Origin of the sequence: Marinimicrobium alkaliphilum, from assembly GCF_003259155.1 — a bacterium.
Classification (GTDB): domain Bacteria; phylum Pseudomonadota; class Gammaproteobacteria; order Pseudomonadales; family Cellvibrionaceae; genus Marinimicrobium_A; species Marinimicrobium_A alkaliphilum.
Window position 1 is genome coordinate 57,672 of sequence record NZ_QGMQ01000008.1, and the last position, 115,343, is coordinate 173,014.

The window sequence follows — 115,343 nt, forward strand, 5'->3', positions numbered from 1 at the left end:
TTTACATGGGTGTGACCAAAGCCGGGAACATCAGTACCAATCTGGTCAACGCCGGCCTGAATCCGGGTACACCGGTTGCGGTGGTAGAAAACGGCTGCCGCAAAAACCAGCGTGTGGTCACCGGCCGCATCGATACCCTGGCCCAGCTGGTGATTGATGAAGCGGTGCAATCGCCCGCCCTGATTATTGTCGGCGAGGTGGTTTCCCTCGCCGAGCAGCTGCAACCGACTGACTGGCTCGCCTTTGTGCAGAGCGACGCGCCGGCCCACAGCCTGAGTGCATGAATTTCGCCATTTGAGTGTTTGAGGACGTATTATGAAAGAGCGCATTATAGTTGTTGGCAACGGTATGGTTGGCCACAAATTTATCGAAGGACTACTCAACTCCGAGTGGGCGGAAAACTACGAGATCGTCACCTTTGCCGAAGAGTCGCGCCTGGCCTATGACCGGGTGAAGCTGAGCAGCTATTTCTCGGGCTCAACGGCCGAGGACTTGATGCTGACCTCGGAAACCGAATACCAGGCGCGCGGTGTCCGCTACCTGTTGAATGAAAAGGTCACCGCGATTGATCCGGCCACGAACACCGTGACCACTCACACCGGCCACACCGAGACCTACGACAAGCTGGTGCTCGCCACCGGTTCTTATCCTTTTGTGCCGCCGATTCCGGGCAAGGATCAACCTCACTGCCTGGTGTATCGCACCATTGAAGATCTGGAAGCGATTACCGCCTCGGCCCGTGAGAGCGAGACCGGTGTCGTGGTCGGTGGTGGCCTGCTCGGCCTGGAAGCGGCCAACGCGCTGCAGAACCTCGGCCTGAAAACCCACGTGGTGGAATTTGCGCCGCGCCTGATGGCGGTTCAGCTCGACGAGGGCGGCGGCGAGTTGCTGCGCCGGATGATTGAAGACCTGGGCGTGGGCGTCCACACCGGTAAAAACACGGCGGAAATCGTGGCGGGTGAAGAGAGTCGCTACCGCATGAATTTTGCCGACGGCACCCACCTGGAAACTGACATGATCGTGTTCTCTGCCGGTATTCGTCCGCAGGATGAGCTGGGTCGCCAGTGTGGCTTGCAGTTGGGTGAGCGCGGCGGTATTGCGATCAACAACGCGTGTCAGACCTCAGTAGACAACATTTACGCCATTGGCGAGTGTGCCCTGTGGGACAACAAGATTTTTGGTCTGGTGGCCCCCGGCTACCAGATGGCGAAGGTGGCCCTGGCCCATATCGTGGGTGAGTCCGCCGAATTTGTCGGCGCGGACATGAGCACCAAGCTGAAGCTGCTGGGTGTCGATGTTGCGAGCATTGGCGATGCCCAGGCGCGCACCCCCGGTGCCCAGTGCTACACCTACAGTGACGGTGTCGCCCGGATCTATAAACGCCTGGTGGTGTCCGCCGATGGCAAGAAATTGCTCGGCGCGGTGCTGGTGGGCGAAGCGGAAGCTTACGGAACATTGCAACAGATTTGTGTCAACGACATGGATCTGCCCGAGGCGCCGGAGCAGTTTATTCTGCCGGCGATTGATGGCGAAGCGGCGCCGGGCATGGGCGTTGACGCACTGCCGGAAGGCGCGCAGATCTGCTCCTGTTTTGACGTTACCAAAGGGGATATCTGCTGCTCGGTTCAAGGCGGTGCGGTAAGCATTGGTGACATCAAGGCGGAAACCAAAGCCTCCACCGGTTGTGGCGGTTGCGCGGCCCTGGTCAAGCAGGTGATGGACAGCGAGCTGACCAAGCTCGGGGTCGAAGTCAACAACAACCTGTGTGAGCATTTTGCTTATAGCCGTGCCGAGCTGGCCGACATCGTGCGCGTCAAGAAGATCAAAACCTTTGATGAGCTGCTCGACAGCCATGGCACCGGCCTGGGTTGTGAAATCTGCAAGCCCACCGTCGGCTCGATTCTGGCGTCCTTCTGGAATGAGTATATTCTCGAAGAGCAGCACGCTGGACTGCAAGACACCAATGATATCTACCTGGGCAATATGCAGAAGGACGGCACCTACTCGGTCGTGCCCCGTGTCGCCGGGGGCGAGATTACCCCGGACAAGCTGATCGTACTCGGCGAGGTCGCCAAGGAATTTGATCTCTACACCAAAATTACCGGCGGCCAGCGTATCGACCTGTTCGGTGCCCAGATGCACGAGTTGCCGGCTATCTGGAAGCGTCTGATCGACGCCGGTTTTGAAACCGGCCATGCCTATGGCAAATCACTGCGCACGGTGAAGTCCTGTGTCGGCAGCACCTGGTGCCGCTACGGCGTGCAGGACAGTGTGGGCATGGCCATCGGACTTGAGAACCGCTACAAGGGTTTGCGTGCTCCGCACAAAATCAAGTTCGGCGTGTCCGGCTGTACCCGCGAATGTGCCGAAGCCCAGTCCAAGGACATCGGCGTGATCGCCACCGAGAATGGGTGGAACCTGTATGTGTGCGGCAACGGCGGTATGCGCCCGCGTCACGCCGACCTGTTCGCCACTGACCTCGATGACGAGACCCTGATCAAATACATCGACCGCCTGCTGATGTTTTACATCCGCACCGGTGACCGCCTGCAGCGCACGTCTGTGTGGCTGGAAAACCTGGAGGGCGGACTCGATTATCTGCGCGAGGTGGTGATCGAAGACAAATTGGGCCTGGCCGAAGAACTGGAAAATGATATGGCCGAGAACATCGGCAATTACCAGTGCGAATGGAAAACCACCATTGAGGACCCGGAAAAACTCAAACGCTTCCGCCACTTTGTGAACAGTGACGAGAGCGACAGCAACCTGGTGTACATGAACGAGCGCGGCCAGCCGCGCCCGGCCACCGAGGAAGAGCGGGTCAAAATTATTGAGGCGGTAGAAGTCGCCAGTTGAGTCACAACCGAGCATTTGCCGTAACAGGAGCAATACCCCATGACCACAAGCAATGCGGCCCTGGCCGAAAGCGTGCCGGAACAGTCCGGCGAATGGATGACCGTCTGCGCCATGAATGATCTGGTGCCGGGCACCGGGCTGTGCGCCCTGGTCAATCAGCAGCAGGTTGCCATTTTTTATTCGCACCGATTGGACGAGCTGTTTGCCATCGGTAATTACGATCCCATCGGCAAGGCCAATGTCATGTCCCGTGGCATTATCGGCTCCGTGGGCGAGCGGGTGGTGGTGGCCTCACCGCTGTACAAGGAACACTACGACCTGCGCACCGGCGAGTGCCTGGAATCCGAAGAACACTCGGTACCTGTATACCCGGTGCGCTGCGCCGACGGTCAGGTCCAGATACAGATTTAACCGCTTCCTCCGTCTTCTTCTTCATGCTTCATGAAGTCGGCCTCGGGCAGCTTCGGCTGCCCTTTTTTTATGCCCCACTTACGGTATAGTGTCCGCGTGTTCCTGCAAGAGATGTGGCCATGCCTATTTGGGTCGACGCCGACGCCTGCCCGACGGTGATCAAAGATATCCTATACCGCGCCGCCGAGCGCGCGCAAATCCCCCTGACGCTGGTGGCCAACCAGGCGCTACGGGTGCCGACCTCCCGGTATATTTCAGCCGTGCAGGTGAGCGCCGGTTTTGATGTGGCCGATAATGAGATTGTGCGCCGCGCTCAGCCCGGGGACCTTGTGATTACCAGCGATATCCCCTTGGCGGCGGAGTTGATCGAGAAGGGCGCACAGGTCTTGAGTCCGCGCGGCGAACGCTTTTCGCCGGACTCCATCAAGGCCAAGCTGACCATGCGCAATTTTATGGACACCATGCGCAGCAGCGGCATCCACACCGGCGGCCCGCCCGCCATGAATCAGACCGACCGCCAGCAATTTGCCAATCAGTTGGACCGCTGGATCGCGAAAGCCAAGAAAGCTTAGTGGCTGTTCACGGTTCGAGCCAACACTCGGTCACAGCCAGCTCATTGAAAACAATGGGTTTGTCTGTCTGCTCAATGGCAATAAAACAGTAGGGGTAGGTCAGCGCGCCATCAGCTCCGCAGTCGTCGCAAGGCGTGATGGCTTCATAGGTGATGGTTATTGAGCTTTCACTTTCCGAAACCTCCGTGACCTGAATCAGATGATTCGACGATGGCTGCTCTCCCATATGAAGAAAAACAACCCGTTTTTCACTAAAATCGACGTCGGGTAATGCCGTCTGATTATTCGGATCAGCCATTGCATACCGTTCAATATACTGGTGGTTGTTGTCGATAACTTCCAGTTGCTGATCGGTTATGTCGGACGTGTGTTCAGCCAATGCCGGACATCTGAGCTCTGTGAATCCTGGATGGGTCTCTTCGGTGCCCATATTTTCAAAGCTGTTTTGTGTGCGACAGTGATTGCCTTCGGGAGGCGTGCTCGACGTGTCAGGGGTACTGTCACTGCCGCAACCCGACAAGGAATATGCGGCCAGTAGCAAGATCAGCTTGGCGGGTGTCCAGAATGCTTTATACATTATTGTCATAGCCTGTTGAGTCCTTTTGGTTTTACCCATTGACGGATGATCCAGGGTCACGGCTGTGTCCCTTGAGCGACTACTTGTTACCCCAGATTTTTGCCACTGCCCGGTCGTTTCCAAGCAGTCCGACGATCAATCCGGTCGCGGAGACCAGTCCGAAGATCACAACCGGTGCAAAGTAGCCCACATCGCTGCCCGGTTGGCGGAACCACAGCACCGCGATCGCCAGCAGCCCAAAGACCGAAGCCAGTATCAACAGCACCTTACGGCCCCAAGGGTTGACGTGGTAGGGGTCGTCACCGCGCTCCAACGGGTTGAGGATAAAGCCGAAGACATTGCGTAATGCGGATTTCATAGCGGTTCCTGTCCAGTCTGTGTGATCCGTATTGTACGGCGGTACGGCGTCTGTGCCCAGTCGTCTGGCGCAGGGCGAGGGTTTGCGAAACCGTTTGCGCTGTGTTCTCATCGGAGCATGGACACCAAAATAAAGCCTCGACGACCAGTACAGTCGATCGGGTTGTTGGCCTCCGGCCTGGATGCGGATACGCGCCTGCAGCTGGCCTGTGAAGGACTCCAGGCCAGCTATTGGCATTGGGGTAGTGGGGCCGATGCCGAGTATGTTTACCGGCTGGTGAGTGACAACCCAGAGTGGCTCGCGCAGGCGTCGGCGCCGGTGCGTTCGCGTTGGGCGTGTCTGGCTAGCCTGTGGCCCGTGCTTTTTGGGGCTCCGCCCGAGCGGCGGGCGGATGCCGAAGCCGAGACTGAGGCGCAGGACTGGGTGGGCGCCGTGGCGCTGCTGGTACGCGCGGTCTGTGCCAGTGAGGGCGCGGCCCTTGAGCGCACCTTGCCGAGCCTGACCCGCGTACTTGGTGAGCCGCCGCCGCTGGGCGAGGCCCTGATCTCCCACTTCCTGGCGGCCCGCGCCCTGTTCGCGGGGCACTTGTCGCAAGCGCTGGATCACACCCGGCGCGCTCTCGCGGTGTTGCCCGAGCACCCTGACGGACGTTTTCGAGCGGTGTTGCGGGCGCATCATGCGCGCTTGCTGGCGCGCGCCGGTTACTGGCGACAGGCGCTGTCTGAAGCCAGTCGAGCCCGTCGCGAAGGGCGTGGTTTTGCCAATCCCCTGTTCGACTTTCAGCTCCACATGATGCTCGCCTGCCTGCCCCTGCAGCGCAACCAGCTTCGCCGTTGCCTGCCTTACGTGCGTCGCGCTTTTGCCGCTGGCGCGCGCGAGGGCCTGATATTTTCCTATCTGATAGACGACGATGATCTGGCCCAGTTCTGTGCGCTGGCGTTGCGCGAAGAGATCGAGCCCGACTATACGCGCACGCTGATTCGACAGCGGCAGCTCACCGGCCCCACGCGCAGTGACTTACAGATGGTGTGGCCCTGGCCCTGCAGGCTCTGGGTGCTTGGACGCTTTGATGTGGAGGTGTCTGGGGAGCGGCTTGGGCGCCTGTCGCAACCACAGTTGCGCGCGCTCTTGTCAGAGCTTGTGTTGGCCGGACCTCAGGGCATGCCCCAGGTGCAATTGGCGTCCCGTCTGTGGCCGGACAGTGCCCCTGACAAGGCGCTCAACTGTCTGCATGTGACGATCCATCGGGCGCGGGACTTCCTGCAGGTTCCGGATGCCATCGCCGTGGACGGGGGCCTCGTGACGCTCGTGGCGGAACACCTCTGGGTCGATGCCTGGGCGTTGACGGAGCTAGCCGTGCAGCGCAAGCACCTCTCTCTGCCGGTCCTGCGTCAGGCCGTCGACCTGTTTCGCGGGCAGGCACAATTTGTCGCCGCCGATGAACTGCAGGCCGAGATCTATCAGGAATCGCTGAACGTGGCTTTTCGAGACCTGGTGCTCTCGCTGGGGGATGCGTTAGTGCGCCGGGATGTTGACGATGCGGTCAGTTGTTACCGGCACGCGCAACGTTTCCTGCCTCTGGATGAGCGCTTGTGGGCCGGCCGTCTGGAAACGGAAGCTCTGCTGGACAACCCCCGCATGCTCGCACTCAGTTTTCGCCAGTTGGAAAAGGCCTATCAGCGGGATCTCGATATGTTGCCCCCGAGTCGGCTGCTCAGCGTTTATAAGACGTTGCGAGGTGATTGATGGGAGCGATGTAAGTGATCTGTAAGTGCGCTGAGGACAATGGGCCGGGACGTAGAAAAAATACCCATGACTGCCAAAAGGATTGATGCGCTATGTTATCCGCACTCCGCACCTGGACTCTTCGCTCCCTGCTATTGATACCCTTCACACTTATCGCCTGCGGCGGCTCTGGCGGCGACGACCCGGGTGGCCCGCCGGGTGGGAATGGCGACCAGCCCCCGGCAAACGGCAATGGGAACGGAAACGGAAACGGGAACGGCAACGGCAATGCAAACGGCAACGGCGATCCTGAGCCGCCCGTTGATGACCCTACCGGCCCGGCGGCCATCTTTGACGCGGCCGAGCACTTGGATTACGTCACGCATTACTCGGGTGAAACCGACTGGGCCACGCCCAATGCGTCGGGCAGTGAACACGTTCGTTTGGTGGATACGGCGCAACTGGGGGGCGCGCTGCTGGTTGCGCCCTATGTGATGGCGAATGATGCCTTGCAGGCCCACGCCGATGTGCCCGGCGATCTGCTGGCGTTTCTGGATGTGCGCGACTGCGCTACCGGGGATGAGCGCGCGGCGCAGGCACCCTCGACGTCACCGAGCGACTGCGTGCGCGTGCCCAATGCGGACAACAGTGAGGTGGAGTTTTCCGGGCAAATGGACTGGCAGGCGGGCGAGGATTCACCCTTCGATGCGGTGGTTGAACTCTCCAGTATCAATCTGCTTTGGCGCGATCAGGCCTTCGAGTTGAGCGGTGCGGTCGGCCTGGATGCGACCATGAACAACCTGTATATGGCCGTCGACATCATCCATAACGAAACCGATACCCGCTACCGTTACTGGGCGGTGCACAACTATTCCCTGTCGGCGGAACAGCCCCAGATCAATCTGATCAGCTTCCACCCGGCACTGGGTGCGGTGGCGCATATGGGTGAAAGTGCCTATGTGGAAGTCAGTGAATGCGCCGCCGGTGGGTTTGACGCCGATGGCGGTGCTCTGATGAGTGGCAGCGCCGCCGGCGATGCTGACGCGAACCTCTACTATGCCAATGTCGCCTGCGATGTGTTTACGTTCGAGCACACCCTGAGTCGCGCTGTGGACGATGAGCCGGTCGCGCCGCGTCTGTACGCCGCCTTTGCCAGTCTGGGCATCGACTTTGGTGTTCAGGTGGATGATTGGGCGCTTGATGCCGGGCACCAGTTGGGCGGCACCTCGGACACGCAGTTGCTTGAGCCCGAGGTCGTGGATGTGGCGCTGGTGGGCACCAATCGCGATGGCGATCAGTGGACCCAATACGAAATAGCGCTGAGTTATGACCTCTCCGATCTGCCCGGCGAGGTGGTCAATGGCGGCCTGCTGGCCGCCCAATGGCACAGTTCCCAGGTCGGCGGGGACGGCCACCAGGGCAATATCGTTCGGGCGGTGATGACCGAGTGGGACGGCGAGCCGGCGGACAGCAATTTTGTGGGCAACGAGACTCAGGGCTACGACGCCATTGATATTGTTTCGGGCCGAATGGATCAGCCCTGGTGGGCATTCAATGCGGGTGAGATGGTTGAGCTTGCACTCGCCCAGGGTCGTTCCCACTTGCAGGTGGTGGTGACCTCGACATTTATTATTGAGCCGGAAGAGGGCGAGCTGGCAAAAAGCTTCTGCCTGGCGACCGGTAGTGACTGTCCTGCGTCTCTGATTCCCGCGATCAGTATCGCTTATCAAAGCGATCTTCCCTCCGACGATGAGCCCGGTACGCTCACCGGTTTTAGCCTGACGCCTGAGCCGATCAAAACGCTGGCTTTCAGTTGGGACAGCGGTAGCGGCGCGACCGAGTACCGCCTGTGGGAGCAGGCCAGTCCGGAGGCAGACTACCAGCAGGTGGCCACCATTGCGGGCGGCGAAACCGCACACGGCCATGAAGTCTACCTGCCCGAGCGTCTGGCGGCCCGCTATAAGTTGGAAGCCTGTACCAGCGGCGGCTGTGTGGAGTCTGAAGAACTGGCTGTCGACAGCGATGAGCTGGCGCTAGCCGCGGGCTTCGTCAAAGCCTCGAACTCGGTTAACCAATTGGAGTTCGGTTTTTCCGTGGCACTTTCTGCCGACGGCCAGTTGATGGCGGTCGGCGCGCGTCGGGGCGTTGCCGAGGGCGGCGGTTCGATCTATGTCTTTGAACGTGACGCCGATGGCGAGTGGGTGGAGCTGACGCAATTCTGGCCCGATGATCCTACGGAAGCCCTTGTCTTTGGCATGTCTATCGCGTTGTCGGCCGATGGCTCTACCATTGCGGCAGGTGCCAACGGGGGCAACAATCATGAGGGCCGCGCTTACGTATTTGAGCGCGAGGGAAATACCTGGGTGGAGCAGGCCAGCTTTACCACCAATGCCGAGCTGGACGGTGACCAGCAGAGTGATTGGTTTGGAACTGATGTCGCTCTCTCTGGGGATGGTGACATTCTGGCGGTGGGTGCCAATCACAATTTCGCGGAAGAGAGCGTGTACATCTACAACCGCAGTGGCGCAACCTGGAGTAAGGTCCAGCGGCTGACCGTCGAGGAGGGCCGAAACAACGACAGTTTTGGTGTGCATCTTGAGATGGCGGTTGATGGCAGCATGCTGCTGGTGGGTGCCGTCTTGCAGCCGTACGGCAGCCCGAATCCGGATCCCGATGAGAACAGCGGCGCCGTTTACGTCTTTACCAATGACGGTACCTGGTCGTTGCTACAGCGGTTGAAACCCTCTGGCCTTGAGCAGGGCGACTTTTTCGGCAGGCAAATTGCGCTGGCTCATGATGGCCTCACCCTGGCTGTCACGGCGACAGGCGATGGTCAAGAGGAGGTCAACTCCGGTGCGGTATACCTGTACAGCCGCGGGGACTCAGGCAGCGCCTGGCAGTTCGCCGAGAAGGTCAAGGCCGACCCGGTAAAGCCCTACGTTCAGATGGGCGATGCTGTGGCGTTATCGGCCGATGGCAGCCGCATGGCCGTTGGTTCACGGCGCGACAGTAGCGCGGCTGAATGGATTGGCGGGGACCCGGAAGCGTCCGGGGTGGGCAGCAACGGCGCGGTCCACCTGTTCGAGCGAGAAGGAGGGCAGTGGCAACAAACCGCGTTTGTGAAACCACCCCACAATCCACAACGTTCCATTTACTTTGGCAGTGGTGTGGCCCTGTCGGTCGATGGAAAAACCCTGGCAGTCACCGCACCGCAGCATGACAGCGACGCCTCAGGTATCGGGGGTGATCAGGAGGACAGTAGTGGAACGCGCCAGGGCGCCGTATTTCTTTACTGAACTCAGTGTCGGTCTGGCCGGGGCGTTAAAACCCCGGCAGATCTGGCGCGCCTTTGCTATCGTATCCTTACAGGGCCTCAACCTTTCCACCACAGGATACGATCATGAAAACGCTCACCACCACCTTTTTACTGTCTCTTCTGGGGGCCTCGGCAGCCCTTCATGCTGATCAGTGCCCCGAACATCTGCAGGGCGAGTATCGCCAATTGCACGCCACCGAATCGGTCGACCTGTGTGAGCTGATGGCCGGGCGCACGGCACTGGTGGTCAATACCGCCAGCCACTGCGGGTTCACCCCCCAGTTTGAAGCCCTGGAGCGGGTTCACCAGCAGTACAAGGATCAAGGCCTGGTGGTGATCGGCTTTGCCAGTAACGACTTCCGCCAGGAAGCCGCGACGGAAGAAGAGGCCGCCACCGTCTGCTACGAAAACTTCGGTGTGACCTTCACCATGGTGGCGCCGACCGGCGTCACTGGCGACGAGGCCAACCCGCTGTTTCGCGAGCTGGCCAACCAAAGCGAAGCCCCGGGCTGGAACTTCAACAAGTACCTGGTCAACGCCGAGGGCAACGTGGTGCAGCATTTCGGCAGCCGGGTGACGCCGGACTCTGCTGAGGTGACCGACCGGATTGATCCGTTGCTCTGAGTTAGCAGTCCCATCACCCCCCGCCCATAGTCGGCGCGCGGTCAGCCCCACTGACCCGTGCTGACAGGTGGCATTGGCATCATATCCCCCTAAGCATTCATGCATTGACGATTCCCTGTTGACAGGGGAGCAAGGCTACTTTACGATTTGAGACAACGTTGTCTAGCGGGCATGTGACTGTCCCTGTCAGTCGCCGAGTATGCCCATAGAAGGAAAAGATATGTCGAACAAGTCAGTCAATGCGCCGCTGTTTCTGGGTGTCGACGGAGGCGGTACCAAGTGTCGGGCCTGTCTATCCGACGCCCGGGGCACCCGGCTCGGGGTGGGGAACTCCGGCCCGGCCAACGCGAATCAGGCGCTCCAACAGGCCAAGGACAATATTGTCCTGGCGGCGAAAGATGCCCTGAAGGATGCCGGCCTACCCCCGTCGCTGCTCGGTGAACTGGTGGTGGGTCTGGGGCTGGCGGGGGTCAACTTGCCCAGCGTGCACCGAGCGATGACGGAGTGGGAGCACCCGTTTGCCAGTCTGCACGTTGCCACCGATCTGCACATCGCCTGCCTGGGCGCCCACGGGCGTGATGAGGGCGCGGTGATCATCATCGGTACCGGCTCCTGTGGCTACGCCCGTGTCGATGGACAAGAGGTGATGTTGGGCGGCCATGGCTTTCCGCTGGGCGATAAGGCCAGCGGCGCCTGGATGGGGCTGGAAGTCGTCAAAGCCGTGCTTCTGGCGCACGACGGACTGGGGCCGGACACGGCTTTGCGTCCCGCCGTTGAGGCGGCTGTGCAGGTCAATGGGGTTGCTCTGGCGGAAAAAATGGCTAAAGGCAGCCCGCGCGATTACGCCCAGTTTGCGCCCATGATTTTTACGGCAGCGGATCAGGGCGATGCCCTGGCCCGACGCATCCTGATCGAGGGTGCGGAATACATCAGCGCGCTGGCGCGCAAGCTGCTCGAACGCAAACCGGGGCGGCTGTCGATTCTGGGCGGCGCGGCCGAACCCATGCGTCCCTGGCTGGATGCCGATGTGGTCGCACAGCTGTCGGTTCCAGAGGGAACGCCGGAGGAGGGCGCCGCGCTCCTGGCACGGCTTAATAGCGAATTACCCAAGACCGGCGATCCTGCCGCCGGATAGCATTTTTTCTGTCGATATCGGCCATAACCTATAGTGAGTAACGATTATGACAACCTCTACGCCGACTGAGCACACACAGCGCAGTGCGCTGACCCCGATGGTCATTATCGGGATATTGTTTTTCGTCTTCGGGTTTGTGACCTGGCTCAATGGCGCCCTGATTCCGTTCTTGCAAATTGTCTGTGACCTCAATGAGTTTCAGGCATTGTTCGTGACCTTTGCGTTCTATATTGCCTACACGGTGATGGCGTTGCCTTCGGCTCTGATCTTGCGGCGCACCGGTTACAAGCGCGGTATGGTGATCGGTCTGGGCATTATGGCCGTGGGCTCACTGGTGTTTATCCCGGCGGCGCAAACCACGCACTATGCAATTTTCCTGATTGGCCTGTTTGTTCTGGGTACCGGTTTGACCATTCTGCAAACTGCGGCCAACCCCTATGTCGTTTGTATCGGTCCGCGCGAAAGTGCCGCCATGCGTATCAGCATTATGGGTTTGCTCAACAAGGGTGCGGGTATCGTAGCGCCGGTGGCGTTCACCGCCTGGGTATTGACCGGCATGGATCGCTTTGAGGAAAGCGCGTTGGTGGCGTTGACGGCTGACGAACGCGCCGCACGCCTGGCCGAACTCTCCAATCGACTGGTCGAGCCCTACATCTATATGGCCATCGCACTGGTGGTGCTAGCGCTTTTTGTTCACTTTTCCGCGTTACCCGAACTCAATGTCGATGCCGACAATGAAGACGATGACGAGGTGGCTGATAAGTGGGGCATCCTGAAATACCCACAAGCGGTGCTGGGTGCGATTGCGCTCTTTATGTATGTCGGCGTTGAAGTGATCGCGGGCGATACCATCGGACTTTATGGTCGCCTGGAAGGTGTCAGTCATTTCGGCTCGCTCACCGCCTATACGATGGCCTTTATGGTGATCGGGTATCTTGCCGGTATCGCATTGATTCCTCGCTACCTGAGTCAGTCGAAAGCGTTGATCGGTTCGGCGTTTCTGGGGGTGTTGTTTACTGCCGGCGTGCTATTCGGTTCGTCGGAAAGTCATGCCATATCCCTGATGCTTTTCGGTTGGATGGGCATCCCCACCGTGCCCGATACGGTGGCCTTCCTGGCATTGCTTGGCTTGGCTAACGCCTTGTGCTGGCCCGCGATCTGGCCGCTGTCGCTCCAGGATTTGGGCAAGTACACCAGTGTTGGTTCGGCGTTACTGATCATGGGTATTGCCGGTGGTGCGCTGATTCCGTTGGTCTTTGGTTACTTCGCTGAAACCTTCACTACGCGGTCGGCCTATCTTGTGATGTTACCGTGCTATGCCTATATTCTTTTCTATGCGTTCAAAGGCCACAAGATGCGCACGTGGAGCCGGTAAACAGTTTCCTCTAGGGTAGCGTAGCGGTGTCTCTCTCGCGCTCTCTTTGGCCGGTGTTAACGCACCGGCCTTTTTTTGTTGAAATGCTTGGAAGAGCCAGATGAATAATAATCAACGCTTCTTGTCGCTTGATGTCATGCGTGGTCTGACGCTGGCGCTGATGATATTGGTCAACACGCCGGGCAATTGGAGTGCAGTCTACGCGCCGCTGCTGCACGCTGATTGGCATGGGGCTACGCCCACCGATTACGTGTTCCCTTTCTTTTTGTTTATCGTCGGTTCGGCACTGTTTTTTTCCGGCCGTCGCCCTTTGCCGATGGACGTGAGGATGCGCAAGATTGTGCGTCGGAGTGTTCTGATTTTCCTGATCGGGATACTGCTCAACGCCTACCCATTCACGACCCCCCTATCCGAACTGAGGATACTGGGCGTGCTGCAACGGATTGCTTTGGCCTATCTGTTGGCGGCGCCTATCGCACTGTTTCTCGGAGCCCGCGCGCGCTGGGCGGTGATGGGGGTGTTGTTGATGGGCTATTGGGCACTGTTGCAACTGGGTAGCGATCCCTACGGCGTGAGTGGCAATGTCGTGCGCCAGGTGGACCTGTGGCTGCTCGGGCCGGACCGTTTGTGGCAGGGGCTGGGCGTTGCGTTTGATCCGGAAGGTCTTCTGTCGACGTTGCCCTCGGTGGTGTCGGTATTGATCGGCTATGAAGCAACCCGTCTCCTGTGCCTGCACGAAAACCGGAAAAGGGCGTTGCAAAGTTTGACTGTTGTGGGGGTGTTGTTGGTGCTCGCCGGGTTGCTTTGGCACACGGTGTTTCCGATCAACAAATATCTGTGGACCAGTTCGTTTGTATTGCTCACCGGCGGAGCCGCGCTATTGGTACTGGTGGGGTTGATCCTGCTTGAACCTTTCAGGGCGGTAGCGCCGATGTATCGGGCCTGTGAAATCCTGGGCAAAAATCCGCTCTTTATCTATGTGTTGTCGATTGTCTGGGCAAAAACCCTGTACCTGATTCCGGTGGGTGATACCTCGGCTTACCCGTGGGGCTATCAGTGGTTGGCCCAGTGGCTGGCGCCGATGAATGCCTCGCTTGTCTTTGCGTTGGTGAGTGTGGCGGCGATGTGGGCGGTGGCCTGGGTGTTGCACCGCCGCCGTATTGTGATCGCTCTTTAGGGCGAGAGGGGTTCGCCGTTGATCCAACTGTTGTGCATATTCAGCTGTGAGTCGATGGCGATCATGCTGGCCCGGTACCCGGGCGCGAGAGAGCCCAGTTCGTGATCCAGCCCCAGCATCGCCGCCGGGTAGCGACTGGCCATACGCAAGGCTTCGCCTAGCGTCAGATCGAGATCGCGAACGCTGTTGCGCACGGCGCTCAACATATCCAGATCTGAGCCGGCGAGGGTGCCATCGGGTGTCGCACAGCGCCCGTTTTCGGCGCGAATGGTTTCACCTTTGAGCACAAACGATTTTTCCTCAGCACCGACACTGGGCATGGCGTCGCTGACCAGAATCATTTTTCCCTTGGGCTTGGCGGCGATGGCGACTTTGAGCGTTGCGGGGTGCACATGGTAGCCGTCCACAATCAGGCCGCACCAGCTGTTCGGGTCTTCCAGGGCAGCGCCCACTACCCCGGGCTCGCGACTGGTCATGGGGGTCATGGCATTGAACAGATGAGTAAAGCTGCTCAGGCCCGCGCGCAGCGCTGTGTGAATCTGTTCGTAGGTGGCGCCCGTATGACCGGCGGCGACGATGACGCCCGCCTCGGTCAGGGTGCGAATGGCGTCCGGGGTTGTCAGTTCCGGTGCCAGGGTGACAAGGGTTTTGCCCCGCTTGAGTGAGCACAGCAGTGCCAGTGCCTCGTCGTCGATGCTGCGGAATTTTTTGGGATCGTGTACCCCTTTGCGCTGTTCATTGAGAAAGGGCCCTTCCAGGTGAATGCCGAGGATACCCGGCACGCCTTCATCCATGGCCTGGGTGATGGCCGCGATACCCCGCGTCATTACGGCGAAGTCGTCGCTGATCAGGGTCGGCAACAAACCGGTGGTGCCGAACGGGCGATGGGCGGCGCTCAGGGTCTTCAGTGCGTCCACGGTTGGCGCGTCGTTAAACAGTACGCCGCCACCGCCATTGACCTGCGTGTCCAGTAAACCGGGTACCAGCAGGGCGCCGCCCAGGTTTGTCGACGGCAGGTCCGAAGGTAGCTGGTGCTGGGAAATCAGGTCGATAATGTATTCGCCCCGGTAGACCAGCACGTGATCGTCCAACCAGTGGTCCCCGGTAAAAATTCGGGCGTTGCTCAGGGCCTGGGTCATGGCTTGCCTCATGCTAGACGGTTTCGGTGACTTTGCGCAGGAACGGCGGTTCGTCCGGATTGTAGCCCCGGGCGATGGCCAGCGCATTGACCATCCGGTAAAAACTCTGGACGGTCAGGATCGGGGTCAGTATCGCATCCGGGCTCGCTGCGACCGGCAGGTTGTCCGCGTGCTCGGCACTGGGTGTAGCCAGCATAACCCGAGCGCCGCGCGCCCGAAAATCCTGGACCAGTTGCAAGGTGTCTTCCTGGGTTTCGTCCTTCTGGGCAAAGGCCAGGATCGGAAACTGATCCCCCACCAGCGCCATGGGGCCGTGGCGCACTTCTGCGGCGCTGAAGGCCTCGGCATGTAAGCCACAGGTCTCCTTGAGTTTGAGCGCCGCTTCCTGGGCGATACCAAAGCCCATGCCTCGTCCGATGACGAACAGATTGTTGACGCCTTTGAGAGCGTCGACCGCCGTTTGCCAGTCGCATTGCCAGGCTTGTTCGAGGGCACTCGGCAACTCATGGAGCGCTTTGGTGAGCGCGGTGTTACCCGACCAGGCGGCAACCAGTTGCACCATCGCCGTCAGGCTGCCGATATAGGACTTGGTGGCGGCAACGCTGACTTCGCTGCCCGCACACAGGGGCAGCACAATATCAGCACTCTGCGCCAGGGGGGAATCTTCCACATTCACCAGCGCCAGGGTCAGAGCGCCGGCCGCTTTGGCGCGCTCCACGTTGGTGAGCAGGTCGGGGCTCTTGCCTGACTGGGAGATGGCGATAAACAGGGTCTGCTCAAGCTTTTGGGGTACCCGGTAAACGGAGCTGATCGAGGGGGCTGCCGAGGCCGTGATCAAACCCAGTTGGGATTCAATCAGATACTTGGCGTAGGTGGCTGCGTGATCTGAACTGCCCCGGGCACAGGTGACGACCGCACGGGGCTGGTAGGCCTTCAGTGTGATCACTGCCTGCCTGATCGGCTCGGCATTGAGCTCCAGCTGGCGCGTGACCGCAGACGCAGCTTCGGCCGCTTCACGGAAGAGATGGGTATGCTCTGGCATCGGGGTAGTGTGGCTCGACATAGGCTCCTCGGAACAGTTTTCAACGGCGAGACAACGTTGTCTCATTGGTGCCATTGTGCCCCCTGTGGGCGATTCTGTAAAGGCTTGGTGCCGTCAGCCGCGCCCGCTGGGGGGCGCGGTGGAGTCGCGCACGATCAGTGCCGGGTGAAAGCCGAGGCTCTCGGGCGCTTGGGTTCGGCCTTTGTCCGCGCGCATCTGATCGATCAGCAGGGCCGTGGCGCGGCGGGCGATTTCAGTGATGGGCTGGCCAGCGGTGGTGAGGTTGGGCCAGGACTGGCGGGAGAAGGGACTGTCCTCAAAGCCGGCGATGGACAGCTGCCCGGGCACGTCCAAACCGGACAGGCGCGCGGCGAACAGTGCGCCTGCGGCGATTTCATCGTTACAGGCGAAAATCGCCGTGGGCTTGTCGTCCAGCGTCAGTAAGTGCTTGCTTCGGTCAACGCCGGAGGCGAATGAGAACTGCCCCGGAAGTACCCATTCGGGCCTGGCGTCGATGCGCTGCTCCGCCAGTGCCTGGCGATAGCCCGCTTCACGCTCGGTGCTGGATTTGTGGGCCTGATCCCCGCCCAGAAAGGCGACTTTGCGATGGCCCAGTTCGAGCAGGTGGCGGGTGATCTGGTAGGCCGCTTCCCGGTCGTCGATATAGACGCAGGGATTCTGCGCCTCGGGCGCCTCTGAGCCCGAGATGATGGATACCCGGTTGACCTTGCGCTTCTCCAGGGCCGCCAGTACCTCGGGCATCTCCGAGGCGGGGGGCGTGAGGATCAGGCCGCCGACCTGACTGCGATCGAGCATGCTGTCAATCTCGTCAATCAGATCCGGGGCCGATGTATCGCAGGGGTGGATCACCAATTCGAAGCCCTGACGCCGGCACTCATCGAGCATCCCGCGCTGCATATCAATCACATAGTTGCTGTTGGGGTTGTCGTAGATGAACCCGATCGACGAGGCGGTGCCGCGCAGCTCGCGGGCCGCGTAGTTGGGTTGGTAGTTGAGTGCCTTGACCGCCTTCCAGACCTTCTCCTGCAGTTCCTTACCCACGCTGGGTTCGCGGTTGATCACCCGGGAGACCGTTTTGAAAGAGACTCCGGCGAGTTTGGCGACATCCTTAATGGTCGGTTTCATAGCGGTTGAACGGGTTCCCGGCTGGTCAGTGGAAAACGGGCAGTATACACCAAGGCTGGATTCTGACGTTTTGAGCACAAGCCGGGGCCGGGGAACCCTTTCCGGGACCGTCTGCCGCTGGACGACCCACAGGGATGTGGGGAGTGTCCCGAAGCGCCGGGAGCGCGCAGGGACCGGCGGCAGTCGAGCCCCCAGGGATGGGTTTACGGCGTGTCCCGGAAGGGGATCCCTGCCTTCAGCGGGCTACAGGCAAGGTGTTCAGCTGGGCTTGCATTTGCCAGAGGGTGCGCTAAACTGTGTGAGACAACGTTGTCTTGCCGTTTTGCGGCCATTCAGTAAGAGGGAGTCAAAATAATGAGAATCTGCCTGGCGCTAGTGATGGGAGCGCTGATGAGTCTGTCCATAGGGGCCCATGCCCTGAGTCAGAGCGACGTGAACACCTTTGCCGAGGGCGCCAGTCTGCGCTTTGCGGTGCTCAGCAATCTGGCTGGGGGTGGTCCGCATATCCGGTTGCAGTTGGAGAATCCCACCTCGGTCAGTCTGCCCGGGGGTGAGGCCGACTGGGCGATCTATTTTCACTCGGTGCGCCGGATTGCGACAGTGGAAGAGGCCGGACTCCGGCTCAGTCATGTGCAGGGTGATCTGCACCGCCTTGCGTCCACAGCGGATTTCGCCGGTCTCGCTTCGGGGCAGACGGTGACGCTCGACTATCGCGCATCCGCACACATGATCAGCTACACCGATTTTATGCCGCGGGCATTCCTCGTAAGCGGCGATGCCGAACCCGTGGTGTTCGCCAATACCGATACTGAAGACATTCGCGCTTTTGTGGAACCGATTGAGCGTGCTGATCAGCGCCTGCGTTCGCATTCCGATGCTGTGTCGCCCGCCACCGCCGCCAGTCGTTACGACGCCAACCGGCGCGTCAATGCGGTGGAGGTCAGTGCCAGCGATGTTCGCGAGCGCATTATTCCCAAGCCCTCTTCGGTCAACACCCGCCGGGGCACGGTGACTCTGAGTGGGGACTGGTCCATTCACTACGCGGGACGGCTCGCCAGCGAGGCCGCCTTCCTGCAGGCGGCGTTGAGCGGCGTATTTGAGCGCGAGGTGGCTGCGCGTGCCGGTGATGGCAGCGGCGATGGCCCGGTTGTGATCCTCAGGGTCGACCCGGAGGCGCGCGGTCTGCCCGAAGCCGCAGAGAGTTACATTCTGACGCTTGAGCGTGACCGTATCGAGATTATCGGACGCGACAACGCCGGTGCTTTTTACGGCGCACAGAGTCTGCTCAACCTGCTTCCCGCACGGGTTCAGGATGGCTATGCCTTGCCGCGCCTGACGGTGGTTGATTCTCCCCGCGCCAGTTGGCGGGGTATGCACTATGACATGGCACGCAACTTTCACGGCAAAGCCGTCACTCTGCGTCTGATCGATCAGATGGCGCGCTACAAACTCAATCGTCTGCACCTGCACTTGACCGAGGATGAAGGCTGGCGCCTGGAAATTCCCGGGTTGCCCGAGCTGACCGATATCGGTGGCCATCGCTGCTTTGATCTGAGCGAGCGCCGCTGTCTGTTGACTCAGTTGGGTACCGGCCCTCACACCAGTGGCTCCGGCAATGGGTACTATTCACGCGACGATTTCATCGAGATTTTGCGGTACGCCGCCGAGCGTCATATCGAAGTGATTCCCGAAATTGACATGCCCGGCCACGCCCGCGCGGCGGTCAAGGCAATGGACGCTCGTTATCAGCGGTTGATGGAGGCGGGCGAGGATACCGAAGCACGCCGCTATTTGTTGGCCGACCCGGACGACACCTCCGAGTACCTGACGGTACAGAACTACAGCGATAATTCCATTAACGTCTGTATGGAATCCACCTACGCCTTTATCGATAAAGTGATGTACGAATTGCAGGCCATGTACCGTGAAGCCGGGCAGAGCTTAGGCGTATTTCATTTGGGCGGTGACGAAGTGGGTCGAGGCTCCTGGACGGGCTCGCCCGAGTGCGAGGCGCTGATCCGGGGTGAATCCGGGCTCGCCGGAACGGGTGATTTGATGCCTTACTTTGTCAGCCGGGTGGCGGAGCTTGCCAGTCATCGGGGACTTGCCGTTGCCGCCTGGGAAGACGGCATGATGCACGACGCCCAGCAACCCTTCAATCGTGACCGCTTCGAGAACGATCGGGTTCTGGTGAACCCTTGGGACAATATCTGGGAGTGGGGCGCCGGTGATCGGGCCTACCGTTTTGCCAATGCCGGTTACGAGGTGATTCTGTCGCACGCTACCCACTTGTACTTTGATCATCCCCACGAGGCGCATCCCGAGGAGCGGGGTTACTATTGGGCGACCCGTTATACCGACACGGAAAAAGTGTTCGGCTATCTGCCCGATTATGTTTACGCCAACGCGACCACGAACCGTAATGGTGAGCCCATTGAAGACCTGGAAACGCTTCTGGGGCGGGCGGTGACACCGTTGAAAAAGCCCGAAAACATTCTCGGCATACAGGGGCAGGTCTGGACCGAAACCATCCGCACCGCCGAGCAACTGGAGGCCATGCTTTACCCCCGAGTTATCGCGCTGGCGGAGCGTGCCTGGCACCGCGCCGGATGGGAGGGGGAGAAGCCCGATACCCGGGCGCGGGATCAGGACTATGCCCGCTTCGTCCGGGTGTTGGCGACGCGCGAATTACCAAAGCTGCTGGACGGTGGGGCCGGTTTCCACCTTTTGCCGCCCGGTGCACGCGTTGACCAGGGTCAGTTGCATGCCAATACGGCAATGCCCGGTCTGACCATTGAGTACAGTACCGACGGTGGCAGCAGCTGGCAGCCCTACCATGGGTCCGTTGCAATGCCCGAGGGTGAGGTTGTGCTACGCACCCGGCTGGGTCATAACGTGAGTCGTTCAACTCTCGTGGAGTAGTGTTTGTCACCAGGATGAGGTTGCCCTTTAGTGGGTCGCTGCGCACGCTTTCGAGGCGTAAACAGTGGCTGCTGGGCGCTCTTTTGTCCTTGGAAAAGTTGCGCCCAAATTAAGAGAGAAAATATATAACATTATCTAATTATATATTTGATATTTTCTATCTTTATTGGTATGTTCGTTGTGTAATTACTAACAAGGTTGTAGGCAGAGGCAGCGGTACTGAAATGGACCTGTGTTCAGTGAACACCACTGACACGGTTCCAATACAACCTGGGGCAAAAAAACCGAAACTGGGGAGTTAAGACGTCATGCGACAAGTGTTCAATAAAAAACTGCTAAGCCTGGCCGTGTGTAGTGTAGTTGCCGGAGTCTCAAGTCCGGCTATCGCGCAGGGTGATCAGGATATGGTGCTGGAAGAGATTGTGGTCACCGGTATGCGCAACAGCCTGCGCAATGCCCAGGACCTCAAGCGCGAAGCCAGTACCGTGGTCGATGCCATTACCGCATCCGATATCGGCGCGCTGCCGGATAAGAGTGTCACCGAAGCCTTGCAGCGGGTGCCCGGTGTCACCATCGAGCGCTTTGCCGCTTCCGATGACCCCAACCACTTTGCGGATGAAGGCACGGGGGTGCTGATCCGGGGTTTGGATCGCGTGCGCAGTGAAATCAATGGGCGCGATGCCTTCAGTGCCAACCCGTTTGGTGGATTGAATTTTGAAGACATTCCGCCGGAGCTGTTGGGCGCTGTTGAGGTCTACAAAAACCAGACTGCAGACATGATTGCCGGCGGCGTTGCCGGCACGGTCAATCTGGTGACCCGCAAGCCGTTTGATAGCGATGGACGGGTAGCGGGGTTCACGGTCAAAGGGAACTATGGTGACCGTCGCGAAGAATTCAGCCCGTCAGCATCGGCCCTGTTCAGCGATATCTGGGAAACCGATATCGGTGATTTTGGCTTCCAGCTTTCGGCTTCCCACTCTGAACTGCGCACGACGGGTGACGGTATTGGCGTCGCCAACTTCTATTCGCGCGGTGATTCCTTTATCAACGTGCCGCCGGCCTGGGATGCCAGCGGCGAGGTGCTCGGCTCGCCCGCGCCCGACTCGCCCGTTGATGGCCCGGCCGTAGCCGGGCAGGAACCGGGCACGGTGGTTCATATTCCTGGCCAGTTCTCGCTGCGGCGCGCGGAAAACGACCGCGAACGTACGGGTTTTGCCGGTGCGCTTCAATGGCGCAATGTCGACCGCACCATTCAGACGACTCTGGAGTATGTCCGTTCAGATGCCTCGCTGACCTATCGGGAAAATGTTCTTGGGGCACAGGCTCAGGGGTTTGACGCTGCGATTCGCGTTCAACCCAATGTCGGTACAGCGGTTGAACCCACCTACGACGCCAATGGCTTCTTTACCAGTGGCATCATCACGGTTAACAACGATCACCCTTTCCAGGCGTCAACCCGCTTTAACGAGACGGAAACCTCGGTTGAAGATCTGTCGTTCAATGTTCAGTATAACCCGACGGATCGTGTGACCCTGGAACTGGATGTTCAACGGGTCGAATCCACCGAGACTGTGACCAACAACGGTATCAACCCGCGCTACTGGGGGGGCCTTGGCAGCGCCTATCTGGATCTCACCGGTAGCTACCCGTACATTGAGTTCTTGAACCATGACCGCATGATCGATCCCCAGGAAGAACCGCACTGGTCGGAGTTTGAAGCGCCTGATTTTTTACTGGCGAGCGGTCTTGATCAACATGTGGACTCCAAGGGAACGCTTGATGCCTATAAGTTTGACCTGGAATATGATCTGGATCATGACTGGGCACGCAGCGTGCGCGTCGGTGTCTATCACTCCGACCGTGAGTTGGTGGTGCGCGATACCGAGTATGCCAACTGGGGCACCTTCAATATTCCTTGGGAGTTGGCTTCCGCAGTCAATGGTGACTACCGCTTGATCACCGAGGAGTTTGAGTCACAAACCTGGAATAATTTCTTCAAGAACGGTCATCTGGGAGGGGGCAACGAATTCCTGTTTATCAAGATGGAAAGTGCTGAAGATTTCCTCGGCTTTGCACGCCGCAGCTGTGAAGAAGGTTTTAACACCGGGGCCTTTGGTGGCGGTGCGAACAATGAGAACGGCCAGAACAACCCGAATTGCTTCCTCGCTTCTCAGGACATGGGTGGCCGGATTGCCGAGGGCTCGCCCTTTGCCCCCCACGACGTGACCTCGACCAATGAGACCCGCAACGAAGCTTACGTGCGCTTTGACTTTGCTGATGATTCCCTCGACACGCCTTACCGCGGTAATGTGGGCTTGCGCTACGTCAACTATCAGCTCGAGTCCACCGGGTTTGTTGTTCTGCCGGATTTGGGGGGTGAAGGGTCCGACTTTATAGCGGATGAGCGTCCCAATCTTGCCGCCTTCGCGGACGGTCAGGGGCAGCGGACCACGGTCAGTGGCACCGACTACACCGCGGTTTTGCCGAGCTTCAACCTGGCAGTTGATCTGACCGATGATGTGGTTCTGCGCTTTGGTGCCTCGCAAGGGCTTTACTTCCCGACGCTGCAGAACACCCGCAACTCGCGTATCGTCAATCTCGGTTGGAACAACATCCGGGAAGAGGAAGACGGGCCGGTGGTCGGCATTGATAATGTTCAGCTCAACGGGACCGCGCGTAACCCCTTCCTGGAACCGGAGAAGTCAACCAATCTGGATGTGAGTACCGAATGGTACTTCGCCGATACCGGCTCCGTGTCGCTGGCGCTGTTCTACAAGAACATCGACAATCTGTTCCGCGAGCGGCCGTTCCGTGCCGAGGTTGAAAACCCGCGTACCAATGTCTCCGAGGAGGTCTCCTTCACCGGGCCAGCCAACGACGGTTCCGGCTCGATCCAGGGCTTCGAGTTTTCCTACACCCAATTCTTCGATGCATTGCCGGGTGCCTGGAGCGGTTTGGGTATGCAATTCAACTACACCTTTATTGATCAGAATGATCTCGAAGACCCGGAAAGCAGTGCCCTGCTGGGTGAGGTTCGCTTTGACTCGGCGGGTAACCCCGTGAGCGATGACCGCAACAGCTTCCGTGCGTTCACCGATCTGCCGCTGCCGGGTTATTCGGATCAGAACTTCAACCTGGTGGGCATGTATGAGTACAACGCGATCTCCGCGCGTCTCGCCTACACCTGGCGCTCGGACTACCTGGTCACCCGTCGTGACTCCAACGAGTTTGCACCCATCTATGCCAAATCCAGCGGCTATCTCGATGGTTCTATTTACTACGATATCACCAGCAATGTTCAGGTGGGTTTTGAGGCGAGCAATATCCTTAATACCATTACGGAAACTCAGGCGCAGTACAATCAGGAAGGTGTGCGTACCGATGCATTGAACTTCCGTACCGACCGGCGCTTGGCGTTGAGCCTGCGCGCGAGCTTCTAACCCCGCGATACCCTATCGCATTGCCTTGGGGCGTGCCGGTTAACCGGCACGCCCCTTTTTTTACTCAACGGTAAAGGTTTCGATGGCGCCGCGCTGTTGCAGGGTGACATAGACTCGCGTGGATTCATTTTCCTTAAGGGCCAGATTGGTGGGGTGCTGTCCCTGAAGCGGGAAGCGATTGATGACCTCGCCCTCCGGTGACAGGACGGTGATTCGACCGGCGCCGTAGCGGGCGATGTAGAGATTGCCTGTGCGATCGGTTTTCATGCCGTCCAGGCCGTAGTCGTCGAACTGATGGAACAACTGTTTATTGCTTATATCACCCTCGGGGCTGACATCGTAAACCCACACTTTCCGCTGTACGCTTTCGTTGACGTAGAGCCGGGTTTCGTCGGGGCTCAGCTCAATGCCGTTGGTGGTACCCATGCCGCACTCCAACAGTACGATTTCACCCTCGGGGCTGATGCGCCACAGTTGACCGGAGTCGGTTGACCAATCAGGATCGCTGGCATAAATCATTCCTGAGCGGGACACGGCAATGTCGTTGGGCTGGTGCATGGCGGGTTGGTGATACGTGTGGCGAATGGCCCGGGACTCAAGATCAATCACGTGGACATTATGGCCGGTGTAGTCGGCGACCAGCATGTCGCCTTCGGCATTGAAGCGAATGGCGTTACCAATACTGCCCTCGGGCAGGCGCATGAAGATGTCGGCTTGCCCTTGGGCGGAGACAACTCCGATTGTCCCCTGGGTTTTCAGGTTGGGGACATACAGGCGCCCATCGGGTCCGAACGCTGGACCCTCAATGCCGTCGGTAAAACGCCCGGCGTCGATGTAGTCCTGCGTGGGTGGATGGGCATGGCCGGTGTGTATCGCCGCGAGCACACCGAGTGCTAACAGGTGTTTGGGTTTCATAGTCAATCCTCAAGGGTGGGGATATCGTCCAGGAGACGTTCAATCGGGTAGGCCGCGGGAATCACGATTTCCGCCTCTATGTTTTGGGCCGCGCGCAGCTGTCGGCGGGCGGCCTGAATGGATTCGCGATCAAGTGCCAAACCTTCTTCCAGCACGTCCAGTAGCGTCAGCCCCCAACTCGTGGTTGTTACCACACGCTGGGCTTGTGGTTTGAGTGCGCCGGGGTCACCTTCCTCGGTGACTTGTTCAATCAGCGTGCGGGCGTTGTCCAGCCAGGCCTGAAGGGTTGCACGGGCGGCGTTGCGCTGCACCGGCTCACGCCAGCGTGTCAGTTGCCGGGCCAGGGTCTTGCCGGGGTGGCTTTCCACCGGCAAGGTATCCACCAGGCGATCCAGAGGGTCGCGCCGGGAGTAGGTTTCGTAAGCGGACTTCTCGTGATGGCGATGGTAATAGTGCGCAGGCTCCAGGGCGTCACTCAGTAGCCGCGCGCGTTCCCGCTGGCTGGGTGGTAATAATTGCGCGCGCAGGGCTTGGTTCTGCTGCTTGTGCTGCAGCCCAAGGGACTGCTCGGCCCAGGGTGACAAAGCCATCAGCCGCTCATACATTGCCTCTGGATCGGTAAGCGACTCGCTTGACCACAGTCGCTCAGCGACGGCAAAGGTGCGCGGCCACAGGCGCAGATCAATATGCCGCTCGTCCACGATTTCCGACCAAAGCGCGGCCTCGCCACCCAGTACAAAGGGCAACTGCTGCGCGCGAATAGACGGTGTGGGGATTGGTTCGGGAACGGCCGTTCCCGGGAGTGCACTGCCCGCGATAAGTTTGCCACTTGCCTGGTAGGGCGCGTTGCCAAAGACCATGTCACCGCCCAGACTTTTTCCGTCGCGCTCGATGCGCCCGCGCACCGGCCCAGCCCAGGTATCCACGTCGAAATAGAGGATGCCTCCGGCCCGCTCGAGATTCTGCAGGTCCTCACGCGAGCGGCCGGCAAAGTCGATGACGCCGCGCAAACTACCCTTGTCGTTTTTGATCAGCGTAAAGCTGCCAGTGATGGGGGCGCCGCGTTTGCGCGGCAGCTTGAACGACCAACTCTCCCAGTACTCGTCGGCGCCGGGCTGTGCGTCAACCTCGGGTGCTCGGGGAAAGATGGGATTGCGGTAGTGGTAGTCGGTGTACTGGGGCATGTCCATGTAAAAACCGGTGGACAGAATGGCGGGGTGGCCCTGGTTGGCGATTTCACCCATGGAGTCGGGGCCGCGCCAGGATTGCACCGCCGCGCCTTCGGGCAGATCCGGATGCAGGATCTCGTCCCAGCCGATCATGCGGCGATTGTATTGCGCGAGTATCTCCGCCAGCCGCCGATTGAAGTAAGCGTGCAGATCGTCGGCAGTGTCGAAGCCCTCGCGCGCCATAAAGGCGACGATCCTGTCGTTGGCCAGCCAGTCACGCGGGTCCACTTCGTCGCCACCGATGTGTACATATTCAAAGGGGAACAGCGCCGTCAATTCCTTGAAAATTTTGTCGGCAAAAACGTACACGTCCGGGTTGACCGGATCGAGCAGTGGCGTGTGCACACCCCAGCGATCTTCCATGGTGTAGGGGCCGGGCGCGGCCATCAGCTCGGGGTAGGCAACACCGATGGCACTGCTGTGGCCGGGCATGTCGATCTCGGGTACCACCTGAATACCTCGCGCCAGGGCGTAGTCGACAATGTCCCGAACCTCTTCGCGCGTGTAGTAGAAACCGTCGGACGCTTTTTCATGCAGCCTGGGGTAGTGGATCGACTCCAGGCGCCAGCCCTGATCATCGGTCAGGTGCCAGTGGAAAATATTGAGTTTGGCGGCGGCCATGGCATCGATCTGACGCTTGACGGTGTCCACCGAAAAGAAGTGCCTCACCGAGTCGAGCATCAGCCCGCGCCAGCGAAAACGGGGCCAATCCTCAAGGGTCAGTTGCGGCAGAGTGATGTCGGCCAACGGCGTCTCGGCCGGGTGGTGACCCAGCAGCTGTAACAGTGTTTCCAGACCGTGATTGACACCCTGATAGGTCGCTGCCCGCAACACAATACGTTCGCCCTCAATCACCAGGTGGTAGGCCTCCCGGTCTTGAGTCAACAGGTCGAGCGTCAGCGTGTCCGCCGCCAACAGCGGATCCTGCTCGCGCTCCAGCTCGATGACCAGCGCGGGGTACGCCGACGACGCCGGCTCCAGCGTCAGGTAATGGTGCGTCTGCCGGGCGAAGCGTTCCCGAAAACGTTCTAGCGCCGCGTCCACCTGGGCGTTCTCGGGGGCGCTGACCGCCAACCGGGGCTCCGCCCCAAAACGCCACTCGCCATCGCCGCGCTCAATTGTCTGGGGATAAGGCATCAGCGTCAGTCTGCTGTCGCTGTCGGCGTGGGCGGATACGGTTATCAATATCAAAGCAGCGAGTGCCACTTGAAAGAATGGCTTTATCATTAGATTCCCTACAAGTTCCAGTGTGGCACAAGCCGGAGTCAGGTATCCCTTTCCGGGACCGTCTGCCGCTGGACGACCCACAGGGATGTGGGAAGTGTCCCGAAGCGCCGGGAGCGCGCAGGGACCGGCGGCAGTCGAGCCCCCAGGGATGGGTTTACGGCGTGTCCCGGAAAGGGATACCTGACTCCGGCTCTCTGATACAGACACCAAAGCACGAGCCTTTAGAAACACGTCGGCACTTCTTCAATCACGTTGTAATCGTCGTCGATCATCACGATCTCCCGCCACTTATCAAATGTGAGACAGGGGTGGGAGGTGGCGAGGGCGATGATGTCGCCCACGCGCAGGTCGTGATCGGTGCGGGTGTGCATGATGCTGTGCTGATCCATGATCTTGACCAGTTGCCAGTCCGCCGGCGCCGTGCGCGCCTGGCAGTCGGGGCCGGGGCGGGCGTGCAGGACCGGTTGGGGCAGGCCGGCATCGAAGGCGGCGTCACGCTTGCCCAGGGTCAGGATGGCCATGCCGGGCTCGGGCAGGGATTGCACGTAGGCCCAGACCTCCAGGCTGGATTGCAGGTCCCCCGGTGCCGGGCAGTGACCCCCCAGGCGGGCGCGCACCTGGGCCTGGGCCTGGGCGTAGATGCCCTGATCGTGAATCAGGTAGCAGCCCGGGCGGAGGACCGGCAGCAGGCGCGGGTCCCCGGTGCTGCCAAAAATGTCGGCGACCAGGTCGTACCAGGCAGAGCCCGCGCCGGTGAGGATGACCTGCTCCGTGTCGAACCGGTCCTCCGCCAGTAGGCGCAGGGTGAGATCGCGCACGCGGGTCAGGTGCTGCCGCACGGCGATCTCTGGCTGATCGCCGCGCACCATACCTTCATAGGTCTCCACGCCGACAAGCTGCAGTGCGGGCTGTTGCGCGACGGCCTCGGCCAGGGTCAGCACCTCATCGGCGGTGCGACAGCCACACCGGCCACCGACAACCCCCACTTCGATCAGGACAGGCAGCACCTGCTGGCGGGCAGCGAAAAACCCGCCCAGTTCGCGCACGTTGTCGACGTTGTCCACCAGGCAGTAGAGCAGGGTCTCGGACTGGGTCAGCAGCTCGCTGACCGCCGCCATATTGGCTCGTCCGACCAGTTGATTGGCCATCAGAATGCGCCCAATTCCGGCGTCCGCGGCGGCCTGTGCCTGAGATACGGTGGCGACGGACAGACCCCAGGCACCGGCGGCCTTCTGCCACTGAAAAAACCTGGGGGTCATGGTGGTCTTGCCGTGGGGCGCCAGGACTACGCCCTTGTGGTCGGCGAAGGTCTGCATCCAGTGCAGATTGTTTTTCAGGCGTGACTGATACACCACCGCAGCGGGAAGAGGGATGGCCTCGTGGAGCAGGTTGCGGTTGTGCATAAGGAGTCCCTTTTCGGATGGCGGTCTGTTACTAAGTACCATATTGTATTTAAAGTTATTGAAAATAACAAACATGGTGTCTATACTGCAAAAGGTTCAGTAGTATTCTCGCTTTGAGAGCCTGTCCGCTGGTGCGGGTGAAGGCGAGACTTATTCACTGTTCACTCTAAAAGGAACGACGCCGTGAGTCATGAACCGGATATCGTATCGCGCATCAACAATTTTTACGGCCAGCTGCGCGATGCCGAACAAAAAATTGCCCGCCTGATTCTCGATGATATCAGTTTTGCGGCTCAGGCCAGCATCAGCGAGCTGGCCCGCAAAGCGAAAGTGAGTGAGGCGACCATCACCCGTTTCGCCAAGGCGGTGGAGTGCAAAAACGTTCGCCACCTGAAGCTGTGTCTGGCCCAGGCCGAAGCGGTGGGCGATCGCTTTTACACCGATGTCAAAGCCGAGCCGCGGGGTATTTACAGCGTCTATGAAGACATCAAGGCCATTCTTGATCACAACGCCGGATTGCTCACCGAAGCCGTGGTAGACCCGGCGGTAGAGACGCTGGCCAAAGCGCGCCAGATTCTGATTTTTGGTGTCGGCGGTGGCTCTACGGTAATGGCCCAGGAGTGTCAGCATCGCTTCTTCCGCTTGGGCTTTCCTGCGACCGCCTACTCCGACCCGATGCTGATGCGCATGGCCGCCTCGACCATTGACAGTAGCGATGTGGTGATGTGTTTGTCGCTCGGGGGCTACAGCCCCGATGTCGAGGAAGCCGCAGCCATTGCCAAAGAATACGGCGCTGAATTGGTGGGGGTGACGGTTGCAGACTCGCCTCTGGGAGCGTTGCTCGATCACCTGGTACCGATCGAGACCATGGAAACAGATTACATTTTCAAACCCAGCGCGTCCCGTTACGCCATGCTCGCGGCCATCGATATTCTGGCCACCGAGCTGGCGGCAAAGCACAAGCGCAAAAGCCGTGAAGCCTTGCGGCGCATGAAGCACACGCTGGATAACCACAAGCACGGCAGGGATCGATTGCCCCTGGGTGACTGAGATGAAGGGTTTATTGGTACGGTATGAGTTATGACACGGTTATCCGCAATGCCCAGGTCGTCGATGGCCGCGGTGTCGATATTTTCACCGCTGATGTGGCGCTTAAAGATGGGCGAATTGCCCGTGTTGCTGAGAACATTGAAGCACCTGCGTCGGAGATCGTCGAAGCGGGAGGACGTTACCTCGCTCCGGGCTTTATTGATGTGCATACCCATGACGACCTGGAGGTCATCAACAATCCCGACATGCTCGCCAAAACCAGTCAGGGCGTTACCAGTGTTATCGTCGGTAACTGTGGTATCAGTGCCAGTCCCGTACGCCTGACACGCGAGCCGCCCGACCCGCTTAACCTGCTGGGTGATCAAGGCGACTTTGTCTATTCACGCTTTTCAGATTACGTTCGAGCGGTAACGCTGGCGAAGCCCTCGGTGAATGTGGCGGCGCTGGTCGGCCACACCGCGCTTCGCAACAACCACATGAAAGATCTCACGCGCACGGCCAGCGTCACTGAGCTGAGTGCCATGAGCGCCCAGTTACACGATGCTCTTGCCGAGGGGGCCCTGGGGATGAGTTCCGGCCTGGCCTATGCCAATGCCCAAGGGGCCGATATCAACGAGGTGTTGGCTCTGGTAAAAGAGCTGAAAGTGTTTGGCGCCATTTATACCACCCATCTGCGCACCGAGTTCGATCAGATTATCGAAGCGCTGGGGGAGGCGCTGGACACGGCGGCGAGTGCCCGGGTGCCGCTGGTGGTGTCGCACCTCAAGTGTGCGGGAAAAGGGAATTGGGGTCGGAGTACGGAAGTACTTGCGCATCTGGAAGCCGCAGCGCACACCCAAAAGCTGGCCTGTGATTGCTACCCCTATTCGGCGAGTTCGAGCACATTGGATTTGAAGCAGGTCACCGGTGACAGCGATATTTTTATCACCTGGTCGCGCCCTCATCCCGACCAGGGTGGGCGTCCGCTGGCGGACATTGCCCGGGACTGGAATGTCAGCCTGCTGGCGGCGGCCGAGGCTCTGCAGCCGGCCGGCGCCGTTTACCATTGCATGGACCCCGAGGACGTCAGGACCATACTCAAGCATCCGCTCACCATGGTCGGCTCCGATGGCCTGCCCAACGATCCTCATCCACACCCCCGGCTTTGGGGCGCCTTTCCCCGTGTTCTGGCACATTACTGTCGGGACGAGGGGTTGTTCGATTTACCTACCGCGGTGCACAAGATGTCCGGCCGTTCAGCCGCAGAGTTCAATTTGACAGACCGGGGTCTGATTGCCGAAGGCTACTACGCCGACCTGGTGCTGTTCGATTGGGACAAACTGGAATCACCCGCCAACTATTTACAGCCCGTTCAGCGTGCCCGGGGCATCGAATCGGTGTGGGTGAACGGCGTTCTGAGTTATCAGCCTGACCGGGAAACCCCCGGGCGAGCGGGGCAGTTTTTGTACCGGAAAAATCAATAATACGAAACCTGAATGGAGAAAATAACAATGACCATCACACGTTACGGTGCCGGCGGTGGTGTCGGCACGGGCGGACAACACCTGCCTTTTTCTCGCGCCACGCAAGCCGACGGCTGGCTCTATGTTTCCGGGCAAACGCCCATGCGCGATGGTGAGGTCGTGGAGGGCAGTGTCATCGAGCAGTCCCAGCTTGCGATCGACAACTGCTTTGCCATTATGCGCGAGGCTGGTTACACCGCTGAACATGTGGTGCATGTCACGGTGATACTCACTGATGCCCGCTACTTTTCATCGTTCAATAAAGTGTTCAAAGCCAACTTTGGCGATCACCCACCCGCGCGCATCTGCTCGGTCTGCGACCTGGTAGTGGACTGCAAGGTGGAAGTGGGGTTGGTCTGCTACAAGCAGAGCTGAGCGCTATGACGACGAATCTCTTCCTGAGCGCATTCGGCACCTACATTTTCTTTCTGATTCTTCTGGGCTGGTTTGTCTCCAGAAAGCAGCGCGGTGGTCAGGACTTTCTTCTGGCCGGGCGCAGCCTGCCGGTGTTTCTCATCATCGGGACGACCCTCGGTACCCTGGTGGGAACCGGCTCGTCCATGGGGGCGGTGGGCTTTGGTTACGGGTTTGGTTGGGCGGGTGTGCTCTATGGCATTGGCGGTGCCATCGGCATTCTTCTGTTGGCGTTGCTGTTTGCGCCGGTACGTAGATTGCGCTTTATGACCATGAGTGAGGAGTTGTCCTACTATGTGGGCGCTCACCCGCTGGTGAAAAATATTGTCGCTGTTCTGATTCTGCTCGCCTGCATTGGCTGGCTGGGAGCGCATATTCTCGGGGGCGGTCTTTATCTGGCCTGGATCGCTGGCATTGACCTGGCGTGGGCGAAGACGCTGGTGGCTCTTGGTTTTGCGATCTATGTGATTGTTGGGGGTTACCGGGCAGTGGTCTGGACCGATACCTTGCAGGCGATTGTGCTGTTCTTCGGCTTTATCCTTATGGCCGGTTTCGCCCTGCATCAGGTTGGTGGTTGGTCGGCACTTGTCGCCGCCCAGCCTGTCGTCAACCGGTCGTTTCTGGGAATGCAGGCGCTGGGCTGGTTGCCCAGTCTGTCGCTGGTAGCGGTGATAGCGGTGGGGGTGCTGGCGACGCCGTCGTTCCGGCAACGGATCTATTCCGGGCGCAGTGTGCGCTCGGTGCGGCAATCTTTTGTGGCCACAGGGATACTCTATCTGTTCTTTTCGGTGGTGCCGGCGATCATCGGTATGGCGGCATTTGCACTCAACCCCGCGCTGGAGAACCGCAACTTTGCCTTTCCCTTTCTCGCCGTGGAAGTGCTGCCCCTGTGGATTGGTCTGGTGGTGTTGATCGCCGGTTTGTCGGCGACCATGTCCAGCGCCAGCTCGGATGCTATCGCCGGCGTGTCAATTCTGATCCGCGATGTCTTTTCATTGCTCGCCGGTCGGGTGCCCAGCGCCGACAAAGTCATACTCTTTTCCCGGATCGGACTGGCCCTGGTCATTGGTGTCGCCTGGTTGATGGCGATGTTGTCCGACGACCTGATCAGCTATATCACCCGGATGATCGCCACCCTGATGGCGGGCATGTTTACCTGCGGTTTACTGGGGCGCTTTTGGCCGCGCTACAACTGGCAGGGCGCTATCGCTTCCTTGCTGGTTGGGGTGTCGGCATCGCTGGCTATGATTGTTTCCGGATTGGACGGTGTGTGGGGCAACCCGATCATTCCGGCTGTGGCGTCCGCGCTGCTCGCCGGCGTTGTGATCAGCCTGATGACGCCGGCCCAGGCCTTGAGCAACGAACAAGCGCTGGCGCGGATCAGTGCCGAGCGCGACACAATGGAACGGGGAGAGTACTAAATGTTGAAGCGAATTTTTTGGGTACTGATGACTGTAACCCTGGCGGCCTGTTCTGGACAGGAAGACGCGCTCGTGGCCATCGAGGAAGCGCCGGCCGACCATGAGCGGGTTATTGTGGGCTACATTTTCAATCCGGATGCGCAGGTGGACCCGGATACCATTGCGGCGGAAAAGCTCACCCATATCAACTACGCCTTTTCCAATATCGAAGATGGCGAACTGGTGGAAGGCTTTGCCTACGATGAGCAGAACTACCGGCAGTTGCAGACCCTCAAGGCGCGCAACCCGGACCTGAAAATTCTCACGTCGGTGGGCGGTTGGACCTGGTCCGGCGGCTTTTCCGATATGGCGCTGACCGGGGAGACGCGCCAGCGTTTTATCGACAGCGCGCTGGACTTTGTACGCCGCCACCAACTGGACGGCATCGACATCGATTGGGAGTACCCCGGTTTGCCCGGCGCGGGCAACGTGCACCGACCCGAGGACGGCGTCAACTTTACCCTGTTGCTGCGCAGCCTGCGCGAGCAGCTCGACGAGCTGGAACAGGAACTGGAGCGGCCGCTGTTGCTCACCATTGCCAGCGGTGGCTTTCCGCGCTTCCTGGAAAAGAGCGATATCGCCAACTGGCAACGCTACCTCGACTTTATCAACATCATGGCCTACGACTACAACTTTCCCACCGACGGTAATCGCACCGGCCACAACGCGCCCCTGTATGCGCCCGAGGGCGATGTCATGTCTGCCGATCAGGCCGTGCGCGATCATCTGGCCGCCGGTGTGCCGCCGGAAAAGCTGGTGCTGGGCGTGCCCTTCTATGGTCGTCACTGGGTCGCGGTTGACCCGGACAGTGCCGGACTCGGCCAGGTCGGCCATACCGGCGACTTCCCCTACGGCGACACGGGTTACCGCAATCTGGCGGAAAACCTGATCGATCAACAGGGCTTTGAGCGGCACTGGGACCCGGTCGGTCAGGTGCCCTGGCTCTGGCACGAACAGGAACGACTGTTTGTCAGCTACGACGACCCCGAGTCCATGGCCATCAAGGCCCAGTATGTGCGCGATCAGGGTCTGCGGGGCATCATGTTCTGGCGCTACGAAACCGACCACAACAACGAGCTGCTGAAGGCGATTTACGCTCATCTGATCGCTGACGCGCCGGAAGCTCACGGGCAGATCAATACCGAAAGTCTTATCGGCACCTGGCAGCTATTGGAGGAAACGATACGTTTTGGCGACGAGGTTATCGTAACCTTTGACGCTGACAGCCGCGAGATGATCAAAATATTTAACGACAGTCACTTCGCCTTTGTCAGCAAAGGCGAAGACCGAGAACCCTTTGCAGGACTGTCGTTGACCGATCAGGAGAAGGCGCGCGCATTTGACAATTTTGGCGCGGGTGGCGGTCGCTACACCTTTGCAGACGGGGTACTCACGGAAAAAATCGGGTTCATGTCCTATCCCAATTACGAAGGCGAGCAGATTGCGTTCAAGATATCCTTCGAAGGCGACAGAATGATTCAGGAAGGACATTATCCCCTCGTGCGCCTTGGGTTGGCAGAAACGGACGGCTATCTCCACTCGGTCTTCAAGCGCGTACAGTAATAACCCGCGACTCGGGACCCATGGGTTCAGCGCCGAGAGGTTTTCATGGCGCTACCGCAACAAGTAAACCGTCAGCACAATCGTTACCACCCACCCAGCGGCTGCAAGCAGCTGCCAAAAGCGCAGCGGGTTGCGTTCCAGCAGCGGTTGGGCGCCGCTACTGACCCAGTGGGGGTTGGGCCGCTTGATGTCCGTCAGCCATTCAGACAGCGCGCTGTAGCGCGAGCCCGGGTGAATGCTCAAGGCTTTTTCCAGCGCCTTGTCGAGCCATTGGGGGATCAGCGGGTTGTGGCGGCTGGCGGGGATGTAGCGCAGGCGCTGGAAGGCTTTTACGTCCATCGCCTTGCTGTAGGCGTCGCCGTAGGGGCGTTTGCCGGTGAGCATCTCGTAGAGCAGTACCGCGAGGGAAAACTGGTCCGAGCGCGGGCCGACCTTGCCGCCGTAGCGGTACTCGGGCGCGGAATAGTCGAGGGTGCCGAGAATCCGGTCGCGCACAAAGGGCGCCCCGATTTCTTCCACGCCCGCGACCCAACAGGAGCCGAAGTCGATAATCACCGGCCCCTGTCGGCCGAGCACGATATTGTCTGGCTTGATGTCCTGGTGCAGGGTTTCTTTGCGGTGAAAAGCGCGGATGCCGCGCACCAGTTGTTCGATCAGCTGCACCGCATCGGGAATCGCCAACTGGCGGCGCTCCTTGATGACCTCACCCAGGGTTTGCCCGGGCACATAGTCCGTCAGATAGTAGAGGCAGGCGCGCGCCCGGGGCGGTTGAATCACCCGCACGACGTTGGGGCTGTGGATACGGGCTCCGATCCACGCCTCCATGGCGAAGCGCTCGATGTAGGCGGGGTCATCGCTGTACAGGGGCGAAGGGGTTTTCATCACCAGCCGTTGGCCCTGCTCATCGGTGACCTGATACACCTGGCTGCGATTGGATTCGTGCAGCACTTTTTGCACGGTCAGACCGTCCAGGGTGTCGCCCACCTGCAGCAGGGGCGGGAAGGGCAGTTGTGACAGCACCTGCATGGCGCTGTGTTCGGTGGGTATTCCCAGAGCGTCAATGTCCACCACCTGAATACTCAGGTTGTCTTCGCTGCCGGCATCCAGCGCTTCGGCAACGGCTTGTGCGACCAGCTCGTCGGGAGATGTCAGGTTGCGCACCAACCCCAGGAAGTCGGACGCCGAAAGGGTGTCATGAATGCCGTCGCTGGTGAGCACAAAGCGGTCGCCGGCCTGCAGCTCGCAGGTGAAGACATCAATTTCCAGCGCCGGATCCGCACCCAGGGCGCGACTGAGGTAGACGGTGTCGCGATCGATGCGCTGGTTGTGATCCCGGGTCAGTAACTCCAGGTCATTCTCGCGCAAACGGTATACGCGGGTGTCCCCGATATGAAAAATGGACGCGCTGCTGCCTTTGAGAATCAGGGCGGAAAAGGTGGTCAGGTAACCCTCGCCGTAGACGCTGTTCTGACTCAGCCCCCAAAGGCTGTTGTTGAGCGAGCGGATCACCCGCTCGGCACTCTGGCGGGTGCTCCAGGTGTCGGGGGTGGCATAGTAGTCGGTCAGAAAACCGGTAATCGCGGTCTGGCTGGCTTCGCGCGCCGCTGCGCTGCTGCTCACCCCGTCGGCCACCGCCACGGCGATGCCCTTGCTGGTCAGCAGGGCATCGTCCGGCAGGCGCGCGCCCACCGTATCCTGGTTTTCCGATTTACGCCCGGCGTCGCTCTGTTGGGCAAAGCGCACGCGCAGGCGTGATTGCAGATGTTGCAAGCTCAGGTCACCTCAATGCGTTGCACACTGCCGTCTTCCATCACTTCGGTGATATGGCCTTCGGGCTCGGTCAACTGTTGTGCGAGCACAAAAGCGACAGCGGCGGAGGCAGCAATAATCAGAAAGAAGGTACTGGAGTCCACAAAGCTGTAAATGGTCAGGTAGGTTACTGCGCCCACATTACCATAGGCGCCCGCCATACCGGCAATCTGTCCGGTCATACGGCGCTTGATCAGGGGTACCATGGCGAACACCGCGCCCTCGCCGGCCTGCACAAAGAAAGAGCAGAACATCACCGCCATCACGGCAAACACAATGGGCCAGCCAGCGTTGATCTGTGCCAGCATCAGGTAGCCGACCGCCAGGCCGGCGATAAACACGGACATGCTTTTGCGGCGGCCGAAGCGGTCGCTGAAAAAACCGCCGGTGGGGCGCGCCACCAGATTCATAAAGGCAAAGGCACCACCGAGCATGCCGGCCTGGGTCAGGGTGAGCTCGGTAAAGGTCTCAAGGAAGAAAGCGGGCAGCATGGAGACCACCGCCAGCTCCGAGCCAAAGGTGACAAAGTAGGACCAGTTGAGGATGTTCACCTGTTTGAACTCGTACTTGTCATGCTCGGGCACACCGTTTTTGAGCATGTCTTTGTTGACGCGGTAGATCTGACTGAACTGGAACACGAACAGGGCCGCGAGGACGACATACAGAATATAGGTTGTGGTTTCCGTGAGCAGGCCGATGTTGGTGGGCCCGAGGCGCCAGGCGAGGACGCCCAGAATGACATACATGGGCACATTCATGGCCACGTAGAACCAGAAATCTTTTTTACTGGAAACCTCCAGACCGCCGGATTTCTTGGGCTTGAAGTAGGTGGAGCCTTTCGGCGTATTGCGCGCGCGCCAGTAATAGAAGAAGCCGTAGGCGATGGCAATGACGCCGATGCAGCTCACCGCCGCGCGCCAACCCCCGTAGTTGGCAAATACCACCACGGCCAGCGTCGGCAAAAGAAAGGCCGCCGCCGCCGAGCCAAAGTTACCCCAGCCGCCGTAAACGCCTTCCGCCAGGCCCACTTCCCGCGCGGGAAACCATTCACCCACCATGCGGATGCCGATCACAAAGCCCGCGCCCACAAAGCCGAGTAAAAACCGCAACAGGGCAATCTGCTCATAGGTTTGGGCCATGGCGAAGGCGATACACAAGAGGCCGCCGCCGACCAGCAGGCCGGTATACACATGTCTCGGGCCGAACTTGTCCACCAGGATGCCAATGATGATACGCGCGGGGATAGTCAGGGCCACGTTGAGGATCAGCAGTGCCCGCCACTGGTCACCGGTCATGTCGAAGGTCTCGACGATCAGGGGTTTCAGTGGCGCATGGCTGAACCACACCATAAAGGAGAGAAAGAACGCGAACCAGGTCAGGTGTAAGGTCCTGACCCGCTCGGCGGAGAAATCCAACAGGTTCAACTTCGGTGATTGCATTGCTCGGTAGCCCTTGTCACTGAATTCATGGGTTCACGACCGGCCTCTTGTGTTGCACCTCATTGAGGCGGGTGCCTGGGACCGTCGTGGCTCACCTTTGGTGCAACATGAGGTGCATGCGCACTGCTGGGTGACCTACTGGCCTTGAGCAATAGTTGTGCCAGCTGTGAAAAGCAGCCCAAAACAAGGTGTTAGCCCGAGCGAAGGCTCGTCACTGGAGGAAAATCGGGTGAGTGTGCGCCAGTTTGGCGCCTCGATGACCTCTGCTGGTGCGCTCTTTGCGAACGCTTTTCTCGATGGCGGCGCTGTTATAGTATAACGATTATGTTATAGTATAACGCTTTGACGCTAACCCGATGTCGTGGAGGAAACGGATAGTGATAAAACGCAGTCTTTGTCTGGCAATGCTGATGGCGAGCCAGGCCGCCTGGTCGAATGAAGTGTCCGGTGTGGTGCGTGACGCCCAGGGCCAGCCGGTGCCCAACGCCCGGGTAGAGGTGGTCGGCAGTCACGTGCGTGTCAATACCGATGCCGAGGGCCGGTTTGAGCTCCAGGGCCTGGCTGCCGAGGGCGTTGAGTTGCATATCGAGGCGCCGACGTTTGCCCACCGGATTGTGCATGCCCCCGTATCCGATGGCACGCCGCTGGAGATTCGCCTGTCGCGTTCGGTGCTGGAAGTGATTGATGTCCGGGCACTGCCCTGGCACGCGTCCAAGCTGGAATCGGCGCGCCCGGTGGATGCCCTTGCAGGCGAGCAACTGCGCAACCGCCAGACCTCGACCCTGGGCGACACCCTGGCGCTCGAATTGGGTGTGCATTCCAATTACTACGGTCCCGTTGCCAGCAGCCCGGTGATTCGCGGTCTGGAAGGCCCGCGGGTGCTGATTACCCAGAATGGGCTGGGTGCGGGCGATGCTTCGCGTACCGGGCCTGACCATATGGTGGCCACCGAAACGTCCACCGCCCAGCAAATTGAAATCCTGCGCGGCCCCGCAACGCTTCTGTACGGCAGCGGCGCCATTGGCGGTGTGGTGAACGTGGTGGATGACCGGGTGCCAAGCGATAACGAAACCCGGGGTGAATGGCAGGCCGAGTACAACGACGTCGCTGACGAAAAACTGGTGTCCGGCAGCCTGACCACCGGCTTTGATCGTTTTGCTTTTCACGTCGATGGTTTCCTGCGGGAATCCAATGACTACAAGATTCCGGTCGCTGCGGAGATAGAGGACGATCACGATCATGGCCACGATGAGCAGGGTCATGGGAATTACCGTCTGGAAAACTCAGCCTACGAAGGTTCGGGCTTTAACCTCGGCAGTAGTTACCTGCTGGATAACGGTTTCGTGGGAATTTCCTACGGCCGACTGGAACGCACTTATGGCATTCCCGGCCACAGTCACGGTGAAGGCGACGACCACGGCCATGATCATGGTCACGACCACGGAAATGGTCAGGAAGACGAGGAAGATGTGTATTCCGACCTGGTTCAGGATCGTTGGCAGCTGCACAGTGAATTGACCCTGGACAACCCGATTTTCAGTGCGGTCAATACCCGCCTGGGATACACCGACTACACCCATAAGGAAATTGAACACGGCCAGGTGTTCACCACCTTCGATGTCACCAGCTATGAAGGCAAGATGGATCTGTTTCACCATCCGATCGCTCACTGGCGCGGTGCGTTGAGTCTGCAGTACAAATACGAGGACTACGTCGCCGAGGGTGCAGAAGCGTTCACGCCGCCCTCGGAAACCGAGAGTATCGCGCTGGCATTGGTTGAAGAGCGTCACTTTGGTGATGTGCAGATTCAATTGGGCGCACGCCTTGAGCGGGTAGAGGTCAAAGCCGATCAGGTTATCGTCGATATGGGTGGCCACGGGCATGATCACGATCATGGGCACGACCACGGAAATGAAGAAAACCTGCTCAACGTCTATTCCGTGAAGCATGTCTTTGAGCCCTTCTCGCTGTCAGCGGGCGCGGTTTGGGATTTCGCTTATGGCTATAACCTGGGTGTCTCCCTGTCCCATTCCCAGCGCGCGCCTTCAGCCGCTGAGCTTTTGTCTCACGGTGCACACATCGGCACCAATGCCTATGAAGTGGGTGCGCTCTTTGTGATCCATGAGGAAGGCGATGGCGATTACCATTATGACCTTAACCCCAATGTGATTGAGCTGGAAACGTCCAACAATATCGATATCTCCCTGCGTAAATTCGAGGGCGATATCGGCTTTACCCTGGGTGCTTTCTACAACCAGATCGACGACTTCTACTACCTGCAGGAAACCGGGCTCACTGCCGAAGCCGGCGGTGATCACGGACACGACCACGGTCATGACCATGGCGATGAAGGTTTTCCGCTGTACATCTACACGGCACGCGATGCTCGCCTCTACGGTTTTGAGGGCGAGTTTGTGTGGCAGGCCAGTGAGCCGCTCAAGCTGAGTGTGTTCAGCGACTACACGCGCGCCAACTTGCGTGACGGGGGCGATCTGCCACGCATTCCTCCGCTGCGGGTGGGCGGTCAGTTGAACTACCGCTTGAACAACCTGGGTGCCGAACTGAACGCCACCCACTACTTCGAGCAGGAAAAAATCGCTGCCCTTGAAAGCGAAAGTGAGGGCTACACACTGGTGAATGCCCAACTGAGCTATTACCTCACGGCTGCCGGCCAAGATATGACTTTTTATGTGCGTGGCAGCAACCTGTTGGACGAGGAAGCGCGCCCGCATACCTCATTCCTGAAGGATAAGGCCCCTCTGCCCGGTCGGGCCTTCGCGGCGGGCATTCGGGCAACATTTTAAGTATCGACTATGGAGGCCCGGCCCCGTCGGTCGGGCTTTGAGATTAACAAGCAATCTCTCAGGAGAGGAACGTATGAACAAACACGCTATTTCGTATCTGACTTACCCCGCCTTGGCACTAAGTGCGGTATTACTTACAGCCTGCGGCGGCAGCAGCACCAACATCATCGAACGTGATCCTATTGCCGACGATGATCATGACGACCACCACCATGATCACGGCGACCTCGGCGGCCGCTTGCTGATCTCCGAACACGACGACGATCATGTGTACGTGTATGACGTGGCGCACGAAGAAGTGATCGCTGAAATGCATCTGGACGGCGTACCCACCGCACTCTACGCGACCCCGGGCCAACGCTACGGCGTGGTGGTGCGCGGCGGCGACAACGGTCAGGTGAACTTTGTTGACAGCGGCCTCTATTGGGAAGACCACGGCGATCACGGACACATGCACGAGGGCGACCCGGCCCTGCTTGAACTGGAACTGTTCGGCGACCGCCCGGCCCACGTCACCAACGGTGGCCACCGCACCGCCATCTTCTTTGATGGCAATGCCGGTGCACCCGCCCAGGTGAAAGTGGTCAACGACCACGATATGAGCGCAACGCCGGCACTGCTGGAATACAGCGCCAACCAGCACGGTGCCGCGCAAGTGCGCAGCAGCTACCTGCTGTCCAGCATTCTCGACCACGAGGAAGAGTCCACATTGCCCAACCTGGTCGGTGTTTATCATCGCCACGACGGCATCTATGAGCTGGAAGAAACCCTGGATGTCGGTTGTCCCGGCTTGCACGGCAGCGCCCAGAATGCGCACCACATCGCCTTTGGCTGCACCGACGGCGTCCTGCTGATCGAAGAACACCGCCACGACAACAGCCGCGACTACCACGCCCATAAAATCAGCTCGGAAATCCGTATCGGTACACTCTTCGGCCACGACCACCTGGAAGACTTCGTCGGTGTTGGCGGCGGGGTACTGTATCGCGTGGCCACTGAAGGCGAAGGCAGCATCGAGCCGATCAACTGGACTGGCGAAGCGGACCTGCCCGTCGTGGGCAGCGTTGACTCGATTGTCTGGGGCGACCTGAGCGCGGTGGGCTACGCCTTTGCCGAGCACGGCGAGCTGTTCGTCATCCTCGACAACCACGGTGGCCTGACCGTGCTGGATACTCACGACTGGGACGTGGTCGGCGAGCGCCTGCAAGTGACTCACAGCCACTCAGCCCCGGACGGCCTGCGTTTTGAAATGACCGTGTCCGGCGACGGCCACTTCGTGTTCGTCACCGACCCGGCCGAGCAGGAAATCCGCGTTGTGGATATCGAAGATCGCGAAGTGTATGACACCTTCTCGCTGGACTTCACGCCCAACAAACTCGTCTGGCTCGGCGTCGTCACCGAAGAAGATGACCACGACGATCACGGTCATGACGAGCACGGCCACAACGATGACCACGACCATGAAGATGAACACGATCACGGCGATGAGCATGACCACGATCATTGATGGTTTTTTGAGCGCTTCGTAAGAGGGGCCGCGTACGACAGGGGGAAGGGTTTCGAAAACGCATAAACCCATCCCTGGGGCTCCCACGCGTCTTCCTGACGCGAGGGTTTCGAAACCCTTCCCCCTGCCGTCCGCTCAGTGCCTCCCCTCCACCTCATCACTCGTTTTGGGGTGAGTGGAGAAAAGAACGCTGAATTACCCGCACGCGCGGCGGACACATATCGATATGTGGGAAAAAAGAGCGCAGAACGATCCGCAACTGAGTAGGTAACTATAGGGGAATGCCTCTGAAACCCTCTCTTCAGGGATGAAGAGAGGGAGCTCCAGGGATGGATTCATGCGTTTTCAGAGGCATTCCCCTATAGTTACCGAATCATCCTAACGAAGCCGCAACCCACTTACGAAGTCCCGCATGCAGAGAACCCAAAACCGCAACGAACCCTAAAACGTATACGTCAACGCCATAAACCCGCGTGTCAAATACCGTCCCTCAACAATCGGCGAAGCCCCAATCTTAGAATCCAGCGTCTCATACGCCAAACTCACCGTCGCCATCCAATCCGGCGTCAACTCCAACATCGACATCATCCCCACCGACCAACTCATCGCATCACTGATGACATAGGCCGGGCGATCCTCCCGCGCCGCCGAAGCGGGCACCCCAAACTCATAATTCGCCAGATCACCATCCAGCCAACTCACCGCCACCGACGGCGCCAGGCGCAGCGTGCCAAACTGAAAACCGCGCGACAGGGACGCGCGCGCGATACCGGCGTCGATCCGTCCGAGCAAATCATGGGTATAGCTGAGTGACAGATTGACACCGGCAGGCAGGCGCGTATTCACCGCCAGGCCTCCGAACACCGTGGTCTGGCGATCGCCCAGGCCCATCAGTATGTCACTGTCATCCTCGTCATAGGCGCTGAAGCGCATCTCCGCGCGTGCTGCCAGGCGCACGCGATCCGACCCGTACACATTGACGTTCACGATCGGCCCCAGAAACTGCACCCGATCGCCGAAGTACACGAGGGTCGGAATCGGTTGCAGGCGCAGGGTATTGCTGCCCACGTACGGCGAGCTTTGCAGCGCCGTGCCGATGCCCACACCGATCTGCCCGCGATCGCCCAGAGGGCGGGCGAGGGTGAGGGTCTGCTCGACGCGCTCGTCAACGGACAGGCTGATTCGGGCGCGGCTGAAGCTCGGCGGCCCTCGGGGCGCGTAGTTATTGGACAGGGCGATAGGCTCGCGCGGAATGCCCACGAAGTTACGGTCGAGCACGCCATTGCGGTTCTCGTCGTGAAACACAATCAGCGCATAGTCGCCGGGTTCCAGGTCGGCGATTTCGAAAATCTGGTCGTGACTGTCGATGACGAAGGTCTCACGCACCAACGGGTCGCGAAATTCGCCAAAACGGGTGGCATCGTCAAATACCAGTGCGACCAGCTCGCCTTGGCCGGGGCTGTTGGTGAGGCTGAAGGCCAAAGTGGCGGCCTGAAGTTGGCCGGTAAGTGTGCTTAAAAGCACAAAAAAGGCTATGCTTGTCAGACGCATCGGGTCTCCTAGTGGGCAGGGCATCTAAAGCCGAGCCAAGTCCGTAGTGATGGTAGTTACCCATACGTGAGCCATCGCGCCTCAGTTTAGAGGTGTGGGATTCTTTTGTCTAAAACTCACGTCATTTCAAAGTAGTCAAACCGAATACCGGGGGAGCAACACTGTGAGTAATCAGGAATTGCAGCAACTGAAAGAGAAATACGTCGCTGCCGGGGCCGCGAGTCCCAATCAGCAATTTGCCGATCACGCACTCAATGCCGAGGTATGGGATGCCGACGGCAAGCGTATGATCGATTTTGCGGGCGGTATCGGGGTACTGAATATCGGCCATCGTCACCCGAAGGTGGTGGCAGCCGTCAAGGCGCAGCTGGACAAGGTGATGCACACCTGCCAGACCGTGATGCCGTATGAGGGCTACGTACGCGTAGCGCAACGTTTGAGCGAGATTACGCCGGTACGCGGGCACGCGAAAGTGATGCTGGCCAACTCCGGCGCCGAGGCGCTGGAGAACGCTGTCAAAATCGCCCGGGCGGCGACCGGTCGTACCAACGTCATCTGTTTCGATGGCGGTTATCACGGTCGCACCTTTATGACCATGGCCATGAACGGCAAGGTCAATCCCTACCAGGGCGATTTCGGCCCCATGCCGGGCAACGTCTACCGCGCACCTTATCCGGTGCCCTACCACGGTGTGACCGAGGAAGAAGCCATTCGCGGTCTGGAAATGACCCTGCGGACCGACTCCGGTCCCGCCGATACTGCGGCCATTGTGCTGGAGCCGATCATTGGCGAAGGCGGTTTCTACCCGGCGCCGGCGAGCTTCCTCAAGAAAATTCGCGAAATCTGCGACAAACACGACATTCTGATGGTGGTGGACGAGGTCCAGAGCGGCTTTGGTCGCACCGGCAAGATGTTTGCCATCGAGCACAGCGGTGTTGAGCCCGACATGATGACCATGGCCAAGAGTATGGCCGACGGTATGCCGATCTCTGCCGTGGTAGGCACCGACAAGGTGATGGACAGCTCCGGCCCCAACTCCCTGGGCGGCACCTATACCGGCAGCCCGGTCGCCTGCGCGGCGGTTTTGGCAGTCCTGGATGTGTTTGAGGAAGAGGATATCCTGGGCAAAAGTCAGCGTCTGGGTGAAAAGCTCTCCGAGCGCTTTGCCCGCTGGCAAGAGACCTTTCCCTTTGTCGACAACCCGCGCGGCCTGGGCGCCATGGTTGCGTTCGAGCTCGTGGACAGTAAATCCTCGCACAAGCCGCGTCCGGATCTGGTGGCTGAATTGCTCAAATACACCAAGGAAAACGGCCTGATTCTGTTGAGCTGTGGCATGCACGGCAATGCCGTCCGCTTCCTGATGCCGATCACCATCGAAGATGACGTGCTCGAAGAGGGCCTGGCCATCGTCGAGGAAGGCCTGAAAACATTGGCGAAAAAGGGATAACCCCAAAAACCGCTATCGCTTGCGGTTATAACCCTAGAGCAAATAACTATTTTGCCTGGGGCGCCAGTTTCGCTATCCTGCGCGGCTAGTTTCCAATAAAACCCGCAGTTGCGCAGGATAGTGTTCGTATGGAGTGGCAAGCCCTTTTATCCCTGGCCCTTACCGTGGGGGCGCTGGTGGTGCTCATTACCACCCGTATCGCCGCCCACATGGTGATGATGGGGGTACTGGTGATCCTGCTGATTACCGGTGTTCTCGACGCCAGCGAAGGCTTTGCCGGCTTCAGCAACACCGGCATGATCACTGTTGCGGCCATGTTTGTGGTGGCTGCCGGTGTCCACGGCTCCGGCGCCATCGATTTGCTGGTTCACCATCTCTTGCGTCAGCCCAAAACCGTGCGCGGTGCCCAGTTCCGCATTGCCCTGCCGGTGGCCATCCTCAGCGCCTTCCTCAACAACACTCCGGTGGTCGCCACCATGATTCCGGCGATTCGCAGCTGGAGCAAGCGCATTGATGTGGCGCCGTCCAAGTTGATGATTCCGCTCAGTTACGCGGCGATTCTCGGCGGTACGCTCACCCTGATCGGTACCAGTACCAATCTGGTGGTTAGCGGCCAGTATGAGGCGCTCACCGGTGAGACCGGTTTCTCGATCTTCTCCATTACCGCTGTGGGACTCCCGGTGGCGATCGTGGGGATGCTGTTCATGTTTGCCATTTTCCCCCGGCTGTTGCCCGATCGGCGCGACAAGGCGATGTTCGGCAATCTGCGCGAATTTACCCTGGAAGTGGCAGTGGCCACTGATGGCCCGCTGGTCGGGCAGACGGTGGCAGAGGCGGGGCTGCGCGATCTCAAGCGCATCTATCTGGTGGAAATTGAGCGTGCCGGTGTGATCGTACCGGCGGTAGACTCGGGCGAGCCCCTGCAGGCGGGCGATCGCTTGGTGTTTGCTGGGGATACCGAGGCGGTCTCGGACCTGTTGCGCATCAAGGGTATTGTGCCCTCCACCAACGGCCAGGAGCCGACCTTGGCGCAGGAGCACCGGGAACGACGCTTGGTGGAAGCCGTGATTTCGCCCCACAGTAACTGTATCAACCAGACCATCCGCGACTCCCAGTTCCGTGAGCGCTACGGCGCCGTGGTGCTGGCGGTGGCGCGCAACGGCGAGCGGGTGGCGGGCAATCTCGGCAACACCAAGCTCAAGCCCGGCGATACTCTGCTGCTGGAGGCGCGCCCGGCCTTTGTCAGCCGTCAGCGTTACAACAAGGAATTCTTGCTGGTCAACGACCTGGGCACCGAATCCCCACGCCACCAGCGAGCTTGGCTGGCCTGGGGCATCCTGTTTGCGATTATTGTCGCCGCCGCCACCGGCCTGACCAGCATGCTCAATGCCGCCCTGGCAGGCGCCGCCGCGATGATTCTGACCGGCTGCTGTTCCGCCCACCAGGCCCAGAAGAGCCTGGATCCGACGGTGCTGCTGACCATCGCCGCTTCGTTCGCCCTGGGCACGGCGCTCTATAAAACCGGGGTCGCGCAGATGATCGCCGAGCTGGCGGTGGGTCTGAGCGGCGGTCACCCCTGGCTGATCCTGTTGCTGGTGTACCTGGCGGTGTCGATTCTGACCGAGTCCATCACCAACAACGCGGCGGCCATACTGATGCTGCCAATCGTGCTCGAAATGACCGAAAAGGCCAATCTCAACCCCGAGCCCTATGTGTTTGCGATCATGATGGCGGCCTCGGCCAGCTTCGCGACGCCCTTGGGGTATCAAACCAACCTGATGGTCTACGGTCCCGGGGGCTACAAGTTCACCGACTTCCTGCGCGTGGGGCTGCCCATGAATGCGGTCGTCGGGCTGACCACCGTCGCGGTACTCGCCCTCGGCTGGCCTCTGACGCGCTAATCCTCACCGACTGTCATATTTTGTAAATCCCTGTAAATTCGGGGGCGGGTACTATATGATTAACGCAATCAATTTGATAAAACACCGTTACTGTAGGCTATTCTCTTAAGGGGTCCCTTGGAGAGAGGGGATCGATCAACCATCTGATAACCAAAAAAGGTGAACACCAGTGATGCTAACCACGACCAAAACACGGTTTTCCGCCCTGGTGGCGGGTACCGCGCTGCTGGCCCTGGCGGCGGGTTGCGACTCGGATCGCTCGACCCAGACCACCCCGCCGGCCGCGCAAGATGCCTCGGCCAAGGTGCTGGCCTCGGCCGAGGTGGCCAACCCCACCCATTTCGCGCGTCCGCAAGAACCCATCGAATTCCCGCTGACTGATATCGGTCTGGCGCTCGACGATCCGCGCGTGGCCGCTTTGGCCGCCGTTGAGAATGGCGAAGTCTTGCCGAGTCAGCTGGTTGATATCAATGGCGACGGTCAGATCGATACTCTGCTGGTGGCCATCGATTTTGCCCCGGAGCAAATTCGTGACATTGAGATCGTGATTGACGGCACGCTTGCCGCCCAGCGCGATAATCTGCCCAAGCAGACGCAAGCCGAAATTTCCCACAAAGTGGGTGGCGAATGGGACGGGCAGAAGTACATCGGCGGTGACTTCCAGAATGTCGATCACCTGGTCCCGCCAGAACAGTACACCGATCACTCCGAGTGGATCCGTTATGAAGGTCCAGGCATCGAGTCCGACAAAGTCGGCTACCGTGTCTACCTGGATTGGCGCAACGGCTTTGATATTTTCGGTAAGAAAACGCCGGAAATGACGCTTCAGCAAACCGGCTTGGACGGCTACCAGTCCTACCACGAGATGCAGGACTGGGGGATGGATATCCTCAAGGTCGGTCTGTCTCTGGGCATCGGCGGCTACGGTTTCTGGAACGGCAGTGAGGTTGAGCTGGTATCAGACGTCGATCAGCGCGAAGTCACTATTGTTGAAGATGGTCCGCTCTACTCTGCGTTCAAAATCGATTACCACGGTTGGGAAATCAATGACCAGAAAGTCGATATGAGCGCGCACCTGGCCATGAATGCCGGCAGCCGTCTGGTGCACACGCGCCTGACCCTGTCTGAGCAACTGCCGAATATCGCTATCGGGATGGTCAAACACCCGGGCACCGAATTGCTGCAAGGCAATCTGGATAGTACGGGCTATGCCTGGACCTACACCGCGAGCTGGGGCCAACAGAGCCTGAGCGACGACGACAGCATGCTCGGCATGGCGGTCATTTATCGTCGCAGCCATCGCACCTCGCAAGTCGAAGACGACAACAGCTACGTTTCGGTCATGCGCACCACCAGCGAAACCCCGGAGATTGGCGAAGTGGAGTACTATTTCCTCGCGGCCTGGGACGGTGAGCACGGCGATGCCATCACCACCAAAGATGAGTTTGTCGCCTACCTGGATGAGCAGATCGATCGTTTGACCATCACGCCGCGTATTCGCCTGAACACCGAAATGACCCGCGAGGCCAAAGCCGGTGACAGGACCCCCGAGTGGGCGCTGCAGTGGGCTGAAGGTCTGGCCAGTTCCGAGCTTGAGCGTAAAACCTGGCTTTATCACGCCGATGGCTGGGACACCAACCGCCGCCGTGTGCCCAAGTTCGAGTACGATATTATCGGCCTGCAACCAATGGCCTACGACGAACTGAACAAAGTTGCGCCGCGCGATGACTTTGCTCGCGTGCCTTATGAAAACACCGGGACATTCATCACCGATGACGGTGAGATTCGCAACTACTCCTTCAACAGCTTCAATATTGACTATGTGAAGCCGGGCGTAGTGGTCTTGCGTCTGTATCAGCAAACTGGCGAGGAAAAGTACCGCAAAGCCGCGGATATTCTGCGCGAACAGCTGCGCCAGCACCCGCGCACCAGTGAAGGCGGTTTCTGGCACAAGCAGACCTATCCGCACCAGATCTGGCTAGACGGTGTGTATATGGGCATGCCCTTTATGGCCGAGTACGCCATGATGTTTGAAGAGGGCGAAGAGCAGGAAGCGACGCTGCTGGAAGTGGTCAAAGAGTTCGAGCTGGTGTACGAACACCTGCGTGATCCCGAGACCGGCCTCTACTACCACGCTTGGGACGAAGCCCGGGAAATGTTCTGGGCCGACCCGGAAACCGGCCTGTCCCCCAACTTCTGGGGTCGTGGCCTGGGCTGGTACGCCATGGCGCTGGTCGACATTCTGGACTTCCTGCCGGAAGATCGTGACGACATGCGTGAGCCGATCCTGCGCTCTATTCGCGAGCTGGCGCCGGCCCTGGTGGACCATATGGACCCGGAAACCGCGACCTGGTATCAGGTCATGGATCAGCCGAATCGTACCGGTAACTACCGTGAAGCGTCTGGCTCAGCCATGTTCTCTTACTTCTTCTCCAAAGCGGTGCGCAACGGCTACCTGCCTGAGTCGTACCGCGATGTGGCCGTGCAAGTCTATGAAGGTCTGATCGAAGAGTTTGTTCTGGTTCACCCGGATGACACCATCAGCGTGGTGAATCAGTGCCTGGTAGGCGGCCTGGGTTTCGGCCGCGACGGCAGCTTCGACTACTACATGACCGAGCGGGTTGTACGCAATGACCCCAAAGGCAACGGCCCCTTCATTCTGGCGGGCATTGAAACCTACCGCCTCTTGAAAGAAGAACAATAAGCACGAGCGCGCCTTGGGCGCGCCAACCGTGCCCAAAACTCGGTTGCAAGCCCTTGCGGGCGGGCAGTCGAGTTTTCTGTTGTTGGGACACACATCCACTGTTATGACAGGTGTAAGCCATGAAAATTATTGAAGAGCGTTTTGCCGTTCATATGGACGACTTCAAGCACTACGATACCGAAAAGCTGCGCAAGCACTTTTTGATTGAAAAAATCTTTGCCGACGATGAAGTGCTGTTTACCTACACCCACTACGAGCGCATCATGGTGGGCGGCGCCAGGCCGGTCAACAAAACCATTGCGCTCGACCCGGTGTATCAACAGAAAGCCGATCACTTTCTCGACCGGCGTGAACTGGGTGCCATCAACGTCGGTGGCAAGGGTGTGATCAGCGTTGACGGCACCGAGTACGAGATGGACTTTAAAAATGCCCTCTATATTGGCCGTGGTGCCAAAGAGGTTACTTTCCGGAGTGTCGATCCCAAGCAGCCAGCCAAGTTTTATATGAACTCGGCGCCGGCCCATCACGCCTATCCAACCAAAAAAGTTGGTATGGAAGACGCCAAAGTGCTGGAAATGGGCTCCTCGGAAACCTGCAACGAGCGGCGCATCAACCAGCTGCTGATCCACGGCGTGGTCGAGACCTGCCAGCTGCAGATGGGGATGACCGAGCTGCAACCGGGCAGCATCTGGAACACTATGCCGGTACACACCCACAGCCGCCGGATGGAAGCCTACTTTTACTTCAATGTGCCGGAAGATCAGGCCGTTTGCCATTTTATGGGCCCGAAAGAAGAAACCCGCCACTTGTGGATTCACAATGAGCAGGCGGTCGTGTCCCCGCCCTGGTCCATGCACTCCGGCGTGGGTACCGCCCACTACACCTTTATTTGGGGTATGGCCGGCGAGAACCTGGATTACACCGATATGGATTTCCATCAGCCCAACGAGTTGCGTTAAGCTTGGTTCTGAGCGAGATTGAAAGATAGACTACCCAATTAGGAGAGAGTAATGAGTCATCCCCTGTTTGATTTGAATGGAAAGGTGGCCCTGGTTACCGGTGCCACCCACGGCTTGGGCATGGCTATAGCCATGGGGCTGGGCAGCGCTGGAGCCACCATCGTGGTCAACGGTCGCTCATCGCAAGAGAAGATCGACAAGGCTGTGAAGGAGTACGAAGCGGCGGGCTACAAAGCCGTGGGTTATCGCTTTGATGTCACCGACGAGGCACAAGTGATTGCGGCGGTGGACAAGATCGAGAAAGAAGTTGGTCCTATCGATATCCTGGTCAACAATGCCGGTATCATCAAGCGCGTCCCCATGCTTGATATGCCAGTGGAAGAATTCAAGGAAGTGATCGACACCAACCTGGTGGGCGTGTTTACCATGACCCGCCCGGTGGCCAAACGTATGGTGGAGCGCCGCCAGGGCAAGATCATCAATATCTGCTCGATGATGAGCGAGCTGGGCCGCAATTCCGTGGGCGCCTACGCGGCCTCCAAGGGTGGTTTGAAAATGCTGACCCGCAACATGGCCACCGAGTGGGCCAAGCACAATGTGCAGGTCAACGGCATTGGCCCCGGTTACTTCGCGACCAGTCAGACCGCGCCGATTCGCGTTGATGGCAACCCCATGAACGAGTTTATTATCAGCCGCACGCCGGCCGGTAAGTGGGGCGATCCGGATGATCTTCAGGGTGCAGCGGTCTTCCTGTCATCGAAGGCCAGTGATTTTGTCACCGGTCAGATCGTTTATGTTGACGGCGGTATCCTTGCGACTATTGGTAAGCCCAGTAACGAAGACTAGACTTCGCGATTGGCACGCATTAAAAAACCCGGCTGCTTCCAGCCGGGTTTTTTTGTTGCTGGTGATCAGAGTCGCCGAGCTCACTCGGCGGTCTGATCAGGAAGGCTCGTTAAAAGCTACCACGGATGCCAACCATGAACTGCCGGCCGCTATGCATGTAGTTTACCGGCAGGTTGTTGTCGACACCGACCCAGTCACTTTCGAAGGTATCCAGCATGTTAAGCGCTTCGAAGGAAACGGTTAGGCTGTCGTTGACATGGTAGAAAGCAGACATGTCCAGGTAGGCAGCAGCCTTTCTGCCTTCGGAGTCAAGACCGTTTCTGTTACCGGTCGCCAACAGGTACTCATCGCGCCAGTTGTAAGACAGGCGAGTACCCCAGTCGTCTACTTCATAGTAAGTGACTACGTTGAAGGAGTGCTTGGAGATACCAGTCCGTCCGGCAGATATGGTCTGTCCGCCGAAAGTGTACTCCTGCTTGGCGTCGATAAAGGTATAGTTAGCTGCTATACCGGTGTTGCTTAGAATGCCTGGCAGGTTAGTGAACGGCTGTTGGTACACCAGTTCTGCGCCCAGGAGGTCGTCACCGCGGGAGTTTGTCGGTGTATTGAAAACAAACTCGTCTTCGGGAGCAAAACGACCGTCGTCAATAAACGCCTGAAGGTTGTAGTTGGTGATTTCCTGAGCAGTGAGCGGACGAGATGTGCTCTCACGGGAAATGTCTGTTGTCAGATCTTTCCAGAAAACGGTGCCACCCAGTACGGCATCGTTGGCAAAGTACCACTCCAGACCCAAATCTACCTGATCGGCGCGATAGGGCTCCAAGCTGGGATTACCGGTTGCTACAGTGCCGTTAAATACACTGATATTGACCGCTGTTGACAGGTTGGATAGCGGAGCACGTGTCAGCGCGCGCGAGAAGCTGAAGCGGCCGACCAGGTCGTCGGTAATATCCAGAGCCAGATTCAATGACGGCAGAACATCGGTGTAGCTACCTTCCTGATTGACGAAATAGTTCAGGGGATTGGGCCGCTCACCCGTAGGTAGCGCGGTCGCATTGGTGAGGGCATCAATGACAGTGTCGTCATAAGCGCCAGCGTCCTCGGCAAATACCAAGGTGTTGAATACGCTTGAGGTGGTCTCTGTATGAGCGATACGTAAACCTGAATTACCTCGCAGGGTTCTACCCAGGAACTCGGATTCCCAATCAATCTGGATGTAACCGCTGGTGATTTCCTCGGTGACGCCAAAGGAGCGCGCGCCATCAACCAGAGGGTTAGCGGGATCATAGATCACGGCAGTGCCAGCATCGTTCAGGACCGGCGCTTGACCACCGCCAAATTCGGCCATGAACGCATTGTAGTCGGGCGACAACCAGGAGCTGCTTCTGGGGAACTCGGCGGGAGCGCCCAGGCCGCTACCAAAGTTGGTAAACGGCATATTCTGGGTCAGTCCATCGACTGAGCCATCGGGTCCGTTGAAGTACGACTCTTGGGCCCCTGAGGAGCGGGCGTCAACGGTATTCATTTCAAACTTTCTGTACGCCAGGCCAAAAGACAGGCTGGAGGTGTAATCCAGAGAGTAGTTGAAATCAACCTTGGCAGTGTTGTTCTTGTTCTCGATCTCCGCAGAGCGCAGACGGAACAGGCTCATGCCGTAGTGGTCGCTATTGGTCGTGTCCCAGCTGCTGGCGTCGGCGGGGTTCGCGTCAAACCAGAGGTGAGGGATGTCCATGTTGCGGGTAGCGCTTGTCTGGGCTGTGTCCCGGGGATCCAGGCCGTTCACATAGCTGTAGGCAAAGCGTCCGTCTGTCGCCATGCCCATGGTGTTCTCAACGGGTTTGGAGAAGTCCGACTGGCCGGTGCCAACCAGTGCGGACATTGTCCAGTTATCGCTGAGAGCCCAGTCGCTCTTGACGGTAAGTTGATAAAAGTCATTTTTGGCTTCTTCGCGGACAGCTTCAGACATAACCCGGACGTTTTCCAGGCTGGCAGCGACAATTTCAGGCTCGCCACCGGTATTGGTGTCAAGCACCAAGTGCTGCGGCTGAATGCTACCTGTAGCGGTCTGCATTGCGGCCTGGAACTCATAGGAATCGCGAGCGGAGTCCAGCTTGGCGACCAGCAGGTCCGCAGTCAATTCAAAGTCATCGTTGGGACGGAACTGAAAAGAGGTGGTAATCCCGAGCCGCTCTTGACTGGTGGATCGAGTGGATGCGCGAGGGATCCGGGGGAAAAAGCCGTCGCCGCCGTTCAGCGCATCATTTTCCTGCCAGCGTACCGTGGTGTGACCATCGACTCGGACGTCGCGCTCGCTGTAGGCCAGTGATACCAGCAGGCCCATGGTGTCGTCAGCAAAGGTATTACTGGCCATTACCGCCACGCGCGGCGTCAGCTCTTCGTTCAGGTCGTTGTACAGCCCCTGAGCCGAGAAGAAGGTGTTAAAGCCGTCGAAATCAAAAGGCTTGGAGGTATGTAAGTCAATTCCCCCCGCCAGGCCGCGCTCGTTGCGCGACTCCTGAGTCTTGTGTACATCGATACGGTTAAAGAGTTCGGACGCAAAAACGTTAAAGTCAAAAGCACGACCGGTGTTTCGGTTCGAGCCGCCCAGGCCGTCAGTGGCGGACGCAGACTCCATGCCGTTGATGGTCACGCGGTTGAACTCGGGGCCAAGGCCTCGCAGAGATACCTGGCGGCCTTCGCCAGCTTCTCGTGTGATAGCAACGCCTGGGACCCGCTGCAGAGAGTCTGCAAGGTTCATATCGGGTAGCTTGCCGATGTCTTCAGACATGATGCTGTCTTGTGAACCAACGGCCGTGCGCTTCTGGTTCAGCGCGTTGGCCAGACTGTCCCGAAAACTGCCGGTAACAATCACTTCTTCGAGAATATCGGAATCTTGGGCTTGCGCTACGGCCGGGACGGCCGAAACCGCCATTGCGAGCACCAAAGGCTTGATGGTGAAATGTTTCATGGTGTTTGTCTCCCCACATTTATTTTTTGTGATTGGCTAGGCTAAGCCTTGTTATAGCAGGCCTAACTTGGCCAGTGCGCGGCAATCATGGCACAGAATAACAAGACTGACAACAATGCCAAAAACGCCATGATAGCGTCGATCAATTGGGGGTTATGGCGACACATCGCGGAGATGGCGTCATTTTCATTTTGTCGGTAATAAGGTTTTTTTGACCAGAAGGTGTGGCAAATTCACCCTATTTTCCCCAAAAATCAAAAGCTTAATGCTTGCGCAATCATGAACAGGTCGTCATGATTGCGTAAATCAAAGTGGGGTGATAGCATGTTGATAAATTACCGATCAACCCGCATATTTTTACAGGCAGCCGAATTTTGAACAGTATCCTTCGCATCCATGAATCCGACAACGTTGGCGTCAGCAAGGCCTCCTTGCCCGCCGGTGTCAATTTGATTGAATTCGATCTGAGCTTGCGCGCAGATATCCCCGCCATGCACAAGGTGGCACTCGAGCCTATCGCCAAAGGCGAGCCTATCCGCAAGTACGGCCAGGTGATCGGCTTTGCTGGGGAAGACATTCAGGTGGGTGACCATGTGCACACCCATAACTGCGTGATGGGTGATCTGGACAAGGACTACGGCTTTTGCCGTGAAGCCCGTCCCACGGCCTTCATTCCCGAAACCGAGCGCGCCACCTTTAAGGGGTACAAGCGCCCCAATGGCAAAGTGGGCACCCGCAACTTTATCGGTATCATCACGACTGTGAACTGTTCGGCGACAGTCGCACGCGCTATTGCGAATCATTTTTCCACCCCGGGCGCGCTCGACGCCTACCCCAATGTCGATGGCGTGATTGCCTATTCCCACGAAACCGGCTGTGGCATGCGTTCTGACGGCGAAGGCTACGAGGCGTTGCGCCGCACCTTTAATGGTTATGCTCGCCACCCCAACTTCGGCGGTGTGCTGATGGTGGGCTTGGGCTGCGAAACCATGCAGGTGAGCCGGGTGATGGAGGAGAGCGGCCTGGCGGATACCAAAACCTTTCACGCCTTTACCATTCAGGAAGAGGGCGGCACCCGCGTCTCGATTGAAAAGGGTATCGCACAGATCAAAGAGATGTTGCCGCTGGTGAACAGCTACACCCGTGAAACCGTCTCCGCGAGTGAGCTCACTCTGGCAGTCCAGTGCGGCGGCTCCGATGCCTTTTCGGGCATCACGGCCAACCCGGCGCTGGGCGTTGCCGGTGACATTCTGATTCGCAACGGCGGTACCGTGATTTATTCGGAAACCCCGGAAATTTTTGGCGCGGAGCATTTGATGACGCAGCGCGCGGAGACTCCGGAGATCGCCGAGAAATTGCTCGAGCGCATCCGTTGGTGGGAAGAGTACACCGAGCGCAACGGCTTTGAGCTTAACAACAACCCGTCGCCGGGCAACAAGGCTGGCGGCTTGACGACCATTCTGGAAAAGTCTCTGGGTGCACAGGCCAAAAGCGGTTCCACCCAGATGACGGGTGTATATCAGTATGCGGAACACGTCGATGTCAAAGGGCTGGTGTTTATGGACAGCCCTGGCTTTGACCCCGTCTCGGTCACGGGCCAGGTGGCGTCGGGCGCCAATGTGGTGTGTTTCACCACCGGACGCGGTTCAGCCTTTGGTTTCAAACCGGTGCCCAGCGTCAAGCTGGCCAGTAACACCCCCTTGTATACGCGCATGAAGGAAGATATTGATATCAACTGTGGCGGTGTGCTCGACGGTGAATACACCCTCGAAGAGTGCGGCCAGCATATCTTCGAGCGGGTTCTGGCGATCGCTTCCGGTGAGCACACCGTGAGTGAAGATCTGGGCTATGGTGATAACGAGTTTAACCCCTGGAAGATTGGCGCCGTGGTCTAAATCGCGCGTCGGCGGGCAGTCGCCATCGGGCGCTGCCCGCGCCCTCAAATGATAAATTTTGCCCGGGTTTCGGGCAAAATTCCCGCGAGTTGTTATCCTTGAACTGAAGAACGATAACCAATAACGAGGACAATGCATGAAGATCGCGATTCCCAAAGAGCGCCGAGCCCACGAGCGCCGGGTCGCTGCCACGCCCGAGACGGTGAAAAAGTACATCGCTCTGGGTTACACGGTGGCGGTGGAAACCGGTGCCGGCGAGGGCAGTCGCATTCCCGATGCCGCCTATGAAGAAGTCGGTGCCTCTCTGGCGCCCGACGCCGCGACCCTGCTGGCCGATGCCGATATCGTGCTCAAGGTTCAGCGCCCGATCCTGGCCGGTGAAGACGGCCCGGACGAGCTGGCCCTGATCCCCAAGGGTGCGCTGGTGCTGGCTCTGATGGCCCCCTACGATGCCCCTGACTCCCTCAAGGCCTACGCCCAGGCCGGCATCACCGCCGTGGCCCTGGAGCTGGTGCCGCGCATTACCCGGGCCCAGAGCATGGATGTGCTCAGCTCCCAGAGTAATCTCGCCGGTTACCGGGCCGTGCTCGAGGCCTGCAACGTCTACAACCGCGCTTTCCCCATGATGATGACCGCCGCCGGCACCATTGCCCCGGCCCGGGTCATGGTGCTCGGCGCGGGCGTCGCCGGCCTGCAGGCGATCGCCACCGCCAAGCGTCTGGGGGCCGTGGTCAGTGCCACCGACGTGCGCCCGGTCGCCAAGGAACAGGTGGAAAGCCTGGGGGGCAAGTTCGTCATGGTTGAGAGCGAAGAAACCGCCGAGGCCGAGACCGCCGGCGGCTACGCCAAAGCCATGAGTGAGGACTACCAGCGCCGCCAGGCCGCACTGGTGGCCGAGACCCTGAAGAAACAGGATATCGTGATCTGCACCGCCCTGATCCCCGGGCGCAAAGCCCCGACCTTGGTCAACGACGCCATGGTGCACAGCATGCGCCCGGGCTCGGTGATTGTGGACATGGCGGCGGAGCAGGGCGGCAACTGCACCCTGACCACCCCCGGCGAGATCACCCAGGTGGGCGGCGTCACGATTATCGGGCTGTTCAACCTGCCCAGCCGCCTGGCCACCGACGCCAGTGGCCTGTACGGCAAAAACCTGTTCAATTACCTCGCGCCCCTGTACGACGAGGCCACTAAACAACTCGCCATCGATTGGGCCGACGAGATCGTCACCGCCTCGGTCCTGACCCGCGATGGCCGCATCGTCCACAGCGCCTTTGCCGCCCAAGACGGAGGGCAGTAACCATGGAAGCCAACTTTGTGTCCCAACTGACCATCTTTGTGCTGGCGATCTTCGTCGGCTACTACGTGGTCTGGAGTGTCACCCCCGCGTTGCATACGCCCCTGATGGCCGTGACCAACGCCATCTCCAGTGTGATCATCGTCGGCGCCCTGATCGCCGTCGGCCCGGCCGACATGAGTCTGTCCAAGGTGTTGGGCTTTATCGCCATGACCCTGGCCGCGGTGAACATTTTCGGCGGCTTTACCGTCACCCAGCGCATGCTCGCCATGTACAAGAAAAAACACTAAGGGGCCGTCATGATTGAACTACATCCGAACGTCGTCTCACTGGCGTACCTGATCGCGGCCGTGCTCTTTATCATGGCCCTGCGCGGACTCTCCTCACCGGAAAGCTCCCGCACCGGCAACTACTGCGGCATGCTCGGCATGCTCATCGCCGTCACCACCACCGCCCTCGGGCCCGAGGTGGAATCCTACGGCTGGATCTTTATCGCCCTGGGCATCGGTGCCGTGATCGGCATCGCCATCGCCCGCAACATCGCCATGACCGCCATGCCGCAACTGGTGGCGGGCTTTCACAGCCTGGTGGGCATGGCCGCGGTGCTGGTGGCCGGGGCCGCCTTTGCCAACCCGGGCGCCTTTGGGCTCGTGGCCCCCGGGGGCGAGATCTACGTCGCCAGCCGGGTGGAAATGGCCCTGGGGGCCGCCATCGGCGCCATCACCTTCTCCGGCTCGGTGATCGCCTTCACCAAGCTCCAGGGCCTGGTCTCCGGCGCCCCGGTGTCCTTCAAGGGCCAGCACCCGCTCAACGCCCTGATCGGCCTGGCCATTGTGGGGCTGATCGTCTACTTCTGCTTTGACCAGCAACCCGCCGTGTTCTGGACAATGACCGCCCTGGCCTTTGTGATCGGCGTGCTGATTATCATCCCCATCGGCGGCGCCGACATGCCCGTGGTGGTGTCCATGCTCAACTCCTACTCGGGCTGGGCCGCCGCCGGTATCGGCTTCACCCTGGGCAACGACGCCCTGATCATCACCGGCGCCCTGGTGGGCTCCTCCGGGGCGATCCTGTCCTACATCATGTGCAAAGGCATGAACCGCTCCTTCTTCAACGTGATCCTGGGGGGCTTCGGGGGCGACAGCAGTGCCGCGACAGCCACCGGTGCCGACGACCGCCCGGTCAAGCAGGGCAGCGCCGAAGATGCCGCCTTCATCATGAAGAACGCCGGTTCGGTGATCATCGTGCCCGGCTACGGCATGGCCGTGGCCCAGGCCCAGCACGCCCTGCGCGAGCTCACCGACGAGCTCAAAGACGAAGGCGTGAAAGTCAGCTTCGCGATCCACCCGGTGGCCGGGCGCATGCCCGGGCACATGAACGTGCTCCTGGCCGAGGCCAACGTGCCCTACGACGAGGTGTTTGAGCTTGAAGACATCAACAACGAGTTCCAGACCACCGATGTGGTGCTGGTGATCGGGGCCAACGACGTCACCAACCCGTCGGCCAAGACCGATCCCACCAGCCCCATTTACGGCATGCCGATTCTGGATGTGGAGAAGGCACGCACGGTGTTGTTCATCAAGCGCGGCATGGCTTCGGGCTACGCCGGGGTCCAGAACGAGCTGTTTTACCGGGACAACACCATGATGCTCTTTGGCGATGCCAAGAAGATGGTGGAGAGCATTATCCGGAATTTGTAAGGGCGTGTGACAATAGAGCGCAAAGTAGTGTTAACGGCGGTTTGAGCCGGTTAGTGGGGGCGTGTATCATGGCTCCCGATAATCAAAACAACTGGCCTGGGCCAGTGATGCGCGGTACCAACCGCAACCATTAGGCGTGAGAGACGACTATGTATAAGATTCACCTCCAACGACCCTTCGGGTGGCTGGGACGGACGGCTATGGCTGCCGCTCTGGTGCTGGCTGCTGGCTGCGACCAGTTTACCGAAGTCACCACCCTCAAAATGGCGCACGACCTCAACGAGCAGACGCCGGTGCATAAGGCCATGGTGTATATGGCCGATCGCCTGGAAGAGCTTTCCGACGGTAAAATGCGCATCGAAGTGCATGCCAGTGGCGTGCTCGGCAATGAACGCGAATTGATGGAGCTGCTCCAGATCGGCAGCCTGGGCATGACCAAAGTGTCTGCCGGCCCCATGGAGAACTTCGTCAGCGAGTTCCAGATTTTCAGTATCCCTTTTGCCTTTCGCGATCGCGAGCATTTCTGGAATGTGCTGGAGGGCGACCTCGGCCGTGAAATCCTCGAGTCCAGTGAACGGGTGCGCCTGCGTGGCCTGGGTTACTACGATGCCGGCAGCCGTAGCTTCTACGCGGTCAATCGTCAGATCAACGATCCCAGTGACCTGGCGGGCATGAAAATTCGCGTGCTCGAAAGCCAAACCGCGATGCGCATGGTGAGCACGCTGGGCGGCGCGCCGACGCCGGTGTCCTGGGGTGAGCTCTACACCGCACTGCAACAGGGTGTCGTTGACGGGGCGGAAAATAACCCGCCGAGTTTTTACCTGTCGGGTCACTACGAAGTGGCCAAGTACTACAGCCTGAATGAGCACACCTCGATTCCCGATGTGGTGCTGATCAGCACCCATATTTGGAACAACCTGGAGCCGCAGGAGCAAGCCTGGCTGCAACAGGCCATGGACGATTCCGTGGTGTTCCAGCGCAAGCTCTGGGACGAAGCCACCCAGGAAGCCCTGGATGCGGTCAAGGCGGCCGGAGTTGAAGTGATTTATCCGGATAAAGAGCCCTTTATGGAAAGTATCCGGCCCATGCACGAATCCTTGCGCGGGCAGCCGGTGTACGAGCTGCTGCAGCGTGTGCAAAATGACTACTGATAGCGCATGGGAGAATCGACTATGAATGCTGCACTGAACCACGTTGAAAAATTTCTGGGTTATTTTTTAATGATCCTGATGGCCGTCATGGTGTTGGATGTTACCTGGCAGGTGGTCACACGTTTTCTATTGCCAACGCCCAGCTCTTTTACGGAAGAGCTGGCGCGTTTTCTTCTGATCTGGATCGGTCTTTTGGGGGCAGCGTATGCCTACCGCACCGGTGCGCACTTGGGCCTGGATCTGCTCACCGCGAACCTTGAGCCGGTACGCAAGCGTCGGGTGGCCATTGTTGCCAACAGCGTGTGCTTTATTTTTGCGGCGCTGGTGATGGTGTATGGCGGCGTGCTCCTGATGAGCCTGATGCTGGAGTTGGGGCAGACCTCTTCGGCCCTGCAGGTACCCATCGGGTATGTCTACAGTGTGTTGCCCATTAGCGGCCTGTTGATTTGCGTTTTTGCCGTTTACAACATTGTCACTCCCGGTGCGCACCTGCCCACCGAGGACCAGGGCCACGACCCGTTACAAGAATAATCTGAGAGGCCGATTAGATCATGGATATAACCATTATTATTTTGCTGCTCACCTTTGCGGTGTTGCTCGCAATCAACGTACCGATTGCCATCGCCATCGGTTTTGCCACCATGGCGACCATGTTGGTCACCATCGATTTTGCGCCCGCGATGACCACCATGGCACAGCGCATGGCCGGGGGGATCAACAGTTTTGCGTTGCTCGCGATTCCCTTCTTCATTTTATCGGGCCTGATTATGGGGCAGGGCGGCATTGCCCGCCGATTGATTGAATTTGCAAAAGTCCTGTTCGGTGCGTTGCCCGGCGGCCTGGCGTTTGTGAACGTGATCAGCTGTACCATGTTTGGCGCGATTTCCGGTTCGGCGGTGGCGGCAACTTCGGCGATCGGTGGCTTTATGGTGCCGGCCATGGCCAAAGAGGGTTATGACCGCAACTTTGCCGGTGCGATTACCGTTACCGCCTCCACCAGCGGTATGCTGATTCCACCGAGTAACATCCTGATTGTTTACTCGCTCGCCAGTGGCGGCGTGTCGATCGCGGCACTCTTTATCGCCGGTTATCTTCCCGGCCTGCTGCTGATGTTGGGCTTGATGGCGGTGTGCGGTGTGTACGCCAAAATCAAGGGTTACCCGGTGGGTGAGCGCGCCACGTTGCGTGAGGCGGTTCGCAAGACCCTGGATGCGATTCCCAGCATGCTTCTGGTGCTGATTGTGATTGGCGGTATTATCGCTGGTTGGTTTACCGCTACTGAAGCCAGTGTCATGGCGGTGCTCTACGCGCTGTTACTGTCCGTGGTTTTCTACAAGGAAGTAAAAATCACGGAGTTGCCGGGCATACTGACCAAGGCGGTGGAAACCACCGCCATTGTCATGCTGTTGATTGCCTGTTCCTCGGCCATGTCCTGGATCCTGTCCTACGAAAATATTCCGCAAACCATCAGTCAGGGCCTGATGGCCATCAGTGAAAACGAAATTATCATTCTGATGACGATTAACCTGATTCTTTTGGTGGTCGGTATCTTTATGGATATGACGCCGGCAGTGCTGATCTTTACGCCCATTTTCCTGCCGGTTGTGATGGAGTTGGGTATGTCGCCGCTGCACTTCGGGATCATGATGGTATTGAACCTGTGTATTGGTCTGTGTACACCGCCGGTAGGTAGTGTGCTCTTTGTGGGCTGTAGCGTGGCCAAGACCAGTATTGCCAGCATGGTGCGTCCACTCTTGCCCATGTATGCGGCCATGTTTGTGGTGCTCTTGCTGGTCACTTATATTCCGGCAATCAGCGAATGGCTGCCGCGCCTGATGGGGCTGTATTGATCCCGGCGTAAGCAACTATCGCCATCCGAGTCACCCGGCCCTCGTGTCGGGTGATTTGCAACCGAACCTACTAAAAACAGTGAGAGACCTTATGAAAATTGAACACTTTGCCTTTAATGTGGCTGACCCGGAAGCGGTCGCTGATTGGTATGTCAAGAATATGGGCCTGACCGTAGCGCGCAAGATCGATCACGGTCCAAAGACCCATTTCCTCGCCGACGAAAGCGGCGATACCATGATTGAGATCTACAACAATCCCCCGGGTGAAGTGCCGCCTTATGCGGATATGAACCCGTTGATTGTGCACCTGGCATTTGTTTGTGAGGATCCGGATGGCAAGCGTGCGGAATTGGAAAAAGTGGGCGCGAGCCATGTCGAAGACGTGCGTCTGGACGATGGCTCAATCCTGACCATGATGCGCGACCCGTTTGGTTTTTCGATCCAGCTCTGCAAGCGCGGCAAGCCCATGCTTGCGCGCCAGCAGTAACTGATTCTAAAAGCCTCCAATCGGTCGCTGATTGGTGTTGTTGTCCGGTGACGGACTCACCACCTCCAGCGACTGTTCGGCGCGGGTGTTGACGTAAATTACGTTGATATCACTGAGGTTACTGCCCTCACCGCTGTAGGTCGTCAGTAATCTGTGTGGCCCGGCGCCGGCGCCAAACATCTGCACCGAATCGTTGCCCGCAGGGAGTTGCCCGAGGGTGACGCCGCCCGCGGCGGGATCGGCCGCACCCACCGCCACCAACTCGCCGTTTTCGCGCAGCAGGAATACTTCGCTGAGCGTCAGGGTATTGAGCCCTTCGCCCACAGTAGCCTGACCGGTATGTGACACACCTATCCACTGGGCATTGTGAATGTCGATGCGCTCGCTGCCGTCGGCGCGTGCCGCCACAGCCGCTTCAATATTTTCGTTGATTCCAATCTGCTCATCGCGATTGTAGTACACCCAGCCGTCGCGCGTGCCCTGAGTGAAAAAGCTGACATCCTGGCTGCTGAACATATTGTTCGGGTCGTTGCGATCGAGAATGCGTCGGTTGTTGCCTTGAGTGTCGATACTGATGATCTGCCCTGCGGCATTGGCGTACACCAAGTGGTTACCGGTTTTCAGAAGAGCATTGCCGGGGACCAATTCTTCCGTGTGTAAAAGGGTCCATCCGTCGGCGCCGACGCGCACGATATCGAAGTCCATCGCAAACAGAATGCCTGATTGAATCAGCAGATAAGTATAGTCCCCGTCGACCACCATAAAGTTTTCCGGAGGGACGGCTATGGCAAAGCCAAAGATCGAATGGGGGAAATAGAGTCCGTCGCCTTCGGCGTTGGTCAAGCTGTGCAGCTGACCGCCGTCCTGATCCGGGACGTAGCGCCACAAACGAGCATACTCGCTGTCGTCGATTTCGGTGTCGGTAGCGGCGACGGCCAGCAGGATACTGCCATCCGGAGCGCTTAGACCCACGGGTTGCGCGGCGCGCACGTCAAGCACGGGGCCGCCATTGCTATAACTGGCCGTTCCCACGACGTCCAGCGCCATGTCGATCATCACCAGGCTGTCGTCCTCTTCATCGATCACCAGGTAGCCCAGTCCACGCGCTTGACTGACATTAGCCAGGGGGGCTACAGGCCGCCAGTCGCGCGGGAGTATCGCGGCGGGGGTATCGTCGGGCGCGTTCAATGGGATATGGCGCCAGTCATTGCCAACGCGATTGAGAATGGCCGTATTGTCGCTTTGGTTGAGATCGTTCTGGATGTAGGCTTCGAACAGGGGGCTGACATTATCGTCGCTGGTGACGCGGATGGGCTCGGGGTTGCCGGCGCCCACGTCGATGCGCTGATAGCCTCGAGCTTCTGCAAGCAGGCCGTAATTGTAAAAGATTTGTCCGACGCGGAAGTTTTCTGCAGTGCCCGACGTGGAATCGAAGTCACCGGCGGGGACCGCGCGGATAAAGCGATCGTATTCGCTGGGGCTGATCATGGGCGGCAGCTCTGTGGCCTCACCGAAGACATCGACTATTGTCGGCCGCAAGCCCTCTGCCAGACGGTCATCCACGAGGGCAATGGAGGGGCTCGCACCACCAGGTTGCACCCGGTAGAGGCCCGCCTCGCCTTCGCCGGTCGCGGTGAAGAACAGGGCACCTTGGTAGTCGGCATCGCCGCTCAAGCCGCTCAGCGCAGGAAGCTGGAAGGCGTCGACGGGGGGTAGAGCCCCGCCGTTGTCGCCTCCGTTGCCATTGCCGTTCAGGCCGATGATGTTGCCGTTGCCATTCCCGTTGCCGTTAGTACCGGTTGGGGGAGTGTCGTCGTTACTGCTGCCGCCGCACCCGGTCAGGGCGAGGGCGGTGATCATCAGGAAAAGCGTCAATGTGCGCATGGTGTACTCCTTGTCAAAGTCCCTGTAGGCCAGGTGATCTCTTGAGTATAAGGAGCGCGGTCGCTTTGTTTATCCTGCAAATGTATTACACGGGCATAAAAAAGGGGTCAGCGGCGAACCGCTGACCCCAAGGTCGAAACTTAAACGGGAAGCCTGTATCAGGCGTTGTATTCGCCCTCGAAGGTCATCTTGTCGATCACGCCGCCGCGGTGACGGATGACGATACCGGCGCAGCGGGTGCCCTCTTTGGCGGCGTCCGCGGGCTCGGCCCCTTTGAGGCGCGCCGCCATGTAGCCGGCATTAAAGGTATCCCCGGCACCGGTGGTATCGATCACATTGTTGACCTTGGGTACGGGGACCCGCTCTTCCTGGCCATTGCGGATGATGATGGATTCTTCGGCGCCGCGTTTGAGCACCAGCTCCTGCAGTGACAGGTCCGCATAGCGGCGCTTGGCGCCATCGATGGAGTCATCGCCCCAAAGCAGGCCCTCGTCGTCCAGCGTCAGCAGGGCGATATCGGTGTGCTGCAAGACTGACAGCATGGCTTTTTGCGCGGCTTCCTTGCTCGGCCACAAGCGCGGGCGGTAATTGCTGTCGAAGGCGACGGTGATACCCTCGCTGCGCAGCTCGGCCAGTAGGTAGCCCAGAGTGATACGGGCGGTCTCGCTCATGATCGCGAGGGTGATACCGCTCAGGTAAACCGCATCGCACCCGGCCAGTTGCTTGGCCAGTTTGGCGGCGGCCGCATCGTCGTTAAACAGTTCCCGCGCGGGCGCTTCTTTGCGCCAGTAAAAGAATTCGCGCTCGCCATCCGGGGTGTTGCGGATGATGTACAGGCCCGGGGCTCGACCCGGTAGGCGCTCGATCATCCCGGTGCCGATGTTCTCGGCCTGGGCGCGAGCGAGAATCTGGTCACTGTATGGGTCGTCGCCCAGAATGGTGACGTAGTCCACCTGGGTGCCCAGGCGTGCCATGTAGACCGAGGTGTTGAAGGTATCCCCGGCGTAGGACAGCGCCATGACTTCGCGCTTTTCTTCCTGGGCTGTGGGGTAGGGCGAAAGCTCAACCATGACTTCGCCGATCGCTGCAATTCTTGCCATAAGGTGTGCCTTAGGGTGCCAAGTTCAATGAAAAAAGGGCCGTGGCCGCGTTTCCAAACGGCCACAGCCCTAAGACTAGCTTAGCTGGCGCGCTGTGTCAGCTGGGCATCGTCGGCCAGCAGCTTTTCCAGTGCCTCCTCCATGCCCAATGTGCGAATCGCGTACAGGTACTGAGCCGTCAACTCGGTCAGGCCGGGCACCTGGTTCAAGTCGGTTTTCCAGTTCTTCTCGTAGGCCAGAACCTGGGTGACCAGCGCCTTGATGCCGTCGTAGGAGTCGTCGCAGTCGGACCAGGCCGCGCGGTACAACGCGACAATGTCTTCGCTGTCCTGAGGCTCGCCCTGGTAGTAGGCCATCAGTGCGGCGAGGGAGAACACAATGCGGGTGGGTAGCTCACCGGTACGCTTCTGGAAGTCCAGCAGCGACGGCAGTACGCGGGTTTCCCACTTGGCCATGGAGTTGAGCGCGATGCTCTTCCAGAAGTGTTTGATGTACGGGTTGTAGAAGCGCTCCAGAATTTCTTCTGCAAAGGCCTTGAGCTCGTCTTTGGGCAGGTTGATATTCGGGCAGACTTCGTCGAACACCACTTGCTTCATAAACTGGCTGATCACCGGGTGCTCGATGGCCTGCTGTACGGTGTCCACCGGATAGAGCAGGGACACGGCAAAGGAGGCGGTGTGCGAACCGTTGAGGATACGGACTTTGCGATCCCGGTAGGCGGTCATGTCGTCGGTGAAAATGACGTTCAATCCAGCCTGCTCGGTGGGGAATTCTTTCTGGACCCATGCGGGGGCTTCGATTACCCAGACGTGGAAGTATTCGCCTTCAACCACCAGGTTATCCTTGTAGCCCAGCTCGCTCTGGATCTGGTCGATTTTGTCGCGCGGAAAGCCCGGCACAATACGGTCGACCAGGGTGCTGCAGAAGGCATTGGCTTCTTCCACCCAGGCGATAAAGTCAGCGCCCAGGTTCCAGCGCTCGGCGTGCTGGAGCACATACTTCTTGAGGATGTCGGCATTGTGCTCGATCAGCTCGCAGCAGAGAATGATCAGGCCCTTGTCCTTGGCCCCGTCAAAGGTCTGGAAGCGGCGGTGCAGAAAGGCGGTAACCTTGGCCGGGAAAGACTTCTGCGGCTGCATGTCGAGGGTGTCGGTGTCATCCCAGGCAATCCCGGCTTCGGTGGTGTTGGAAACGATAAAGCGCAACGCCGGGTTGTCCGCAATGGCGACATAGTCCGCGAACTGGCTATAGGGGTTGAGGGCGTGGTTGATACAGTCGATCAGCTCCACTTCGCTCACCGGCTCACCGTTTTTGATCCCCTGAAGGTAGAGGTGGTAGAGGCCGTCCTGGGCGTTGAGCATGTCGGCCATGCCCTGCGCGATGGGCTGAACCACGGTGACGCCGGCGTTGAAATCCGCCTCTTTGTTCATTTTGTGAATCATCCAGTCGGTAAAAGCGCGCAGGAAGTTGCCTTCGCCGTACTGGAGGATGCGTTCGGGGTAGCTGGCCGCACCGGCCGCGGTTGATCGGTTCAGTTCTTTCATTAGGGGGTCCCACTTGATGGCCGCTGCTGCGGCTTGTTGTTTGTTTGGCCCGCTCGGGTCGTGCAGCGCCGTTGATTCGGGGCCTAGTTGCGTTGGTAGCGTAAAATGATATACGCTATCATTTTGTGCTAGCTTCTCAAAATCGCGCTCTTTTGTCAATTGGTGAGGCCTGGATGACAAGGTGCCTCAGTGTCGGATTACGCCCTGCGGGCTAATCCGACCTACTGTCGATAGTGTGCCATTGCTTGAGTAGGTCGGATTAGCGCAGCGTAATCCGACAAAGCGGCACCCAGCCTCAACAGCGTACGAATGTTTGAGCAGGTCGGATTAGGCGCCGCCGTAATCCGACAAAACACACCCAAACCCCGGGCGCGCAGAAGTACAGCACAATTAACGACATTGCCCGATCCAACAAAAATCAAACCACCGGAGACCTTTCATGCCAACCCGCCTACTCTGCCTCTTGACCCTCATCCTGGTCGCCGCCGCCTGTACCTGGACTGGTTCGGATTCCAGCTCCCAGGCTTATGACGCCATCGTTCAACAGGACGGTGTCGACACTCGCGGCACCACGCCGGTGTATGAGTCAGTGACCGACGCGCTGGCGGCCGCGCCCGCCGATGCTACAGCCCCTCATCGGATCCTGATCCGCGCCGGTGACTACTATGAAAAGCTCACCATCACCCAGCCCCATATTCACCTGATCGGTGAGGGCGCCGAACGCACGCGCATTTATTACGACGCCTATGCCGGCCAGGAAATGGCGCCGGGCGAGACCTGGGGCACTCGCCGCTCGGGCACGGTGATTGTGCAGGCCGCCGATGTCCAGTTTCACCGGCTGACCATTGAAAACAGCTTCGACTTCGTAGGCAATGATGCGCTGGATCGCGACGACCCCGCCAAGCTGCACGGCACCCAAGCGGTGGCATTGCACCTGGACAGCGGCAGCGATCGGATTCTCGCGCGGGAGGTGACCTTGTTGGGCTATCAGGACACACTGTTCCCGAATGTTGGTCGCAGTTGGTTTGATCGCAGTGTGATTGCGGGCAATGTGGATTTCATTTTTGGTGCGGGCAACGCATTGTTTACTGATTCGGAGATCCGCACACGTATTCGCGGGCGCGAGCACGGCACCCACGGCTATGTCGCTGCACCTTCCACGGATATCAGCCGTCCGTTTGGCTTTACCTTTATTGATACGCAACTGACGCGTGAGCCGGGTGTGCCGGACAACTCGACGGCGCTGGGGCGTCCATGGCACCCGACCACCACCTTCCCCGATGGTCGCTATGCCGACCCCTATGCCGTGGGCAAGGCGATTTTTATCCGCACCGAAATGGATGCACACATTACCCACGAAGGATGGGCCCCGATGGGGGGTACCGCGCGTGATGGCGGGCGGAAACAGTTTATGCCCGATGAAGATGCGCGCTTTTTTGAGTACCAGAGCCGTGGGCCCGGGGCGAGTACCGAGCATCGGTTGCGGCGTCAGTTGAGTGACGACGTGGTCAAGGATTTTGCCGTGCGCAACATATTGGGCGACTGGCGCCCGTAAGGGGAGAGGGAAACAGGGGCCCGGAGGCCCCTGTGCAGCGTTTGCGCGTTACTCGCAGTCGACCTGGGGGTTACCGGCACTGCCGGTGCCCTGGAAGCCGAAACTGACACTTTCACCCGCGGGTATGGATGCGTTCCAGTCCAATGGCGTGGCGCTGTAGGGGTTGCTGCCGCTGATGTCAGCATTCCAGCCGTTGGTGATTTCGGTGTTGCCGCCGTAGCTCCAGGAGGCGCTCCAGCCGTTCACCGTTTGGCCGCTGTTGTTGGTCACAACGATGTCGGCCACAAAGCCCGCGCCCCAGTCGCTGGAGATCACATACTCACAACTCAGGTCGTCGCTACCGCCTGACCCGTTACCATTGTCCGAGTCGCTCTCCACTTGCAGGAAGGCGCCGGAGTAAGCTGAAGGTGCCAGGGCGTAAATGCGGTTAGCGGTGGCGCTCGCTGCCGGCTCGACATCGCCGTCGCTGTTGAGCACCCCAATAGCCACATCATCGGCTTCGGCGTTGAAGGCTTGAGCGAAGCTCAGTGTCCAGGCGTCGGCACTACCCTCGGAGACTTCGAAGGGCGTGTCAGGCAGATAGATGTCGCTGCCGCCGGTGGTTACCAGTCGCAGTTGCACCTGGTCGCCACTGTCCAACTCGCGCGCCTCGTCAGTTAACGCACCCAAATTGACCCAGTTGGTGTCGCCACCTTCGGGAGCGTGAGTAAACGCAAAGGATGCGGTGCTGTTGCCGGCGCTGTTGCTCACCTGTACGCGCACGACCACATCGTCTTGCGATGAAGGCTCGTCCAGCGTCAAGGTGGTTTGTGAGCCGCTGGTGCTGCTGAGAGCGTAGAGAGAACTGTCAGACGCGTCCACGCTCCAGGCGTAGCTCAGGTTATCGCCTTGGGAGGCCGCGGCGCTGAGCGTTATTGTGCCGGCACCAATGAAAAGGCTATCACTGGGGCTGGCACTGACGTTGGCTACTGGCGCACTGATGCCTCCACCGTTGTCTCCACCGTCGTACTCAACGTCGATACAACCGTGAAAGCGCTCGAAGGTAAAGTAGTTGCGTCCCCATTCACCGTAAATTACATGGCGGCCGGAGCGCTCGGGCAGTTCGCAGACAGTGTCAAACCACACCAGATCCCGACGAGGAATAATGTTGGGCGTTGCCCCGGGGTTGGTGTCGTCGTAGCCGGTCAAATCGCAAAAGGGCTCTTCCTCGAAGTCTGACCAGCGCAAAGGTTCGCCCACCTGATATTCGAAATCCTCACGGGTGATGTAGTATACGAATTCTTCGGTATCGTCGAAGTGGGGACCCCAGGCGATATCCCAACTGATCGTCAGCGGACCTGCGCTTACCGAATGAGTGGGCCAATCGAGGGGTTTGTCCCAAGGGGTCGGGCCGCCGTCCCAGGTCGAGCTGTCAAAGCCGCAGACGTTGTCCGGCAGCGGTGAAACACCTTTGCGACCGAGGCTATGGGTCAGTACGCTCATAAACTGATAGCCTCCGTTGAAGTCGCCTTCAAATGCCTCCGCACAAATGCTGCCAGGTTCGGCCTGGTCGGGTTTGGTGACGGCGCCGCATATCCAGTTGCGCGAGGCGGGCTCATTGATCAAGCCGTGGCCCAGCGCACTGGCTGAGAGTGTCAATGCAAGAGAGCCGAACAGTAATTTTTGGTATCGCATGCTCCTTACCTCTTTATGTGTTGGGTGAAAGATTATTATGCAGAGAAGAGCGCCGCTCTTCTCTGGTGTTGCTGGCAAGGCCGGCGTGCAAACTCAAGCGCCAGCTAGCTGGCAACGCTTAGCTTCACGTGTTAACACGAAGTTTTGTGTGATTGCAGACACACTTCTGAAACTTGATGGCGCGGGGATCGACGTTTTGGCATCCAAGTCATTTGTCGGATTTTTGCGGACTGTTTTGCGTGAAGATGGGGTGCTATTTTAGGAAGGTTTAAGCGAAAAAATGGTTGCGTTTGTCGGTGAGCGTTTTGGGTGATAACGGGCGCCACTGTGGGTCTTTTGAGGAGAACGATGGCGTTGTGAGAGGGATTCTGTGCGAGCCCGTTCGGTTGATAAACGTGCTTGGGATTGGTGCCTCAGGTGTCGGATTACGGCTTCGCCTAATCCGACCTACTTGAGCATTGGCGCTTTGATGGGGTGTGCTCTTATTGTCGGGTTATGGCTTCGCCTAATCCGACCTGCTCGAACATTGGCACTTTGTTTCCAGTAGGTCGGATTAGCCCGCAAGGGCGTAATCCGACACTGTGGCACCCGACTTCGATCACCGCGCTAGGCGATGGTCACATCCTTATCCAGATACACATCCTGAATCGCATGTAACAGCGCTGCACCGTCGGCCATCGGACGTTGAAATGCTTTGCGGCCGGAAATCAGCCCCATACCGCCGGCGCGCTTGTTGATCACCGCCGTGCGCACGGCTTCCTGCAGGTCACCTTCGCCGGTGGATGCACCGCCGGAGTTGATCAACCCGATGCGCCCCATGTAGCAGTTGGCGACCTGGTAGCGCACCAGATCAATGGGGTGCTCGGTCGTCAGTTCCGAGTAAACTTTCGGATGGGTCTTGCCCACCTTCACCGCATTAAAGCCGCCGTTATTTTCCGCCATCTTCTGCTTGATGATATCCGCCTTGATGGTCACGCCCAAGTGGTTGGCCTGGCCGGTCAGGTCGGCGGACAAGTGGTAGTCAGTGTCACCCTGGGTGAAGGCGCTGTTGCGCAAGTAAGTCCAGAGCACTGTCACCATGCCCAGCTCATGGGCTTGCTGAAAGGCATCGCTGATCTCCTGCAGTTGTCGGCGCGACCCCTCTGAACCGAAGTAAACGGTTGCGCCCACGGCGATGGCTCCCATGTCGTACGCCTGACGCACCTGACCGTAGAGGGTCTGGTCGTAGCTGGTGGGGTAAATCAAGGCATCGTTGTGGTTGAGCTTGACCATAAACGGAATCTTGTGAGCGTAGCGTCGCGCCACCGAGCCGAGTGCACCCATGGTGGAGCAAATCGCATTGCAGCCGCCCTCAATCGCCAGTTCGACCACGTTCTTTGGATCGAAGTAACGGGGGTTAGGCGCAAAAGAAGCACCCGCAGAGTGCTCAATGCCCTGGTCCACCGGCAGAATGGAAATATAACCACTGCCGCCGAGGCGGCCGCTGTTGAGAAGCGTTTGGTAATTACGCAGTACCGGCGCTGAACGGTCGGTATCGGCAAACACCTGGCCGACGTAATCCGGGCCTGGCAGAGTCAGGGTTTCTGCAGGAATGGCAGTACAGCGGTGACTCAGCAGATGTTCTGCGTCGTCACCGAGCAGGGAGGTGATATCTTTCATGATCGTAGGCCTTTGGTCTCTCGGTTTTGGTCTCAATTGCCATTTTTTGTATGGCTATGGTATTGCTGATACCCGGTTGTCTCGCAAGTCACTGAACATTCTCCCGATGTGTTTACCAGTGACTTGAGTCGTATGCCCTTGTGGTTGAGACAAGGGACAGGCGGTTAAACCTGAAACGGCGTGTTGAGAATCTTGGGTACCGCAATTTTTTTAAGTCGAACATACTCGGGCAACCCGTTGCGATAAGGCGGATAAGCTTCGCCTTCGATAAGGGGGGCCAAGTAGGCGCGACAGGCATCGGTAATGGCGAAGCCGTCGGCGCTGATGTATTCGGGGGGCAGGGTGCGTTCCACGTTAGCCACTTGTGCGAGGGGTACGTGGTCGATGTGCCATTGGTAGGGTGCGTCCTGGGTGCGCACGACCACCGGCATCACTGCGTTCTTGCCCGCAACTGCCAGCTCAACGGCAGCCTCACCTAAAGTATAGGCCTGTTTCACGTCCACCGCCGAGGCGATGTGACGAGCGGCACGTTGCAGGTAGTCGCAGACCGCCCAGTGGCACTTGTAGCCGAGCGATCGTTTGATGATGTCAACCACGACGGGGGCGGCGCCGCCCAACTGGGCGTGGCCGAAAGCATCGGTGGCCCCGGCGGCAGACAAAAACTCGCCGGCTTGGTTCTTGACACCCTCAGAGACGGCCACGATGCAAAAACCTTTGCGCTCAACGGTGGCTTCAACCCGCTGTGTGAAGGCAGACTCATCCAGTGGCACTTCCGGAAACAGAATCACATCCGGGCCCAACCCGCGTTCGTCCTGAGCCAGTCCGGTGGCCGCCGCGATCCAGCCCGCATGGCGACCCATGACTTCCATCACGAACACCTTGGTGGAGGTGCGGTGCATGGACTCGACGTCGTAAGCCGCTTCAAGAATCGATACGGCCGCGTACTTGGCCACAGAGCCAAAGCCCGGGCAACAGTCGGTGTGAGGCAGGTCATTGTCGATGGTTTTGGGCACGCCGACACAGGTGATCGGATAGCCCAGGCTTTCGGACAGTTGCGATACTTTATGCGCGGTGTCCTGAGAGTCGCCGCCGCCGTTATAAAAAAAGTAGCGGATATCGTGGGCTTTGAATACCTCGATCAGGCGCTCGTATTGGGCGCGGTGCTCGTCCAGGGATTTGAGTTTGTAGCGACAGGAGCCAAAGGCACCGGACGGCGTGTGCAAGAGTGCACGAATGGCCTCGTCGGATTCCTGGCTGACGTCGATCAGGTCTTCGGTGAGCGCGCCGATGATACCGTCGCGGCCAGCGTAAACCTTGTTGATGTGTTGTGGGAAGCGTTTCGCGGCGTCAATGACACCGGCTGCCGAGGCGTTGATCACGGCAGTAACACCCCCCGATTGGGCATAGAACGCGTTGTGCGACACGATGATGTCCCCGGGGCTGATGGTAGTGGTCTCTCGTTTCGGTGCGCCCAGTCTGAGGCTGTGCTTGCACCTTGTTCCTGTTGCTATATGGTCATTCAGTCCATATGGCGGCGATTGCAATCGCTCTGAAAAGGAACGGAATAATACGCCTCGCCCCGAGGCTTTTCAATAGCCGATTTTTTGTACAGCACCAATGACAGCGCTGTACTTGTCGCTTTTTCAGTGCGTTTCTGACTCTTCGCTGTTGCCCGCCATGCCCAACTCTTTCAGTTTGCGCGTGAGGGTATTGCGGCCCCACCCGAGCAGGTTGGCGGCGTCGCGTTTGCGCCCGGCCGTGTACTTGAGTGCGGTTTCGATCAGCGCCTTTTCAAATGTGGGCACCGCTTCGCTGAGCAGTTGATGGTGGCCGCGCGCCAGGGCCTGGTCGGCCCAGTGACGCAGGGCTTTCTCCCAATCGTCAGCCGGTGCTGAATCCTCCTGGCCGCCGAGCAACTCGGGTGGCAAATCATCGACGTGCACCTCGCGCCCGGACGCCATCACGGTAATCCAGCGGCAGGTGTTTTCCAGCTGGCGCACGTTGCCGGGCCAGGACAGGGAACACATAAATTCCTCAGTCTCGGAAAGTAGGATTTTGGTATCCACATCCAACTCGTTGGCCGCTTTGTGCAAAAAATATTTTGCCAGTTTGGGGATGTCTTCGCGCCGATCCGCCAGCTTGGGAATATGAATACGAATAACGTTCAGTCGGTGGAACAAGTCTTCGCGAAAGCGGTTGTCGTTAACCAGGATCTCCAGGTTCTGATGGGTGGCCGCGATGATACGCACATCGACTTTTACCGGTGTGTGGCCGCCGACACGATAAAACTCACCGTCGGCGAGAACACGCAGCAGGCGGGTTTGAGTTTCGGCGGGCATATCGCCGATCTCATCGAGAAACAAGGTGCCGCCATTGGCCTGCTCAAAGCGGCCCTGGCGTTGCGCGGCAGCGCCGGTGAAAGCGCCTTTCTCATGACCGAAGAGTTCAGACTCCATCAGGTCTTTGGGAATAGCGGCCATATTGAGTGCGATGAAGGGCGAGGCGCGCCGGGGGCTGTGTCGGTGCAGTGCGCGCGCCACCAGCTCCTTGCCGGTGCCGGATTCGCCGTTGATCAGCACCGTAATGTTGGACTGGGACAGGCGTCCAATGGCTCGAAACACCTCCTGCATGGCCGGTGCTTCACCGATAATTTCGGTGTGGGGTTCAACGTCGGCTTCACCGCTGACTTCCTGTTTTTGCTCTTGGGCGTGTGCCAGTGCCCGTTGCGTCACGGCGACCGCATCGTCGACATCAAAAGGTTTGGGTAAATACTCAAAGGCACCGCCCTGATAGGCAGACACCGCGCTTTCGAGATCCGAATGCGCCGTCATGATAATGATTGGCATGGTCGGATACTGGGTGTGGAGGTTACTCAGCAGCGACAGGCCGTCGGTGCCCGGCATACGGATATCGCTGATGATCGCATCGGGCACTTCGCGCCCAATGTGATTCAGCGCGGCATCGCCGGAGTCAAAGGTGCGCGTTTCTATGTTGGCCGCTTGCAGGGCTTTTTCCAAGACCCAGCGGATCGAGCGGTCGTCGTCGATAATCCAAACCCGGTTAGACTTCTGCATGGCTAGTTTCCATCGGTAAATAGAGTGAGAAGCAAGTGGCCCCCGGCTCGCTCCGGCATTCGATCAGCCCCTGGTGCTGGTGGATCAAGTGCTGCGAGATGGTCAGGCCCAGGCCGCTGCCTTCGGCGCGTCCTGAAATCATGGGGAAGAAAATATTCTCTACCAGCTCGGGCGGAATGCCCGGGCCGTTGTCGATCACGTCGATGCGGCACACCAGCGGGTGATAGCGCCGCCCGATGGTGTATCGACGTTGAATGCGGGTACGCAGGCGGATCTGGGCGTTCGGGGTGTGGTGTTCGATCAGCACCTGCATGGCGTTGCGGACAATGTTGAGCAGCGCCTGGATCATCTGCTCCTTGTCGGCTACCAGCTCGGGAATGCTCGGGTCATAGTCGCGCACCAACTGAACGCCGTCGCTGGTTTCCGCCTTGATGATAATGGCAACCCGCTCGAGTACCTCGTGGATATTGAGTGGGTGGCGGTCCGGCAACTGGTTGGGCCCGAGCATGCGGTCGACCAGATTGCGCAGCCGATCGGCCTCGGCAATGATCACTTCGGTGTACTCGCGCAGGTCCCCTTCTGGCAGCTCCCGAGCCAGCAGTTGGGCAGCGCCGCGAATGCCGCCCAGAGGGTTTTTGATTTCGTGGGCCATACCGCGCACCAGGTTGCGCGTGGTTTCCTGGGAGCTGGTGAGCATCTCTTCGCGACTGATGCGCAGCAGCCGGTCGATCGGCTGGATCTCGATCACCACGCCTTGATGGTCAGCCATCGGGGTGACCGTGTAGTCCACGGTAATTTGGCCGTTGGCTGGCAGTTGCCATTCGGCGTGGCGCTTGGTGTAGTGGTGTGAGTCAGCGGTGGCCTGGCGCAGCTCTGTATCGGTATCTTCGGTCTCGTAGAAAAACTGGGTAAAGGACTCCCCCAGATTGCGCTCGCGGCTGATCGAAAGCAGGGCCTCAGCGGACGGGTTGATCTGGCGTAGGCGCAGGTCGTTGTCCAGCTGCACAACGGCGGTGTTCAGGCTGTCGAATAAAGGCTTGTAGGGTTCAGATAAGCTCACGTTAATTCCGTTCTCCTGTCGGGCGCTGGCCGGCCGGGGCCGCTGCCTCTGTATGGGGCTATGCAAGCTTCAAGCCAGAACGTAAAGCGCTGTTATTGCGCATTTTTGTGGCTCGGAGCGACGGGTTTTCTGTGAGTATGCACCAAAATGGTGCTGGGTGCTTGCCGGGGGTGCACCCCGTGCACTAATTGGGACGGGGGCGTAACAGTGAAGGGCGCTGAACGTGCACAGTAACGGTGTTGGAGGTGGCAACCGGAAAACCCTCGTGATCCAGCACGCGTACTTGTAGCTGGCGACTGCCCACGGGAATTTCTTCGATGGTATGGGTGGTAGATCGGGTCTCGGCGATCAGCTCGCCGCTCATGTAGTAGGCCAGACGGTGATCCGGGTGCAGTTGAGGGTCCAGGTTGAGTGCGACAGTGACATTGCGCTGACCGGCTAGAATAACGGCGTCTTGCGCCGGGCTCGCGATCCGCAGTGCGTAGTCAACGGGTGCCTCTGGTGCCTCTTGTCGCGGGGGCTGTCGGCGCTCCGTGATTTCGGTTTCGGGCAGGGTGTTGGGTGTGCGCTGGCGGATTGATTCGCTGCGCTCGTTGACCGGATGGTCGCTGAAAATAACCCGCCCATTGTCGTCCACGGTGCGGTATATCTCACCGGCGCTGACCGTACTGGCCAGAAGAAGTAATGGAGCGATTGCAAGGCTGCGGATCATGGCGCGCGACTCTCGGGGCGTAGTTGACACTATAGACCAGTAAACCCCTACTGTATTCCCTTGCCGGATAAAGAAAAAGCCCGCTCAGCGGGCTGAGCGGGCTTTTTATCGTTTGCGTCGGCAGTCGTGTGACTGCCGTCACAGCATGACTTACACGCTGTAGTAGAGGTCGAACTCTACCGGGTGCGGAGTCATGTTCAGGCGCTGGATGTCCTCTTCCTTCAGAGCGATATAGGAATCGATGAAGTCGTCGCTGAACACGCCGCCAGCCTTGAGGAAGTCGCGGTCCTGATCCAGTGCTTCCAGGGCCTGTTCCAGGCTGGAGCACACGGTCGGGATTGATGCTTCTTCTTCCGGGGGCAGATCGTACAGGTTCTTGTCCGCCGCGTCGCCGGGGTGGATTTTGTTCTGTACGCCGTCCAGACCAGCCATCAACAAGGCAGCAAATGCCAGGTAGGGGTTGGCAGTGGGGTCGGGGAAGCGGGTTTCAATACGCTTGGCCTTCTCGCTGGACACGAACGGGATACGGATTGAGGCGGAACGGTTACGGGCCGAGTAGGCCAGTTTTACCGGTGCTTCAAAGCCGGGTACCAGACGCTTGTAGGAGTTGGTAGAGGCGTTACAGAAGGCGTTCAGCGCGCGGGCGTGCTTGATGATACCGCCGATGTAGTACAGAGCGGTTTCGCTCAGGCCAGCGTAGCTGTCGCCGGCAAACTGGTTCTTGCCATTTTTGGAGAACGACTGGTGCACGTGCATGCCGGAACCGTTGTCACCGATCAGCGGCTTGGGCATGAAGGTGGCGGTTTTGCCGTAAGCGTGAGCCACGTTGTGAACACAGTACTTCAGGATCTGGACTTCGTCCGCCTTCTTCACCAGCGTGTTGGCGCCGACGCCGATTTCACACTGGCCAGCGTTGGCCACTTCGTGGTGGTGAACTTCGATATCCAGGCCCATGGACTCCATGGCATCACACATGGCGGCGCGGATGTCGTGCAGCGAGTCGATGGGCGGAACCGGGAAGTAGCCGCCTTTGACGCGCGGACGGTGACCGGTGTTGGCACCTTCGTACTCGTCGCCAGAAGACCAGGCCGCTTCGTCAGAGAAGATTTTGTAGAACGCACCGCTCATGCCGGCGTTCCACTGAACGCTATCGAAAACAAAGAATTCCGGCTCGGGACCAAACAGGGCCTTGTCACCCAGACCGGTTGATTGCAGGTATTCTTCGGCGCGCAGCGCGACAGAGCGCGGGTCACGGTCGTAGCCTTGCATGGTGGCCGGCTCAACGATGTTGCAGCGCAGGATCACGGTGGGGGCGTCGGAGAAAGGGTCCATGATGGCGGTTTCGTCGTCCGGCATCAGGATCATGTCGGATTCGTTAATGCCTTTCCAGCCAGCAACGGAAGAACCGTCAAACATGGCGCCGTTTTCAAAGAACTCGTCATCAACGATGGTTGCGGGGTAGGTGACGTGCTGCTCTTTACCTTTAGTGTCGGTAAAACGCAGGTCAATCCAGCGCGCTTCGTGTTCTTTAATCAGTTCCAGTGTCTTGGACATTGAATGCCTCCAGGTTGTTGTGAGCCTCGCGGGCTACAGAGTCTAAACAGTAAGTACTACAAAATCGGTCGCTGGCGGCGGCGAGCCGCAACCAGCAGGTACCCAGAATGGGGCAAGATGCGTGCCAGCTTGTCAAAAATGCAGCAAGGCGGCGGTCCACCGTCGTTTTTCGCACCAAAACATCACATGAAGGTGTGTCTATGCACCAAAACAGGGCTTGCGCCCGGCTTCATGCACCTATTTGGTGCTTTCGCGCTTCGGGTCGCGCCTGTGAACCGCGGAGGCGTTCCCGTATAATGCTCGGCCTTCAGTTTTGAGCTGGTTACAGTAGGCCCATATGCATTTTATCGTCAAGGTATTCCCGGAAATTATTATCAAGAGCCCGCCGGTGCGTAAGCGCTTTATTCGCCAGTTGCGCGATAACCTGCGGCACCTGCTCGGGGGCGTCGATGAGCGCATCCGGGTACAGCGCGACTGGGAGAAGATTGAAGTCTCTCTGCCCGGGGCGGGCTCGACGATTACGGCTCAGGTGAGTGATGTTCTCGCTCATACGCCGGGTATCGCCACATTTTCACTGGTACATGAATACCCACTAGGTGACGATTTGGATGCCTTGGTGCCGCCGGTGATCAGTCACTGGGGGCCGGCGTTGGAGGGGAGAACCTTTGTGGTTCGTGCCAAGCGCGCCGGACAGCACAGTTTTACCTCCCACGATGTTGAGCGCAGCCTCGGGGGCGCATTGTTGCACCAGACTGGGGCGCGGGGTGTCGACCTGCGCTATCCGGAGGTGACGGTGAGAGTCGAGATCAAAGACGAGCGCCTGTTGATCGTCGCGCAGCAGCGCAAGGGCCTGGGCGGCTACCCGCTGGGCACCCAGGAGCCGGTGCTGTCGCTGGTGTCCGGAGGCTTTGATTCCACCGTGGCCTCCTATCTGATGATGAAGCGGGGGCTGCGCACCCACTTCTGCTTTTTCAATCTCGGTGGGCGCGCCCACGAGATGGCGGTCAAGGAAATCTCCTACTATCTTTGGGACAAGTACGGCGCTTCGCACTCCGTGAAGTTTGTCACCGTCCCGTTCGAGGATGTGGTGGGTGAGATTCTGGCCAAGGTCGATAATGCCTACATGGGCGTCGTGCTCAAGCGCATGATGTTGCGCGCCGCTGGTCGGGTCGCGGAGCATTTTCAGTTTCACGCGCTGGTGACCGGTGAGAGTATTGCCCAGGTCTCGAGCCAGACGCTACCCAATCTCAATGTGATTGATCAGGTCACGGATCATCTGGTGTTGCGCCCGCTGATTGTCATGGATAAGGGCGATATTATTGATATTTCCCGGGCTATTGGCACCGAAACCTTTTCTGCTGCGGTGCCGGAGTATTGCGGTGTGATTTCTGTGCGCCCGACAACCCGGGCGCGACCGGATCAAATCGTGTCGGCAGAAGAGGGTTTCGACATGGGCGTGCTTGAGCGGGCGCTCGAGAAGTTGCAGGTGCGCGCAATTCAGGATGTCGTTATGGACCTGGAGGGCGCCAGTGACGCGCCCGCAATCGTCACGGAGGTGGGTGACGACCTGGTGGTAGACATCCGGCATCCGGATGAGCAGGAGCTTAAGCCTCTTGCGCTGCCGCCGGAGCGAGTGCTTACTATTCCTTTTTATCGTCTGAGCGCACAGTTCCCGAGTCTGGACGCCGAGCGGCGTTATCTGCTCTACTGTGCCAAAGGCGTGATGAGTCAGTTGCACGCGGCCCACCTGAAAGAGGCGGGTCATCACAATGTGGCCGTTTATCGGCCCTGAGCAGCACGAGCGAACCATGGCAAACTCCCGAAAATCCAACGCGGATGAAGAAAAAAGCCTGGCCGGCTTTATCGTCGTCGCCTTATTGCTGGTGCTGTTGTCTGTGCTCGCCACCCTGCATCTGAGCGGTGTATCGATAACAGCCTTTGGTGGGCAAGTGGTGGACCGGGTGATGCACCGCCACGTCGAGCTGACCTTGGGTGACGCCCAAAGTTTGTGCGAACAACGTGCGCGGGAGACCTTTGCGCGGCGGTTGCGCAGCCTCGAGGTGGATACCTTCTCCAGTCGCCTGGACGCGGACGACAATCTGTTCAAGGTGTTTATGGCGGCGGATCTCTATGCCAACCCCGAGACCCGGGGGCGCACCATCACCTACCAGGTGAACTGCTACACCCGCGTCAATCGCGCCGAAGTTACCCAGTTTCAGTACGCCGCCGGTGGTGATATGTTCGGTCCAGACCTCGATGGGCGCGGGTTTTTTGGCCTTTAACGCCGAATTCATTAAAAAATCATATCAGTAGGGGCCCCTTGGCAGGTATAATGCCGCCCCTTTAGTTCACCCCCCGGCACGTCAAGAGACCCTCATTGTGACCAACTCCGCTATTGAAAACCTGCGCAACATTGCGATTATCGCCCACGTTGACCACGGCAAGACCACACTGGTAGACAAACTTCTGTCCCAGTCTGGCACCCTGGACCGACGTGACGAAGGCTCTGAGCGCATCATGGACTCCAACGATCAGGAGCGCGAGCGGGGTATCACCATTCTCGCCAAGAACACCGCGATCCGCTGGAACGAATACCGCATCAACATCGTAGACACCCCCGGGCACGCCGACTTCGGTGGCGAGGTAGAGCGGGTACTGTCGATGGTGGACTCGGTGCTGTTGCTGGTGGATGCCGTCGACGGCCCCATGCCCCAGACCCGCTTCGTAACCAGCAAGGCGTTTGAAAAAGGTTTGCACCCGATTGTTGTGGTTAACAAGGTTGATCGCCCGGGTGCCCGTCCGGACTGGGTTATCGACCAGATTTTCGACCTGTTCGACCGCCTGGGCGCGACCGATGAGCAGCTCGATTTCCCGATCATCTACACCTCTGCCTTGAACGGCGTGGCTGGCCCCTCGCCCGAGGAGCTGGCGGATGATATGACGCCGCTGTTCGAGATGATCGTCAATCAGGTCAAATCGCCGGATGTGGATATCGATGGCCCGTTCCAGATGCAGATTTCGGCGCTGGACTACAACAGCTATGTGGGTGTTATCGGTATCGGCCGTATCACCCGAGGCAGCCTGGTACCCAACCAGCCGGTGGTTGTGGTTGATGCCAAGGGCAAGCCGCGCAAAGCCAAGGTATTGCAGGTCATGGGGCACCACGGCCTGGAGCGGGTGGAAACCGACCGCGCCACCGCCGGTGATATTGTCTGTATTACCGGTATCGACGGCCTGAGCATTTCCGACACCCTGTGTAACCCCGAGCAGGTTGAGGCGCTGCCGCCGCTGACCGTGGATGAGCCTACCGTAAGCATGACCTTCCAGGTCAACGACTCGCCCTTCGCGGGCAAGGAAGGCAAGTTCGTCACCAGCCGCAACATCCGTGAGCGCCTGGAGCAGGAGCTGATTCACAACGTGGCGCTGCGCGTGAAGCCGGGCGATACCCCGGACAAGTTCAAGGTCTCCGGTCGCGGCGAGTTGCACTTGTCGGTATTGATCGAAAACATGCGTCGCGAAGGTTTCGAGCTGGGCGTATCCCGTCCCGAGGTGATCCAGAAAGAGGTCGACGGTGAAATTCACGAGCCGTTCGAACAGGTAGTGATCGACGTAGAAGATCAGCACCAGGGCTCTGTTATGGAAGAGCTGGGGCTGCGCAAGGCCGAGATGACCAATATGGAGCCGGACGGCAAGGGTCGGGTCAAGCTGGAGTTCATCGTACCGTCACGGGGCCTGATCGGTTTCCGCGGCCAGTTCCTGACCCTGACCTCGGGTTCGGGCATCATGACCAGCATCTTTGACCACTACGGTCCGGTCAAAGGCGGCGACGTGGTCAGCCGCCAGAATGGCGTGCTGGTGTCCATGGTAAAAGGCAAGACGCTGGCCTACGCCCTCTATACGCTGCAGGATCGCGGTCGCCTGTTCCTGGGACACGGGGCGGAAGTTTACGAAGGCCAGATCGTGGGCTTGCACTCGCGCAGCAATGACCTGGTGGTCAACCCCACCAAAGCCAAGCAGCTCAACAACATCCGCGCTGCGGGTACCGATGAGGCGTTGACGCTGTCCCCGCCAGTGCGCCACACCCTGGAGCAGGCACTGGAGTTTATCGAAGACGATGAACTGGTCGAAGTCACGCCGCAGAGCATTCGTCTGCGTAAGAAACTGCTGACCGAGAACGAGCGCAAGCGCGCGAAGAAGTAACTGTTTTTGCTTAAGCGTTTGATCAAAAAAGGGGCCGCAGATTGCGGCCCCTTTTTTGTGGGTTACTGATTATTGTTGTGGCATTAATCCGGGTCGCGGATCTGCACCATCATCAGTCGAACCGTACCTGCAGGGCTGCCTTTGGCTTGGATGCCCAGCTGAATTTCTTCGCCCTCAGCGGGGCTCAGTAGTTCATTATCAGCGTTGGCCGTGCAGGTAACCAGTGCGGGCACTTGGTCTTCCAGAGTTTCTGTAATCGCACAGAATGAACCACTCCAACTGCCTTTCTCCTGAATCAGCAGTTCAAGACTGGCGCCGCTGTCGATAAACGCCTGATCGACCTGCAGGGCGACTTCGAGCACGCGACCATGAACATCGGCTGGGCCCGCCAGATCGTAAACCAGCTGGTCGTTCTCGGCTACCGGAGAGTAGGTGACCCCTTCAGGGATGTAATCAAACTCTACGGCACCGGGGTTGGTGCGCCAGCCGCTCTCCAAGGAAAGCTGGATACTGTTGTCTTCCTCTTCTTCCTCCTCCGTGGCGAGCACAACAGCCACAGATTTGACCAGAATCGGATCCTTGATGTCCTCGTCGGTCGGCGCCCGAGCCAGCTGAATACCGAAAGAGGTGGCTTCAGTCGCGATGTCGTCACCGACGGTACCTGTAAGGGTGTTTTCACCGGCAACCACTTCCAGCCATCCCAGGTATTGGCCATCGGCCGACAGTTGCAGGCGCAAGTTGCCGTCATCGGCGTATGACTGTGGAATGTCCACAACGAAGGTGATGGTCGCGCCGGACAGGTCGGTTGCGGGAATATCCGCGCGAGGTTCGAGCTGCCACGTGTCTGCGCCCCAGTTGATGGGTGTGATTACCATGGCGCCCGCTTCGGCGTCGTGAGCGATCTCGATGTTATCGCTAGTGGTGGTGCCAGGGCCCGCGCCGTTCAGATACCAGTCGTCAATGTTGTCGCTGAAACTGTAAACGATATCGCCCTCAGGCTCTTGGGTGCCGCCGTTCTCATCTTCCTCGTCTTCTTCATCGTCGTGAGCGAGGTAGAAGTCAAGCGAGCGTACCGCAATAGGGTCGTTGATGGCTTCGTCCGCGGGTGGCTGCGCAAACTGAATGGCAACGATACCGATATGGCTCAGGTCGTCGGCGCGTTCGCCAAGGTCCAGTTCGATGCGTTGGGTTTCGGCATCGTAGTGCGCGAGAGTGATGAAGTCGCCATAGCTGTCGCCGCTGTTGCCCAGCAGGATCAGTTGAATCGCCAGCGCCTCGTCATCCAGATATGCCTGGGGAATATCCGCCACCAAAATGACCGTAGCGTCGACGAAATTAACCCCTTCCTCTAGCTCATAACGAGCCTGAAGCCGCCAGTTGTCGGCCTCCCAGTCTTTCGGGGTCAGCGTCAGTGCTTCGTGCTCGCTGTCGTGGGCGATCTGCATGTACTCGTTGTCGAGCGTGGTGGTGTTGCCGGTGCCGTTGAGGTGCCAGCCATCAATACTATCGACGAAGCGGAAGCTGAGATCGCCTTCCTCAGGCAGTTCGGGTGCTTCGGTATCGCCGCCATTGCCGTTGCCGTTATCGCCACCGTTGCCATTGCCATTGCCATTGGTGCCGTTGCCGTTGTCGCCACCGTTGCCGTTGCCATTGTCGCCACCGTTGCCATTGCCATTGGTGCCGTTACCGTTGTCGCCACCGTTGCCATTACCATTGGTGCCGTTGCCGTTATCACCGCCGTTACCGTTACCGTTGGCAGAGGGAGGTGGATCGTCATTGCTACTGCTGCTACCGCAGGCAGTAATCATAGTTAGCGCAAAAAAGGCTATCAGGAGTCTGTATAACATAGTGATTGTCCTCGGTATCTTATTCTTAAACTGCGAGAGGGCCGTGGCTCGGCCGATTCCTTCCGGTTAGGTGTCGCCGTCATGTTCTTGCTTTCAGCAACTAATAGTCACTATGACGACGAGCTAAAACCATAGCACACAAATGTTTAATGAGACTATAAGGTGGGGTGGAAAATTACCCTGTGGTTATATTTTTTTGCTCTAACGGGAGATGGTAGGGAGGGTCTTTTATAACATTTTGATAAGAAGGGTAAAAAACCCTCCCTGTTTACAAAATGATTGCGTATAACTATGGTGAGTAGTGAGGAAAAAGTTATGAAAGCGTCCGAGTTTTTAAAGCGCTATGAGAGGCAAATGAAGGAGAAGGAGGGGCAGGACGTTGACCACTCGCTCGAAGCGCAAGCCCGCAAGCGTGCCCAGCACCCTGAGCACCTGAACGCGGGGACGCCCCATGACTGGGAAGAGCTGGAAAAGTACCAGAATGAACTGGATCGCATGGAGAAGCACAAAAAACGGGATTAGCGCGCCAACCTTTCAGAGGTGATGATCTGCGCTATAGACAGGCCCGTACCGACAATAACCATAACGTCAGGACCATGCCATGACAGAGATAATTGATAGCCCCGCACGTCTGTACTACGACGGGATGTGCCCCTTGTGTCGGCGCGAGATGCAGCTGCTGCACCGGTTTAAGCGGGACAACCTGCATTTGATCGACATCCACAGCCTGGATAACATCACCGAACTTGAGCGTGAATGGATGCTGCGCCGTCTGCATTTGCGCCTGCCCGACGGCCGGTGGGAGCTGGGTGCCGATGCGACCCTGGCCGCCTGGTCTTATACCCACCTGGGGTGGCTGTTCAAGCCGCTGCGCTGGCCGCTGGTTGGCCGCTGGGTGGATGCGATTTATGGCCGTTGGGCCGACCGGCGTTACTCCCGGCTGTACAACGCCTGCCGGACGACCTCCAGCCAGTTTGGCTAGGCGCCCTTGCGCGGCGGACGGCGGTAGGCAGGATCCTTTGGCGGGATTATGTCACCGTCCTCGTCCATCTCCGGGAAGGGCAACTTGAAGCGCTCGCAGTAACGGACCATCTGCGGGTGCATCCAGCGAAACAGCAGTTCCCGCACCGCCGGATCCCACTCGTCCACTTCCTGTTCGTACATGCCTTTGGCCTGCCGCTGGTGCAGCGCTTCCTGCAAGATGATGCCCGCCGCGACACTCACATTGTAACTTTCCACCATCCCGATAATGGGAATCGTCAGGTGCTCATCTGCATGCTCGGCGGCGTAGTCACTTAAGCCTTTCTTTTCTGCCCCCATGATCAGCGCAAACGGTCGGGTAAAATCGGCCTCCCGGTAGTGTATTGCCCGGTCGGACCAGTGGGCGGCGTAGAGTGTCATGCCTTGGGCACGCAGGGTATCCATGCCGGTTTTTATGTCGGGGTGAATGCTGACACCGGTAAACCGGCTGCTGCCGCCGGACGTGTGGTGGTATACCAGACGGCCGCGCTCGGGCTGCACCATATGCATGTGCGCAATGCCCGCCGCGTCGGCGGTACGCAGGATGGCCGAGACGTTCTGGGCCTTGTGTACTTCGTCGGTGAGCACGGTCATGTCGTGCTGGCGCTGGCTCAGCACGCGCTTGAACTTTTCGAAACGGGAACGGCTCATGGGCAGATGATCGACTTAAAAGCTGCGCATTATAGCACTCTCCTGAGCCAGTGCCCGGCTAGTGAAGAAGCGCCGCGAGCAGCCCCAGGCTGGTCAGTGCCAGCGCCAGTGAGCACACCTGCCAAAAGCGCACCGGATTGCGCTCGATCAGTGCCGGGCGGGTTTTGTTGAGCAGCGCCGGGTCCGGTTGACGCAGGTTGACGGTGAACTCCGACAGCTCGGCATAGCGCTTGAAAGGGTTGGGGTGCAGGGCCTTTTTCAGCACATCGTCCAGCCAGAAGGGCAACGCCGGGTTGTGGGTCATTGCCGGCTGATAGCGCAACTTGTGCTGGGCGGCGCGGGTGCGGGCCTTTGCGACCTGAGTGCCGTAGGGCATATGCCCGGTCAGCATCTGGTAGGTGATCACCGCCAGCGAGTAGAGGTCGGCCCGCGGAGATATGAAGCCACCCACAAAATACTCCGGCGCCGTGTACTGGGCGGTGCCCAACAGGGGCTCGTCCCCCGGGTCGGCATCGGTTTCTGTCAGACCCGCCACTCGGGTAGAGCCGAAATCGATGATCTTTATCGCGTCGTTATCGTCAATCATGATGTTGTCCGGGCGCAGATCCTGGTGCAGCATTTCCAGCCGGTGAAAGGCGCGCAGGCCCTGGGCAATCTGTTCGACGATATGGCGCACCTGGGTAAGGCTGGGGCGCGGGTTGTCCCGCAGCCACTGGCTCAGGCTGCGTCCCTGAATATACTCGCTCAGGGTATACAGACAACTGCGCTCGCCTTCGGGCGGGAAAGACTGGGCCACCTGGGGGCTGGCGATACGCCGGGCAATCCACTCCTCGGTGAGAAAGCGCTCCACCTGTGCCGGGTCGGCGCCCAACTCGGTGGACAGGGTTTTGAGTACGCGCCGCTCGCCCGTGGCGCCATCCTGCACCAGGTAGACGTGACTGCGGCTGCTGGCGTGCAGCTTGCGTACGACCCGGTAGCCGTCCAGCACTTTCCCGGGCTCGAGCGGTGGCGGCGGGGGCAGCTGCGCGAGCGCCTGCACATTGCTCTGACCGGCGCGATCGGGCAGTGAGTCAATGCGGGCCACCTGCACGGTGAGGTTATCGTCGCTGCCCCGTTCCAGGGCCTGCTCGACGATGGCCCGGGCGGCCTCATCCAGGTTGGCCGCCGCATCAATAGCCGCCACCATGGTGGGTTCATCACAAAACTCGTAGACCCCGTCTGTGGCCAGCACAAAGGTATCCCCCTGCGTCAGGGCCAGACGCTGGTAGTCAATCTCCAGATGTTGCTTGACGCCCATGGCCCGGCTCAGCAGGCTCTCGTCCCGGTTGAGCCAGTGGCGGTGATCCTCGGTCAGGGGTTCCAGCCTGTCGCCCTGGCGTCGGTAGATACGGGCATCGCCGACATGAAACAGATGGCCTTGCTGGCCCTTGAACACCAGTGCGCTCAGGGTGCAGACATAGCCCCGGTCTTTGTCAAAGCGATAGGGGCTGCGCGAGGTTTGGGCGTGCAACCAGGAGTTGGTGGCCATGAGTACCCGCTGGGCGGACTGCTTGACCGACCAGGTCTCCGGTGTGCAGTAGTAGTCTTCCAGAAAACTGGCCACCGTGGCCTGGCTGGCGATATGGCTGACATCGCTACTGCTGATACCGTCGGCCAGTGCCAGGGCGATGCCTTTGGTGGTCAGTTGTGGTGGCTCGGGAATGCAGGCACCGTGAAAGTCCTGATTGCGGGGCTTGCGCCCCGCACTGGAATACTGGCCCAGAGAGATCGTCAGCAGGTTCGGCATTACAGGGTCCGTTGGGCACCGGTGCGTACGTGGGTGGCGTAAAGGGTCAGCCCGGTCAGGGCAATGCCGCCGACAAAGTTGCCGATCACTACCGGAAGCTCGTTCCAGATGATGTAGTCCATGATGGAAAAGTCACCGCCTACCATCAGGGCAAAGGGAAACAGAAACATGTTCACAATGGAGTGCTCAAACTCCATGGCAAAGAACAGCATGATGGGCATCCACATGGCGATGACCTTGCCGCTTACGGTGGTGGAAATCATGGCGCCAACCACGCCCAGAGACACCATCCAGTTACACAGGACACCCCGGATAAAGATGGTCAGCATACCCGCAGCGCCGTGTTCCTTGTAACCCAGAGTGCGATCGTGGCCAATGTTGGCAATGCGCTCGCCGACCACGCCGGGGTCGGTGGAAAAGCCGTAGGTAAAGACAATGGCCATCAAAAAGGCCACCAGCAGTGCGCCTAACAGGTTGCCCATAAAGACAATACCCCAATGGCGAAAGATGCCGGCAACCGTGACACCGGGGCGGCGATCGAAGTAGGCCAGCGGCGTCAGCACAAAGACCCCGGTGAGCAGGTCGAAGCCCATCAGGTAAAGCATACAGAAACCCACCGGAAACAGCAGTGCACCCACCAGCGGTGAGCCGGTCTGCACGGCGACCGTCACCGCAAATACGGCGGCCAAGGCGAGGATGGCACCGGCCATAAACGCGCGGATAAACGCGTCGCGGTTGGCCATAAACAGTTTGGATTCGCCGGTGTCCACCATTTTGGTGGCGAATTCGGAGGGAAGTAAGTACGACATAAGAGGTCCATATAAAGTCAGAGGTTAACGGTAGCCAATCGTTGGCAGACTGATGTTGTGTTCAGTTCGTCCGCAAGAAACGATCCAACTGCCAGAAAATAAGCATAAGCTATTGAATTTAATGAATTTTTTATTGATCATGCGGGCGTTTTCGTATTCCGTCGCAAACTCAGGGTGCACAGCAATCGTGCACAGTTTTGGGGTTGTGCGACTATCTGCACTAAAATTGCCCGCCAGTTGGCGAGTTATGCCGCTGTGTCTTGGTGCGCTATTCGTGGGTCGTGCCTCGCAATGGCGCGAAAGGGAGGGAGGGTAGCTTGCCATGGTATTCTTGGGTGCTTGAGCCGACTGAGAGGTTGTCGTGGAGTTGACGTGGATTGCGGTATTTTTATGCTTGGGGGGTGTCACAGGTTTTGCGGCCGGGCTCTTCGGTATTGGTGGCGGCGGTATCATGGTGCCGATACTGGCATTGATTTTTGTGGCTTTGGGGGTGGATGATGGCGATGTTATGCACATGGCTTTGGGGACTTCCATGGCCGCGATCATTCCCACCGCTGTTGCCAGCTTGCGCGCCCACAACCGGCGCAATGCTGTGCACTGGAAAGCGGTCTCGGCCCTGGCGCCAGGGGCTCTGGTGGGGACCTTCGCGGGCACTTTTCTGGCCACCTGGCTGCCCTCGGAACCGCTCGCCGTGTTTTTTGCGGTGTTTATGAGCTATGTCGCCGTGCAGATGATCCTCAACCGCAAACCGCAACCGAGCCGGCAACTGCCCGGCCCTTGGGGGATGACCTCGGTCGGCACTGGCATCGGCGGGATCTCCGCGCTGGTGGCTATCGGTGGCGGGACCATGACCGTACCCTTTCTCACCTGGTGCAATGTGCGCCTGCAGACCGCCATCGGGACCTCGGCGGCGGTGGGCTTACCCATCGCTTGTGCCGGGGCCTTCGGGTATTTCGTCAACGGTCTTCCCGTCAGGGGTTTGCCCGAGTACACCGTGGGCTATATTTTCTGGCCCGCAGTACTGGCCATTGCGGCGGTCAGCGTTCTGACCGCCCCGCTCGGCGCCAGGCTCGCGCACAAACTACCCGTGTCCACGCTGAAGAAGCTGTTTGCCCTGTTGCTGATCGGCTTGGCGATACAAATGCTGCGAACGGTGTTGGGGTAAGGCATCGGGACCCTGTCTTGAGTTTGGCGGTGTTTTGTCGGATTACGCTGCGCTAATCCGACCTACTCGAACATGGGTGGGTTCTTTCCAGTAGGTCGGATTAGCCGAAGGCGTAATCCGACACCTGTGGCACTGAACCTGCTATCTCCACACTGTGGCACTGAACCTTTGATTCGGCATTGTGGCAACCAACATCCGGTTCGGCACGGGAGCACTCAGCTTCAGATACGGCAGCTACGCAGCACATCGACAATCGCGGCGATATGATCCGGCCGGTCATTCAGGGCAGGGATGTAATGATATTCCTCGCCGCCGGCGTCCATAAAATACCCGCGGTTTTCCTCTTCCAGTTCTTCCAGGGTTTCCAGGCAGTCGGCGCTGAAAGCCGGTGACAGGATGGCGATGTTTTTCACGCCTTCGCCGGGCAGGGCTTTCAGGACTTCGTCGGTGTAGGGCTTGAGCCATTCCTCCCGGCCAAAACGGGACTGAAAGGTCGTCATGCACTGGTCTTCGCTCAGCCCGAGCTTTTCCCGCACCAGGCGTGTGGTTTTGTGGCACAGGCAGTGGTAGGGGTCGCCCGAGGTCAGGTAGCGTTTGGGGGTGCCATGATAGGAAAACAGAATCTTGTCGGGCATGCCGTGGGCGCTGATGTGCTCCTGTACGCTCTGGGCCAGGGCGTGGATAAAGAGCGGGTTATCCACATAGCCATTGAGAAAGTGCAGCTCCGGCACCCAGCGCCAGTGGGTCAGTTCCCGGGCGATGGCGTCGAAAGTGGAGCCGGTGGTGGCGGCGGAGTACTGGGGGTAGAGCGGCAGCACCACGATGCGTCGGATGCCCAGTTCCTGAAACTCGCGCAGGGCGCTGGCGATGGAAGGGTTGCCATAGCGCATCCCCAATTTCACCACAGCTTTATCGCCCAGAGCGTTTTGCACGGCCTCGGTTTGTTGCCGGCTGATGGTCAGCAGGGGCGAGCCCTCGTCGGTCCAAACACTTTTGTAGGCTTCCGCGGAGCGTTTGGGACGAATGCGCAGGATGACACCGTGCAGAATCAGCCACCAGAGCAGACGCGGCACTTCAATCACGCGCGGGTCGGACAGAAATTGATTCAGGTAGCGGCGCAGGGCCGAGGCTTCCGGTGCATCGGGAGTGCCCAAATTGGTGAGCAGGACACCGGTTTTTTGTTGCAGGGCGCGGGTGGCCGCGTCCGGTTGATGAAAGCGCTCTTCGACACGGTCGTTAATGGCGCGGTACTCGGGCATGCTCAGTCCTTACAAAGGGAATTGCGCCGCGAGCATTCGCGGCGCTGGGGTTTATTCGCTGGCGGGGGCCACTTTCAGGATGCGGCCGTTGCGCTCGTCAGTCAGCAGGTACAGCAGACCATCGGGACCCTGAACGACGTGACGCAGGCGTGCGCCGATGGTGTCGGAGAACATCCGCTCCTCGTGCGCTACGTCTTCGCCATCGAACACCAGGCGTGACAGCAATTGTGAGCGCAGTGCCGTCACCAGCAGGTTGCCCTGCCAGGCGGGGAAGGCTTCGCCGGTGTAGAACGTCATGCCGGCGTTGGCGATGGACGGAACCCAGTAATGCAGGGGTTGTTCCATGCCTTCTTTGTGGGTGATACCTTCGCCGATGGTGCCGCCGCCGTATTGCTCACCGTGGGTGATCACCGGCCAGCCGTAGTTGAGGGTGGCGCGAGTGTGGTTGATCTCGTCACCGCCCTGGGGGCCGTGCTCGCCGGTCCACAGCTCGCGGGTTTGCGGGTGCAGATCGGCACCCTGAATATTGCGGTGGCCGTAGGACCAGATCTCCGGCAGGGCGGTGTCGTGATCTACGTAGGGGTTGTCCTCGGGGATGCGGCCGTCGTCATGCAGACGCACCACGGTGCCGATATGGTTTTCCAGGGATTGGGCTTCGTCCTGGGCGCGGCGATCCCCGAGCGTGATAAACAGGTGGCCTTCGTCGTCAAACACCAGGCGCGAGCCCCAGTGCCCGTTGTCGGTGAGCTTGGGCACCTGGCTGAAGATGCGGGTGACGTCAGTCAGTCCACCGTCGCCCAGTGTGCCGTAAGCGACGGCCGTACTGGCACCGCCATCGCCGGGCTCGGAATAGGCGAAGTAAACGCGGCGGTTCTGTTCAAAATTCGGGTGCAGGGTCACATCCAGCAGGCCGCCCTGACCGCGGCTCTGGATCGCCGGCAGGCCGGCGAGGGGGTCGCCTTTGGTGCCGTCGGCGCTGACGACGCGCATGTCGCCACCGCGCTCGGTTACCAGCATGTCGCCGTTGGGCAGAAACGCCAGGCCCCACGGGTGGTTGAGGCCGTCGGTCACGGTGGTGACGGCCAGGGTGTGTTCTTCGGTTTCGACTATCAGGGCGTCGCCGTTATCGCTGTGGGCGCAGGCGGCCAGCAAGAAGGTGCCCAGGGTCAGGGCGGTCAGTTCCCGCGCGCGGCGCGAGAATGAGCGAAGTAGGGGAGACTGCATGAGGGGTAACCTCCTTATAGGTGATGTAACCATAAAGCCTAGCAAGGCGCCGAAGCCGTCGCAATGATACCGGAGTCGGGTTATGCCATGGCGGCGCACGCTTGGTGACGATGGCAGGTCACCAGATGATCGTTCACCATACCCGTTGCCTGCATAAAGGCATAGCAGATCGTGCTGCCGACAAAATTGAAACCGCGCTGTTTGAGCATTTTACTCATGGCGTCGGAGGCGGGGGTGGTGACCGGCACATCGGACATCTTACGCCAATGGTTCTGTTGGGGATCACCCTCGACCCACTGCCAGAGCCAGGCTACCGGATCAATCCCGGCGTCTTTGAGGGCCAGCCAGGCCCGGGCGTTGCGCACGGCGCTTTCGACTTTCAGGCGGTTGCGGATAATACCCGGATCCTGCAGCAGTGTCTCGATCCGGGCCGGACAGTAGCGGGCGACCTGCTCGGGATCGAACTGATCGAACACCTCCCGGTAGTGGGCGCGCTTGCGCAGCACGGTAATCCAGGCCAGCCCGGCCTGGGCGCCTTCGAGAATCAGAAACTCAAACAGTTTGCGTTCGTCGCGCAGAGGTACCCCCCATTCGTCGTCGTGGTAGGCTTGGTAGAGTGGATCATCGCCGCACCAATCGCAGCGCACGAGTGCTTGTGCAGAAGCCATAACGGTTGCCTTTGTGCTACTGTAAAGGGGTTAAACGGACACCTACAGGGCCTGGAAAAACACAACAATGCTGACTTTTTACCCGGAAATCAAACCCCATCAACGCCACATGATCCCCGTGGATCCCCCCCATGAGCTGTACGTGGATGAGTCCGGCAATCCGGACGGTATCCCGGTGGTGTTTATCCACGGGGGCCCCGGCGCCGGGTGCGGCAAATACGACCGACGCTTTTTTGACCCGGACCTCTACCGCATTATCCTCTTTGATCAGCGCGGTGCCGGGCGTTCCAAGCCTCACGCTTCGCTGGATGGCAACACCACTGAGCACCTGGTGGCAGACCTGGAAACCATCCGTATCGCGCTCGGTATCGAACAGTGGGTGGTCTTTGGTGGGTCCTGGGGAGCCACCCTCGGCCTGGTGTATGCCGAGGAGCACCCGCAAAAGGTGCTGGGGTTGATTCTGCGGGGCGTGTTTCTGGCCCGCCAGCGGGACATCGACTGGTTCTATCAGGACGGTGCCAGCCGGGTATTCCCTGATTACTGGGCCGATTTTCTCCACCCGGTGCCGGAGGTCGAGCGCGGCGAGCTGATCGAGGCCTACTATCGCCTTCTTACCGGCGATAACGAATTACAGAAGATGGGGGCCGCCAAGGCCTGGTCCCTGTGGGAGGGGCGTTGTGCGACGCTGAGACCCAACCCGGATGTGGTGGATTCTTTTTCGGACCCCTATAAAGCCTTGGCGCTGGCGCGTATTGAGGCGCACTTTTTCCGCAACAAGGCGTTCTTGGAAGAGAATCAACTGCTCAATAACGCCTACCGTCTGCAGGGTATTCCCGGCACCATCGTTCACGGTCGGTATGACATGATCTGCCCGCTCGAAGGTGCCTGCGAGTTGCAGCGGGCCTGGCCCGACGCGGAGCTGAACATCATTCGCGATGCCGGCCACGCGTCGCGTGAGGCGGGCATTGTCGACGCCCTGATTCGGGCCACCGACGCCATGGCCCGACAGCTGCGCCCGGGCGATGACAAAAGTTTTGCCTGAGTCGGAGGCCTGGCGGTGCGGGCGCTGATTCAGCGGGTCAGTTCGGCCTCGGTCCAGGTGGCAGGCGAGACTGTAGGGGCTATCGATCACGGACTTCTGTTGTTTCTGGGCGTGGAGCCCGGGGATAGCCCGGTGATTGTCGAGCGCATGCTCGATAAGGTGCTGGGCTACCGGGTCTTCGCCGATGCCGAGGGCCGCATGAATGCCAATGTGGTGCAGGCCGGCGGCGGGGTGTTGGCCGTATCCCAGTTCACCCTCGCGGCCGACACCCGCAAAGGCTTGCGCCCGGGATTTTCGACCGCGGCGCCGCCGGCGCAGGCTGAGGCTCTGTACGACACCTTTGTTGCCCAGCTCAAACGTCGCCACAGCCCAGTCGCGACGGGGGTTTTCGGGGCCGATATGCAAATCGCGCTGGTCAATGACGGTCCGGTCACCTTCCTGCTCGATATCCACTGATCGGGATTTTTCTGGTCAAGCATTGAACTATTTTGGGATTATTGTACTATAATAGTATGTCATCGGCGGCGTTATTGGCGCCGCAACACACCCTGATTACATAATTCCAATAATCTGAATTGACGTAGAGGTATTCTGATGAAGTGGCAACAACAGTTTTTCCCGACCAGCGCACTCGCCTTGGCTCTTGCCCTTGCCGGTTGCGGTGGCAGCTCGTCTGACGACGGCGGCAACGGTAATGCGAACGGTAACGGTAATGGCGGTACCAATGGCAACGGCGGTGCCAACGGCAATAGCACGCCGCCGCCTACCGCGGTGAGCTTCTCCAACGCAACCGTGCACGACCCCTCCATCATCAAGGTGGACGATACCTATTATGTGTTCGGTTCCCATATGGCTGCGGCGCGCTCCACGGACCTGATGAACTGGACCCGTTTTGCCGAGGGCGTGAATAACAGTAACCCGCTGTTTGAACGTGTGTTGGATGAGCTGGATGAGCTCTTTGCCTGGACCCGCGGCCCCAGCATGTGGGCAGCGGATGTGACCCAGCTGGGCGACGGCCGCTTCTACTTCTACTACAACGGCAGCCAGGGCGATCGCCCGCGCGGCGCTCTGGGCCTGGCTGTATCTGATGATATCGAGGGCCCCTACGAAGACCAGGGCATTTTCCTTTGGTCGGGTATGGAGACCGGCGCGGAAAACGCCGAATATCATCCCACAGGCGGCAACTTCAACAGCTTCACCGAGCCGCACGCCATTGACCCGCACGTCTTTTACGACAAGGACGGCGAGCTGTGGATGGTCTATGGCTCTTACTCGGGCGGTATCTTTGTGCTCGACATGGACGAGGAAACAGGCCTGCCGGTACCCGGTCAGGGCTATGGGACCCACGTGTGGGGCGGCAATCACGCGCGCATTGAAGGACCCTATATGCACTACAGTCCGGAGACGGATTATTACTACCTGCTGATGACCTACGGCGGTCTGGATTCCACCGGCGGCTATGAGCAGCGGGTGGCGCGCTCACGCAACCCGGACGGTCCCTTCGTGGACGGTAGTGGCACTGATATGAGTGATGTCAAAGGGCCGGGCGGCAGCTGTATTCTCGATTGTGCCGATGAGCACATAACCCCTCACGGGCAAAAGCTGATGGGCGGCTTCCGCTTTGATCGGCGCTCCGGAGAGCCGGGTTTTGGCAACGGCGTGGGCTATGTCTCACCGGGCCATAATAGCGCCTTCTACGAGGCGGAGACCGAGCAGCACTTCCTGTTCTTCCACACCCGCTTCCCGGGCCTCGGTGAGCAACACCAGATCCGCGTGCACGAGATGTTCATCAACGAGGATGACTGGCTGGTGGTCTCCCCGCACCGCTATGTCCCCCATAGCGAGGCCGAAGGTGAGCTGAGCTGGGAGGTCAGCGAGCAACAGGCGGTGGGCGAGTACATGTTTATCGAGCACAGCCTGCCTCTGCTGCGGGGCTTCCGCAACTCCGACCGTATTGCGCTGGAGGCCGATGGCAGTATCACCGGCGAGCTGACCGGTGAGTGGGAATACCGGGGCGACAACCGCATTACCATCACCCTGGATGGCGATAGCGAGCCTTACCACGGTGTGTTGTCGCACCAGTACAGTGAGGTGCTGCGTCAGTTTACGGTGACCTTTACCGCCATGAGTAGCGAAGGCCCGAGTATCTGGGGCAGCCGTTTCCCTGATCCGGCGGAGTAATTTCCCGTACTCACGGAGATCAACAAAAGAGCGGCCTTCGGGCCGCTCTTTTGTTAATAAGCGCAAAGATTCCCGCCTGCAATCCCTGTATGTTGATCCACGCGCCAAATCTGGCCGTATCTTTGGCACCATAAACGGTCAAGGATACCCCCATGTTCAAGCAGCTTACTCTCGCCCAGCGCCTCGCACTCAGCTTCGGTCTGATTCTCGTTTTGATGGTGCTGGTCACTCTGTTGGGGGTCCAGCGTGTGCTGGTGATCGATGACACCCTCACCCGGGTCAATGAGGGCGCCAGCCTCAAACAACGCTACGCTATCAATTTTCGTGGCAGCGTCCACGATCGGGCTATTGCCCTGCGGGATGCGGTCCTGGTGGAGGACGACCGCGCGCTCAATGACCACCTGCGGACCGTGACCCAGCTGGCCGAGTTCTATCAGGCGTCGGCCGACGAGTTGGCAGCGCTTTTCCGCGCCCAGGACCCCAGTGCCAATGAGCGTCAGTTGCTGGCGCGGATCGAGGCCACGGAGCGCAGCGCCCTGGCGCAAACCCAAACGCTGATCGCCCAGCGCCAGGCCGGTGATATCCAGGGCGCTCGGGCGTTGTTGCTGGCCAGCGTCTCGGCCGAGTACAGCCAGTGGCTGGCTGATATCAATGCCTTTATCGATTACCAGGAAGGGGTGATCGCCGAAGAGGTTACCGGCGTGCAGGAAATCGCCAGCGGTTTTGCAATTGCCATGGTGATTTTCACACTGGTGGCGATCGCCTTCAGTCTGTTGGTGTCGAGTCTGATTATCCGCCAGATCAAGCGCACCCTCGGGGCTGAGCCCCACGAGCTTGACGCAGCCATTGCGGCGTTTGCCGACGGGCACCTGAAGGTGTTTCAGGCCAGTCGCTATCCGGACAGTGTCATGGGGCGGATGAATCGTATGGTCGAGCGCCTGGCGGGCATTATCCACGAGGTCCGCAGTGCGGCGGAAAGCCTGAGCCGTTCGTCTGAGGAGCTGAGCTCGGCCTCGGACGACAACCGTCAGCTGGTCGAACGCCAGTCCATGGAGACCGAGCAGATGGCCACGGCCATCAACCAGATGACCGCCTCGGTGGGTGAGGTCGCACGCAACGCCTCAAGCGCGGCGGATGCGACCCAGAATGCCGACCGGGAAGTGGCTACCGGTAATGGCACTGTGGAGCAGACCGCCGGTGCCATTCAGCGTTTGGCGCAGACCCTGGAGGAGGCTTCCGATAAAGTGCAGGCGGTGTCCCAGCAAAGTGGTGATATCGAAAAAATCATCGAGGTGATCAACGCCATTGCCGAGCAGACCAATCTGCTCGCGCTTAACGCCGCGATTGAGGCCGCCCGGGCCGGTGAGCACGGGCGGGGATTTGCGGTGGTGGCGGACGAGGTGCGCTCACTGGCCACCCGCACGCAAACGTCTACCCGTGAAATCAGCACCATGATTGGCGAGCTGCAAGAGGGCGCGGGCGGCGCCGCCGAGATCATGGAGGTGAGCCGCAATCTGGCTCAGGATACTGTCGCCCAGACTCAGGCTTCGGAAGCCGCTCTGGGTAGTATCCGCACCGAGGTGATGGCGATTACCGACATGAATGCCCAGATTGCCAGCGCCGCGGAAGAGCAGAGTCAGGTGGCAGAAACGGTCAATCAGAGTATTGCCCAGATCAGCGAAGCGACCCTGGCCTCGGCAGCCAGTTCCAATCAGGTGGCGGGCGCCAGTCGGGATCTGGCGCAGTTGGCGGATGAGCTGGCACGCAAGGTCAGTTACTTCAAGTCGGTGGCCTAAGCGCCGGCGTCAATCAGTTCGCCCGGTTCGGGGGTCTCGGTGCACAGATCTTCGGGCCAGGGTATAACCCAATAGCGCTTGTCTGCCAACCAGGGATCGTCTGTGTGCCGCGGGTTACACATAAAGTGTACCTCGCGCTCGGCGAGCCCCAAATCGTCAAACACGTATTGAATCATTTCGTGATTATAAAAGAAGTCATCGAAGGCGCCGCTTTCAATAGCCCGTTGGAGTCCGGTTTTGATCCGATTGGCAAGGTAGGTATTGTCCGGGTGAACGTGGAAGAATGACGGAGACGGGTAGGCGAACAGCTGGCGGGACTCCACCACCAGGCCCTCGGTGTCAAAGTTTTCCAGTTCGTCTTTGATTTCATGGGCCCCGCGTGGCAGGTAATCAAAGCGCCCCGCCCGGAGCATGCGGTAGAGTGCCCGATGGGTGTGGGCCGTGACCACGGGTAAGCCGTTGCGGCGTAAAACGTCGACGTCAGGCCAGGGGCCACCCTGGCCCGCTCGCCACTGGGACAAGGCTTCCAGACCGTCAATCTCACCGAATGCTTCCTGGTCTTCCGCGCGTACAAAGGCGACCCGGTAGCCCATCAAACCTTTAAAAATCGGCACGGGGATCACACTGAAGCGTTCGCTGTGCTCAAAGTTGCTGGTGGCATCGATAATGTCGATGCCCATCCTCTGCTCCAGGTGCAGATAGTGCCGGGTCTGGGGCAGTTCCTGGTCGTAAATCCGCAGCTCGCACGGGCCAAAATCGTTTTCTGTTTTTACCAGAATCAATTCCAACAACCCGATGTAATAGCTGGCGTGATCGTGCCTTGCTTCGTGGCGTAGTGGAAACACCAGTGTTGGCACGTCGTCACCGGCTTTGAGTGAACAGCCCAGTGCTGGCGTACTGGCGAGGCAGGAAAAAAACAGGCTTGCAAGCAGGCCTGTCAGGGATGGGAAGCGAGTCTGGCGCACAATGTGGGTACCTCATTTTTGTTGTTCTAACCGCTATCTCTTGTGAGTAAGCCCTGCTTGGGAGCTGTCGCGCACAAATCTTTAGGCCAGGGATGGATCCAGTAACGGTCATCGTCCAGCCAGGGTGATTCCCGGTAAGCCGGGTTGCACAAAAAGAATACCTTGCGCTTATCGAGTTGTAATTGCTCAAAGGTGTTGACAATAATTTCGTGGTTGTAAAAGTGTTCATCGAACGAGCCGTCCGCGATCGCGCGCTGCAATCCGGTTTTGATGCGTTCCGCCAAGGCGACGTTATCCCGACGAACGTGAAAGTAAACGGGCGAGGGGTAGGCCAGAATAAAACTGGGCTCGGGCATCAGGCCCTCGGTGTCGAAATTGGCGATTTCGTCCAGAATCTCGTGGGCGCCGCGGGGAAAGTAATCAAAGCGCTGGGCCAGAAGCATACGGAACAGAGATGCATAGTTGTGCGCAGTGACTACCGGCAGGCCGTTATGGCGCAAGGTGTCGACGTCAGGCCAGGTGGTGCCTTGGCCGGCCTGAAACTCGCCGAGTGCTTCAATGCTATCGATTGCGCGAAAGGCGGCTTCATCTTTGGCGCGAATAAACGACACCCGGTAACCCATCAAACCTTTCAGAATGGGTATGGGAATTGTCCGGAAACGTTCCTTGCGTTCGTCGGAGCTGGTGGCGTCGACCACATCTATGCCCAGGTCCTGCGCCAGGTACATGTAGCGCCGAGTCTGGGGAATGATGTCGTCGTGAATGCGCAATTCGCAGGGGCCGAAGTCTTCCCGGGTTTTATCCAAAACCAGTTGCAGTACACCGGTGTAGTAACCGGTGTGGTCGTGCCGGGCCTCGTGGCGGACGGGTAGCACTACCGTGGGCACTGACTCACCCTCCTTGATGCTGCAAGCGCTGGCGCTCGGCGCTAGAAGGGAAGTCAGCAGCAGTGCACTGCTGCCAAGCCACGCTAAGGGACGACGCATGGCGATCAATGGGGTCGGCAGTCGGCGTGGCTGAGCGTCCAGCGCCGATTGGTGTCTCTGTGTTCGAGCACGCAGCGCTCGCCATCGGTGAGCAGTTGGAAGTAATCTGGCTCCCACTGCTCGCGCCCCATGGGTTGGCCGTCGTGCATGCGCTCAATGTGCCGACGCTCGACAATCAACAGGCTGCCACGGGTAAACACCTCCCGGCTCAGACGCACATCGGCGCCCAAGGCCTCGCCCACCGTCTCGGCCAGTTCAGCACGGCTCTCGGCGGTGGTGGTGTTGAGAATGGCACTCTCGAGCTCACCCGGCTCGCTGGCGTTGGATTGATGTTGGCAGGCACTCAGCGCCAGGGCTGTCAGGCCCAGGGCGGTGGCTTTTATCAGGCTCATCGCTTACCTCATCAGTCGGTCGTTGATGCCGGGCGGCTGCCGGATGGCCCCCTCGCCGGAGGGTTGAATGCCGATGCCGCTCGGCAGGGTCTCTCCCGGCGCCGCCGGATACTGTTGTAAAAGGGCACTGCTGCTGACTGGGCATTCGCCCTGTTCCAGATAGTGTATGGCGGCCGCCAGGCGCGCTTCTTGAGCGTCCCCCAAGGCGTGGCCGAAATCGTCGTCCACCCGGCAGCCGGGCAGGCCGGCCGGATCGTCCCCGGCGTTAATCACCGGGTAAAAGCCGTCGGTGTAGTCGCCATAGCCTTTGGCGTTGACGCCCATAAACTGGGGCATAAAGTAGGAATTGCCGCAGTTGTCCGTAGTATAGCCGCCATAGGGCTTGCCGCAGGTGTCGGCACCAATTTGAATCACCTCGACGTCAATGCCGCGCAGGCCGTTGATAAGTGCCTCCGAGGCCGAGCAGGTCCCGCTGCCGGTGAGTACCACCACCCGCTCCAAGTTCAGTGAGGGCAGGTCTGCACCCTCACGCCGTGTCGAAAGAAAGGGCTCGGGCTCAATGCTGCGCCCGGTGACCGGGTTGATGTCCGGGTGCTGGTCGTTGAACTGCATGACTTCAAATATCTGTCCCTGGGTCTGCTCGGGGCCGGCTACCATGTAGGCCAGTTGACTGGCGATACGGAGAAAACCGCCGCCGTTGTAGCGCAGGTCAATAACCAGATCCGATACCCCGGCCTGCGACAGGCTCTGAATGGCTTCCGCCAGGGCACTCTCGGCAGTGGCAATATGCCGGGTAAAGTGGATATAGCCGATATGTCCCGTCGGGCGCTCGATGACGGTTTGGGTCTGCACCGGAGACACAGTCAGCTCTGCCGAGGTCAGCTGGGTTTCCAGGGTTTCGCCGTTGGGCAGCGAAAAGACAAAGGTGTAAGTCTCGTCCTCTTCATCCGGGTAAAGACTGGCGTTGAGCAGGTCCACATTGTCGCCCCCAACGGCGTCGCTGCCGTTGACACTCAGGACCCGCGCCCCTCGGGGAACGCCTGCCAGGGCGGCAGGGCTGTCAGGCTCGGTATAGGCGACGCGGATATCGCGGTTTGGCGCTGTCGAGCGCAGCAGGCGCCAACGAATACCGTAGCCAGCGGACACCCCGGATTCGGTCAGGCGGCGGTAGGCCTCGGTGGATTGACTCCAGCGGAACACATCGCCCGGTCTGCCGAGCTGCTGGTGGTAGGTGGCCGGGCGGGTAGTGCCTGCCGGGTCGAGGTCGGGGGACTCGTCGTACCAGAGGTAGGTTTCCCGGTTCCAGGCGCGCAACCAGTTGTTCTCGTCCACATAGCTGCCCTGGCGGTCGGCGACCTGGCTGCCGCTGCGGGGATTGGCGCAATAGTGGCGGAAGTCGGATGACGGCAGGAACAGCCCCTCGACCCAGTCACCTGAACGGTTTTGCTGGCCGACCAGGTCGCGCAGCAGGCTGCCACTGGAAGAGCCGCCACCACAGCCCACCAGGCCAAGGCTGAGCAGGGACCACACAACCATCAAGGAGCACACGTGCTTTGGCATCGTTATCCTCTCGTAAATTTCTTGTTATCGACGCGAAAGCAAAGCCCCCAGCCCCAGTGCCAGTAAAGCCCAGCTGGCCGGCGGCAGCGCCGTCCAATGGATACTATTTAGCCAGTTTTGAGCCTCGCTGCCAATAGCCGGCCAGGCCGTCGCCACGGCGCCCGCGAGCGCCAGCAAGCCAATCAGGCCCCGGCGGCGGCTCTGGCGTTGACGCCGATGCTGCTCTTCGAGCTCCAGACGCAGCTGTTGCAACTCCGGGCCCACCAGCCCAAATTGTTGGGACTGGTTCAGGGTTTTAAACAGCATCTCCGGCACCCGGGGAAATTTCTCCAACCACTCAGGTCCGTAACGTTTGAACTCCTGGATCAGTGCCTGAGGTCGAAACCGGTTTTTTAGCCAGCGCTCCAAAAAGGGGTGCGCTGTGGTCCAGAGGTCCAGATCCGGATAAAGCTGGCGTCCCAGGCCCTCAATATTGAGCAGGGTTTTTTGCAACAGTACCAGCTGCGGCTGCACTTCCATATTGAAGCGCCGGGCAGTACGAAACAGACTCATGAGCACGTGGCCAAACGAGATATCTTTGAGCGGCCGGTCGAAGATAGGTTCACACACCGTGCGCACCGCCGCTTCGAGCTGCTCCACCCGGGTATCCTTTGGGACCCAGCCACTCTGCACATGCAGCTCCGCCACCTGTTTGTAATCCCGACGGAACATGGCCAACAGGTTGCGCGCCAGGTAGTACTGATCTTCCCGGGTAAGCGAACCGACAATGGCCATATCCACCGCGATGTAGCGCGGCAATTGGGGGTTTTCGGTGCCCACAAAAATATTGCCCGGGTGCATATCGGCGTGGAAGAAGTTGTGTTCGAATACTTGGGTAAAAAAGATTTCCACGCCGCGTTCGGCGAGCTTTTTCATGTCCGTACCCTGGGCATTGAGCGCCTCAATCCGGGTCACGGGGATGCCGTAGATGCGCTCCTGGACCAGGACATTGTTGCGCGTGTAATCCCAGTAGACTTCGGGGATATAGAGCAGGTCGGAGTCCTGGAAATTGCGCCGTAGCTGGGAGGCATTGGCCGCTTCGCGCTGCAAATCCAGCTCATCGTAAATGGTATTGCGGTAGTCCTCGACCACCTCTACGGGCCGCAGACGACGCCCGTCGGCACTGTAACGCTCGATCAGTCGGGCGATCAGATTCAGCAGGCGCACGTCTTTGTCGATGGTGCGTTCAATGCCGGGGCGCACAATTTTGATGACCACCGGTTGATCGTTGTGCAGCACCGCGCCGTGGACCTGAGCCACCGAGGCGGAGGCAAGGGGCTCCTGTTCATAGGTTTTAAAGACGGTATCCACCGGCGCGCCCAGGCCCGCTTCCACCAGTTGGCGGAAGTGGGTGCTGTCAAACGGTGGCACCTTGTCCTGCAGGGCGTTGAGTTCGAGGATGATGTCGTCCGGCACCAGATCCGGGCGCGTCGAGAGCAGTTGTCCGAACTTGATAAAAATCGGCCCCAGGTCTTCAAACGCTTGGCGCAGGCACTCGCCCCGGCTGAGTTTGGGTTTGGGGAAGAGCCGGCACGGCAACAGTGCCATGCGCACCAGCCAGGGCAACTGGGAGCGAGGAATCAGCAGATCCAGCCGGTAGCGCAACAGGGTACGGACAATGCTGAACAGGCGAAAAAATACTACCACGATCACTCCTTGGGGTTACGGGCGGCGAGCCGCTGACGCAGCCATTGCAGTCGCGCTTGGGCACGGTCGACGCTTTCGGTGAGATCGTCCACCTGGCGATAGAAGTCGTCCAGCTCATGGCGACTGGGCGACAGCCGCGCCTCTTCGGTAATGAATTCGCCCAACAAGCGCTCGGCGGTGGCGGCCCGGGCCTTGGCCCACTGGTGGCCAGCACGCAGGCCTTCGGCCACCTGGTGGCCGGCCACATCGCCCAGGGCGCGGGTGAACAGTTCCTCCCAGTCCAGGTCCAGCTGTTGCCCGAGCTGTTGCAGATCCTGCAGAAAGGCGATATTGCCTTTAACCTCCAGGTCGGTACCGGCGAGGCTGGTGGTGTCTTTTCTGAGCAGTCCCAGGAGTGCGGATGCCGGGCCAGTCAGTTCGGCGGTGACGTCGCCCTCCCAGTGATGGAACAGCTCCAGCCCCTGTTCGTTGGGCACCAGGTACACACTGAAGTCCGGGCCTTGGGCATGCACAGCGAGCACCTTGCCCTGCAGGCGCGCCAACCCGTGGCGGGTGCCGGGATCAAGGCTCAGAGCCTGATTGATCACGGTCTCAACGGCAGCGAGCGCGGCGGTGCTGAGGGTGGCATCCATATCAGGGTTTGATTCCTTTGTGCAGGGCGACAACGCCGCCGGTCATGTTGTGGTAATCGACATTCACAAAGCCGGCGCTTTCCATCATGCTTTTGAGCGTATCCTGATCCGGGTGCATGCGGATGGATTCGGCCAGGTAGCGGTAGCTGTCGGCGTCGTTGGTGACCAGCTTGCCCATAAAGGGCAGCACTTTGAACGAATAGGTATCGTAAGCTTTCTCGAGCAGGCTGTTCCGGGGCTTGGAGAACTCCAGCACCAGCAACCGACCACCGGGTTTGAGCACCCGCAGCATGGCACTCAGGGCCAAGTCCTTGTCGGTGACGTTGCGCAGACCAAAGGCAATGGTGATCACGTCAAAGGTGTTGTCCGGGAAGGGCAGGTATTGGGCGTCGGCCTGGGCAAATTCGATATTGCCGGCAATGCCCCGGTCGGTGAGCCGGTCGCGCCCGACGTTGAGCATGGAGGCGTTGATGTCCGCCAGTACCACCAGGCCCTCGGAGCCGACTTTGCGCGCAAAAGCGTAACTCAGGTCGCCGGTACCGCCAGCAATGTCGAGCACCTTCTGCCCGGGGCGTACCGCCGAGAGCTCGATGGTGAATCGCTTCCAGAGGCGGTGCACGCCCCCGGACATCAGGTCGTTCATCAAGTCGTACTTGGCCGCCACCGAGTGAAATACCTGGGCCACGCGGCCCGCTTTTTCTTCCACGGCTACCTGTTCGTAGCCAAAATCGGTGGTTTTCTTGTCGCTCATGGGGTGCTTCCCGTGGATGCTGAGTCAAAAAAAGAGGTCGAAAAACCCATTGTACAATGATGCGCTTTACAAAAACTAACCCCGTGTCGGGTAACGCTCTAGGCGCCGGGAGGTCGAACCGGTAAAGTAGTGCATAGTATGCAGGCTTTGGGCCTGCCTTTGTTGTTTTTAAGGTAACGCTTTGTTCATCAATTATTTCGCATACAGTGTCCGGCGCGCAGGCTGGCTGCTGGCACTGCTTTGGTTGTCCCACAGTGCCCTGGCGTCATCCCCCAGTGTGCGCCTGGAGGGCGGGCCGAGCGAGTTGCGCGAAAACATCCGTCACTTTCTGACTATCGCCGAAGAGCCTTGCGCTACCCCCCAATGGCGTCTGCGGGCGCTTCTGCGCGATGTCGACCGCCAGATCCAGTCGGCCGCACAAGCGCTGGGTTACTACCACGTGGAATCCACCAAGGAGTTGAGCCGCGACGACGACTGCTGGGCATTGGATATCACTCTGGACCCGGGTGAACCGATGCTGATCAGCGCGGTGGAGGTGCGCATCGAAGGTGAGGGCGAGGACGACCCCGCGTTTGTGTCGTTGCGGCGCAACCCGGGTGTGCGCGAAGGTGAGCGCTTGAACCACGGCCGTTACGAATCCTATAAAAACCGTTTCGGCGCCATCGCGTCGTCGCGGGGCTATTTTGACGCCCGTTTTGAGCGTGCGCGCATTAACGTCAACCGCTCGGAAAACACCGCTCGCATCGAGCTGCACTATATCACCGGGCCGCGCTACCGTTTTGGTGAGATTACACTCAGCCACGATATTCTGGGCGAGCCACTGCTGAAGCGCTATCTGACCTTCGAGCCAGGTGATCCCTACGACACCGATAAACTCATGGAACTCAAGTCGCTCTACAATGCCAGCGACTACTTTCAGAACGCGCGGGTCGCTCCGCGCCTGCAATCACTGTCGGGTGAAGAGGTGCCGGTGGAGATCGAGCTGGAGGGGCGCAAGCGACGCAGCTATTCTGTGGGTGCCGGTTATGCCACTGACACCGGGCCGCGTATTTTGTTTGGCTATGAGGATCGGTACGTCAACGATCGCGGTCATTCCTGGAAGGCCGAGACCCGGCTCTCAGAGGTCAAGTCGACCTTAGAGACGGTGTACTCCATTCCCATGACCCGCCCGGCCTACGAGTCGGTGCAATTGGTGGCCGGGGTCGAGCGCGAGGACACCCGGGTGGCGATCAGTGACCGCTACACAGTGGGTACCCGCTACACCCGCTGGCAAGATAACCAGTGGCTGCAAACCTATTCCATCAACTATGAAATGGAAAACTTTGTTATCGGTAGCGAGCCGCGCCAACGCTCACACCTGCTGATTCCGGCCTTTGCCATGTCACGCACCAAGGCCGATGGCAGCAACTATCCCACCGAGGGCTGGAGCCTGATGGGCCGGATTTCCGGTTCGCCGGAGACCTTTGGCTCGGATTTCAGCTTTTTGCAAGTGATGGGGCGGGCCAAGTACATTCAGTCTGTGGGCACTGGACGCTTGTTACTGCGTGCCGAAGGTGGCGCCACCGCCATGGACGAGTTCGATCGCCTGCCGCCGTCCGTGCGCTTTTTTGCCGGTGGTGATGCCAGTGTCCGGGGCTACAGTTACAAGTCATTGGGGCCGACCAACGACGAGGGCGAAGTGATTGGGGGTAATCACATGCTGGTGGGCAGCGTCGAGTACGATTACCGCTTTCGCCCGAGCTGGGCAGCGGCGGTCTTTATGGATGCCGGTAACGCCTTCAACGATTCGGACTTCACCGTCAAACGCAGTGCCGGTGTCGGGGTCCGCTGGATTTCGCCCATCGGCCCGATTCGCGTTGATGTTGCCCGGGCCCTGGACGACGAGGGTGGCTGGCAGCTGCATCTGAGCATGGGGCCTGACCTATGAGGTGGGTATGGCTGATTCTCAGGTGGTTGCGCTTTACGCTGCTGAGTGTGCTGGCGATTTTTGTCACACTGGTGTTGCTGGTGAGCCTGATTGTGGCCACCGAGCCGGGCAGTCGCTGGGCCATCAACACGGCGGTCGAGCGTATTCCCATGGTCGAACTGGGAACCATCGAAGGCAATATGCTCACCGGTTTGGACGTGTCCTATGTGGACTACGCGCTTGACGAACAGCACTACCGCATCGAGGAATTGTCGTTCCGCTGGCAGCCGCTAGCGCTCCTGTATCGAAGCGTCTCGGTGCAGTCGCTGGAGGCCAGCCGCGTCACCCTGGTACTGCCGGCGGGCGCGGAGGCGGATCCTGAGCCTACCGACTGGAGCGACTTTGAATGGCCCAGCCTGGCTCTGCCGGTGCAGATCCAGTTGGGCGGCCTGGCACTGCGCGATATAACCCTGGTGCAAGGGGACAATGAGTTCTATCTGGAAAGCGTCAGCGGCTCCTACACTCATGGCAGTTTCAGCGCCCGGGTCGACGACCTGGAAGTGGTCGCCCCGGCGTTCCGCGTGAATGCCTCGGCGCGCCTGGGCGTGCGTCACCCTTACGCCGGCGAGGTCACGGTTGACTGGCACTACGACCTGCCTATGGGCGAAGACGAACCCCCTTTGCGGCTGGCCGGGCAGGGTGAACTTGACGGCAATATCGACGATTTGCGCCTGCGCCATCAATTGCAGGGGCCCGTCGCCCTGGATACCCGGGCGCAGATCGAGCTGTTTCTGCTTGAAGAGCGCAACCCCCGAGTCAGCCTGGACAACCGCTGGCTGGGGCAGAGTCCCCCCGAGCGTTTCTGGACCCTGGATCAGCCTTTGCCCGTATCCAGTGGCCGCCTGCAATGGTCGGGCTGGCTCGATGATTACCGGGTGCAGCTCAACCTCAGTGCCGCCGCTGAAGGCCTGCCGCCCCTGGCGTTGGTGCTCGATGCGCGCGGCGATCTGGCCGAGCTGCAGATCGACACCTTGCAGGCCACGCTCGCCGCCATGCGCTTGAACACCAACGGTTGGTTGGCCTGGGCCGAACCGGCGACCGAGCGCACTCTGGCCTGGGATTTGGCGCTGAGCACCGAAGACATCAATCCGGGTGACTGGCTGGAAGACTGGCCTGGGCAGGTGAGTGCGTCCTTGCGCACGCGCGGCGCGTGGGCTGAGGACTACCTGGATGTGCAGGTTGAAGAATTGGATCTTTCCGGGCAGCTGCGGGATCTGGCGCTGTCCGGCTCGGGTGCCGCCCGTTTTGCCGACGGTCGTCTTGAAACCGAGGGTCTGGCTGTCGGGTTGGGTGAGAACCGATTGCAGATCAACGGCCACTGGGACGACACTTTTGACCTGAGCTGGCAACTGACAGCGCCGGGGCTGGGCGACATTGACCCGGATCTGAGTGGAACCCTCAATGCCGAGGGGCGCTTGTCGGGCGATTGGGAGTCACCGGCATTGCAGTTGGCGCTGGCGGGCGACGCCCTGGGCTGGCGCGACTACGCCATTGATGTTCTCGCCATCGATGTCGAACAGACCGGCAGTGCCAGCTTCCGGCTGGCGGCCTCCGCCGAGGGCCTGCAGCTCAATGAGCAACGCCTGGAGCAGGTCACCCTGACCGGTGACGGCAGTCTGGACGATCACCGCGTGGCATTGAGCGTTAACAGCGAGACCTACGGCCAGTTGGCCTTGAGCCTGGGGGGCAGCTACGGTGACGAACAGTGGCAGGGGCAGTTTGATGCCTTTGAGTTGCGGATGCCTGAGGCGCCAAGGGTATGGTTGCTGAGCAGCGACACCCTGGTGCTGGGCCCGGAGCGTGCCGAAATCGGCCGCCAATGTCTGACCACCCGGATCGGCCGCAACCCGGGCGACGATGACGAGCCGCCTGGGGCCCTGTGTGTGGATGGCGTCTGGGATCAGAGCGAAGGGACGGCGCTCAATCTCGCTATAAACAGCTTCTCGCTGCGCATGGCCAATCTCTTCTTGGGTCCGGAAGCGACCATAGGCGGCTACCTCGAGGGACAGGGGGAGTTCGTGATGCGACCGGGCCTGTCACCGGAAGCCAGTCTTTCGCTTCATACCCGCGACGGTGAATTCCGCTACCAGTACGAGGATGACGACCTGGATGTCTACGCGTGGGAGCGTCTGGAGCTCAGCGCGCGCTGGGTAGACAACGAGATCAATGCCGATTTCATCACCGACTGGGCCGAGTACGGGGATGCCCGAGCGCGCCTGCAGATCGCGATGGATAGCCGTGCGCTCGACGGCGACGTGCAGGTCAGGTTTGGCGACCTGACCCCACTGGAGGCACTGGTGCCACGTCTGCACCAGGTGGGCGGCGACTTGAGTGCGGACATTCGTATTGCCGGGACGCTGGATACGCCCGAAGTACAGGGGCAGTTGGTTCTCCAGGACGGCACCGCCATGCTGCCCGAGCTGGGGCTGGAGTTTACCGACGCGGGTGTGCGTCTCAACAGCGATCAGAGCGGACTCGTTACCCTGGAAGGGGAAGTGACCTCGGGCGAAGGCACGCTCACCCTCAGCGCTGAAGGCAGCAACCTGATCGGGCCGGACTGGCAGCTCAGCGGCAGCCTTGAGGGGGAGGATTTTCAGGTGATTCGCAACACGCCACTGGAGATGCGGGTCAGCCCCTCACTCAATGCCAGCGCCAGTGCCGAGGCGATTCGGGTCGAAGGCACGGCGAGGATTCCCTATGGGCGCGCCAACATTCAAACGGTGCCCGCCTCTGCAACCCGCGTGTCCGAGGATGTGGTCCTGGTCAACGGTCTGGACGAAGAGGCCCAGGCCGGTTCGAGAATTCCCTTGTTCATGGACATTCGCCTGCAGTTGGGGGACGACGTGCACTTCAGCGGTTTCGGTCTGGAGAGTCGCCTGTCGGGGGAGTTGAGGCTGCTGCAAACCCCGGCGCGGGGCTTGCTCACCACCGGTGATGTGGGGGTGGTTGAAGGTCGCTATCGGGCCTACGGTCAGACGCTGGAAATTCCCCGCGGCCGGTTGATTTTTCAGGGCCCCTACGACAACCCGGGCCTGGATATTCGCGCCCAGCGGGTGATTACCTCACCGGGCGAAGAAGATATTACCGTGGGCCTGGAAATCGGAGGCACCCTGCAGCGTCCGCGCAGCACCGTATACTCCACCCCAACGCAGCCCGACAGTGAGGCCATGTCCATGTTGCTGACCGGGCGGCCATTGTCGGGTTCCTCTGATGCCGACGCCTCCATGCTGGTCAATGCCATTGGCACCTTGGGGCTTGAGCGGAGCGGCTTCATCACCGCCGAAATTGCCAGCACTTTCGGCCTGGATGAGTTCAGCCTGCAAGCGGGTGATACCCTGGAAGAAAGCTCACTCTTTATCGGCAAATACATCACCCCGCGCCTGTTCGTGCGCTATGTGGTGGGCCTGTTTGATCAGACGACCACCATGGGGATGCGCTACCAACTCACCAACGGCCTGCGTCTGGAGGCCGAGTCTGGCTCCCAGCAAAGCGTGGACATGATTTACAACTTTGAACGCTGATTAACGGCGGGTGAGGAAGGCAGTGATGGCCTCGGTGTCCAGAGGGCGACTGAGATAGTAACCCTGGATATCCTGGCAGCCCATGTCGCGCAGCAGTTCGAGTTGCTCACGTGTTTCCACACCTTCGGCGATGCAACGCAATCCCAGGCTTTGCGACAGTTTGATGATCGTGCTGATGATCACCCGGTCGTCCATATCGGTGGTCATATCGCGCACGAACGACTGATCGATTTTGAGCTTGTAAATTTTCAGGCGTTTGAGGTAGCTGAGCGATGAATAGCCGGTGCCAAAATCGTCGATCGATAGCGCCACCCCGGCATCGTGCAATTTTTCGATGGCGGTAATGGCCTTTTCCGGGTTGTCCATGGTGATGCTCTCGGTCAGCTCCAGCTCCAGATACTCCGGCGGCAGCTCTGTGCTTTTCAGAATATCGAGAATACGCTGCGCCAGTTGCGGTTGGCGGAACTGCATGGCGGAAAGATTGATGGCTATTTTTGGGGGTGCAATGCCCTGATCGATCCACTTGCGCGCCTGGCGAGCGGCGGTGCGAAGCACCCACTCGCCAATGGGCAGGATCAGACCGCTGGTTTCGGCAATGGGAATGAACTCGGCCGGCGATACCCGGCCCAGCGTGGGGTGGGTCCAGCGCAGTAGCGCTTCCAGACCGATAATGGCGCCGGTGTGCAAACACTGCTGGGGCTGATAGTGCAGCTCGAACTGATTCAGCTCGAGTGCCCGGCGCATGGCGTTTTCCAGTTCCAGCGTGCGCACATAATGGGTCTGCAGTTCGGGCGTAAAGAAGCTGTAAGTGTTGCGTCCCTCCTGCTTGGCCCGGTACATGGCGATATCGGCATTGGTATAGAGCGAGTTGAGGTTGTCACCGTCATCGGGGTAGATCGCAATTCCCACAGAGCTGGTGATTGATAATTCGTAACTGCCCACCACGAAAGGTGGGGCGAGCATTTCCAGAATCTTTTGTGCGGCGTGGGCCGCACCGTTAGCATCGGTGTCAGGTAACAGCACGATAAACTCATCGCCCCCAGGGCGGGCAAAGGTATCACCCTCACGGATGATTTTTTGTACTCGCTGGGCAAAGGCCACCAACAGCTCATCGCCGACATGGTGGCCGAGCGAGTCATTGATGGTCTTGAAATTATCCAGGTCGAGAAACAGCATGGCCAGGGATTGGCCGCTGCGATGCGCCAGGTGCAAGGCCTGGTTGGCGCGCTCCTCCAGCAGTGAGCGGTTGGGGAGACTGGTGAGTGGATCGTAATAGGCCAGTTGATGGATCTGTTCCTGATCCTGTTTGAGCCGGGTAATATCACTCACGATACCGATGTAGTGGCTGACGCGCCCTTCACCGTCAGTCATGCGGCTGATGCTCAGCCACTCGGGGTAAATGGAACCGTCTTTGCGCCGGTTCCACACCTCGCCTTGCCAGACACCGGTAGTGTTAATGCTGTCCCACATGGCCTCGTAAAAGCTGGCGTCGTGTCGGCCCGACGACAGCATGCGCGGCGTGTTGCCGATGACCTCGTCCTCGTCATAGCCGGTGATGCGTAAAAACGCATGGTTGACCATGACAATCTCTTGCTCGGGATTGGTGATCAAAAAGCCTTCGCTGCCGCGTTCAAAGACTTTGGCGGCCAACTCGAGTTTGGCTTCATCTTCCACCTGCTTGGTGATGTCGATGTGGGTGCCGACGGTCAGGTTGGTCGGGTCACCCTGGTCATCTTTCAGGGTCCGTCCGCGCGAGAGTACCCACACCCAGTGTCCGTCCGCGTGCAGCATGCGAAACTTGCTTTCGTACATGCCGTCGCCCGGGCGGGCGAGGTAGGCGTTAAAGCGCTCAGTGGCGGCCACGCGATCGTCCGGGTGAATCAGTTGCGTCCAATGGGTATCGAGGTTGTCGCGTTGGTCCGAGTAGTCGGCCGGATTCAGCCCGAGCAAGGAAAAATATTCGTTCGAACAGCGCAGGCGTCGCTCGCGTGCAAAAAACTCCCAGGCGCCGGTGCCCGAGGCGGCCACCAGGGACTTAAAGCGTTGCAGGCTGGTGCTCACCGCACGCGTGCGCTGCCGGACTTTGGCTTCCAAGTGGCGTTTGTGCCAGTGCAGCTCAAACAGGGTCTTGAACAGGTAGGCGATCATGGCGCTGAATACCAGACTCAAACCGCCAAGCCCCGCCCGCCAAGGGGTGGATGCCCAGCCGTCGGCGGGGTGAACATCGAGCATCCAGGTGCCGTTGGGCACCTGGATGACCTGGGTCACCGGGTCCCGGTCGGTGAAGGCGGGGTCTTGCGCGATGGTTTGGCGCGCGCCGGTATCCGGGTGTTGGCGCCACAGGTGATAACTCAATCCCTGCGCCTGCAGGTCATCCAGGCCTGCGCCGGAGAGCGCGTCCTCCAGACGAATCGTGACGTTAGTAAAACCCCAAAATTGTGGTTCGTCTTCGGTGTCGAGAAACACCGGGTAGCGGCCGACAATCCCCAGTCCCCCCTGAATCAGTTCCAGCGGTCCGGCAACGCTGAGGACGCCGGCCTCGAGCGCGCGCAGAGACTCTCCGGCCTGTTGAATATCCGCCAACTGATTGAAGCCCAGGGCGCGCTCGTTACCCGCCTCGGGTCTGATGAGTGTGATGATGCCGTCGGGCGACAGTGACAAAGCAAAAACGTTGGGGTAAAGGTGCAGCAGGTAGCTGGCGACATCGTCAAAGCTTTCGGCGACGTTGTCGGTATGGCGCACAAAACTGGCTAAGGTCAGCCCGGCGGAGAGCGAGTGGCGCAAATCCGTTTCCAGGGCGCGCGCGCCGCCAGCGGCTTGAGTGGCCGCCTGAAAGCGGGTTTCCTGAATCAGCGATCGATACACCAGCTGGCTGAATATCAGGGATATCACCAGCGTCAGGAGGAAAGTCGCAGCGGCAACGATCCACGCAGTTTGCGCAGTCGTGAAAGTTGAGCGGATCGAACGCGTCATTCGTCGTCCTGTCGGGTATGGCGCCGGTGTTGGTACTCACTACTCAGTAAGCGGTGACTCTCAGTATAGCGGCATTTTCTGCCAATTTGGGTAGAAAATAAACCGTGCCCTGGGTGTGCATCCGCGAAACGCTGCGCACGCAAAGCCCGCAGGCCAAGTCGGTGATTTGCCACAAAAAGCTTTCAAAGTCATTGTGAAATCGGTTACATTTGGCATCATAACTGAGCGCCCCCACGTCGGGCGCCTAACCGAGGTCGCTATGAGCCAATCAACATTCCCCAGCAACGCAAACCGGCGCACGGCGCTCAAGCAGCTGGCGCTCGCCTGTGGCGTGCTGCTCAGTGGTCGTTCGCTTGATCTTTTGGCGGCGAATATCGCGCTTCCCCAAGATCAGACCCGGCGCCAGCAGCGTCTGCTCGATGAGCCTCAGCGCACGCTGGTGGCGCAGTTGGGGGAACTGATCATTCCCACCACCGATACCCCCGGCGCCATCGCTGCCGGGGTCCACGAATTTATTGATCACCAGCTGGCCTACTGTGCCAGCCGGGACGAACAACGGGCGTTTCTCGACGGGCTGCGCCGAGTGGAGCAGGTGGCTCAGCGCCGCCACGATCAGCCGTTCCTGGCCTGTGACCAGGACCAGCAGGTGGCACTGCTGCGGGCAATGGAGGCGGCGGATGAGCCGTTTACCGGGGCTGACCGGGCGTTTTTCCGGCAACTCAAGGGGTTGGTGCTGCTGGGCTACTACACCTCCGAGGTGGGTGCGACCCAGGAGCTCGCCTATGCCGCGGTGCCCGGTGACTACCGCCCGATAACCTTTGAGGAAGTGGGCCGGGCCTGGTCCAATCGCGCGCCCTGATACCGGCCACAGACAATCAGTGATGAGATGTTATGACTAAGACTGAGCAAAAATTTGATGCCATTGTAGTGGGTTCCGGCGTCTCCGGCGGCTGGGCCGCCAAGGAGTTGTCTGAGCGGGGCCTGAAGACTTTGATGGTGGAGCGCGGCCCCCACGTCGAGCATCGCAAGGACTATGTGGGGGAGGGCGTTGCGCCCTGGGAGATGCCTTTTCGTGGCGCCGTGGAGTTTGAGCGGGTGCAGAACGAGCAGGCCATTCAGCAGCAGTGCTACGCCTACAACGACGCCACCAAACAGTTTTTTGGCAACGACCGGGATCTGCCCTACAGCATCCCGGAGGATAAGCCTTTCAGCTGGATTCGCGGCAATCAGCTCGGGGGCAAGTCCCTGACCTGGCATCGCCAGTCCTACCGCTTGAGCGACCTGGAGTTTACCGCCAACAGCCGCGACGACTACGGCATCGACTGGCCCGTGCGTTACGCTGACCTGGAGGACTGGTACGCTTACGTGGAGCGCTTTGCGGGCATCAGCGGCAACCGGGACAAGATCGATATTCTGCCCGACAGTGTCAGTCAGCCGCCCTACGCCATGAACGCCGTGGAGCAGGCTCTGAAGCAGCGCCTGGAGTCCCGGTACCAGGACCGCAAAATGATCATTGGTCGCTGCGCCCACCTGACCGAGCCCACCGATGAGCAG

General features: G+C 59.3%; 84 protein-coding genes (2 of these 84 cut by a window edge). 47 read left to right on the forward strand and 37 right to left on the reverse strand.

What is annotated here, in order from left to right; genetic code table 11:
• From cobA to DKW72_RS13420, 4 genes are all read left to right on the forward strand, one after another.
• On the forward strand, positions 1-284 hold the 3' portion of the coding sequence (gene cobA, locus DKW72_RS13405; protein WP_111642888.1) for a uroporphyrinogen-III C-methyltransferase. It extends 565 nt beyond the left edge of the window; only the last 284 of its 849 coding nucleotides appear in the window; its start codon lies beyond the left edge, outside the window; the stop codon is at positions 282-284.
• 28 nt (positions 285-312) lie between these two features.
• Positions 313-2,856, forward strand: coding sequence for a nitrite reductase large subunit NirB (nirB, locus tag DKW72_RS13410; protein WP_111642889.1), 2,544 nt, complete (start codon positions 313-315; stop codon positions 2,854-2,856).
• A gap of 39 nt (positions 2,857-2,895) precedes the next feature.
• Positions 2,896-3,267, forward strand: a complete 372-nt coding sequence (nirD, locus tag DKW72_RS13415; protein WP_111642890.1) for a nitrite reductase small subunit NirD — start codon at positions 2,896-2,898, stop codon at positions 3,265-3,267.
• A 119-nt stretch (positions 3,268-3,386) separates the two neighbouring features.
• Positions 3,387-3,839 carry a YaiI/YqxD family protein gene (locus tag DKW72_RS13420; RefSeq protein ID WP_111642891.1) on the forward strand — a complete coding sequence of 151 codons (453 nt, stop codon included), beginning with the start codon at positions 3,387-3,389 and terminating at the stop codon, positions 3,837-3,839.
• Between the two features lie 7 nt (positions 3,840-3,846).
• Here DKW72_RS13420 and DKW72_RS13425 read toward each other — a convergent pair whose 3' ends face one another.
• On the reverse strand, positions 3,847-4,476 hold the full coding sequence (locus DKW72_RS13425; protein ID WP_157960498.1) for a protease complex subunit PrcB family protein: 630 nt from the start codon (positions 4,474-4,476) through the stop codon (positions 3,847-3,849).
• Positions 4,477-4,495: 19 nt separating this feature from the next.
• A complete protein-coding gene (locus tag DKW72_RS13430) occupies positions 4,496-4,774 on the reverse strand; it encodes a hypothetical protein (RefSeq protein ID WP_111642893.1) in 279 nt (92 codons plus the stop codon).
• A gap of 117 nt (positions 4,775-4,891) precedes the next feature.
• Between DKW72_RS13430 and DKW72_RS13435 the strand changes: the two genes are divergently transcribed.
• The 6 genes from DKW72_RS13435 (at position 4,892) to DKW72_RS13460 (ending at position 14,126) form a co-directional block, all read left to right on the forward strand.
• Positions 4,892-6,520, forward strand: a complete 1,629-nt coding sequence (locus tag DKW72_RS13435; RefSeq protein WP_157960499.1) for a hypothetical protein — start codon at positions 4,892-4,894, stop codon at positions 6,518-6,520.
• 92 nt (positions 6,521-6,612) lie between these two features.
• Complete coding sequence (locus DKW72_RS13440; RefSeq protein WP_111642895.1) at positions 6,613-9,795, forward strand: WD40 repeat domain-containing protein; 3,183 nt, start codon at positions 6,613-6,615, stop codon at positions 9,793-9,795.
• Between the two features lie 104 nt (positions 9,796-9,899).
• Positions 9,900-10,439, forward strand: coding sequence for a glutathione peroxidase (locus tag DKW72_RS13445; RefSeq protein WP_111642896.1), 540 nt, complete (start codon positions 9,900-9,902; stop codon positions 10,437-10,439).
• A gap of 220 nt (positions 10,440-10,659) precedes the next feature.
• Complete coding sequence (gene nagK / locus DKW72_RS13450; RefSeq protein WP_111642897.1) at positions 10,660-11,574, forward strand: N-acetylglucosamine kinase; 915 nt, start codon at positions 10,660-10,662, stop codon at positions 11,572-11,574.
• Between the two features lie 43 nt (positions 11,575-11,617).
• Positions 11,618-12,949 carry a sugar MFS transporter gene (locus tag DKW72_RS13455; protein ID WP_408631114.1) on the forward strand — a complete coding sequence of 444 codons (1,332 nt, stop codon included), beginning with the start codon at positions 11,618-11,620 and terminating at the stop codon, positions 12,947-12,949.
• Positions 12,950-13,049: 100 nt separating this feature from the next.
• Complete coding sequence (locus DKW72_RS13460) at positions 13,050-14,126, forward strand: acyltransferase family protein (RefSeq protein ID WP_111642899.1); 1,077 nt, start codon at positions 13,050-13,052, stop codon at positions 14,124-14,126.
• Here DKW72_RS13460 and nagA read toward each other — a convergent pair.
• The 3 genes from nagA to DKW72_RS13475 form a co-directional block, all read right to left on the reverse strand.
• Positions 14,123-15,265: an N-acetylglucosamine-6-phosphate deacetylase gene (nagA, locus tag DKW72_RS13465; protein WP_111642900.1), complete on the reverse strand. Its 1,143-nt coding sequence runs from the start codon at positions 15,263-15,265 to the stop codon at positions 14,123-14,125. The genes DKW72_RS13460 and nagA overlap by 4 nt on opposite strands.
• A gap of 13 nt (positions 15,266-15,278) precedes the next feature.
• Positions 15,279-16,328, reverse strand: a complete 1,050-nt coding sequence (locus DKW72_RS13470; RefSeq protein WP_111642901.1) for an SIS domain-containing protein — start codon at positions 16,326-16,328, stop codon at positions 15,279-15,281.
• A gap of 93 nt (positions 16,329-16,421) precedes the next feature.
• Positions 16,422-17,453, reverse strand: a complete 1,032-nt coding sequence (locus DKW72_RS13475; protein WP_111642902.1) for a LacI family DNA-binding transcriptional regulator — start codon at positions 17,451-17,453, stop codon at positions 16,422-16,424.
• A gap of 390 nt (positions 17,454-17,843) precedes the next feature.
• Between DKW72_RS13475 and DKW72_RS13480 the strand changes: the two genes are divergently transcribed.
• Together DKW72_RS13480 and DKW72_RS13485 are read left to right on the forward strand one after the other, a co-directional pair.
• Positions 17,844-20,375, forward strand: coding sequence for a family 20 glycosylhydrolase (locus tag DKW72_RS13480; RefSeq protein WP_232522407.1), 2,532 nt, complete (start codon positions 17,844-17,846; stop codon positions 20,373-20,375).
• A gap of 308 nt (positions 20,376-20,683) precedes the next feature.
• Positions 20,684-23,815, forward strand: coding sequence for a TonB-dependent receptor (locus DKW72_RS13485; RefSeq protein ID WP_111642904.1), 3,132 nt, complete (start codon positions 20,684-20,686; stop codon positions 23,813-23,815).
• Positions 23,816-23,875: 60 nt separating this feature from the next.
• Here DKW72_RS13485 and DKW72_RS13490 read toward each other — a convergent pair whose 3' ends face one another.
• The 3 genes from DKW72_RS13490 to DKW72_RS13500 all read right to left on the reverse strand — a co-directional run bounded on the left by DKW72_RS13490 (position 23,876) and on the right by DKW72_RS13500 (position 28,589).
• Positions 23,876-24,730, reverse strand: coding sequence for an SMP-30/gluconolactonase/LRE family protein (locus DKW72_RS13490; RefSeq protein WP_111642905.1), 855 nt, complete (start codon positions 24,728-24,730; stop codon positions 23,876-23,878).
• A gap of 2 nt (positions 24,731-24,732) precedes the next feature.
• Positions 24,733-27,186, reverse strand: coding sequence for a beta-N-acetylhexosaminidase (locus DKW72_RS13495; protein WP_111642906.1), 2,454 nt, complete (start codon positions 27,184-27,186; stop codon positions 24,733-24,735).
• Positions 27,187-27,407: 221 nt separating this feature from the next.
• Positions 27,408-28,589, reverse strand: coding sequence for an amino acid deaminase (locus tag DKW72_RS13500; protein ID WP_198411361.1), 1,182 nt, complete (start codon positions 28,587-28,589; stop codon positions 27,408-27,410).
• Between the two features lie 183 nt (positions 28,590-28,772).
• Between DKW72_RS13500 and DKW72_RS13505 the strand changes: the two genes are divergently transcribed.
• From DKW72_RS13505 to DKW72_RS13525, 5 genes are read left to right on the forward strand one after another with little or no spacing between them, the layout of a single operon-like run.
• Positions 28,773-29,639: a MurR/RpiR family transcriptional regulator gene (locus DKW72_RS13505; RefSeq protein WP_111642907.1), complete on the forward strand. Its 867-nt coding sequence runs from the start codon at positions 28,773-28,775 to the stop codon at positions 29,637-29,639.
• Positions 29,640-29,662: 23 nt separating this feature from the next.
• Positions 29,663-31,102 (forward strand): N-acyl-D-amino-acid deacylase family protein, encoded by a 1,440-nt coding sequence (locus tag DKW72_RS13510; RefSeq protein ID WP_111642908.1) that lies wholly within the window; start codon positions 29,663-29,665, stop codon positions 31,100-31,102.
• Between the two features lie 27 nt (positions 31,103-31,129).
• On the forward strand, positions 31,130-31,516 hold the full coding sequence (locus DKW72_RS13515; RefSeq protein WP_111642909.1) for a RidA family protein: 387 nt from the start codon (positions 31,130-31,132) through the stop codon (positions 31,514-31,516).
• Positions 31,517-31,521: 5 nt separating this feature from the next.
• Positions 31,522-32,976 carry a sodium:solute symporter family protein gene (locus tag DKW72_RS13520; RefSeq protein ID WP_111642910.1) on the forward strand — a complete coding sequence of 485 codons (1,455 nt, stop codon included), beginning with the start codon at positions 31,522-31,524 and terminating at the stop codon, positions 32,974-32,976.
• Complete coding sequence (locus DKW72_RS13525; protein WP_111642911.1) at positions 32,977-34,578, forward strand: glycoside hydrolase family 18 protein; 1,602 nt, start codon at positions 32,977-32,979, stop codon at positions 34,576-34,578. It begins immediately after the preceding gene.
• Positions 34,579-34,629: 51 nt separating this feature from the next.
• Here DKW72_RS13525 and DKW72_RS13530 read toward each other — a convergent pair whose 3' ends face one another.
• Complete coding sequence (locus DKW72_RS13530) at positions 34,630-36,348, reverse strand: bifunctional protein-serine/threonine kinase/phosphatase (RefSeq protein ID WP_111642912.1); 1,719 nt, start codon at positions 36,346-36,348, stop codon at positions 34,630-34,632.
• A 2-nt stretch (positions 36,349-36,350) separates the two neighbouring features.
• Entirely contained in the window at positions 36,351-37,826 is a 1,476-nt protein-coding gene (locus tag DKW72_RS13535) for a NarK family nitrate/nitrite MFS transporter (RefSeq protein ID WP_111642913.1), read from the reverse strand.
• 377 nt (positions 37,827-38,203) lie between these two features.
• On the opposite strand from DKW72_RS13535, the gene DKW72_RS13540 reads away from it, so the two are divergent.
• Both DKW72_RS13540 and DKW72_RS13545 read left to right on the forward strand, forming a co-directional pair.
• Complete coding sequence (locus DKW72_RS13540) at positions 38,204-40,630, forward strand: TonB-dependent receptor (RefSeq protein WP_111642914.1); 2,427 nt, start codon at positions 38,204-38,206, stop codon at positions 40,628-40,630.
• Between the two features lie 73 nt (positions 40,631-40,703).
• Positions 40,704-42,137: a 5-methyltetrahydrofolate--homocysteine methyltransferase gene (locus DKW72_RS13545; protein ID WP_111642915.1), complete on the forward strand. Its 1,434-nt coding sequence runs from the start codon at positions 40,704-40,706 to the stop codon at positions 42,135-42,137.
• A gap of 441 nt (positions 42,138-42,578) precedes the next feature.
• Here the strand turns inward: DKW72_RS13545 and DKW72_RS13550 are convergent, their stop codons facing one another.
• A complete protein-coding gene (locus DKW72_RS13550) occupies positions 42,579-43,688 on the reverse strand; it encodes a MipA/OmpV family protein (RefSeq protein ID WP_198411362.1) in 1,110 nt (369 codons plus the stop codon).
• Positions 43,689-43,851: 163 nt separating this feature from the next.
• Between DKW72_RS13550 and gabT the strand changes: the two genes are divergently transcribed.
• The 5 genes from gabT to DKW72_RS13575 all read left to right on the forward strand — a co-directional run bounded on the left by gabT (position 43,852) and on the right by DKW72_RS13575 (position 51,545).
• Positions 43,852-45,135 (forward strand): 4-aminobutyrate--2-oxoglutarate transaminase, encoded by a 1,284-nt coding sequence (gabT, locus tag DKW72_RS13555; RefSeq protein WP_111642917.1) that lies wholly within the window; start codon positions 43,852-43,854, stop codon positions 45,133-45,135.
• Positions 45,136-45,263: 128 nt separating this feature from the next.
• Positions 45,264-47,036 (forward strand): SLC13 family permease, encoded by a 1,773-nt coding sequence (locus DKW72_RS13560; RefSeq protein ID WP_111642918.1) that lies wholly within the window; start codon positions 45,264-45,266, stop codon positions 47,034-47,036.
• Between the two features lie 172 nt (positions 47,037-47,208).
• Positions 47,209-49,740 (forward strand): glycoside hydrolase family 88 protein, encoded by a 2,532-nt coding sequence (locus DKW72_RS13565; RefSeq protein ID WP_111642919.1) that lies wholly within the window; start codon positions 47,209-47,211, stop codon positions 49,738-49,740.
• 119 nt (positions 49,741-49,859) lie between these two features.
• Complete coding sequence (gene kduI, locus DKW72_RS13570; protein WP_111642920.1) at positions 49,860-50,699, forward strand: 5-dehydro-4-deoxy-D-glucuronate isomerase; 840 nt, start codon at positions 49,860-49,862, stop codon at positions 50,697-50,699.
• A gap of 51 nt (positions 50,700-50,750) precedes the next feature.
• Positions 50,751-51,545, forward strand: a complete 795-nt coding sequence (locus tag DKW72_RS13575; protein ID WP_111642921.1) for a gluconate 5-dehydrogenase — start codon at positions 50,751-50,753, stop codon at positions 51,543-51,545.
• Positions 51,546-51,654: 109 nt separating this feature from the next.
• On the opposite strand, the gene DKW72_RS13580 is transcribed toward DKW72_RS13575, so the two are convergent.
• Complete coding sequence (locus DKW72_RS13580) at positions 51,655-54,513, reverse strand: TonB-dependent receptor (protein ID WP_111642922.1); 2,859 nt, start codon at positions 54,511-54,513, stop codon at positions 51,655-51,657.
• 374 nt (positions 54,514-54,887) lie between these two features.
• On the opposite strand from DKW72_RS13580, the gene DKW72_RS13585 reads away from it, so the two are divergent.
• The 8 genes from DKW72_RS13585 to DKW72_RS13620 all read left to right on the forward strand — a co-directional run bounded on the left by DKW72_RS13585 (position 54,888) and on the right by DKW72_RS13620 (position 62,893).
• A complete protein-coding gene (locus DKW72_RS13585; RefSeq protein ID WP_111642923.1) occupies positions 54,888-56,408 on the forward strand; it encodes a UxaA family hydrolase in 1,521 nt (506 codons plus the stop codon).
• A 136-nt stretch (positions 56,409-56,544) separates the two neighbouring features.
• Entirely contained in the window at positions 56,545-57,708 is a 1,164-nt protein-coding gene (locus tag DKW72_RS13590; RefSeq protein WP_111642924.1) for a Re/Si-specific NAD(P)(+) transhydrogenase subunit alpha, read from the forward strand.
• A 2-nt stretch (positions 57,709-57,710) separates the two neighbouring features.
• Positions 57,711-57,995: a proton-translocating transhydrogenase family protein gene (locus DKW72_RS13595; protein WP_111642925.1), complete on the forward strand. Its 285-nt coding sequence runs from the start codon at positions 57,711-57,713 to the stop codon at positions 57,993-57,995.
• Positions 57,996-58,004: 9 nt separating this feature from the next.
• Positions 58,005-59,405, forward strand: a complete 1,401-nt coding sequence (locus tag DKW72_RS13600) for an NAD(P)(+) transhydrogenase (Re/Si-specific) subunit beta (RefSeq protein WP_111642926.1) — start codon at positions 58,005-58,007, stop codon at positions 59,403-59,405.
• A gap of 200 nt (positions 59,406-59,605) precedes the next feature.
• Complete coding sequence (locus tag DKW72_RS13605; RefSeq protein WP_111642927.1) at positions 59,606-60,556, forward strand: TRAP transporter substrate-binding protein; 951 nt, start codon at positions 59,606-59,608, stop codon at positions 60,554-60,556.
• 21 nt (positions 60,557-60,577) lie between these two features.
• Positions 60,578-61,087, forward strand: coding sequence for a TRAP transporter small permease (locus tag DKW72_RS13610; RefSeq protein ID WP_198411363.1), 510 nt, complete (start codon positions 60,578-60,580; stop codon positions 61,085-61,087).
• Between the two features lie 20 nt (positions 61,088-61,107).
• Positions 61,108-62,406: a TRAP transporter large permease gene (locus DKW72_RS13615; RefSeq protein WP_111642928.1), complete on the forward strand. Its 1,299-nt coding sequence runs from the start codon at positions 61,108-61,110 to the stop codon at positions 62,404-62,406.
• A gap of 91 nt (positions 62,407-62,497) precedes the next feature.
• The gene (locus DKW72_RS13620) at positions 62,498-62,893 is read left to right on the forward strand and encodes a VOC family protein (RefSeq protein WP_111642929.1); all 396 of its coding nucleotides are present in this window, start codon (positions 62,498-62,500) and stop codon (positions 62,891-62,893) included.
• A 6-nt stretch (positions 62,894-62,899) separates the two neighbouring features.
• Here the strand turns inward: DKW72_RS13620 and DKW72_RS13625 are convergent, their stop codons facing one another.
• The 3 genes from DKW72_RS13625 to DKW72_RS13635 all read right to left on the reverse strand — a co-directional run bounded on the left by DKW72_RS13625 (position 62,900) and on the right by DKW72_RS13635 (position 67,421).
• The gene (locus DKW72_RS13625; protein WP_111642930.1) at positions 62,900-64,777 is read right to left on the reverse strand and encodes a hypothetical protein; all 1,878 of its coding nucleotides are present in this window, start codon (positions 64,775-64,777) and stop codon (positions 62,900-62,902) included.
• Positions 64,778-64,935: 158 nt separating this feature from the next.
• On the reverse strand, positions 64,936-65,877 hold the full coding sequence (locus DKW72_RS13630; RefSeq protein WP_111642931.1) for a sugar kinase: 942 nt from the start codon (positions 65,875-65,877) through the stop codon (positions 64,936-64,938).
• An 80-nt stretch (positions 65,878-65,957) separates the two neighbouring features.
• Entirely contained in the window at positions 65,958-67,421 is a 1,464-nt protein-coding gene (locus DKW72_RS13635; RefSeq protein ID WP_111642932.1) for a tagaturonate reductase, read from the reverse strand.
• A 439-nt stretch (positions 67,422-67,860) separates the two neighbouring features.
• Here DKW72_RS13635 and DKW72_RS13640 point away from each other — a divergent pair, with 439 nt between their 5' ends.
• On the forward strand, positions 67,861-68,976 hold the full coding sequence (locus DKW72_RS13640; protein ID WP_111642933.1) for a pectinesterase family protein: 1,116 nt from the start codon (positions 67,861-67,863) through the stop codon (positions 68,974-68,976).
• 48 nt (positions 68,977-69,024) lie between these two features.
• Here DKW72_RS13640 and DKW72_RS13645 read toward each other — a convergent pair whose 3' ends face one another.
• The 7 genes from DKW72_RS13645 to glnA all read right to left on the reverse strand — a co-directional run bounded on the left by DKW72_RS13645 (position 69,025) and on the right by glnA (position 78,709).
• A complete protein-coding gene (locus DKW72_RS13645) occupies positions 69,025-70,650 on the reverse strand; it encodes a lytic polysaccharide monooxygenase (RefSeq protein WP_111642934.1) in 1,626 nt (541 codons plus the stop codon).
• Positions 70,651-71,256: 606 nt separating this feature from the next.
• Complete coding sequence (locus DKW72_RS13650; RefSeq protein ID WP_111642935.1) at positions 71,257-72,309, reverse strand: class I fructose-bisphosphate aldolase; 1,053 nt, start codon at positions 72,307-72,309, stop codon at positions 71,257-71,259.
• A gap of 164 nt (positions 72,310-72,473) precedes the next feature.
• Positions 72,474-73,736: a 6-phosphofructokinase gene (locus tag DKW72_RS13655; RefSeq protein ID WP_111642998.1), complete on the reverse strand. Its 1,263-nt coding sequence runs from the start codon at positions 73,734-73,736 to the stop codon at positions 72,474-72,476.
• A 216-nt stretch (positions 73,737-73,952) separates the two neighbouring features.
• The gene (gene ntrC / locus DKW72_RS13660) at positions 73,953-75,383 is read right to left on the reverse strand and encodes a nitrogen regulation protein NR(I) (protein ID WP_111642936.1); all 1,431 of its coding nucleotides are present in this window, start codon (positions 75,381-75,383) and stop codon (positions 73,953-73,955) included.
• Positions 75,370-76,443, reverse strand: coding sequence for a nitrogen regulation protein NR(II) (gene glnL, locus DKW72_RS13665; RefSeq protein WP_111642937.1), 1,074 nt, complete (start codon positions 76,441-76,443; stop codon positions 75,370-75,372). The genes ntrC and glnL overlap by 14 nt, the downstream gene beginning before the upstream one ends.
• A gap of 184 nt (positions 76,444-76,627) precedes the next feature.
• Positions 76,628-77,155: a DUF4124 domain-containing protein gene (locus DKW72_RS13670; RefSeq protein WP_111642938.1), complete on the reverse strand. Its 528-nt coding sequence runs from the start codon at positions 77,153-77,155 to the stop codon at positions 76,628-76,630.
• A 150-nt stretch (positions 77,156-77,305) separates the two neighbouring features.
• On the reverse strand, positions 77,306-78,709 hold the full coding sequence (glnA, locus tag DKW72_RS13675) for a glutamate--ammonia ligase (protein WP_111642939.1): 1,404 nt from the start codon (positions 78,707-78,709) through the stop codon (positions 77,306-77,308).
• Between the two features lie 337 nt (positions 78,710-79,046).
• Here glnA and thiI point away from each other — a divergent pair, with 337 nt between their 5' ends.
• The 3 genes from thiI to typA all read left to right on the forward strand — a co-directional run bounded on the left by thiI (position 79,047) and on the right by typA (position 82,909).
• Entirely contained in the window at positions 79,047-80,501 is a 1,455-nt protein-coding gene (gene thiI, locus DKW72_RS13680; protein WP_111642940.1) for a tRNA uracil 4-sulfurtransferase ThiI, read from the forward strand.
• Positions 80,502-80,517: 16 nt separating this feature from the next.
• Positions 80,518-80,991 (forward strand): hypothetical protein, encoded by a 474-nt coding sequence (locus tag DKW72_RS13685; RefSeq protein ID WP_157960501.1) that lies wholly within the window; start codon positions 80,518-80,520, stop codon positions 80,989-80,991.
• Between the two features lie 94 nt (positions 80,992-81,085).
• Entirely contained in the window at positions 81,086-82,909 is a 1,824-nt protein-coding gene (gene typA, locus DKW72_RS13690) for a translational GTPase TypA (RefSeq protein WP_198411366.1), read from the forward strand.
• Positions 82,910-82,992: 83 nt separating this feature from the next.
• On the opposite strand, the gene DKW72_RS13695 is transcribed toward typA, so the two are convergent.
• Positions 82,993-84,756, reverse strand: coding sequence for a family 15 carbohydrate-binding domain-containing protein (locus DKW72_RS13695; protein ID WP_111642942.1), 1,764 nt, complete (start codon positions 84,754-84,756; stop codon positions 82,993-82,995).
• A 315-nt stretch (positions 84,757-85,071) separates the two neighbouring features.
• Here DKW72_RS13695 and DKW72_RS13700 point away from each other — a divergent pair, with 315 nt between their 5' ends.
• Together DKW72_RS13700 and DKW72_RS13705 are read left to right on the forward strand one after the other, a co-directional pair.
• Positions 85,072-85,278, forward strand: a complete 207-nt coding sequence (locus DKW72_RS13700; RefSeq protein WP_111642943.1) for a peptidase S14 — start codon at positions 85,072-85,074, stop codon at positions 85,276-85,278.
• A 79-nt stretch (positions 85,279-85,357) separates the two neighbouring features.
• A complete protein-coding gene (locus DKW72_RS13705) occupies positions 85,358-85,738 on the forward strand; it encodes a thiol-disulfide oxidoreductase DCC family protein (RefSeq protein ID WP_111642944.1) in 381 nt (126 codons plus the stop codon).
• On the opposite strand, the gene DKW72_RS13710 is transcribed toward DKW72_RS13705, so the two are convergent.
• The 3 genes from DKW72_RS13710 to DKW72_RS13720 are packed head-to-tail and all read right to left on the reverse strand — an operon-like array spanning position 85,735 to position 89,022.
• Positions 85,735-86,427, reverse strand: coding sequence for a TrmH family RNA methyltransferase (locus DKW72_RS13710; protein WP_111642945.1), 693 nt, complete (start codon positions 86,425-86,427; stop codon positions 85,735-85,737). The genes DKW72_RS13705 and DKW72_RS13710 overlap by 4 nt on opposite strands.
• 58 nt (positions 86,428-86,485) lie before the next feature.
• Positions 86,486-88,213 carry a bifunctional protein-serine/threonine kinase/phosphatase gene (locus DKW72_RS13715; protein ID WP_111642946.1) on the reverse strand — a complete coding sequence of 576 codons (1,728 nt, stop codon included), beginning with the start codon at positions 88,211-88,213 and terminating at the stop codon, positions 86,486-86,488.
• A complete protein-coding gene (locus DKW72_RS13720) occupies positions 88,213-89,022 on the reverse strand; it encodes a formate/nitrite transporter family protein (RefSeq protein WP_111642947.1) in 810 nt (269 codons plus the stop codon). The genes DKW72_RS13715 and DKW72_RS13720 overlap by 1 nt, the downstream gene beginning before the upstream one ends.
• A gap of 361 nt (positions 89,023-89,383) precedes the next feature.
• Between DKW72_RS13720 and DKW72_RS13725 the strand changes: the two genes are divergently transcribed.
• Positions 89,384-90,187, forward strand: coding sequence for a sulfite exporter TauE/SafE family protein (locus DKW72_RS13725; RefSeq protein WP_111642948.1), 804 nt, complete (start codon positions 89,384-89,386; stop codon positions 90,185-90,187).
• A 221-nt stretch (positions 90,188-90,408) separates the two neighbouring features.
• On the opposite strand, the gene hemH is transcribed toward DKW72_RS13725, so the two are convergent.
• The 3 genes from hemH to DKW72_RS13740 form a co-directional block, all read right to left on the reverse strand.
• Positions 90,409-91,446 carry a ferrochelatase gene (gene hemH / locus DKW72_RS13730; RefSeq protein ID WP_111642949.1) on the reverse strand — a complete coding sequence of 346 codons (1,038 nt, stop codon included), beginning with the start codon at positions 91,444-91,446 and terminating at the stop codon, positions 90,409-90,411.
• 51 nt (positions 91,447-91,497) lie between these two features.
• Positions 91,498-92,670, reverse strand: a complete 1,173-nt coding sequence (locus DKW72_RS13735) for a PQQ-dependent sugar dehydrogenase (protein ID WP_111642950.1) — start codon at positions 92,668-92,670, stop codon at positions 91,498-91,500.
• An 80-nt stretch (positions 92,671-92,750) separates the two neighbouring features.
• Positions 92,751-93,338 carry a DNA-3-methyladenine glycosylase I gene (locus DKW72_RS13740; RefSeq protein WP_111642951.1) on the reverse strand — a complete coding sequence of 196 codons (588 nt, stop codon included), beginning with the start codon at positions 93,336-93,338 and terminating at the stop codon, positions 92,751-92,753.
• 67 nt (positions 93,339-93,405) lie between these two features.
• Between DKW72_RS13740 and pip the strand changes: the two genes are divergently transcribed.
• The 4 genes from pip (at position 93,406) to DKW72_RS13760 (ending at position 98,357) form a co-directional block, all read left to right on the forward strand.
• The gene (gene pip, locus DKW72_RS13745; RefSeq protein ID WP_111642952.1) at positions 93,406-94,380 is read left to right on the forward strand and encodes a prolyl aminopeptidase; all 975 of its coding nucleotides are present in this window, start codon (positions 93,406-93,408) and stop codon (positions 94,378-94,380) included.
• Positions 94,381-94,395: 15 nt separating this feature from the next.
• Positions 94,396-94,836 (forward strand): D-aminoacyl-tRNA deacylase, encoded by a 441-nt coding sequence (gene dtd / locus DKW72_RS13750; RefSeq protein WP_111642953.1) that lies wholly within the window; start codon positions 94,396-94,398, stop codon positions 94,834-94,836.
• 138 nt (positions 94,837-94,974) lie between these two features.
• Complete coding sequence (locus tag DKW72_RS13755; protein WP_111642954.1) at positions 94,975-96,561, forward strand: glycoside hydrolase family 43 protein; 1,587 nt, start codon at positions 94,975-94,977, stop codon at positions 96,559-96,561.
• Between the two features lie 152 nt (positions 96,562-96,713).
• Positions 96,714-98,357 (forward strand): methyl-accepting chemotaxis protein, encoded by a 1,644-nt coding sequence (locus DKW72_RS13760; RefSeq protein WP_111642955.1) that lies wholly within the window; start codon positions 96,714-96,716, stop codon positions 98,355-98,357.
• On the opposite strand, the gene DKW72_RS13765 is transcribed toward DKW72_RS13760, so the two are convergent.
• The 7 genes from DKW72_RS13765 to ubiE all read right to left on the reverse strand — a co-directional run bounded on the left by DKW72_RS13765 (position 98,354) and on the right by ubiE (position 105,329).
• Complete coding sequence (locus DKW72_RS13765; protein ID WP_111642956.1) at positions 98,354-99,322, reverse strand: diguanylate cyclase; 969 nt, start codon at positions 99,320-99,322, stop codon at positions 98,354-98,356. The two genes, DKW72_RS13760 and DKW72_RS13765, sit on opposite strands and share 4 nt — an antisense overlap.
• Before the next feature lie 26 nt (positions 99,323-99,348).
• Complete coding sequence (locus DKW72_RS13770; protein WP_111642957.1) at positions 99,349-100,209, reverse strand: type 2 periplasmic-binding domain-containing protein; 861 nt, start codon at positions 100,207-100,209, stop codon at positions 99,349-99,351.
• A 104-nt stretch (positions 100,210-100,313) separates the two neighbouring features.
• Complete coding sequence (locus tag DKW72_RS13775) at positions 100,314-100,700, reverse strand: hypothetical protein (protein ID WP_111642958.1); 387 nt, start codon at positions 100,698-100,700, stop codon at positions 100,314-100,316.
• Between the two features lie 3 nt (positions 100,701-100,703).
• Positions 100,704-102,260, reverse strand: a complete 1,557-nt coding sequence (locus DKW72_RS13780) for a S41 family peptidase (RefSeq protein WP_111642959.1) — start codon at positions 102,258-102,260, stop codon at positions 100,704-100,706.
• Positions 102,261-102,284: 24 nt separating this feature from the next.
• Positions 102,285-103,946: a ubiquinone biosynthesis regulatory protein kinase UbiB gene (gene ubiB, locus DKW72_RS13785; protein WP_111642960.1), complete on the reverse strand. Its 1,662-nt coding sequence runs from the start codon at positions 103,944-103,946 to the stop codon at positions 102,285-102,287.
• Between the two features lie 2 nt (positions 103,947-103,948).
• A complete protein-coding gene (locus DKW72_RS13790) occupies positions 103,949-104,578 on the reverse strand; it encodes a ubiquinone biosynthesis accessory factor UbiJ (RefSeq protein ID WP_111642961.1) in 630 nt (209 codons plus the stop codon).
• Between the two features lies 1 nt (position 104,579).
• Complete coding sequence (ubiE, locus tag DKW72_RS13795; protein ID WP_111642962.1) at positions 104,580-105,329, reverse strand: bifunctional demethylmenaquinone methyltransferase/2-methoxy-6-polyprenyl-1,4-benzoquinol methylase UbiE; 750 nt, start codon at positions 105,327-105,329, stop codon at positions 104,580-104,582.
• 181 nt (positions 105,330-105,510) lie between these two features.
• Here ubiE and DKW72_RS13800 point away from each other — a divergent pair, with 181 nt between their 5' ends.
• Together DKW72_RS13800 and DKW72_RS13805 are read left to right on the forward strand one after the other, a co-directional pair.
• Complete coding sequence (locus DKW72_RS13800) at positions 105,511-107,256, forward strand: autotransporter assembly complex protein TamA (protein ID WP_232522408.1); 1,746 nt, start codon at positions 105,511-105,513, stop codon at positions 107,254-107,256.
• Positions 107,253-110,816 carry a translocation/assembly module TamB domain-containing protein gene (locus DKW72_RS13805; protein WP_111642963.1) on the forward strand — a complete coding sequence of 1,188 codons (3,564 nt, stop codon included), beginning with the start codon at positions 107,253-107,255 and terminating at the stop codon, positions 110,814-110,816. Before DKW72_RS13800 ends, DKW72_RS13805 begins: the two co-directional genes overlap by 4 nt.
• Here the strand turns inward: DKW72_RS13805 and DKW72_RS13810 are convergent, their stop codons facing one another.
• The gene (locus DKW72_RS13810; protein WP_111642964.1) at positions 110,817-113,789 is read right to left on the reverse strand and encodes a bifunctional diguanylate cyclase/phosphodiesterase; all 2,973 of its coding nucleotides are present in this window, start codon (positions 113,787-113,789) and stop codon (positions 110,817-110,819) included.
• A 259-nt stretch (positions 113,790-114,048) separates the two neighbouring features.
• Between DKW72_RS13810 and DKW72_RS13815 the strand changes: the two genes are divergently transcribed.
• Positions 114,049-114,648, forward strand: coding sequence for a gluconate 2-dehydrogenase subunit 3 family protein (locus tag DKW72_RS13815; protein ID WP_111642965.1), 600 nt, complete (start codon positions 114,049-114,051; stop codon positions 114,646-114,648).
• A gap of 32 nt (positions 114,649-114,680) precedes the next feature.
• Positions 114,681-115,343, forward strand: the 5' end (the start) of a protein-coding gene (locus DKW72_RS13820; protein WP_111642966.1) for a GMC oxidoreductase. The gene runs 1,053 nt beyond the window's last position; 663 of the gene's 1,716 nt are visible here — the first part of the coding sequence; the start codon lies at positions 114,681-114,683; its stop codon lies off the right edge, out of view.

What these genes read in the sequence shown, in the direction of transcription:
- nirD (WP_111642890.1), top strand. Translation starts at nt 2,896, where the DNA reads ATGACCACAAGCAATGCGGCCCTGGCCGAAAGCGTGCCGGAACAGTCC.
- DKW72_RS13420 (WP_111642891.1), top strand. Translation starts at nt 3,387, where the DNA reads ATGCCTATTTGGGTCGACGCCGACGCCTGCCCGACGGTGATCAAAGAT.
- DKW72_RS13430 (WP_111642893.1), bottom strand. Translation starts at nt 4,774, where the DNA reads ATGAAATCCGCATTACGCAATGTCTTCGGCTTTATCCTCAACCCGTTG.
- DKW72_RS13435 (WP_157960499.1), top strand. Translation starts at nt 4,892, where the DNA reads ATGGACACCAAAATAAAGCCTCGACGACCAGTACAGTCGATCGGGTTG.
- DKW72_RS13440 (WP_111642895.1), top strand. Translation starts at nt 6,613, where the DNA reads ATGTTATCCGCACTCCGCACCTGGACTCTTCGCTCCCTGCTATTGATA.
- DKW72_RS13445 (WP_111642896.1), top strand. Translation starts at nt 9,900, where the DNA reads ATGAAAACGCTCACCACCACCTTTTTACTGTCTCTTCTGGGGGCCTCG.
- nagK (WP_111642897.1), top strand. Translation starts at nt 10,660, where the DNA reads ATGTCGAACAAGTCAGTCAATGCGCCGCTGTTTCTGGGTGTCGACGGA.
- DKW72_RS13460 (WP_111642899.1), top strand. Translation starts at nt 13,050, where the DNA reads ATGAATAATAATCAACGCTTCTTGTCGCTTGATGTCATGCGTGGTCTG.
- nagA (WP_111642900.1), bottom strand. Translation starts at nt 15,265, where the DNA reads ATGACCCAGGCCCTGAGCAACGCCCGAATTTTTACCGGGGACCACTGG.
- DKW72_RS13470 (WP_111642901.1), bottom strand. Translation starts at nt 16,328, where the DNA reads ATGTCGAGCCACACTACCCCGATGCCAGAGCATACCCATCTCTTCCGT.
- DKW72_RS13475 (WP_111642902.1), bottom strand. Translation starts at nt 17,453, where the DNA reads ATGAAACCGACCATTAAGGATGTCGCCAAACTCGCCGGAGTCTCTTTC.
- DKW72_RS13480 (WP_232522407.1), top strand. Translation starts at nt 17,844, where the DNA reads ATGAGTCTGTCCATAGGGGCCCATGCCCTGAGTCAGAGCGACGTGAAC.
- DKW72_RS13485 (WP_111642904.1), top strand. Translation starts at nt 20,684, where the DNA reads ATGCGACAAGTGTTCAATAAAAAACTGCTAAGCCTGGCCGTGTGTAGT.
- DKW72_RS13490 (WP_111642905.1), bottom strand. Translation starts at nt 24,730, where the DNA reads ATGAAACCCAAACACCTGTTAGCACTCGGTGTGCTCGCGGCGATACAC.
- DKW72_RS13495 (WP_111642906.1), bottom strand. Translation starts at nt 27,186, where the DNA reads ATGATAAAGCCATTCTTTCAAGTGGCACTCGCTGCTTTGATATTGATA.
- DKW72_RS13500 (WP_198411361.1), bottom strand. Translation starts at nt 28,589, where the DNA reads ATGCACAACCGCAACCTGCTCCACGAGGCCATCCCTCTTCCCGCTGCG.
- DKW72_RS13510 (WP_111642908.1), top strand. Translation starts at nt 29,663, where the DNA reads ATGAGTTATGACACGGTTATCCGCAATGCCCAGGTCGTCGATGGCCGC.
- DKW72_RS13515 (WP_111642909.1), top strand. Translation starts at nt 31,130, where the DNA reads ATGACCATCACACGTTACGGTGCCGGCGGTGGTGTCGGCACGGGCGGA.
- DKW72_RS13520 (WP_111642910.1), top strand. Translation starts at nt 31,522, where the DNA reads ATGACGACGAATCTCTTCCTGAGCGCATTCGGCACCTACATTTTCTTT.
- DKW72_RS13525 (WP_111642911.1), top strand. Translation starts at nt 32,977, where the DNA reads ATGTTGAAGCGAATTTTTTGGGTACTGATGACTGTAACCCTGGCGGCC.
- DKW72_RS13535 (WP_111642913.1), bottom strand. Translation starts at nt 37,826, where the DNA reads ATGCAATCACCGAAGTTGAACCTGTTGGATTTCTCCGCCGAGCGGGTC.
- DKW72_RS13545 (WP_111642915.1), top strand. Translation starts at nt 40,704, where the DNA reads ATGAACAAACACGCTATTTCGTATCTGACTTACCCCGCCTTGGCACTA.
- DKW72_RS13550 (WP_198411362.1), bottom strand. Translation starts at nt 43,688, where the DNA reads ATGCGTCTGACAAGCATAGCCTTTTTTGTGCTTTTAAGCACACTTACC.
- DKW72_RS13560 (WP_111642918.1), top strand. Translation starts at nt 45,264, where the DNA reads ATGGAGTGGCAAGCCCTTTTATCCCTGGCCCTTACCGTGGGGGCGCTG.
- DKW72_RS13565 (WP_111642919.1), top strand. Translation starts at nt 47,209, where the DNA reads ATGCTAACCACGACCAAAACACGGTTTTCCGCCCTGGTGGCGGGTACC.
- kduI (WP_111642920.1), top strand. Translation starts at nt 49,860, where the DNA reads ATGAAAATTATTGAAGAGCGTTTTGCCGTTCATATGGACGACTTCAAG.
- DKW72_RS13575 (WP_111642921.1), top strand. Translation starts at nt 50,751, where the DNA reads ATGAGTCATCCCCTGTTTGATTTGAATGGAAAGGTGGCCCTGGTTACC.
- DKW72_RS13580 (WP_111642922.1), bottom strand. Translation starts at nt 54,513, where the DNA reads ATGAAACATTTCACCATCAAGCCTTTGGTGCTCGCAATGGCGGTTTCG.
- DKW72_RS13590 (WP_111642924.1), top strand. Translation starts at nt 56,545, where the DNA reads ATGAAGATCGCGATTCCCAAAGAGCGCCGAGCCCACGAGCGCCGGGTC.
- DKW72_RS13595 (WP_111642925.1), top strand. Translation starts at nt 57,711, where the DNA reads ATGGAAGCCAACTTTGTGTCCCAACTGACCATCTTTGTGCTGGCGATC.
- DKW72_RS13600 (WP_111642926.1), top strand. Translation starts at nt 58,005, where the DNA reads ATGATTGAACTACATCCGAACGTCGTCTCACTGGCGTACCTGATCGCG.
- DKW72_RS13605 (WP_111642927.1), top strand. Translation starts at nt 59,606, where the DNA reads ATGGCTGCCGCTCTGGTGCTGGCTGCTGGCTGCGACCAGTTTACCGAA.
- DKW72_RS13610 (WP_198411363.1), top strand. Translation starts at nt 60,578, where the DNA reads ATGAATGCTGCACTGAACCACGTTGAAAAATTTCTGGGTTATTTTTTA.
- DKW72_RS13615 (WP_111642928.1), top strand. Translation starts at nt 61,108, where the DNA reads ATGGATATAACCATTATTATTTTGCTGCTCACCTTTGCGGTGTTGCTC.
- DKW72_RS13620 (WP_111642929.1), top strand. Translation starts at nt 62,498, where the DNA reads ATGAAAATTGAACACTTTGCCTTTAATGTGGCTGACCCGGAAGCGGTC.
- DKW72_RS13625 (WP_111642930.1), bottom strand. Translation starts at nt 64,777, where the DNA reads ATGCGCACATTGACGCTTTTCCTGATGATCACCGCCCTCGCCCTGACC.
- DKW72_RS13630 (WP_111642931.1), bottom strand. Translation starts at nt 65,877, where the DNA reads ATGGCAAGAATTGCAGCGATCGGCGAAGTCATGGTTGAGCTTTCGCCC.
- DKW72_RS13635 (WP_111642932.1), bottom strand. Translation starts at nt 67,421, where the DNA reads ATGAAAGAACTGAACCGATCAACCGCGGCCGGTGCGGCCAGCTACCCC.
- DKW72_RS13640 (WP_111642933.1), top strand. Translation starts at nt 67,861, where the DNA reads ATGCCAACCCGCCTACTCTGCCTCTTGACCCTCATCCTGGTCGCCGCC.
- DKW72_RS13645 (WP_111642934.1), bottom strand. Translation starts at nt 70,650, where the DNA reads ATGCGATACCAAAAATTACTGTTCGGCTCTCTTGCATTGACACTCTCA.
- DKW72_RS13650 (WP_111642935.1), bottom strand. Translation starts at nt 72,309, where the DNA reads ATGAAAGATATCACCTCCCTGCTCGGTGACGACGCAGAACATCTGCTG.
- ntrC (WP_111642936.1), bottom strand. Translation starts at nt 75,383, where the DNA reads ATGCAGAAGTCTAACCGGGTTTGGATTATCGACGACGACCGCTCGATC.
- DKW72_RS13670 (WP_111642938.1), bottom strand. Translation starts at nt 77,155, where the DNA reads ATGATCCGCAGCCTTGCAATCGCTCCATTACTTCTTCTGGCCAGTACG.
- glnA (WP_111642939.1), bottom strand. Translation starts at nt 78,709, where the DNA reads ATGTCCAAGACACTGGAACTGATTAAAGAACACGAAGCGCGCTGGATT.
- thiI (WP_111642940.1), top strand. Translation starts at nt 79,047, where the DNA reads ATGCATTTTATCGTCAAGGTATTCCCGGAAATTATTATCAAGAGCCCG.
- DKW72_RS13685 (WP_157960501.1), top strand. Translation starts at nt 80,518, where the DNA reads ATGGCAAACTCCCGAAAATCCAACGCGGATGAAGAAAAAAGCCTGGCC.
- DKW72_RS13695 (WP_111642942.1), bottom strand. Translation starts at nt 84,756, where the DNA reads ATGTTATACAGACTCCTGATAGCCTTTTTTGCGCTAACTATGATTACT.
- DKW72_RS13700 (WP_111642943.1), top strand. Translation starts at nt 85,072, where the DNA reads ATGAAAGCGTCCGAGTTTTTAAAGCGCTATGAGAGGCAAATGAAGGAG.
- DKW72_RS13705 (WP_111642944.1), top strand. Translation starts at nt 85,358, where the DNA reads ATGACAGAGATAATTGATAGCCCCGCACGTCTGTACTACGACGGGATG.
- DKW72_RS13710 (WP_111642945.1), bottom strand. Translation starts at nt 86,427, where the DNA reads ATGAGCCGTTCCCGTTTCGAAAAGTTCAAGCGCGTGCTGAGCCAGCGC.
- DKW72_RS13715 (WP_111642946.1), bottom strand. Translation starts at nt 88,213, where the DNA reads ATGCCGAACCTGCTGACGATCTCTCTGGGCCAGTATTCCAGTGCGGGG.
- DKW72_RS13720 (WP_111642947.1), bottom strand. Translation starts at nt 89,022, where the DNA reads ATGTCGTACTTACTTCCCTCCGAATTCGCCACCAAAATGGTGGACACC.
- hemH (WP_111642949.1), bottom strand. Translation starts at nt 91,446, where the DNA reads ATGCCCGAGTACCGCGCCATTAACGACCGTGTCGAAGAGCGCTTTCAT.
- DKW72_RS13735 (WP_111642950.1), bottom strand. Translation starts at nt 92,670, where the DNA reads ATGCAGTCTCCCCTACTTCGCTCATTCTCGCGCCGCGCGCGGGAACTG.
- DKW72_RS13740 (WP_111642951.1), bottom strand. Translation starts at nt 93,338, where the DNA reads ATGGCTTCTGCACAAGCACTCGTGCGCTGCGATTGGTGCGGCGATGAT.
- pip (WP_111642952.1), top strand. Translation starts at nt 93,406, where the DNA reads ATGCTGACTTTTTACCCGGAAATCAAACCCCATCAACGCCACATGATC.
- DKW72_RS13755 (WP_111642954.1), top strand. Translation starts at nt 94,975, where the DNA reads ATGAAGTGGCAACAACAGTTTTTCCCGACCAGCGCACTCGCCTTGGCT.
- DKW72_RS13760 (WP_111642955.1), top strand. Translation starts at nt 96,714, where the DNA reads ATGTTCAAGCAGCTTACTCTCGCCCAGCGCCTCGCACTCAGCTTCGGT.
- DKW72_RS13775 (WP_111642958.1), bottom strand. Translation starts at nt 100,700, where the DNA reads ATGAGCCTGATAAAAGCCACCGCCCTGGGCCTGACAGCCCTGGCGCTG.
- DKW72_RS13780 (WP_111642959.1), bottom strand. Translation starts at nt 102,260, where the DNA reads ATGCCAAAGCACGTGTGCTCCTTGATGGTTGTGTGGTCCCTGCTCAGC.
- DKW72_RS13790 (WP_111642961.1), bottom strand. Translation starts at nt 104,578, where the DNA reads ATGGATGCCACCCTCAGCACCGCCGCGCTCGCTGCCGTTGAGACCGTG.
- ubiE (WP_111642962.1), bottom strand. Translation starts at nt 105,329, where the DNA reads ATGAGCGACAAGAAAACCACCGATTTTGGCTACGAACAGGTAGCCGTG.
- DKW72_RS13805 (WP_111642963.1), top strand. Translation starts at nt 107,253, where the DNA reads ATGAGGTGGGTATGGCTGATTCTCAGGTGGTTGCGCTTTACGCTGCTG.
- DKW72_RS13810 (WP_111642964.1), bottom strand. Translation starts at nt 113,789, where the DNA reads ATGACGCGTTCGATCCGCTCAACTTTCACGACTGCGCAAACTGCGTGG.
- DKW72_RS13815 (WP_111642965.1), top strand. Translation starts at nt 114,049, where the DNA reads ATGAGCCAATCAACATTCCCCAGCAACGCAAACCGGCGCACGGCGCTC.